The organism is Pseudoxanthomonas sp. J35 (assembly GCF_000513995.1).
GTDB lineage: Bacteria > Pseudomonadota > Gammaproteobacteria > Xanthomonadales > Xanthomonadaceae > Pseudoxanthomonas.
Genome location: NZ_AZVB01000002.1, coordinates 1 through 110,738, shown reverse-complemented (window position 1 = coordinate 110,738; position 110,738 = coordinate 1). Strand labels below are relative to the sequence as shown.

The window sequence follows — 110,738 nt, the reverse complement described above, 5'->3', positions numbered from 1 at the left end:
CGAAGCGGTCGAGGCCGTGGAGGCCGTCGAACCCGCGGAGGCCGTCGAAGCCGTCGAAGCGCAGCCCGAAGCCGCAGGCCCGGGCGAGGCCGCCGAACCCGTCGTTGCCGACGAGGTGCTGGCCGAGGCGCCCGCGGCCGAGGCATCCGCCCCGGTTCCGGAAAGCGTCGAGGCCGCAACGCCGGCCGAAGCGCCTGCGCCCGCCGTCGAACTGCCGGCCCTGGGCGAACCGGTACCGGTGGAGGCGCCGCTCGCGATGGAGGACGGGGTCGACGCCGACGCGCCGATGCTCGACTTCAACGAGCTGGACCGCGACCTCGTCGACATCTTCGTCGAGGAGGGCGTGGACCTGCTCGACCACATCGATGGCCTGATCCAGGAGCTGCGCGCCGACACCGGCGCCCGCGAGACGATCATCAGCCTGCAGCGCGACCTGCACACGCTGAAGGGTGGCGCGCGCATGGCCGGCATCACCACCATCGGCGACCTCGGCCACATCATCGAATCGCTGCTGGAAGCGGCCGCCGAGCACCGCACCGAGCTGGGCCGCGGCGACATCCAGCTGCTGGAGCGCGGCTTCGACATGCTGCACCGCCTGCTGCAGCAGACCCGTGCGCACCGCGCGACGAAGATGCCGCAGGCGCTGATCGACCAGTTCGAAGCGCGCCTGCGCGGCGAACCGCTGCCGGCTTCGGTGCCGGCAGCGGCCCCCGCGCCGGCCCCGGCCGCGCCCCAGTCCGCCACCCCGGTGGCCGGGGCCGAGGCTGCGGAGGCGAAGCCATCGCCGGTCGTGCCGTTCCCGGTGCGTCAGCCGGCCGCGCAGAAGCCGCTGTCGGCGCCGCTGGAGGACGACCGCCAGCACGCCGCGACCGAGGAAGGCCTGGCCCGCGCGCCGCAGGAACAGGTGCGCGTGCGCGCCGACCTGCTCGACAACCTGGTCAACCACGCCGGCGAAGTGGCGATCTACCGCTCGCGCCTGGAGCAGCAGCTGGGCGCGTTCCGCGCGGCGATGGCCGAGCTGGACCGCACCAACGCCCGTCTGCGCGACCAGCTGCGCCGCCTGGACCTGGAAACCGAGGCGCAGATCGTCGCCCGCTACCAGCGCGAACAGGACAGCGCCGACCCGACCTTCGACCCGCTGGAGCTGGACCGCTTCTCCACGCTGCAGCAGCTCAGCCGCGCGCTGAACGAATCGGCGGCCGACTTGACCGGCCTGCAGGGCGTGCTCGACGACCTGGCCCGCCAGTACGACGTGCTGCTGCAGCAGCAGTCGCGCGTCAGCTCGGAGCTGCAGGACGGCCTGATGAGCGCGCGCATGGTGCCGTTCGACAGTATCGTGCCGCGCCTGCGCCGCGTGGTCCGCCAGTCCGCGCACGACACCGGCAAGCAGGTGCAGCTGCGCCTGGACGGCACCCACGGCGAACTCGACCGCAACGTGCTCGACCGCATGGTCGCGCCGCTGGAGCACATGCTGCGCAACTCGGTCGCGCATGGCCTGGAAACCCCGGCCGACCGCCGCGCCGCGGGCAAGGACGAGGAAGGCACGATCACCATCGCCCTGCGCCACGAGGGTTCGGAAATCGTGCTGCAGGTGTCGGATGACGGCCGCGGCCTGGACCGCGCCGCGATCCGTCGCCGTGCCGAACAGCGCGGCCTGATCCGGCCGGGCGCCGAGCTGACCGACGCCGAGCTGGACTCGGTGATCTTCGAGTCCGGCTTCACCACCGTCGAGAAGGCCAGCCAGCTGGCCGGCCGCGGCGTGGGTATGGACGTGGTCCGCAACGAAGTGCGCCAGCTGGGTGGTTCGGTCGACATCCGTTCGACCACCGGCCAGGGCGTCACGTTCACCCTGCGCCTGCCGCAGACGCTGGCGGTCACCCAGGCGGTGTTCGTGCAGATCGGCGACACCACCTACGCGGTACCGGTGGCCTCGGTCTCCGGTATCGGCCGCATCTCGCGCGAGCGCTTCGAGGCCGGCACCGGCGGCTACCGCTATGCCGGCGAGGAGTACGCGCTGCATGACCTCGGCCTGCTCGTCGGCCAGGGTCCGGCCAAGGCCGAAGGCCAGCCGCAGGTCCCGCTGCTGCTGGTCCGCGCCGGCGACCTGCGCGCGGCCGTGGCGATCGACCAGGTGATCGGCAACCGCGAAATCGTGGTCAAGCCGGTCGGCCTGCAGATCTCCTCGGTGCCGGGCATCTACGGTGCGACGATCACCGGCGACGGCCGCGTGGTCGTCATCCTCGACGTCGCCCCGCTGGTGCGTCGCCACCTGGCGCAGCCGGAGCGTCCGGCCGCCCAGGTCGACACGCAGCAGCAGCGCCACGTGCCGCTGGTGATGGTGGTCGACGACTCGCTGACCATGCGCAAGGTCACCGGACGCGTGCTGGAACGCCACAACTTCGAGGTGGTCACCGCGCGCGACGGCATCGAGGCGCTGGAACGGCTCGAGGAGCGCGTGCCCGACCTGATGCTGCTGGACATCGAGATGCCGCGCATGGACGGCTACGAGCTGGCCACCGCCATGCGCGCCGATACCCGCTTCCGCGACGTGCCGATCGTGATGATCACGTCGCGTACCGGCGAGAAGCACCGCCAGCGCGCCTTCGAGATCGGCGTGCAGCGGTACCTGGGCAAGCCGTACCAGGAGCTGGACCTGATGCGTAACGTGTATGACCTGCTGGGGATCGCCCGTGCACGTGGCTGACGAGCGCAAGGCGGTTGCCCTGCTGGCGCGCGCGGGCCAGGCCCGCGACCGCCTGCGCGAGGCGCTGGACGCGGCCGGCGCGCGGGTGGTGCTGGAAGAAGACCCGACCGTGCTCGACGCGGCCACCTTCGCCGCGGCCGCGCCGCAGGCGGCGCTGGTGGCGCTGGAGCCGGCGGTGGAAGACGCGCTGGTCGCCCTCGAGCCGGCGCTGGAAGCCCCGGGCCTGCTGGTGATCTTCGACGAAGCCGACCTGGCCGCGTGTCGCGACGGCTGGGAAGCGCAGCGCTGGATCCGCCACCTGGCGGCCAAGCTGCACGGGCACGACGACGTGCTGCCGCCGGGCCCGGAGCAGGATTTCGTGATCGACCTGCAGCCGGGCCATCCGGTGACGCCGGCGCAGCTGCACGCGGACGATCCGTTCGAGGCCTACCTGGCCGAGGCGACCGCGCGTGCCGGCGGCCTGCCGCAGGACCGGCCCGGCGAAACGCCGGCGGTGGCCGAGCCTTCGTTCGCCTACGAGCTGCCGGTGGAGGACGCGCCCAGGCCGCCGCCGCTGCCGCCGGCGCATGCGTGGACGCTGGCCGACGATCCGGTGGTGGCTGAGAGCAGGCCACGCGCCGAGGCCGTGTCGCCGCCGATCGATTTCTCCGGGCTCGAGCTGGCGCCGCTGGAACCGGAAACCCCGGCGGCGACGGTGCCGGGCGCGGTGCTGGTCGTGGCCGGCATCGGCGGGCCGGACGCGGTGCGCCGGCTGCTGACTGCGCTGCCGCAGGAGTTCAGCCGCCCGCTGCTGGTGCAGTTGCGCCTGGATGGCGGCCGCTACGACAACCTGGTCAAGCAGCTGGGGCGCGTGTCGCAGCTGCCGGTGGCCATGGCGATGCCTGGCGACGCGGTCGCCGCGGCGACGGTGTACGTGCTGCCCGACGGCGTCGGCATCGAGGCGCGCGACGGCGGCCTGGCCTTCGTCGACGGCGGTGGCGATCCGCTCGAGGTGCTGCCGCCGGCGGAAAGCGCGGTGATCGTGCTCAGCGGCGCCGAAACCGGGCGGGTCGAACTGATGCTGGGCCTGGCCAGCCGCGGCGGGCATGTGGCCGGCCAGGCGCTGGAGGGATGCTACGACGCGACGGCGGTGAAGCTGCTGGCCGCCGCGGGCATCGAACTCGGAACGCCGGCGCAGCTGGCCGAGCAGCTGGCCGCGCGCTGGAACTGACCGGCGCGCGCCTTTCAAGGAACACGGAACCATGGGCTACAACAGCGACGAAATCCGCGGCGTACTGGTGCAGGTCGGCGAAGAGCGCCTGCTGCTGCCGAACGCGACGGTGGCCGAGGTGCTTGCCCGCGTGGCGGTGGAACCGATCGAGGGCGCGCCGCACTGGCTGGCGGGCCAGATCTCCTGGCACGGCTGGCACGTGCCGCTGGTCTCGTTCGCGCGGCTGGCGTCGCTGGGCGACGAGCCGGTCCAGCGCAACAACCGCGTCGTGGTGCTGAAGGCGCTGGGCAACAACGAGGCGATGCCGTACTTCGCGCTGCTGACCGCCTCCTTCCCGCAGCTGGCCTCGGTGGCCCGCGACAGCCTGCTGGCCGATGCGTCCGAGGAAGACCTGCCGCGCGGCGTGCAGATGCGCGTGCTGCTGGGCGACCAGAGCGCGCTGCTTCCCGACCTGGAAGGCCTCGAGCGCACGATCGCCGAGGCGCTGGCGACGGTTACCGTCCCCGCCTGACGCGCTCTTCATCCCGCTTCACCGGAAGAGGGCCAGGGGAGAGGGCCGGGCACCGGCATGCGGGCCTGTCCGCAGCCAGGCGCACTTCCGGCGATCCTGACCCTGACACTGTCGAGGCGCGGCTTCGCCGCGCCGGCACAGCTGGAACCGCCACAGCCACGGCAACAGCCACAACGTTGGGCTCCGGACGGAGCCGCGGCAGCGTGGGGGCGCCAGAACTGGATGTGCGCGCTACCACGGCTTCGGTACTTCGAGATTGCGGCTTGGTTCTTCCTGCCGCCTTCTCCCTTCGCTGTTGTAGAGCGGGGCTCGCCCCGCTGCTTTCACGCGTCCCGGGACATCCAGCGTGGGAAACGGGCGAGCCCGACCCTACAGGTCGCCGAAGCGGGCCTGCAGGGCGGCGATCGCGGCCAGGCCGGCGGTTTCGGTGCGCAGGATCCGCGGCCCCAGCTGCAGGCCGGTGAATCCGGCGGTGCGCAGCACCTCGCGGTCGCGCGGCGACCAGCCGCCCTCGGGGCCGATCGCGATCCACACGGTCGCGCTGGCCGGACGTTCGAGGCTGTCCGCCCGCTGCTCGCCCTGCGGATCGAGGACCAGGCGCAGGCCTTCTCCTTGCAATGACCGTGCGGCGACGTCCAGCGTGGCGGGCGCGGCGACCTCCGGCACCCGGGCGCGGCCGGACTGTTCGCAGGCCGATTCGACCACGCTGCGCCAGTGCGCCAGGCGCTTCTGCGCCCGTTCGGGATCCAGCCGCACCTCGGTGCGCTCGCCGGACACCGGCAGCACCGCGGCCACGCCCAGCTCGGTGGCCTTCTGCAATACCAGGTCCATCTTTTCGCCGCGGGCGATGCCTTGCAGCAGCACGATCCGCAGCGGCGATTCGTTGTCGACCGCGCTGGCCGACAGCACCTCCGCGCGCACCTCGCGCTTGCCGACCGCCGCCAGCCGCGCGGCGTAGTCGTGGCCGTCGCCGTTGAACAGCACGCAGGCGTCGCCCTCGCGCAGGCGCAGGACGCGGGCCAGGTGGCTGGCGGCGCGTTCGGGCAGGACCACGTCGCTGCCCGGGTGCAGCGGCAGGTCGACGTGGCAGCGGGTCAGGCGCATGCGGTGGCTTCCTCGATGGCTTCGCCGGTGGCTTCGGCGAGCAGTTGCAGTTGCGCCTCGTCGACGCAGTAGGGGGGCATCCAGTACAGCACGTCGCCCAGCGGGCGCAGCAGGACGCCGCGCTCGAGCGCGGCGCGATAGGCGCGCAGGCCGATCCGCAGCGTGGGATCGAACGGCACCTCGCGCTGGCCGTCGCGGGTGAGTTCGAAGGCGACCACCATCCCGGCCTGGCGTACTTCGGCCACGTGCGGCAGGGCAGCCAGCGGCGCGGCCAGCCGGGCCATGCGCGCGGCGGTGGCGCGGTTGCGCTCGAGCACGCCATCGCTTTCGAAGATGTCCAGCGAGGCCAGCGCGGCGGCGCAGGCCAGCGGGTTGCCGGTGTAGCTGTGCGAATGCAGGAACGCGCGCTCGCGCGAGTCGTCCAGGAAGCCGTCGTAGGTGGCCCGGGTGGCCAGCACCGCGGCCAGCGGCAGGAAGCCGCCGGTCAGGCCCTTGGAGACGCACATCAGGTCGGGCATGACCCCGGCCTGCTCGAAGGCGAACAGGGTGCCGGTGCGGCCGAAGCCGGTGGCGATCTCGTCGGCGATGAGGAAGGCGCCATTGGCATCGCACAGCTCGCGGACCCGGCGCAGGTACACCGGGTCGTGCATGCGCATGCCGCCGGCGCACTGCAGGCGCGGCTCGACGATGACCGCGCAGATTTCGCCGGGGTGCTGGTCGAACAGGTCGGCCAGTGCGTCCGCGGCGCGCAGTGCCCGCTGCGCCGGGGTTTCCCCGGGGGAAGCGAGCCAGGCATCGGGGGAGGGCGCGAACAGGGCCTCGGCCAGCAGCGGCGCGTAGGTGCGCCGGTACAGCGGGATGTCGCCGACCGCCAGTGCGCCCAGGGTCTCGCCGTGGTAGCCGTTCTCCAGGGCGACGAAGCGGGTGCGCTGCGGTTCGCCGCGGTTGCGGAACCAGTGGAAAGCCATCTTCAGCGCGACCTCGACCCCGGCCGAGCCGTTGTCGGCGTAGAACACCTTCGCCAGGGGTTCGCGGCCGGGCTGGCGCGGGGCGATGGCCAGCAGCCGCTCGGCCAGCTCCACCGCCGGCGCGTGCGAGAAGCCGGCCAGGATCACCTGTTCCAGCGAGCGCGCCTGGCGGGCGATGGCCTCGGCGATGCGCGGTTCGGCGTGGCCGTGCAGGTTGGTCCACCAGCTGCTGATGCCGTCCAGGTAGCGGCGCCCGTCCTGGCCGACCAGCCACGCGCCTTCGCCGCGGGCGATGGGCACCAGCGGCAGCACGTCCGGGTGCTCGCGCATCTGCGTGCAGGGGTGCCAGAGCACGGCCAGGTCGCGCGTGCGCCACGCATCGGCAGCCAGCGCCGCGTCCGGGTCTGCTAGCATTCGGGATTCATGAGTACGTCCGTGCATCCCGCCATGATATCGGTCGCGTCCCGGCCCCGCCGCGGGACCCGTTCATGAGCCGCCGGCTTCCCCTCATCCATGGCACCACGGTGGAGGACGCGGGTCCCTACCGCCTCGAGCGCCTGGACCTGGAGTTCTCCAACGGCGAACGCCGCCGCTTCGAGCGCATGGTCAGCCGTGGCCACGGCGCGGTGGTGGTGGTGCCGATGCTCGACGAGGAGACCGTGCTGCTGGTGCGCGAATACGCCGCCGGCGTGCACCGCTATGAACTGGGCCTGGTCAAGGGCCGCATCGATGCCGGCGAGACCCCGGAGCAGGCCGCCGACCGCGAACTGAAGGAAGAGGCCGGCTACGGCGCGCGGCGCATCGACGTGCTGCGCGGCCTCACCCTCGCGCCGACCTACATGAGCCACGTGTCCTGGCTGGTGCTGGCGCGCGACCTCTATCCCGAGAGGCTTCCCGGCGACGAGCCGGAGGAGCTCGAAGTCATTCCCTGGAAGTTGCAGGAACTGGAAAAGCTGATGCTGCGCGAAGATTTCTCCGAGGGCCGCTCGCTGGCGGCGCTGTTCATCGCCCGCTCCTGGCTGGCCGCGCAATGATCCGCATCACCGCGGACCTGCGCGAAACGGTCATCGCCATCGCCCGCCAGGCCGGCGCGGCGATCATGGAAATCTACGCCGCCGGTTTCGAGGTCTCGCAGAAGGACGACGCCAGCCCGCTGACCGCCGCCGACCTGGCCGCGCACCGGATCATCGTCGAGGGCCTGGAACGGCTGACGCCGGACGTGCCGGTGCTGTCGGAGGAATCGGCCGGGGTGCCGTGGGACACGCGCCGGCACTGGGCCACCTACTGGCTGGTCGATCCGCTTGATGGCACCCGCGAATTCGTCAAGCGCAACGGCGAGTTCACCGTGAACATCGCCCTGATCCACCACCACGTACCGGTGCTGGGCGTGGTCCAGGCGCCGGTGGGCGGACAGGTGTGGCACGCCGTGCGCGGCGAGCAGGCCTACCGCCGCGACGGCCATCGCGACACCCAGCTGAAGACCCGTTCCCCGGCCACCGCGCCGCTGAAGGTCGCCGCCAGCCGGTCGCACCGCGACGCCCGCACCCAGGGCGTGCTCGAGCGCATGGGCGGGATCGAGGAGATGTCGCTGGGCTCGTCGCTGAAGTTCTGCCGCATCGCCGAGGGCGGGCTGGACGTGTATCCGCGCTTCGGCCCGACTTCCGAGTGGGACACGGCCGCCGCGCAGTGCGTGCTGCATTCGGCAGGCGGCGTGCTGCTGGCCGCCGACACCGGCAAGCCGTTCCGCTACAACCGCCGCGAATCCCTGCTCAACGGCGACTTCATCGCCCTGGGCGACCCGGACCTGCCCTGGCGCGACTGGCTCTGACCGCGGCGCCGCCCGTCGACCACGGGCGCGCGGCGGCGACGCGTGGCGCCACCCCCAAGCTGGAGCCCGACCGCATGCAACCCGAACGCCCGATCGACCGCCTGCTCCGGATCATGGCGAAGCTGCGCGATCCGGACGGCGGCTGCCCGTGGGACCTGGAGCAGGACTTCTCCACGATCGCCCCGTACACGATCGAGGAGGCCTACGAGGTCGCCGACGCGATCGACCGCGGCGACCTGCGCGCGCTGAAGGACGAACTGGGCGACCTGCTGCTGCAGGTGGTGTTCCATGCGCAGATGGCGCGCGAGCAGGGCGCGTTCGGCTTCGACGACGTGGCCGAGGCGATCTCGGAGAAGATGGTGCGCCGGCACCCGCACGTGTTCGGCGACGCCAGCTTCGCCGATGCCGAGGAGCAGACGCTCAACTGGGAGCAGATCAAGCGCGCCGAGCGCGAGGCTGCCGGCGAGGCCGACACCTCGGCGCTGGCCGGCATTTCCCGCGGCCTGCCGGAATGGCAGCGCGCGGTGAAGCTGCAGTCGCGCGCCGCGCGCGCCGGCTTCGACTGGCCGGGCCCGGAGCCGGTGATCGCCAAGCTGCACGAGGAGATCGAGGAAGTGCGCGCCGAGTTCGCCCGTGGCGACGTGGCGGCCAACCGCGAGCGCCTCGAGGACGAGATCGGCGACCTGCTGTTCGTCGCCGCCAACCTGGCGCGGCACGCCAGGGTCGACGTCGGCGCCGCGCTGCGCCGGGCCAACCTCAAGTTCGAGCGCCGCTTCCGCGCGATGGAACAGCTGGCCGAGGCCGATGGCACGCCGTTGCCGACGCTCGACCTGGCCGCGCAGGAAGGGTACTGGGAGCGCGCCAAGCGGCGCGAACGCGGCCAGCCGGACTGAGCCGGTGGCGACCTTCCTGCTGTTCGCCCTGACCGCGCTGGCCGAGATCGGCGGCTGCTGGCTGGTGTGGTCGTGGCTGCGCAACGGCGGCAGCGCCTGGCTGCTGCTGCCGGCCGCCGCCAGCCTGGCCCTGTTCGCCTGGCTGCTGAGCCTGCACCCGACCGCGACCGGCCGCGTGTATGCGGCCTACGGCGGGGTCTACGTCAGCTTCGCCCTGGTGTGGCTGTGGGCGGTGGACGGGGTGAGGCCGACCCGCTGGGACCTGCTCGGGGCGGCGTTGTGCCTGGCCGGCATGGCGGTCATCATGTTCGCGCCGCGGCAGGGGTGAGCCGCGCCACCGGGAGGAGGATGCGATGGCCCGCTTCGCCAGCTTCCGCGAGTTCTACCCGTTCTACCTGTCCGAACACAGCAACCGCACCTCGCGCCGCCTGCACTTCATCGGCAGCTGCGGCGTGCTGGCGCTGGTGGCGGTGGCGATCGTCGACCGCAACGCGTGGTGGCTGCTGGCCGCGCTGTTCTGCGGCTACGGCTTCGCCTGGGTCGGGCACTTCTTCTTCGAGAAGAACCGGCCGGCGACCTTCCGCCACCCGTTCTATTCCTTCGCCGGCGACTGGGTGATGTTCAAGGACATCCTCGCCGGTAAAATCCCGTTCTGACGCCGCCGCGCGCTCAGCGTGGCAGCGGCGAGGGGCCCTCGTAGAACATCAGGAACGCCGCGCCCACGATCAGGGCGAAGGCGGCGTAGTGGTTCCACTTCAGCGGCTGGCCCAGGTACCAGGCCGAGAATCCGGCGAACACCACCAGGGTGATGATCTCCTGGAGGGTCTTGAGCTGGACCACCGAGTACACCGCGCTGCCCATGCGGTTGGCCGGCACCATCAGGCTGTACTCGAAGAAGGCGATGCCCCAGCTGACCACGATGGCCATGAACAGCGGCGCGCTCTTGTACTTGAGGTGGCCGTACCAGGCGAAGGTCATGAACACGTTGCTGGCCAGCAGCAACAGGACCGGGACGATGTAGCTGTGCAGGGGCAGGGCGGGCATGGCGACGATGCGCAGGCAAGGGAGCGCGCAGCATAAGCCAGCGCTCCCCGGCCCGCGCGGGTCAGCCCTGGCGCAGGGCCAGGGCCGGCGGCGTGCGCAGGATCCGGCGGGTGCCGGTCCAGCCGGCCAGCAGGCTCAGCGCCACGCCGAGGGCGCCGCCGGACAGCAGCGCCGGCCAGGGCGGCGACAGCGCCAGCTCGAACAGCTGCCGCGAGAGCAGCGTGCCGATCACCGCCGCCGCGCCCACCGCCAGCAGCGCGGCCAGCAGGCCCAGCGCGCCGAACTCCACCAGCACCGCGCCGCGCAGCTGGCCGTGGCGCGCGCCGAGCGTGCGCAGCACCGCGCTGTCGTAGCGGCGCTCGGCGGCGGTGGCCTGCAGTGCCGCCAGCAGGACCAGTACGCCGGCCGCCAGGCTGAAGCCCATCACCAGCTGCACCGCCTGCGAGACCCGCTCGATCACCTCGCGCACCCGCTGCAGGATCGCCTCGATCTCCAGCACCGAGACGTTGGGGAACTGGCGCGACAGCGGCGCCAGCGCGGAGGTGCCGCCGGACGGCAGGTGGAAGCTGGAGATCAGCCCGTGCGGCGCGTCGCCGACCGCCCCCGGGTTGAGCAGCAGGAAGAAGTTGACCCGGAACGAATCCCAGTCGGCCTTGCGCAGGCTGGTGACGGTGAAGCTGCGTTCCTCCTCGCCCAGGCGCAGGGTCAGGGTGTCGCCCAGGCCCACGCCGTAGCGCCGCGCCCAGCCTTCCTCGACCGAGGCCTCGGCCTCGACGCTGCCGGGCTCCCAGAAGCGGCCGGCGACCAGCGCGTTCGCCGGCGGGAAGGTGCTGCGCCAGGAGAAGTTGACCGGGCGGTTGCTGTCGTCCTCGGCCTCGTCGCCGGCCTGCGCCTGCTTCGGCGCCTGGCCGTTGATCGCGAGCAGCCGGCCGGTGGCGAACGGCTGCAGGTCCGGGTCGGCCACGCCCAGGCCGCGCAGCGCGGCGGTGACCGCATCGGCCTGGTCGCGCTGCACGTTGAGCAGGAAGTGGTTGGGCGTGTCCGGCGGCAGGCGGTCGCGCCACTGCCCGAGCAGGCCGGGGCCGATCACCGCCAGCAGGAGCAGGGCGCACAGCGACAGCGACAGGCCGACCAGCTGCACCACGGCCAGGCCGCGGCGCCGGGTCAGTGCGGCCAGGCCGAGCTTCCATGGGCCGCGCAGCCGGCCCTGCACGCGCCGCAACAGCCACAGCAGGCTGGCGCCGACGATCGCCGCCAGCAGCGCGAGCACGGCCAGTCCGCCAAGCACCCACAGCGCCAGGCGCAGGTCGCCGGTCACGTACACGGCCAGCGCCAGGGTCGCGCCCAGCGCGGCCACGTAGGCCAGCAGGGAGACCGGCGGCAGCGCGGCGAAGCTGCGGTTGAGCACGCGCATCGGCGGCACCCCACGCAGGCGCAGCAATGGCGGCAGGCCGAAACCAAGCAGGAGCAGCAGGCCGATGCCGGCGCCGCTGAGCACCGGCGTGGCCTGGGGCAGCGGCAGGCGGCCCGGGATCAGCCCGCCCAGCGCCTCGACCAGGGCCAGCTGCGCCAGCATGCCGACGCCGATCCCCAGCACGCAGGCCGGGATCGCGAGCAGCAGCAGTTGCAGCGCCAGCGCGGAAAGGATGTCGCGCTGGCGCGCGCCCAGGCAGCGCAGCACCGCCACCGTGTCGATCCGGCGCAGGGCGAAACGGTTCGCGGCGAGCGCGGTGGCCACGCCGGCCAGCAGCACGGCCAGCAGCGCCGACAGCGCCAGGAAGCGGCCGGCGCGGTCGAAGGAATCGCGCAGGCCGCGGCGCGCGTCCTCCAGGGTGACCAGGCGGGTGGCGCCGTCGAGCTGGGGGCGCAGCCAGTCGCCGAACCCGGCGATGCGATCGGCGTCGCCGGCGAACATCAGCCGGAACGAAGCGCGGCTGCCCGGGCCGAGCAGGCCATGGCGGTCGACGTCCTCGCGATGGACCAGCAGCGGCGGCGCCATCTGCAGCAGCTCGCCGGAGGCATCCGGTTCGGCCAGCAGCACGCCGGCGATGCGCAGCTGGCCGCTGCCGAACTCGACGTCGTCGCCGATGCGCACGCCCAGCGCATCCAGCAGGCGCGGATCGGCATACGCCTCGCCACGCGCCGGCGCGCCGGCGGGGCCGGCATCGAGGCCGGTGGCGTCGCGGGCCACGCGCAGTTCCCCGCGCAGCGGATAACCGTCGTCGACGCCTTTCACCGTGGCCATCTGGCTGGCCTCGCCATGGAACAGCACGCTGGGGAAGGCGACGATGCGCGCGCTGCGCAGGCCGCGGCGGCGCGCTTCCTCGGCGAAGTGCTCCGGCGGGTCCTCGCGCCCGCGCACGCCGAGGTCGCCGCCGATCACCTCGGCGGCGCTGGAGGCCAGGGCCAGGTTGACCCGGTCGACCAGGGTGCCGACCGCGGTCATCGCCGCCACGCCCAGCACCAGCGCGGCGACCACGGTCAGCAGGTCGCCAGCGAAGAACTCGCGGCGCAGCGAGCGCGTGGCATGGCGCAGCACGTTCATGCACGCGGCCCCGGGGCGAAGGCGTGCAGGCGCCCTCCGTCGAGGCGGTAGACGTGGCGGCAGCGCCGGGCCAGTTCGAGGTCGTGGGTCACCAGCACCAGGGTGGTGCGGTTGACCCGGTTCATCTCGAACAGCAGCTCGCTGACGTGCTGGCCGGTGGCCTGGTCGAGGTTGCCGGTGGGTTCGTCGGCGAACAGGATCCGCGGCCGGCCGACGAAGGCGCGGGCCAGGGCCACGCGCTGCTGCTCGCCGCCGGACAGCTGCCGCGGGTAGTGCCGGCGCCGCGGCTCCAGGCCGACCGCCTGCAGCACCTCGCGGACCCGCGCCGGGTCCTCGCGCCCGGCCAGCTCCAGCGGCAGGGCGACGTTCTCCTCGGCGGTGAGCGAGGGCAGCAGGTGGAAGCTCTGGAACACGAAGCCGACCTCGCGGGCGCGCAGGGCGGCGCGGGCTTCCTCGTCCAGCGCGTCCAGGCGCTGGCCGGCGAGGGTGATCGCGCCGCGGCTGGGCAGGTCCAGGCCGGCGAGCAGGCCGAGCAGGGTGGTCTTGCCGGAACCCGACGCGCCGACGATGGCGACGCTGTCGCCTTCATCGATGGTCAAGTCCACGCCGTCGAGAATCCGGACTTCACCCTCGGGTCCGGCGACGGACTTGCCGACGCCGGAAACCGCGATGACGGTGGGGCTGGCTATGCTGGGGGAGGCAGGCGTATCGATGGGAGGCTCCAGGATGGTGCGGACGTGGGCGAGGATCGTGGGTCTGCTGGCCCTGGCAGCATTGCTGCTGGCGCCGGCGCTGGCCTGTGCCGGAGGTCGTCCTGCCGGAAGTGCGGGCGCAGGTCCGATCCTGGTGCTGGGCGACAGCCTCAGTGCCGAACACAACATACCGGCCGGATCGGGCTGGGTCAGCCTGCTCGAGCGGCGGCTGGCCAGGGAGCGGCCGCGCCCGCCGGCCGTGGTCAACGCCAGCATCAGCGGCGAGACCACCGCTGGCGCCCTGGCGCGCCTGCCCGAACTGCTGCGCAAGCACCGGCCTTCGGTGCTGGTGATCGAACTGGGCGGCAACGACGCCCTGCGCGGCCTGCCGCCGGCGCAGCTGCACGCCAACCTCGAGAAGATGATCGTCCTGGCCGACGGCGCCGGCGCGCGGGTCCTGCTGCTGGGGATCGACGTCCCCCCGAACTACGGCCCGGCCTACCGCGAGCGCATCCGCCGTACGTATGCCGAACTCGCCCAGGCCCACGATGCCGGCCTGGTCCCGTTCCTGCTGGAGGGGGTGGCCCTGCAGCCGGGACTGATGCAGGGCGACGGCATCCATCCCACCGCCTCTGCGCAGTCTCGGCTGCTGGACAATGTCTGGCCGGCGCTGGAACCCCTGCTCCAGGCGCCGTCCGGGGCCGCCCAGTAGCCGGGGCGGGCCGGTCCGCGATCGCCTTCACGCCTTTTCCACTGCCGCTTGGGCATTTTTCACAAAGCTGAAACCACGGAGCCGTCCACATGCGTCAGGGCAAAGAGACCTCGGGACTGGTACTGGTCGTCGAGGACAACCGCAACATCTCGGAAATGATCGGCGAGTACCTGGAAAGCCGCGGCTTCGAGGTCGACTACGCCGCCGATGGACTCGACGGGTACCGGCTCGCCGCCGAAAACAGTTACGACGCGGTCGTGCTGGACCTCATGCTGCCGCGCCTGGACGGCATCGAGGTCTGCCGCCGCCTGCGCAGCGATGCGCGCAAGTCCACCCCGGTGCTGATGCTCACCGCCCGCGACACGCTGGACGACAAGCTTACGGGCCTGAGCCACGGCGCCGACGACTACCTGACCAAGCCCTTCGCGATCCAGGAACTGGAAGCGCGCCTGCGCGCCCTGATCCGCCGCGAGCGCCGCCAGGTGGGTTCGGAAGTGCTGACCGTGGCCGACCTGGTGCTGGACCCGGTGAGCATGCGCGTGACCCGCGGCGACGTCGAGCTGCAGCTGTCGCCGATCGGCCTGAAGCTGCTCACCATCCTGATGCGCGAGTCGCCGCGGGTGGTCAGCCGCCAGGAGATCGAGCGCGAGATCTGGGGCAACAGCCTGCCGGATTCGGACACCCTGCGCAGCCACCTGTACAACCTGCGCAAGGTGATCGACAAGCCGTTCGACCGCCCGCTGCTGCACACCGTGCAAAGCGCCGGCTACCGCGTCGCCGACATCGCCCAGCCGGTGGCCGCGAACTGAGGAGGCGGGGCCATGAGGAGGGGGGAATGCGTTGCCGCCGGGTCCGCGGACCGGGCGTCTGCTCACGCCGGCGCGATCCGGTCCTGACTAGACTCGGCTGCCTCGCAGCAGAAGTACCCCGATGCCCCACGGCCTGCCACGCAAGATCCGGATCGCCTTCATCGTGCAAATGGTGCTGGCCAGCCTGGCGATCCTGCTGGCGTTCTACGTCGTCACCGCGCTGTTCAAGTACAGCTTCATCCAGGCCACCCTGAATGACGAGGCGGCACACTTCTGGGAACTGTACGCGGCGTCGCCGGCGCAGCCGCCACCGAACAACCACGCCCTTCGCGGCTACCTGGTCGAGGCCGGGTATTCGAACCTGTCGCTGCCGGCCAACCTGCGGCCGCTGGCGCCGGGCTTCCACGACCTGGTCGACGACGGCCAGCTGGTCTGGGTCGACCGCCAGGATGCCGGCACCCTCTACCTGGTCTACCTGCGCGAGCAGGCGACGCGGGTGGCGCTGTGGTTCGCGGTGCTGCCGGCGATGCTGGCCCTGTTCGCGATCTATGGCGCGACCTGGCTCACCTACAAGGCCTCGAAACGGATGGTCTCGCCGGTGGCCTGGCTGGCGCGGCTGGTGTCGCGCTGGGATCCGCGCCATCCGGACATCGCCGCGCTGGCGCCGGAACGCCTGCCGCCGGACATGGAAGGCGAGGCCCGACAGCTGGCGCGCGCGCTGCACACGCTCGGCGGCCGGGTCGAGGCGCACCTGGAGCGCGAGCGCAACTTCACCCGCGACGCCAGCCACGAGCTGCGCACGCCCCTGACCGTGATCCGGGTGGCCAGCGACATGGCCCTGGAGGAGGAAGGTCTGGCGCCGCGCGTGGTCCGCAGCCTGCACCGGATCCAGCGTTCCGGCCGCGACATGGAGGCGGTGATCGACGCCTTCCTGATCCTGGCGCGCGAATCGGAGATCGAGCCGCAGAGCGAGTGGTTCGACGTGTGCGAGGTGGTCCAGGAGGAAGCCGGCACGGCGCGCGACCTGCTCGGTGACAAGCCGGTCGAACTGCTGGTCCACTGCGTCGCGCGGCCGCGCCTGTACGCGCCGCCGCGGGTGCTGCACGTGGTGGTCGGCAACCTGCTGCGCAACGCCTGCAGCTATACCGACCGCGGCCGCATCGAGGTCACCATCGAGGAGGACGGCGTGGTCGTGGCCGATACCGGCATCGGCATGGCGCCGGAGGCGCTGGCGCGGGCCTTCGAGCCGTTCTACCGCGCCGCGCCGGAACGGCCGACCGGCAGCGGCCTGGGCCTGTCGATCGTGCGCCGGCTGTGCGAGCGCTTCGGCTGGACCGTATCGCTGGACAGCACCCTGGACACCGGCACCCGCGCGGTCATCCGCTTCGACCGCGAAGGCGGGCAGCTGGCCTGAACGCCGCGCTCCGGCCGCGGCTGTCAACCGCGCGCCCACCCGGGCGTTAGAGTGTGCGTCCATCAGACTTCCCCGCGCGCATGAGCCGTCCCTCCCGCAACCAGGTCTCCCGCTCCCGTTCAACGCTGTTCCGCACCGGCATCGTCGTTGCCGTGCTTGCCCTGGCCGGGGCCGGCTTCTGGTACTGGAAGGGCCATCGCGGCGCCGCCGACGAGGGCGCGTTCCGCACCACGCCGGTGGAACGCGGCAACATCCGCGTGGCGATCTCCTCCACCGGCACGCTCAGCGCGACCTCGACCGTCACTGTCGGCAGCCAGATCTCTGGCCAGGTGCTGGAAGTGCTGGCCGACTTCAACGACCGGGTGACCGAAGGCCAGGTCCTGGCCCGGATCGACCCGAAGACCTACCAGACGCAGATCGAGCAGGGCAACGCCCAGATCGCCAGCGCCCAGGCCAGCCTGCGCCAGGCCCAGGCGACCCTGGCCAACGCCGAGGCCGACTACCAGCGCAAGGCTGCCCTGGTCGACCGTCAGCTGATCGCGCGGGCCGACATCGACCTGGCCAGGGCCGCGCTGGACCAGGCCCGTGCCCAGGTGAACTCCGCGCAGGCGCAGATCCGCCAGCAGACGGCTTCGACCGAGACCACCCGGGTCAACCTCGAGCGCACCGTGATCCGCTCGCCGGTCAACGGCGTGGTCCTGACCCGCAGCATCGAACCGGGCCAGACCGTGGCCGCCAGCCTGCAGGCGCCGGAGCTGTTCACCATCGCCGAAGACCTGTCGAAGATGAAGATCGAGCTGTCGGTCGACGAGGCCGACATCGGCCAGGTCAAGCCGGGCCAGCGCGTGAGCTTCACCGTCGACGCCTTCCCGGACCGCCAGTTCCGCGGCGAGGTGCAGCAGGTGCGCCTGGCGGCGACCACCAGCAACAACGTGGTGACCTACCCGGTGGTGGTGAGCGTGGACAACAGCGACGGCACCCTGCTGCCGGGTCTGACCGTCAACGCCGAGATCGAGGTCAGCCGCCGTGACGACGTGCTGAAGGTGTCCAACGCCGCGCTGCGCTTCAAGCCGTCCGACGCGACGGCCGCGCCGGCACCGGCGCCCGGCCCGCGTGGCGGCGCCGGCATGCTCGACGACCTGGCCGCCTTCGTCGGCGCCATGGAACTGACCCCGGCGCAGCGCTCGGCCTTCGAGGCCGACCTGGCCGCCGCGCGCCAGCGCCAGGAGGAGATGCGCAAGGCGATGGAAGCGGCGATGCAGAACGCGCAGCGCGCCGGTGCCGGCGCCGGCGGTCCGGCGGGCGGCATGATGGTCATGCGTTCTGGCCAGGGCCAGGGCCAGGCCGGTGCCAGCGGGCAGATGCGCCAGCGGATGATGGAGCGCTTCCAGCAGAGCTTCGCCGGTTTCTTCGCCACCCTGGACGACGAACAGCGCCAGGCCGTGGAGCGCGAACTGGCGAACCTCGCCGGCGCGCGTCGGGTCACCGTGTACCGCCTGGAGGGTGCCAAGCCGGTGCCGGTCATGGTCCGGGTCGGCGCCAGCGACGGCAGCAGCACCGAAATCGCCGGCAACATCAAGGAAGGCGACGTGCTGGTGACCGGCGAGCGGGCGGCTTCGCGATGAGCGCGGCCGCAGCGACGGCGTTCAGCCCCGCGCTGATGCCGGTGATCGAGACCCACGACCTGCGCAAGGTCTATTCGCCGGGCACCGAAGCGGAGGTGGTGGCGCTGAGCGACGTCGACCTGAAGGTGATGCCGGGCGAGTTCATCGCGATCATGGGCCCGTCCGGTTCGGGCAAGTCGACGCTGATGAACCTGATCGGCTGCCTGGACACGCCCAGCGGCGGCCGCTACCTGTGCGACGGGGTCGACGTGTCGACCCTGGACGCAGAGGAGCTGGCCACCCTGCGCCGCGAGAAGATCGGCTTCGTGTTCCAGGGCTTCCACCTGCTGCCGCGCATGAGCGCGCTGGAGAACGTGGCCATGCCGCTGGGTTACGCGCGGATCCCGCCGGCCGAGCGCCGCGACCGCGCCCGCGCCGCGCTGGAGGCGGTAGGCCTGGGCCAGCGCGTCGGCCATCGTCCCAACGAGCTGTCCGGCGGCCAGCAGCAGCGCGTGGCCATTGCCCGCGCGCTGATCAACAACCCGCCGGTGCTGCTCGCCGACGAACCGACCGGCGCGCTGGACAGCCGTACCGGCGAGGAGATCCTGGCCCTCTTCAAGCGCCTGCGCGACGAAGGCCACACCGTGGTCCTGATCACCCATGACGCCCATGTGGCGCGCCACGCCGACCGCATCTGCGTGATGCGCGACGGCCAGCTGCACGAGGCCACGCACGAGGAGGTGGCCGGATGACGTTCCTGGACATCCTGCGCACGGCGATCTTCGCCCTGCGCGGCAACTGGATGCGCAGCGCGCTGACCTCGCTGGGCGTGATCATCGGCATCGCCGCGGTGATCGTGATGGTCTCGGTCGGGCAGGGCACCCAGGCGGAGATCGAGCGCCAGCTCGCCGGACTTGGCGCGCAGAAGCTCGACATCGGCCCGCAGATGCAGCGCACCATCGGCGGCGTGCGCATGAGCTCCAGCAGCTTCTTCACCCTCACCGAGGGCGATGCCGAGGCGATCCGCGAGGAGATCCCGGAAGTGCAGCTGGTGTCCGGCTCGCTGCGCGGCAGCAGCCAGGTGGTGTACGCGGAGACCAACTGGTCCACCAGCTGGCAGGGCGTGCAGGCGGACTTCCTGGAGATCAACGGCTGGCAGCTGGCCAACGGTTCGGCGTTCGAGGCCCAGCACTTCGGCGGGGACAAGGTGGCGGTGATCGGCGAGACCGTGCGCCGCGAGCTGTTCGGCACCGGCACCGGGATCGGCGAGACCGTGCGCATCGGCCGCACCAACTTCACCGTGATCGGCACGCTCAAGCCCAAGGGCATGAGCGGCTTCGGCCGCGACCAGGACGACGTGGTGTTCGTGCCGCTGGATACCGCGCGCCGGCGCCTGATGGGTGCGATGGGCCTGCCGCCGGGCGCGGTGATGGACATCTCGCTGACCGTGGCCCACCCGGACGACCTGGCCTATGTGCAGGGCGAGGTCGAATCGCTGCTGCGCCAGCGCCACCGCATCGAGCCCGGCGCGCCGGACGACTTCCAGGTGCGCAACGTCTCGCAGATGGTGGCCACCCGCAACGAGACCACGCGGCAGATGTCGTGGCTGCTCGGCGCGGTGGCGACCATCTCGCTGATCGTCGGCGGCATCGGCATCATGAACATCATGCTGGTCTCGGTGACCGAGCGGATCAAGGAAATCGGCCTGCGCCTGGCGGTCGGTGCCGGTCCGTCGGACGTGCGCCGGCAGTTCCTCGCCGAGGCGATGCTGCTGTCGCTGGGCGGCGGCGTGCTGGGCATCCTGTTCGGCATCGCCGGCGCGCTGCTGGTCGGTCATTTCAATACCGACCTGCCGATCCAGCTCAACGGCAAGGTCATCACCCTGGCGGCGGCGTTCTCGGTGGCGACCGGCCTGTTCTTCGGCTACTACCCGGCGCGCAAGGCCTCGCAGCTGGATCCGATCGAGGCGCTGCGCCAGTAGCGCGGGACCGGACCGGCGGGCCGCATAATGCCCGCCGGTTCCTCCTGCGGACGTGGCATGCAAGTGCAATCGATCGAAGCCTGGCGCCGGGCCGAGGCGGCCGCGCGCAACGGCGCGGCCGCGGCGCGGGCCGCCTTCGCGGGCTTGCTGGCGCGGCCCGAGCTGGAGTTGCCGGCGCGCCTGCGCCTGTCCGCCCTTGACCTGGGGCAGGGCGCGCTGCGCGACGCCACCGCCCAGGTGCTGGCCGCCGCGCGCCTGCCCGAATCCGATCCGGGCCTGCTGCTGGAACTTGCCCGGCGGCTGTTCGACCTTGGCGAAGTGGAAGCCGGCCTCGAATGCCTGCGCCGCCCGGTGGTGGCCGCTTCGCGCGAGCCCGGCGTGCACGCCGCGGCCGGGCGCATGCTGTCCGACCTGTCCTTCTATGACCTGGCGCTGGAACGGCTCGAGCACGCCCACCGGCTGGGCCTGCGCGACCTGCGCCTGGACTACGCCATCGGCCTGGCGCGGATGTACTGCGGCGCGCTGGAGCCGGCCGAGGAAGCGCTGGAGCAGTGCCTGCGCGCCGACCCGGACTACCTGCCGGCGCTGCGCCTGCTGTCCACGCTGCGCCGGCAGACGCCTGAGCGCAATCACGTCGACCGTTTGCGCGCCTCGCTGGCGCGGCTGGGCGAGGGCCATGCCTTCGCCCCGCTGGCGCACTACGCATTGTTCAAGGAACTGGACGACCTCGGCGACACCGCGGCGGCCTGGCAGCACCTCGAGCAGGGCATGCGCACGCGCCGCGTGCAGCTGGCCTACGACGAGCAGGCCGAAGTGGAGCTGTTCCGGGTGCTTCAGCAGCTGCCGTTCGGCGACGTGCCCGCGGCCGCGCCGGAGCCGGGTACGCCGGCGCCGGTGTTCGTGGTCGGCATGCCGCGCTCGGGCACCACGCTGCTGGAACGCATGCTGGCCGCGCATCCGGCGGTGGCCGACGCCGGCGAGCTGCGCGACTTCACCTGCCAGCTGCGCTGGTGCACCGACCGGCTGGGCGGGCCGCATCCGGACGCGGCGCTGGCGCGTGCCGCCGCCGGGCTCGATCCGCGCCTGCTCGGCGCGCGCTACCTCGAGCACACGGCCTGGCGCGCGCACGGGCGCGATCGCTACATCGACAAGCTGCCGGCCAACTTCCTGGTCGCCGGCCTCATCGCCGCGGCGCTGCCGCAGGCGCGGATCGTGCACATGGCGCGCGACCCGATGGACAGCTGCTTCTCCAACCTCAAGGCGCTGTTCGCCGATGCCTATCCGCACAGCTACTCGCAGGCGGAGATGGCGCGCCACTACCTGCGCTACCGCGCGCTGATGGCGCACTGGGACCGCCGCTTCCCCGGCCGCATCCTCGAAGTGCGCTACGAAGCGCTGGTCGCCGACCCGGAAGCCGAGGCGCGGCGGGTGCTCGCCTTCTGCGGCCTGCAGTGGTGCGACGAAGTGCTGGGCGAAGGCGGGCGCAAGGGCATGGTCGGCACCGCCAGCACGGTCCAGGTGCGCGAGCCGATCCATCGCCGCTACCTCGGCCAGTGGCGTCGCTATGCGGCGAAACTGATGCCGATGAAAGCGATTCTGGATGCACCTGAAACTGAATAGGCGAGGCGGATTTTTCCCTATCCATATGAAAAAAAAGGGGAAAAAGCAGCGCCGCGGATGGTTTCAAGTGGGCCGATAACGCGCGCTTGCGGCAAAATTAAGGAATTGATAACGTCCGGGGCAGCTGGACGGGCTTCCCTCCCCTTCCGGCATCCCATCCTTGGCGCCGTTCCGGCGTCAGGAATCCTTTAAAGCTGGAGAGAGAATGATGAAGTTGAACCACAATCTCCTGAGCGATGCGGTGCGCTACGGCCTGATGGCCGGCCTGGTTGGCGCCGTCGTGGCTCCGGTGGCCGCGTTCGCCCAGGAAGCGGAAGACAGCGAGGCCAAGACCCTTGATCGCATCGAGGTCACCGGTTCCCGCCTGAAGCGCGCCGAAATCGAAGGCGCCGTGCCGGTCATCGTGATCGACCGCGCTTCGATCGACGCTTCGGGTGACGTGTCCGTCGCCGACGTGCTGCGCGACAGCACCTTCGCTTCCTTCGGCAACTTCCGTCCGCAGTCCGGCAGCTCGGCCCAGTCGCTGGCCACCGTCGACCTGCGCGGCCTGGGCTCGGGTCGTACCCTGGTCCTGATCGACGGCCGTCGCGCCCCGACCAACCCGATGTCGGCTTCGTCCGGCTCGGACCTCAACGCCATCCCGCTGGCTGCCGTTGAGCGCATCGAAATCCTGTCCGACGGCGCGTCGGCGGTGTACGGCTCCGACGCCATCGGCGGCGTGGTCAACATCATCCTGCGCAAGGACTTCAACGGCGCCGAGCTGCGTTACGGCTACGGCTCGACCAAGACCAAGGGCGGCGACCTGGAAGACGTCTCCGGCGTGTTCGGCGTTGCCAGCGACCGCGGCCGCCTGATCGGTGGCGCTTCGTTCTCCAGCCGCGGCATGGTCTTCACCCGCGACCAGATCGGCGGCCAGACGCTGGGCGTCTCGACCTACGGCAACAACTACTACGACTGGGACACCGGCGCTGCCGCCCCGGTCCCGGGTTTTGCCTGTGACTCGAACGGCTTCTGGACCCTGCCGAACGGCCTGTGCTCGTTCGACTTCAACTCGGTCGCGGCCAACGAAGCCTCGGTCGACAACACCTCGGTGTTCGTCCGCGGCGACTACCAGATCAACGACGACTGGACCGTCTACATGACGGCCACCACCACCAAGGTCGAGACCTTCGGTCGCTACGCTCCGGTCCCGGGCATCTTCCAGGTCTCGGACGGCACGGTGAACGACATCGTCAAGGGCGACGGTCTGCCGACCTACTTCTACCACCGCTTCGCCGCGGCCGGTAACCGCGACAACTACACCGACACCACCAACAACGACTTCCTGCTCGGCTTCCAGGGCCAGCTGACCGACACCGTCTCGGTCGACTTCGGCATGCGCCGCACCGAGTACAAGTACATCGAGACCGGCTACGGCTACGTGATCTCGAGCCTGGCCCAGCAGGCCGCCGACCGTGGCGACTACCTGGTCACCGATCCGTTCGGCGCCTCGCAGGAGACCCTGAACGGCTTCACCGCCACCATCGGCCGCAACTCGTTCTACAAGAGCGCCGAGTGGTTCGCCAACGTCAACTTCGACCTGTTCGAAATGGGCGGCGGCATCTCCAACGCGGTGGTCGGTGCCGAGTACCGCGAAGACCGCTTCCGCGACGTCTACGACTCGCTGTCGCAGGCGGGCGTCGTGCTGGGTTCGTCGGGCGGTTCGTCGGGCGGTGGCCGTGACGTGACCTCGGCCTACTTCGAGTGGCTGCTGCCGTTCAGCAGCGCGTTCGACATCACCCTGGCCGGCCGCTACGACAAGTACAGCGACTACGGCAACGACTTCTCGCCGAAGATCGCCGCCCGCTGGCAGCCGCTGGACAACCTGACCTTCCGTGCTTCGTGGGGCCAGGGCTTCCGCGCTCCGGGTCTGGACATCCTGACCCAGGCCCGCAGCTTCTCGGCCGAGCCGGTCAACGATCCGCAGTCCTGCGCCGCCCTGGGCCAGCCGGCCACCTGCCGCCTGCAGGTCGACACCTACTTCATCGCCAACCCGTCGCTGGCTTCGGAGCACTCCGACCAGTTCAGCATCGGCCTGGTGTATGACCCGACCGACTGGCTGGACCTGAGCGTCGACTACTACAACATCAAGGTCGAGGACACCATTTCCTCGATCGGTGCCCAGGACATCGTCAACATGGACACCGACCCGGCCAACTGGGGCGCGATCCCGGCCGGCCTGAGCCTGACCCGTAACGCCGCTGGCCGCATCACCGAGATCGTTGCCGGTTACGCGAACGAGGGCGACCTCGAGACCGACGGTATCGACTTCCGTGCCAACACCGACTTCGACTTCGGTACCGCCGGCCGCCTGCAGAACCGCCTGACCGTTTCCTGGATCAACAAGTTCGACGTGACCCAGATCAACGGCGAAGTGGTCGAGTACGCGGGCACCCTGGGTTCGCCGGACCTGCGCGCCAACCTGCAGAACGACTGGACCTACGGCGACTGGACCTTCACCTGGAACATCAACTACATCGATGGCCAGCAGAACCCGCGTCTCGCCAACGGCAACCCGGGTCTCCAGGTGGGTGGCTACGCGACCAACGACGTCCAGGTCTCGTGGCAGGCTCCGTGGAACGGCAAGGTCGCCATCGGTGCGATGAATGTCGGCGACCGTTATCCGGAGCTGGTGCCGTACGACGGCCGTCCGTGGAACTTCTACCTGTATGACGCCTACGGCCGTACCGTGTACTTCCGCTACACCCAGACGTTCTAAGAGCGTCGCCATGCTGTAACTGGAAGGCCCCGGAAACGGGGCCTTCTTTTTTTTGCGCGCACGTTACTCCTTGCGTGCCGCGCAAGCCGCCAGCTTCCGCGCTTGGCAGCACGGCGTTTCGCCCGCATCCTTGCGCGATGCACGAACACGGCGACAACGGGCGACGCGAGGCCTGGACCCGGTACTGGTCCAGCGGCCGCCTGCATTCCTGCGTCGGCAGCTATGCCGGCAACTACGACGGCGCGATCGGCACGTTCTGGCGCACGCTGGGCGCCGGCCTGGCCGCGGGCGCGCGCGTGCTCGACCTGGCCACCGGCAACGGCCCGCTGCCGCTGCTGCTGTGGGAGCTGCGCGGCGACGCGATCGAGGTGGATGCGGTGGACCTGGCCGCGCTGTCGCCGCCGTGGCACCAGCCCGGCACGCACCGTTCGGTGCGTTTCCACCCGGGCGTACGCATGGAGGCGCTGCCATTCGAGGCGGCGCGCTTCGACTGCGTTGCCAGCCAGTTCGGCTTCGAATACTCCGACCGTCCGCGCGCGCTGGCCGAATGCCTGCGTGTATCCAGGCCGACGGCGACGCTGGCCCTGGTGATGCACCACGCCGGTTCGGTGCTGGTGCGGGTCGGGCGCGAGGAACTGGCGCACCACGCGCGCCTGCTCGGCGAGGACGGCCTGCTGCGCGCCGCGCTGGAGGTGATCCCGTGGATCGCGCAGGCGCGCTCGGGGGTGCCGATCCAGGATGTGGCCACCGCCAACGCCGCGCGCGAGCGCTACAACCTGGCGATGCGCGCGCTGGCCGATGCGGCGGCGGCCTCGCCAGTCCCCGACCTGCTCCACGAGTCGGCCAGCGCCGTGCAGCGCCTGCTCGCCGGCGTGCGCCCGGAGAACACCCGCCAGGCCGCCGAGGCGCTGCGTGGCTATGCGGGGGAACTGGAGGGCGCGCGCCTGCGCACCGCCGAGATGGTCGCCCACGCGCTGCAACGCGCGCAGGTCGAGGAGATGGCCGCGCAGGTACGCGCGACGCGGCCGGATGCGCAGGTGCGCATCGACGAGCTGCGTCAGGCCGAGGGCGTGCTGGCCTGGTCGTTCGTGGCCACGTCCACCGACGACGGGTAGGCGTCGCGGTCGAGCACCGCCAGCAGCGGTTCCAGGTGCGCCGCGTAGTGGCGCCAGCGGCCGATCGAGCGGGTATAGATCGGCTGCTTCACCTGCCAGCGGCTGGGCGTCTGCACGCCGCGCCCGCTGCGGTGGAATTCCAGGCAGGCCGGATCCCAGTCCAGCCCGGCGAATTCGACCAGGCGCCGTGCCTGCGCCTCAGGATCGGTGGCCAGCGCCTCGTAGTGCAGCTCCAGCACCGGCAGCGGCAGCTGCGCCTGCCAGTGGCGCATCAGCCGGGTCTGCTGGTTGATGTAGTGGCCGATGTCGCCGAGGTCGCAGGCCAGCTTCTCCTCCAGGGCGAAGTTCTCGCCATACACCGACACGGCGATGTCGCGCGGGTCGCGCCGGCACCAGATCACGCGCGCGTTCGGGAACAGCACGGCGACCAGGCCCAGGTGGAAGAAGTTCAGCGGCGCCTTGTCGACCAGCCGCTGCGCCTGCGCCGGCGCGTGGCGCGTGGCCGCGCGCAGGTAGCGGCGCGCCGCTTCGTCGAGCGCGGCGTCGGGCAGGTCGTCGATGCATTCCGGCCAGTCGCGGCCCGGGCCGGCGGTGGCCGGCAGGTTGCGCGCGACCAGGGCGATGTCCGGCAGTTCGCCGCAGCCATGGCCGGCCGGATGCGCGGCGAGGATCTGCTCGGTGAGGGTGGTGCCGCTGCGCGGCATGCCGACGATGAACAGCGGCCGCGGGTCCGGGTTGCCCGGCCAGCGCGCGGTGCGGGCGCGCAGCCGCGGCCCGTCCAGCGTGGCGATGATCCGGCCCACCGCGCCGGCGAAGCCCGCCGCATCGCCCGGGCCGATCATCCGCCGCCGCGCTGCATTGGCCTGGTGCCAGCACTCGATCGCTTCGGCGTACTCGCCGCGCGCATCGTGGACCTTGCCCAGCTCGTAGCCGACCAGGGCGCGGTCGGGATCGGGCAGGTCCGGGCGCGCCATCAGCGCGCGGGCCTGGCCAACCAGGGCCTCGTCGGCCTTGCCGCGGTCCAGGCCGAGCAGGCCGCTGACCGGGAAGGCCCAGTCCGGGCGACCCGCCAGGGCCTGGCGGTAGGCCTGGCGCGCCGCCTCGCGGTCGCCGGCGTCTTCGGCGGTCTGGGCCAGGGCCACCCACAGGTCGCCGGCCTGCGCCAGGCGCGCGCTGGCGTCGCGCAGCAGGGCCAGCGCTTCGTCGTGGCGGCCCAGCCGGTTGAAGGTTTCGGCGGTGCGCAGCAGCGCGTTGACGTCATCCGGCCGCTCGCGCAGCTGCGCCTGCCACAGGGGCAGGGCGTCCTCGGGATAGCCGGCGTGGAACTCCGCCTCGGCCAGGGCCGGCGCCAGGCGAGGGTTGCCCGGCGCCAGCGCCCGGGAGCGGCGCAGCGCCTGCAGGGCGTCGCCATGGCGGCCGCCCCGCTGCAGGGCCAGGCCGAGCAGGTACCAGGCCTGGGCATTGAGCGGCTGCGCGGCGACGGTGGCCTGGAAATGGCCGACGGCTTCGGCGTGGTGGCCTTCGTGGGCGAGCAGGCAGGCCAGCTCGAAGCGCGGGCCGGGGTTGCCGGGAGCCAGCTCCACCGCCCGCCGCATCGCCGCCAGGGCCAGGGCGGGCGAGCCCAGGCGCATGGCGGCCTGGGCGATGCCGCGGTGCTGTTGCGGATCGCCGCCGGCTTCCGTGGCGGCGCGCTGCAGGGCCTGCAGGGCGTCGCCGGGGCGCCCGTGGCGTTCGAGCAGGGCGGCCTGCTGCAGGGAATCGGGGAAATCGGAAGCCGTCATCGGAAGGCGCGGGCAGGGCGGGGGAGGGCGATTATCGCCCGCCAGCCTCCGGCATGCGCCGCGACCGGGTCGGGATTCGACGGGAGGTGCCAGGTTCCGGCGGGTGCGCCGGAACGCCGCGGGCCAGGCCTCAGAGGCCCTGCTCGTAGCGCACGTAGGGGATGGTGCCTTCCTCGGCGCCGCCGTTGGACGGCGAGAAGGGGTTCTTGCCGCGGGTCACCACGTTTTCGGCGCCGACGGTGAGCTGGCCGCTCCACGGGGTGCGCCAGGTCAGGCCCAGGCCGAGGCCTTCCCACTTGCCGTCCGGGCGGCCGGGGACGTCGACCACGCGGCCGATGATGCTGGCGCTGAACGGGCCGTAGCCGCCGCCCACGCTCAGGCTCTTGGTATCCCAGCGGTCGGCCAGGCCCGGCGCCGCGTCCGACAGCGGGACCAGGCGCGCCCGCGCATAGGTGCCGGCGATGGACACGAAGGCCTCGGTGCCCAGCGCCTTCTGGCCGAAGACCTGCAGGTCGTTCTGCTCGATCCGGTCGGCCTGGGCCAGGCTGGTGCCGCTGGCGCCACCGCTGAGCCACGCCGGCAGGCCCGAGGCCTGGGTAGCGCCGGCGGTCAGGCCGAAACGGTTGCCCTGGCGGCTGATTGCGGTGGTGGCCGACAGCCGGCGCGACGGACTGGAGGCCGCGTCGTCGCCGAGGCTGGCCAGCAGGCAGTGGCTGGCCAGGCTGCTGATGTCGGCGCCGCCGGGGCCGTTGCAGAGCAGGCCGAGCGAATCGCCCGCGCCCAGGCCGAAGGCGGCGTCGAGGGTGTTGTTGCCGAAGCGCCAGCGGGCGCCCGGTCCGGCCTGGCCGGTGGGTTCCAGCAGCAGCACGGCTTCGACCTTGCCGCTGCCCTTGTTCCACACCGGCAGGACCGTCTGCGGGGCCTTGTCGCTGGCCGCGCTGGCGTTGGCGCCACGCGCCTGCTGGGCGTGCACGGCCGGGCCCGCGCAGAGCGCGGTCAGCAGTACGGCCAGCAGTGGCAGGCGGCGCAGGGTCATGGACGGTCTCTCAGACCAGCGGCGACGGGAGGAGTTCCCGGGCCGGCGGTAGGCCGATCGTATGGGATTTACGTTTAGTTAACAAGCGCCGCCCTCCCCAGAACAGCTTCCCCGGCTACTGCAGCCGGTCGGGCGTCGGCGCGTTGGCCGACGGCTGCTCGAACAATACGCCGATTTCCGCCAAAGAAAAGTGATAGCGGCGGCCGCAGAATCCGCAGGCGATCTTGGCCTGGCCGGCCTCCCCGGCGGCGGCCCGGGCCTCGGCCTCGCCCAGCGATTCGAGCATGGCCGCGACCCGCTCCCGCGAGCAGGAGCAGCCGAAGGCCAGCGGCTTCTGCGCCAGCAGCTCCGGGGCCTCCTCGTGGAACAGGCGGTGCAGCAGTACCGGCCCCGGGGTGGCGGCCAGTTCGGCGGCGGTGAGGGTGTCGAACAGGGCGCAGGCGCGGGCCCAGCCGTCGTCGTCGCCGGAGTCGCCGGGCAGCTTCTGCAGCATCAGCCCGCTGGCGCGGTCGCCGTCGGCGGCCAGCAGCAGGCGGCTGGGCAGCTGCTCGGACTGCCGGAAATAGTCCTGCAGGACCTCGTCCAGCTCGGCCGAGACCAGCTCGACCAGGCTCTGGTAACGCAGCGGTTCGCGCGGGTCCAGGCCCGGGTTCTCGATGGTGATGGCCAGGGTCGGGTTGGGCAGGTCGCGCAGGTCGGCCGGCGCGTCGCCGCCGTCGAGCTGGACGATGCCGCGCAGCTGGCCGGCGGCGGTGCATTCGGCGAACAGGAGCTTGACCCCGGCGTCGGCGCGCAGCTGCACGGACAGGCGGCCGTCGACCTTCACGTGCGCGGTCAGCATGGCCGCCGCGGCGCAGGCTTCGCCCAGCAGCCGCCGCGCCAGCGGCGGGTAGCTGGCGTGGGAAAGCAGCTCGGTCCAGCTGTCCTGCAGGCAGACGTGGACCCCGCGCACCCCCGCGTGGGGCAGGAGGAAGCGGGTCAGCAGGTCGGTTCGGGGCGTTTCGTTCACAGTTCTCCCAGGTCGGCGTCGTTGCCGTAGAAGCCCATCAGGCCTTGGGTCATCGCCACCACCAGCTCGCGCTCGAGCGGGGTAAGCATCGGGTGCCAGACGTCGAAGATCAGCACCACGCGCAGGCGGTCGCTGAAGTTCCACGCTTCGTGGCGGATGGTGTCGTCGAACATCACCAGCCGCCCGGGTTCCCAGATATGGACTTCCTCGCCCACCCGCAAGCCGCATTCGGGCGGGACGATCAGCGGCAGGTGCACGGTCAGGCGCGCATTGGTGGCGCCGTTGTGCGGCGGGATGTGCACGCCCGGGCGCAGGGCCGAGAAGAAGATGACCGGCGCGCGGCCGGGCACCTTCATCTGCGGGGCGCGGGCGATCGCGGCCTCGGTGCGCGGGCAGGCGTCGGCCTGGGGGTCGATGCGGCGGCCGTGCTTCCACAGGAAGTAGGCGCCCCAGTCGATGTTGCGGTCGAGCGCGGCGAACTGGCCCTTGGGCTGGCCCTCGGGGGTCTGCACGTAGGGTTCGAACCCGGACGGGTCGCCCAGCACGTTGTGCAGTTCCTCGAGGATGTCGGGGAAGGCGGCCTCCACTTCCGGCGCCCAGTCGAAGTCCTCGCGGTGGAAGATCGGGATCGCCGGCAGGCGCGGGATCGGCAGGGTCAGCGGCTTGGCGGTGACGAAGGTGCGGCGGCCGGCGAGGATGTCCAGCGAATGGCGGATGCGTTCGACCTCGCGCGCGTCGTGGCCCTTGATCAGCGGCGCCAGGTTGTCCTCGAGGTAGGCGCCGAGTTCGTCGCGGGTGCGCTGCACGGCCACCTGTGCCTGCCGCACCAGTGCCTGCACATTGGTCTGGCGCTGCAGCGCCTCGGGCATGTAGGTGAGCATGTTGCCCCAGTGCAGCGCGGCGGCGCGGTGGTCGCCGCCGGCCTCGAGCAGGCGCGCCTTCTCCAGCTGCGGGCCCCAGGCGGTGGGATCGGCGGCGATGGCCGCGTCGATCGCCGCCAGCGCCGCGGCACGGTCGCCGCGCTGGGCGTGGACCCGCGACAGGTGGGCATGGGCCATCGCCAGGCGGGGCGCGACGGCGATCGCGCGCTCCAGGTAGTGCTGCGCCTGGTCGAGGTCGCCGGCGGCCAGGGCCAGGCCGCCGAGCTGGGTGAGCGCGGTGGCGTGCGCGGGATCCATCCCGAGCACGCGTTCCCACATCGCGCCGGCCTCGCGCATGCGGCCATGGCGGGTAAGGGACTCGGCTTCGGCGACCAGCGCTGCGATCAGTTCGGCGGAACGTTCGGTGGAACGCGTGTTCATAAACGGATCTGGCCGGGAAGTTGGCGCATTATCATTCCCCCGGGCATCGACAGACAGGGGGCAGCCATCGCCAGCGGGAGCGGCAAACGCGGCAGGCGTCTTTGGCGGTGGCTGCGGTGGGCGCTGTGGCTGCCGCTGCTGTTCGTGGGCGTGACCGTGCTGCAGGTGGCGCTGCTGCGCTTCATCGACCCGCCGACCTCGGCATTCATGGTGGCCCGCCAGTTCGAGGCCTGGGCGCAGCGCGACTGGGGCTTCCGCGTCGCCTACGACTGGCGCGACCTGGAGGAGATCTCCCCGTACCTGCCGCTGGCGGTGATCGCCGCGGAGGACCAGAACTTCGCCCGCCACCGTGGCTTCGACATGGAGGCGATCGGGAAGGCGATCGACAACAACCGGCGCGGCCGCCGCGTGCGCGGCGCCAGCACGATCAGCCAGCAGGTGGCCAAGAACCTGTTCCTCTGGCAGGGCCGCAGCTGGACGCGCAAGGGCCTGGAAGCCTGGTACACCGTGCTGATCGAGCTGATGTGGCCGAAGCGGCGGATCCTGGAGGTGCACGTGAACATCGCCGAGTTCGGCGACGGCGTGTACGGCGCGCAGGCGGCCGCGCGCAGCTTCTGGCGCAAGGACGCCAGCCGGCTGGACGCGGCGCACGCCGCGCGCCTGGCGGCGGTGCTGCCGGCGCCGCGGCGCTACAGTGCGACCCGGCAGGGTCCGTACGTGCAGCGCCGCGCGGCCTGGATCCAGCGGCAGATGCGCCAGCTGGGCGGCAGGCACTACCTGGAGCAGCTGGACTGAGCATGGCCGAGACCCCCGCCGGGCGCGTGCCCGCCGTCCCCGACGACAGCGCCTGCGACCGCCTGACCGTGGTGGTGGCGGCGTGCAACGAGGCCGAGGCCCTGCCGCTGCTGCACCCGCGCATCCGCGCGGCGCTGGATTCGGTGGAGGGCCTGGATGGCCGCGTGCTCTACGTCGACGACGGCAGCCGCGACGCCACCTGGGAGGTGCTGCGGCGGATCGCCGCCGCCGACCAGTGCGTGGCCCTGCTGCGGCTGTCGCGCAACTTCGGCAAGGAGGCGGCGCTGACCGCAGGCCTGGACCAGGTCGAGGACGGCGCGGCGATGATCCTCGACGCCGACGGCCAGGATCCGCCGGAACTGATCCCGCAGTTCGTCGCGCGCTGGCGCGAGGGCTGGGACGACGTCTACGGCACCCGCATCGCCCGTGAAGGCGAGGGCTGGGTGCGGCGCGGCGCGGCCGCGGTCTTCTACCGCCTGATCGGCCGCCTTTCGCATACCCCGGTGCCGGCCGACACCGGCGACTACCGGCTGCTGTCGCCGCGCGCGCTGGCCGCGCTGTCGCGGCTGCGCGAGCGGCACCGGTTCATGAAGGGCCTGTTCGGCTGGATCGGCTTCCGCCGCGTGGCGCTGCCGTACCGGCGCGGGCCACGCCTGGCCGGGCGCAGCAAGTTCGGCCTGTGGCGGCTGTGGAACTTCGCCCTGGAGGGCATCACCAGCTTCTCCACCGCGCCGTTGCGGGTGGCGACCTACGTCGGCCTGCTCACCGCGCTGGGCGCGTTCGCCGCCGGCGTGGCGGTGGTGGCCAAGACCCTGCTGTGGGGCGACCCGGTGGCCGGCTGGCCGACCATGATGGTGGTGATCCTGTTCCTGGGCGGCGTGCAGCTGATCGCGCTGGGCCTGATCGGCGAATACCTGGGGCGGCTGTACGACGAGGCCAAGCAGCGCCCGCTGTACCTCGTCGACACCTGGCAGCCGGCCGCGGGAGTATCCTCGGCGCAGGAACCCGCTGACGGAGGCGCACATGCGCACGGTACGTCAATTGCTGGCGGAGAAGCCGGCTGAGGTCTACGCGGTGGCGCCGGAGGCGCCGGTGGTGGAAGCGATCCGGCTGATGGCCGAGAAGTCCATCGGCGCGGTGCTGGTGCTGCGCGGGGAGATGCTGGCCGGGATCCTTTCCGAACGCGACTACGCCAGGAAAGTGGTGCTGCAGGGGCGTTCCTCGGCCGACACGCCGGCCAGCGCGATCATGACCGCCCAGGTGGTCACCGTTACCCCGGACACGCCCGTGCCGGCCTGCATGCAGCTGATGACCGACCGCCGCATCCGCCACCTCCCGGTGATGGAGCAGGGCCGCGTGGTCGGGGTGATTTCCATCGGCGACCTGGTCAAGGCGGTGATCGCCGACCAGCAGATGGAGCTGGAACAGCTGCAGCGCTACATCGCTTCTTGATTCCGCGCTAGCGGGCGTATTGCCCGCCGCAGTCGCTGTCCTCGCCGGGGCCGGCCTCGAAGGTCGCCAGCAGCGCCGCCGGCGGGGTGATGCTGCCCAGCGCCAGGGCGATGGCGCCGCGCAGGCCCAGCGCGGCCATGTCCGGGCGGAACGACGGATCCTTGAACGTGCCCCCCACGCGCAGCGGCGAGCGGAAGGTCAGGATGCTGCGGTCCTTGGGTCGCGGGCGCAGCAGCAGGTCGAAACTTTCGTCGTCCAGGTTCACCGTGCCCTCGCCGACGATGATCGTGTCGGTGCTGTCGAAGGCCAGCGCACGCGAGGTCATCAGCCCGTCCTTCACGCCGAAGTCGGCGAAGGCGCAGCGGATCGGCACCTGGCGGTCCTCGGTCAGGAGGAACTTCAGCGACTCGGCAATATCCAGGCCGGCGAATTCCATCACCAGGTTGCTGATGCGGCCGCGGCCCATGCCCAGGGCGACATCGCCGTCAGCGCTGCCGAGGATCGCCGCCACCGAGTTGCCGCGGCCGTGCAGGGCGATGTCGCCGCCGATCCGGCCGACCGCGCCGCGGGCCAGTTCGGCCTTGGCGAGCAGCTTCGGCAGCTCCACGCCCCGCACGCTGATCCTGGCCTGCGTGTCGATCGGCGCGCGGCGTGCGTCCATGCGGATGTCCGCGCGCACGTTGCCGCCGCCCACGCCGAAATCCAGTGGCTCCAGGCGCAGCCGGCCGGCTTCCAGCAGCAGGCGCGCGTCCATGTCCTCGATCATCGGCAGCTTCGGCGCGTGGATCTTCCGCGCCCGCCAGCGCACGTCGGCATCCATCGCGTTGAGCTTGGCCAGGTCGTAGGGCGTGTCCGGCAGCAGGCGCGCGCTGGCCGCGCGCCGCGCCGCCTCGGCCTCCTGCCGGGCGTTGGCGGTCTCGTCGCCCCCGGTGGACGGCGGCGCGCCGAGGAAACCGCCGAGATCGTCGAAGTCCAGCTGGCGCGACAGCAGCTGCGCCTCGAAGCGCGGCCGCTCGCCGGAGACATCGACCTGCACGTCACCGGACAGGTCGCTGTCGCCGACCCGGCCCTTGAAGCCGTCATAACGCCACAGCTCGCCGTTGCGGCGCAGGCGCCCGTCGAGCGAGTAGGGCGGCGAGGGCGGAAGGGCCAGGCCCAGGAGCGGGTACAGGTCCGCCAGGTCCTGCCCGGACAGCTTCATCCGCAGGTCGAAGGTCTGGAAGCGGAACGGATTGGTCAGCGTGCCGGTGGCGCTGGCGCGGGTGGCGCCGGCGCGCGCGTCCAGGTCCACGCGGTAGGGCGTGCCGGTGTCGGCCAGCTCCAGCGGCGAGGCCGCCTGGCCCTCGATGTGGAACGGCGCACCGCGCCAGTGGCCCTTGCCGGCGACCGCCACCGGCGCGCCTTCCGTACGCGTCTCATCGCCTTCCGGCGTGATGCTGTCGAGGGCGACATCGATATCGGTCTTCCTGGCCGCGTCGATGAAACGCAGGCGCCCCTCGCTGACCCGAAGCCGGTCCAGCCGCCAGCGCGGCTCTCCCCGGTCGCGCGCCCCGTCGCCGAACTCCCAGTTGCCGCCCTTGCCGTCCGGCGCGGTCTGCAGCCACACGTCCGGCCGGACCGCGCGCAGTTCCTTCATGCGCAGGCGCAGTGCCAGCAGCGGCCAGGGCGCGATGTCGACCTCGACGCGATCGGCGCTGCCCATCCGCGGGCGCTTCGACCACGGCGCATCGGACAGGTGCAGGCGGTCGGCGGACACGGTGATGGTGCGGCCCAGGGCGACGTCCAGGTCGCCGTCGATCACGAACTCGCGCCCGGTCGCCGCAGACAGCGCACGCTGCAGCGGCCCCTTGAACCAGTTCCAGTCCCAGAGCAGGACCAGCAGCGCGATCGCCGCGGCCACCACCCCGAGCACTATGCCGGCACGGCGCGAGGGCCGCCGGAGGCGGGGGAAGCGCCAGCGTGCGCGTCGCTCGGATGGGGCTGGCGCGTTCATGCTTCCCAGTATCGGGACGCCCCGTGGAGGCCACGCGAATTGCCCGGCCCCGATTCACGCGGATTCGCGGCCGCCGCCGGTGTTCAGGGTGCCTGCAGCCTCGGCATCAGCACGTGCGAGCTGACCGCGACGAAGTGGCAGACGCTGCCGCCGATCACGAACAGGTGCCAGATCGCGTGCGAGTAGGGGATCGACTCGCGGTGGTAGAAGAACGTGCCCAGCGTGTAGAACACGCCGCCGCCAAGCAGCCAGCCCAGCGTCCAGGCATCCAGCGACTGCATCATCGGCTTCATCGCCACCACCACCAGCCAGCCCATGGCGATGTAGATCGCCGTCGACAGGCGCTTGAAACGGCCGGTGTAGAACAGCTTGAAGACCACGCCGCCGAGGGCGAGGGTCCAGATCGCCGCGAACAGGCTCCAGCCCCACGGCCCGCGCAGCCCGATCAGGGTGAACGGGGTGTAGGTGCCGGCGATCAGCAGGTAGATCGCGCAGTGGTCGAACACCTTCAGCCGGCCCTTGGCCACCGGGTGCTGGATCGCGTGGTACAGGGTCGAGGCGGTGTAGAGCAGCAACAGGGCCACGCCGAACACGATCGCGCCGGCCAGCTGCCAGCCGTCGCCGTAGATCGCGGTCAGGGTGATCAGCACCGCGCCACCGGCCAGCGCGGCGGCGGCACCGAGGCCGTGGGTCAGGGCATTGGCGATTTCGTCGCGCAGCGGGTGCGCGGTGTCTCGTGGGGGGGGTGGGGCATCCGGCATGGCGCGCACGTTACCGCAGGCCGCGTGAGCTTGCATCAGTACGCGTGGCGTGCGCGTGGAATGGTGGTCGGTGCTTCCCTGATCGGTGAGGTTTGGCTGGTCACTGGTGCAGGAGCCAGGCAGAAGCACCGCTTCCGACGGGGCCGCCGCACCCACGGGGTATGGCGCATCGCGCGGTTCTGCCGTCCGCGCCGGGAATGAACCGGAACGCTGGCGACGTCCGGCGCGTCGCCACGCGCCCGTCCCTGACCGCTCGCGCTGCGCTCGTGCGCGCAGGCCATGGATGGCCTGCTTGCGCCATGCCCCTTGGCACGGCGTCCCCGGGTGGCGTCGAGGCCAGGGCTTCGATTGGTGGCGCGATGCAAAAGCCCTTCCCCCGGGGAGAGGGGAGCAAGAACGAAGCCACGACCCGGATGTGCTGAAAGGCGCGCTGCCGCGGCTCCATCCGAAGCCGACCACCCTGACGCCGTTGCCGTTGCTGCCGTTGCTGCTGTCGTTGCCGCCGTCAGCGACAACAACAGCATCCGGGCTGGCGGTTCCGCCTCAGTCCACCGACTGGCTGTGCGCGTGCTCGCGGGTGGCGGAGAAGCGGACGTCCGGGGCGCGTTCCTGGGCCAGCTGCAGGTTGACCCGGGTCGGGGCCAGGTAGACCAGCTCGCCGGCCGCGTCGATCGCCAGGTTCATCGCGTTCTTCTCGCGGAACTCCTCCAGCTTCTTCGCGTTGTCGCAGTGGACCCAGCGCGCCGTCGCCACCCCGACCGGCTCGAAGCTCGCGTCCACCCCGTACTCGTCCTTGAGCCGGTACGCGACCACGTCGAACTGCAGTACGCCGACCGCGCCCAGGATCAGGTCGTTGCTCATCAGCGGACGGAAAAACTGCGTCGCGCCTTCCTCCGACAGCTGCGCCAGGCCCTTCTGCAGCTGCTTGAGCTTGAGCGGGTCGCGCAGGCGCGCGCGGCGGAACAGCTCCGGCGCGAAGTTCGGGATGCCGGTGAACGACAGGCTCTCGCCCTCGGTGAAGGTATCGCCGATGGAGATCGTGCCGTGGTTATGGATGCCGATCACATCGCCCGGGTAGGCCTCGGCCGCGATCTCGCGGTCGGAGGCCATGAAGGTCAGTGCGTTGGCCAGCTTGTGCTCCTTGCCGCTGCGCACGTGGAAGGCCTTCATCCCGGCGGTGAACCTGCCCGAGCACACCCGCATGAACGCCACGCGGTCGCGGTGCTGCGGGTCCATGTTCGCCTGGATCTTGAACACGAAGCCGGTAAGCTTCTCCTCCTGCGGCGCCACCTCGCGGGTGGTGGTCGCGCGCGGCTGCGGCGGCGGCGCATGCTCGACGAAGAAGTCCAGCAGCGGCTGCACGCCGAAGTTGTTCACGCCCGAACCGAAGAACACCGGCGTCTGCTCGCCGCGCAGGTACGCATCCTTGTCGAACGGATGGCTGGCGCCCTGCACCAGTTCCAGTTCGTCGCGCAGGCCGGCCAGCATCTCCGCGCCGATCTTCTCCTCCAGGCCCGGCGCGTCGAGCGACGGGAAGATGGTCGAATCCTGGCGGGTGAAGTTGCGGCCCGGCTCGTACAGGTGGACCTCGCCGGTCACCAGGTGGACCACGCCCTTCAGGCGCTGGCCCATGCCGATGGGCCAGGTCACCGGCGCGCACTGGATGCCCAGGACCGTCTCGACCTCGTCCAGCAGCTCGATCGGGTCCTTGCCCTCGCGGTCGAGCTTGTTGATGAAGGTCATGATCGGGGTGGCGCGCAGGCGGCACACCTCCATCAGCTTGATCGTGCGCTCCTCCACGCCCTTGGCCACGTCGATGACCATCAGCGCCGAGTCCACCGCGGTGAGCACGCGGTAGGTGTCCTCGCCGAAGTCGGCGTGGCCGGGGGTGTCGAGCAGGTTGACGATGCGGCCCTCGTAGGGGAACTGCATCACCGAGGAAGTCACCGAGATGCCGCGCTCCTTCTCCAGCGCCATCCAGTCGGAGGTGGCGTGGCGGGCGGCCTTGCGGCCCTTGACCGAACCGGCCATCTGGATCGCGCCCCCGAACAGCAGCAGCTTCTCGGTCAGCGTGGTCTTGCCGGCATCGGGGTGCGAGATGATCGCGAAGGTGCGCCGGCGCGCGGCTTCGGTGGAGACTTCGGACATGGGGTCGGGCGCCGGAAGGCGCTTGCTCGGAGCGGAAAGCCGGCGATTATACGGGGCGGGCCGACGCTAGTTCTGCAGCCAGGGATGCGGGAGCGCCCGCAGCCGCGCCAGCGCCGCGCCCTGCAGGAGCACCCCCGCGATCAGGACCAGGCTCCAGGCCGTGTGCAGCCAGGACGGCGGGTCGCCGCGCATCGTGGCCAGCATGGTCGCCATCAACCCCAGGATGAGCGCCACCACCAGCGCCGCGCAGGCCCAGCGCCCCGGCCGCGAGCGCAGCGATAGCAGGGTCGCCCCGGACATCAGGAACAGGCTGCCGGCGCAGGTCCACCCCAGCATCAGGTAGTACCCGCGCGGCGCGTCCACCGCCAGGCCGAAGCCGGCCATCACCGCCAGCGCCGGCAGGCTGCGCACGATCGCCTGCCGGCCTAGCTGGGCGGCCAGCGACGGCGCCGGACGCGCGGGCAGGCCGGGCAGCAGCGCCAGTTCGTGCAGGCCCAGCGCCGGGCGCCAGAACAGCGTCTGCAGGCGGATCATGGGGGCGAAGGCGGTACTGAGCACCATCAGCGGCGCGAAGGCCAGGCCGATGTGGCCGCGGCCGCCGGTGGTGTTGCCGAGCAGCAGCCAGAACAGCGCCACCGCGACGATCGGGCCCTGGGTGGCCAGCACGTTGCGCAGGGTGCCGCGGCCGAAGCCGGGGCCCAGGGCGATGGCCAGCGCCTGCTGCGGCTCGCGGTGCAGGGCGCTGCCGATCGGCGTGTCCAGCGCGAACAGTGGCGAGTTCCAGTTCGCCTGCTGCGCCTGTTCCAGCGAACCGCGGCCATCGGCCGGCAGCGCCAGGGCCATCGGCGTGGACCAGGTGCCCTGCGGCCGCGGACGGCGCGCGATCCACCACCAGCAGGACGCGCTGGCGGCGAACAGGAGCGCCGCCAACGCGGCGATGAACAGGGGAGAGCCGAGCCAGGCCCGCGCGGTAGCGTCGTCGAGGCTACCGGGCAGCCAGCGCGCGGCCACGCCCGAGGCGATCAGCACCCACATCATCCACGGCGGCATGCTCACCCAGAACAGGCCCAGCGCGGTGGCGGCCGCCAGCGCGGCCGCGGCCAGGGCGAATCCGCCCCCGGTCGCCATCGTCATGATCAGGGCCGGCACCAGCACGACCAGGACCGCCGCGGCCAGGCCGCATAGCAGGGCCTGGCGGCCGGTGTGGGGCAGCCGCAGCCGCGCGGCGTGTACGGTCAGCGCGATCAGCCGTGCGCCGGCCAGCATGGCCCAGAACATGGTGAACACGGCGGACAGCATCAGTCCGAGATTGGATGCCGTGTCGGGCTGCAAGCCGATCAGCACCAGCAGCGGGCCAGCCCCCATACCCAGCAGGATCAGCGCATTGGCCCAGCCGCCGGCGGCCAGGATGGTGCGCAGGGGCGCGAGCGACGGATACGACAGGCGTGGACGCTCAGCGATGGCGTTCATCCGGCCACCTCGATGAACAGGTCTTCCAGGCCCAGCCGGTCCACCCGCACGCCTTCGACCAGCAGCAGGTCCTGCCAGCCCTCGCGGCCCGTCAGGACCAGGCTCGCGGTGCCGTCGTCGAGGGCGCGACGCGCCAGTTCGCCGCGGAATGCAGCCGGCAGGCGCGCGGCCGCCTCGGTCGGCACGACGACCCGGACCACGCCGTCCTTCACCTCGTCCAGGGCGCGGTCCAGCAGCAGGCGGCCGTCGTGCAGGAACGCCACCCGCGAGGCCACCCGCTCCAGGTCGCTGACGATGTGGCTGGAGAACAGCACCGTGGTCCCGGTGTCCATGGCCTGTTCGACCAGCTCGCGCAGCAGTTCGCGCCGGGCCACCGGGTCCAGGGCCGAGGCCGGCTCGTCCAGCACCAGCAAAGCCGGCCGCGGCGCCAGCGCGCGGGCCATGGCCAGGCGCTGGGCTTCGCCGGGGGAGAGCTTGCCGATCGCGCGCGCCGGATCGATCTCCCAGCGCCGCAGGAGCGCGGCTGCATGCGCCGGGTCCCAGCCCGGATACAGCTGGCCCAGGTACTGGAACAGCTGGCCGACCTTCATCCAGCCGAAGGCCTGCGGCTGCTGCGGCACGTAGCCGAGCCGGGCCTTGCGCGCGTCGTCCAGGGCCAGCGCCGGCGCGCCCATCAAGCGCGCCTGCCCATCCTGCGGCCGCAGCAGGCCGAGCAGGCAGCCGATCAGGCTGCTCTTGCCGGCGCCGTTGCGGCCGATCAGGCCCAGTACTTCGCCGCGCGGGACCTCCAGGTCGATGCCGCGCAGAACCTCGCGGCGGCCGTAGGCGAGGCGCAGGCCGGTGGCGGCCAAGGGCAGGTCCAGGTCCAGGTCGTGCCGTGCGACGGCGGTGGCCAGTGCGTTCATGCGTCCTCCTCCTCGAGCAGTTGCCGCAGCCGCGCGAGCACGCGGTCCACGGGAAGTTCCAGTTCGCGGCCGTGGCGCGCGGCCTCGCGCAGCGCCGGTTCCAGCTGCTGCATGCGCGCGGCCACGCTGTCGCTGCGCTGGCGCCGCGCGGCCACCGCCATGCCCTTGCCGCGCAGCCGCTCCAGCACGCCCTCGGCCTCCAGCTGGCTGTAGGCGCGGGACACGGTCATCGGGTTGATCGCGTGCGCGGCGGCGACCTCGCGCACCGACGGCAGGGCGTCGCCGGGGCGCAGCTGGCCGGCGCTGACCAGGCGCCGCAGCTGCTCGGCGATCTGGCGGTAGATCGGCTCGGGCAGCGCGGGGTTGACGTGCAGCAGGCGTGCATCCATGTGTATCAATACAACAATACACTTGGGGCGAAGTCAAGCGCCGGCGTGGTCCGCGGTGGGCTTCAGCGCGAACGAGTCCCCGTGTCGCGGGCGAACTTCAGCTCGCCCAGGGCGCCGAACATCCGGATCGGGATCGCCTCCAGGCGCATGCCACGGTTGACCTGGACCACGAAGTGCAGGTGCGGGGCGGTGCTGAAGCCGGTGTTGCCGGACAGGGCGATGCGCTGGCCCTGGCGCACGCGCTGGCCGGGGCGGACCAGCACGCCTTCGGGCTTGAGGTGGGCGTACAGGGCCATGCTGCCGTCCGGATGCAGGATCCGCACGTAGTTGGCGCGGCCGCCGTAGCGCTCGCGGTCCAGGCCGGCGCGGGCGAAGTCCGATTCCACCTGCAGCACGGTGCCCTCGCGCGCGGCCAGCACCGGGGTGCCTTCGGGCAGGGCGAAGTCCACCGCGTAACGGTTCTCCGCATCGGCGTGGCTGAAGCGACCGCCGAAGGCCTGGTCGATGCGTACCTGCTGGTGGTCGAACGGCAGCCGGTATTCGACGTCGGCCGGCCGCGCGCGCGGATCGCCGGGCAGCTGCCGCAGGTCGAGGTCGAAGCGGCTTTCCTGGCGCGGATCGAGCGGATACAGCCGCGCCAGCACCCGCTGCGTGCCGGCTGGCAGCACCGCCTCCAGCGGCAGCGCCGGCACCGCGCGCAGGTTGCTGGCGCGCGCCAGGCCCAGGTGGACCTGCATCGGGCCGGGCGCGTGGTTGCGCACGGAAACCTCGTAGTGGCTGCCGCGGTCGCCCACCTGCAACCGCACCGGTTCGCCGGGCGAAGCGGGCCGGTCCACGGTGGACTGCGGCGCCCGCGGCGCCGGCGGCGTGTCCTTCGAGTCCGGCCGTGGCCAGAACCGCGCCGCGTCCGCCGGTGCGGCCAGCGGCAGCGCGACCAGCGCGGTCGCCAGCATCCGCCGGAGGGTGCGCGGATTCATCCGCGGCAGGCCAGTGCCAGCTTGAGGCGCCGCGCGACTTCGCCCAGGTCGAACGCGGCCACCGACACGTCGGCGTGCAGCGCGAACAGCGCGCCGTGCGGGAAGCGCGGCGTCGGCCCGCCGAGGGCCACGCCGTCGGTGCCGGCGGTGCGCATGCCGGTGAAGCGGCCGGCCGGCGCGAGCGTGTCGCGGTCGAACAGCCGGAACAGGGTGGGCTCGACCTGGTCGGCGGCGATCCAGTAACCGGCGCCGCCACCGCAATCCCACAGCACCACGCCCTCGGCGTCGCTGGCGAACGGCGGCAGGTTGCGGCCCAGGTAGCGGCCCTGCAGCGAGTACTCGCGCAGGGTCGAGCCGACCCGGCGGTCCTCCTCGGCGATCAGCATGCGGCCATGCGCCGGGTCGCCGGCGATGGACTCGACCATGCGCAGCGCGCCGGCCTCGCCGGTGTCGCCGAACGCGTCCACGTATTCCGCCTGCAGCGCGCCGTGCGCGTCGACGCCGACCCGGTAGCGCTTCACCCGTTCGGCCAGCCGTTCCACCGGTGGCAACCGCGAGGTGGCGAAATCCTCCATGAAGCTGTCGGTCACGTAGGCGGTGATCGCGCCGCCGTCGCTGGTGTCCAGCCAGATGCCGTAGGGCAGCTGCAGCTGCTCGCGGCCGAACTCGCCGAGCACGCGGAACTGCGGCAGCTGCAGCACCTGCACCCGCCGCGCGTCGCGCTCGACCACGAACAGCAGGTCGCCGGCCACCGCCACGCCGTTGGGGCGACGGAACTGGCCCGGGCCCTCGCCGGGGCCGCCGGAGGCGCCGATGCGGATGCCGGTGTCGGCATCGAACACCAGCAGGCGTGCGCCGTCCTTGGCCGAGGCCAGCAGCCAGGGGCTGCCGCCGCCGGCCGGACGCCACAGCCCCAGCGAGTCCATTTCCTCGTCGGGCACCGGCTCGGAGATCCAGGCCTCGCGGATCACCGTCGTCGGGGTGGCCGCAGGCGCGCGCGGGGTGGGAAGCGCCGCGGCCAGGGCCAGGACGGCGCAGAGGATGCGTGGAAAGGTGGGCATGTAACCGATTATCCGCAGGGACAGGGGCGGGCGGGAAGGGGATATTCATCGCTTCATGCAGATGAAACGATTGACAGGGCCGCGGGCCGGTGGCAGTCTGGCCGGGCCATCGAGACCGGCGGAGGGACAGGCCCTTTGATGCCGGGGCAGCCAGCGGGCGCGAAAGCGTCCAGCCAGGTGCCAAATCCTGCGGGGACCCACGCGGTCTGCCGGAAGATGGTTCGAACCGTGCCAGCGCACGGCGAACGCGGGCCCCGCGAAGGCTCGATGGCGGTTTTCCCCGGAATCCCCGCCATGAGCCTCGTGAACACCGTCCTCCAGCCCGAATCCCGAGACACCGTCGAGACCTTCGCCGGCACGCCGCTGCCGTCCGGCGATACCGTTGCGTCCGCCGTGCGCGGCGAGATCGCGATTTGCCTGCCGATGCGCCATGCCGGCACGCGCGAGCTGCGGCTGCGCTACGAGGTCCAGGGCCCGGCCGATGCGCCGGCGGTGTTCGTGGCCGGCGGCATTTCCGCGCATCGCCATGTCTCGGCCAGCGAGGTATTCGCCGAACGCGGCTGGGCCGACGCGCTGGTCGCCGCCGGGCGCACGCTGGATCCGGCCCGCACCCGCGTCGTGGCCTTCGACTACGTCGGCGCCGACGGCCGCCTCGACGCCCCGATCGACACCACCGACCAGGCCGATGCGATCGCGCTGCTGCTGGACGCGCTGCGCATCGGGAAACTGCAGGCCTTCGTCGGCTATTCCTATGGCGCGATGGTCGGGCTGCAGTTCGCCGTCCGCCATCCGGCGCGGCTGCGGCGGCTGGTCGCGGTCAGCGGCGCGCATCGCCCGCATCCGTATGCCTCGGCCTGGCGCGCGCTGCAGCGCCGCGCCGTCGCCCTGGGCCAGCTGCAGTGCGCCGATGCCGCCGGCCTGGCCCTGGCGCGGCAGTTCGCGATGCTCAGCTACCGCACGCCGGAGGAATTCGGCGAGCGCTTCGACAGCGCGCCGGAGATCGTCAACGGCCGCGTGCGCTGCGCGGCCGAGGACTACCTCGACGCCGCCGGCGCCCAGTACGTGGCGCGCACCCCGGTCACCGCCTACCTGCGCCTGTCCGAGTCGATCGACCTGCACCGCGTCGATCCGGCCGCGGTAGGCGTGCCGGTGACCGTGGTCGCCGTGGAGGGCGACCGCCTGGTGCCGCTGTCCGATTCGGTGAACCTGGTCGAAGGCCTGCAGGGCCGCGGCCAGCTGCGCGTGCTGCGCTCGCCCTACGGGCACGACACCTTCCTCAAGGAAACCGACCGCATCGACCTCATTCTCGCCGCCGTGCTGCGCGGCAACGGAGCCCACCCGTGAGCCAGGAAACCTCCCCCGCCTGTCGTTCCGCCACCGCCGCCGTGCGCGCCGGCATCGACCGCGATGCCGCCTATGGCGCGGTCACCCCGCCGATCGTGCTGTCGAGCAACTTCAGCTTCGCCGGCTTCGGCAACAAGCGGCAGTACGACTACACCCGCAGCGGCAACCCGACCCGCGACCTGCTCGGCGAGGCGCTGGCCGAACTGGAAGGCGGCGCCGGCGGCGTGGTCACCGCCACCGGCATGGGCGCGATCACCCTGGTACTCAACGCGCTGCTGCAGCCCGGCGACACCCTGGTCGTGCCGCACGACGCGTACGGCGGCAGCTGGCGCCTGTTCAACGCGCTGGCCGCCAAGGGCCACTTCGAACTGGTCACCGCCGACCTGACCGATCCGCGCTCGCTGGCCGATGCGCTGGGCCGTTCGCCGAAGCTGGTGCTGGTGGAGACGCCGTCCAACCCGCTGCTGCGCGTCACCGACCTGCGCTTCGTGATCGAGGCCGCGCACAGGGCCGGCGCGCTGGTGGTGGTCGACAACACCTTCCTCTCGCCGGCGCTGCAGAAGCCGCTGTCGTTCGGCGCCGACCTGGTCCTGCATTCGACTACCAAGTACGTCAACGGCCACAGCGACGTGGTCGGCGGCGCGGTGGTCGCGGCCGACCCGGAGGTGCACCAGCAGCTGGTCTGGTGGGCCAACGCGCTGGGCCTGACCGGCTCGCCGTTCGACAGCTTCCTGACCCTGCGCGGCCTGCGTACCCTGGATGCGCGGATGCGCGTGCACCAGGAGAACGCCAACGCGATCGCGGCGCTGCTCGACGGCCATGCGGCGGTGGAGAAGGTCTACTTCCCCGGCCTGCCGTCGCACCCGGGCCATGCGCTGGCCGCGCGCCAGCAGGCCGGCTTCGGTGCGATGCTCAGCTTCGAGCTGCGCGGCGGCGAGGCGGCGGTGCGCGCCTTCGTCGATTCGCTGCGCTGGTTCACCCTGGCCGAGTCGCTGGGCGGCGTGGAAAGCCTGGTCGCGCATCCGGCGACCATGACCCACGCGGCGATGAGCGCCGAGGCGCGCGCCAAGGCCGGCATTTCCGACGGCCTGCTGCGCCTGTCCATCGGCATCGAAGCCTCCGAGGACCTGGTGGCCGACGTCGCCGCCGCGCTGGATGCGGCGGTGCGTGCCGCGGCCGACGCGGATGCCGAGCTGGCCCGCAAACGGGTGGACGCATGAGCGCAGTGCTGCGGCCGCAGCCGCGTCCGGGCACGCGCGCCGGCCGCGAACGCACCGCGCCGGTGCGGCGCCTGGCGGTGCTGGGCACCGGTACCGTCGGCACCGCCTTCGTTGATCGCTACCAGTCGCTGCAGTCGCGCGGGCTGGCGCTGCCGCAGGTGGCCTGGCTGGCCAACTCGCGCGGCGTGCAGACCTGCGAAGCGGGACTGGCGCAGGCACTGTCCGCGGTGAAGGCGGCGCCGCGCCGCGAGACCACGCTGCCCGGCTGGGCCGAGGCCGAGGCGCTCCACGAGGACGACATCGTGGTCGATGCCACCGCCAGCGACCAGGTCGCCGGCTGGCATGCCGAATGGCTCGCGCGCGGCGTCCACGTGGTCACCGCGAACAAGCTTGGCCACGGCGCCGCGCTGTCGCGTTCGCAGGCCATCAACGACGCGCAGGGCAGCAGCGGCGCGCGCTATGGCGACAGCGCCACCGTCGGCGCCGGCCTGCCGGTGCTCGGCAGCCTGCGCGCGCTGGTCGCCGGTGGCGACCGCATCCACGCGGTGGAAGGCGTGCTCTCCGGCTCGCTGGCCTGGCTGTTCGGCAACTTCGACGGCTCGCGGCCGTTCTCGGCGCTGGTGCGCGCGGCCGCGGCCGCTGGTTATACCGAGCCGGATCCGCGCATCGACCTGTCCGGCGAGGACGTGCGCCGCAAGCTGCTCATCCTGGCGCGCGCGGCCGGCCTGCCGCTGGAGGCTTCGCAGGTGAAGGTGCGCTCGCTGCTGCCGGCGGACCTGGCGGAAGCGGCCGTGGGGCAGGTCGATGCGCTGCTGCCGTCGCTCGATGCGCCCCTGGCCGCGGAACTGGCGCGGGCGCGCGCCGCGGGTGCGCGGCTGCGCTTCATCGCCCGCTTCGATGGCGACGGCGCCGGCGTCGGCCTGCACGCGCTGCCGGCGGCGCATCCGCTGTGCGGTGGCGGCGGTACCGACAACCGCGTGGCGGTCAGCAGCGACCGCTACCCGCGGCAACCGCTGGTGATCCAGGGGCCCGGCGCGGGCGCGGAAGTGACCGCGGCGGCGCTGCTGGACGACGTGCTGCGGATCGCCGCGGCCTAGCCGGTCGAGGTGTCGCCGGCACTGGCCGGGGCGTCGCGGTTGCGCTCGACTGCAGGGCCCCAGGTCTCGACCAGGCCCTGCTCGAGCATCCACGACGGATCACCTTCCAGTCGCTCGAGGCCCGGCGGCAGGTGCGCACCCGGGCGCGGCCGGCAGGCCGCCCAGGTGTCGCGGCCACCGGACTTGGCCCGGTACAGCGCGCGGTCGGCGAGGGTGACCATCTGTTCCCAGCCCAGCAGTTCCGGCGCCTCGGGGAACAGCGGGTACTCGGCCAGGCCGATCGATACGCTCAGCCGGTGCAGCTCGCCCGGGTCCAGTTCGAACGCATGCGCGCGGATTTGCTCGCACAGCCGCTCGCCGATCCGGGCCAGGCTGGCGCGCGGCTGCGGGCGCAGCACCAGCAGGAACTCCTCGCCGCCCCAGCGCGCCACGTAGTCGCCGCTGCGCACCATGCCGGTGAGCAGCCGGCCGAGCTGCTCGAGCACGCGGTCGCCGGCGGCGTGGCCGTGCGCGTCGTTGATCGACTTGAAGTAGTCCAGGTCCAGCAGCGCGAACACCACCACCTCGTCGTCGCCCGGCGCGGTGTCGCGGCCGTGCAGGGCCAGGTCGCCGGGGATCTGCCGCGACAGGTAGCGGCGGTTGCGCAGCCCGGTCAGCGGATCGGTGAAGCTCAGCGCTTCCAGGCGCGCGTTGGCCACCTGCAGGTCGCGGGTGCGTTCCTGCACCAGCTGCTCCAGCCTGCGGCTCTGCCGCCGGTAGCGGCGCTGCATGCCGAGGTACGCCAGGTAGGCGAGGGCCCCGAACAGCAGCGGCAGCAGCAGGCGCAGCGAGCGCGCCTCGTGCCAGTGCGGCGGCACCGCCAGCCCCAGCCGCGCCGTGGCGACGGCGCCCCCGCGGTCGCCGACGTCGACCACCTCGAAGCGGTAGTGCCCCGGCGGCAGGTTGGTGTAGGTGGCGCTGCGCAGGTGCGGCGCGTCCAGCGAGCGCCATTCCTGCTCGTAGCCGGCCAGGCGGTAGCGCAGCTGCACCGCGTGCATCGGCTGGAACGAGGGCCGGGTGAACTCGAACTTCACGTCGCGCACGCCCAGCGGCAGTTCCAGTTCCTGCACCGGGTCGGGCACGACCCATTCATTGCCGACCTGCACGCGTTCGAACAGCACGCGCGCCGGTTCGCCGCCTGCCGGCTGGAAGCGGGTGTCGACCAGGACCACGCCTTCGCGGGTCGGCAGCCACAGCACGTCGTCCAGCAGCAGGCCGCGGCTGTTGCCGGCGCCGTTGCAGCACTTGCCCGGCTGGCCGCCCTGTTCGCGCGCGCCGGAATTGAGCACCAGCTCGGCGCGGAGGTCGCCCACCGGTTCGCGCAGCGGCGGCGCCAGCGAGGCCAGCGGCAGGCGGTAGATGCCGCGCATGCCGGCGACCCAGAGGTAGTCGCCGGCGCTGGCGATGAAGAAGGCGATGTTGGCCGGGACGCCCTGGGCGCGGCCCAGCCGCGTCCAGCGCTGGCCGTCGAACAGGCGCAGGTCCTCGCCGGTGTAGCTGCCGACGATCCAGCGTCCGTCGTCCAGCTCGTGGATCGCGCTGATCGCCGCCTCGGGGTCGAGCCCGGTGAGCTGGCCGAGCGGCTCGATGCGGCCTTCGCGCCACTCGAACAGGCCGCCGTGGGTGCCCAGCAGCACGCGGCCGTCGCGGGTTTCGTGGACCACCCGCACGCGCGGGTCGGGCAGGCCCTGCTCGCTGCCGTAGCGGCTCAGGCTCCCGTCCGGCCACAGCAGGAACAGGCCTTGGCTGGTGGCGAACCACAGCCGCTTCGCGCGGTCGCGGACGATGCCGTTGACCTGCGCCGCGCGCAGCGGCGCCAGCACCGCGGGGATGCTGACCCGGTCGCGTTCCAGCACCGCGGCGCCGGCGCGGGTGCCGATCCAGGTGCGGTCGCGTTCGACCAGCAGGCTGTAGGCCTCCGGGTGCGGCAGGCGCGCGCCGGCCACGCGGCTGTGGAAACGGCGCCCGTCGAATACCTCGACGCCGTCGCTGCCGCCGACCCAGACCTTCCCGTCGGGCCCGCGCGCGATCGACCACAGCAGCGGATGGTGCAGGCCTTCCTCGTGGTCCAGGCGCGCCGTCCAGCCGTTCCACAGGCGGGTGACGCCATCGACCATGCTGCCCATCCACAGGTTGCCGTCGCGGTCCTCGTGGATGGCGCGGATGGCGCGCGCGCCGGTGACGTCACCGACGCTTTCCACCACCCGGCCGTCGCGCAGGCGCTGCAGCTGCTGCGGGCTGGCCGCCCAGAGGTTGCCGTCGCGGTCGCCGGCCATCGCTTCCACCGCCATCCGCGCCACGCGCTGCCAGCTGCCGTCCGCGTGGCGGTACAGGCCGGTCGTGGTACCGGCCCACAGCGTGCCACCGCGGTCGCGGGCCAATCGGGAAACGTGGACCTGCGCGGCCTCCGCCGGCAGCGGATACGCGCGCACGGAGTCGCCTTCCAGGTGGAACACCTGGCCGACGCTTCCGGCCCACACGCCCTCGCCGTCGCGCAGCAGGTCCAGCGCCGGGTCCTGCAGGGGATGGCGCAGCTCGAGGGCGGTGCCGGTGCTGGCGTAGACGCCGCCGGGACCGGCTACCAGTACGCCGCCGGCGGGGCCGTCGACGATGGAGCGCACCGCGAAGCCCGCCTGCGGACGGCGCTCGCCATCGAGCAGCGGCACGCTGCGCAGGCGGCCGTTGCGGTAGACCAGCAGGCCCTGCGAGGTGCCGATCCAGACCCGGCCGTCGCCGGTGCCGTGCAGGGCCAGCACGTGTCCGCCGAGTTCGGGCGCGTCGTCCTGGCCGTAGCGGATGAAGCGGGCCCCGTCATAGCGGGTCAGGCCGCCCTGCGAGCCGAACCACAGGTAGCCGTCGCGGTCCTGGGTGATCGCCAGCACGCTGATCTGCGGCAGGCCATGTTCGACGCCCCAGGTGTCGCCCACGTAGTCGCTGAAGGATTTGTCCGGCTGCAGCGCGGCGGCCGGAAGGGCGGGGCCGAGCCAGGCCAGCACGCAGGCGCAGGCCCCCAGCGTCATCCGGCGCAGGCCGGCGGCGATGCTGAACGGAACCCCCTGGCAACCGGCAGCGGCTGGCACGTGAACCGAGAACTCCCCCTGTTCCCCATGGGCCAAGTTACGGGTTTTTCGTGGCGCTCACCAGCCGCGGGCGGGCACCCGCCTGTTCAGCATTCGATGACGTTGACCGCCAGGCCGCCGCGCGAGGTTTCCTTGTACTTGTCCTGCATGTCGCGGCCGGTGTCGCGCATGGTGCGGATCACCTTGTCCAGCGAGACCTTGTGCTGGCCGTCGCCGCGCAGGGCCATGCGCACGGCGTTGATCGCCTTCACCGCGCCCATGGCGTTGCGCTCGATGCAGGGGATCTGCACCAGGCCGCCGATCGGGTCGCAGGTCAGGCCGAGGTTGTGCTCCATGCCGATCTCGGCGGCGTTCTCGACCTGGCCGGGGCTGGCGCCCAGGGCTGCGGCCAGGCCGGCGGCGGCCATCGAGCAGGCCACGCCGACCTCGCCCTGGCAGCCGACCTCGGCACCGGAGATCGACGCGTTCTCCTTGTAGAGGATGCCGATCGCCGCGGCGGTGAGCATGAAGTCGAACACGCCCTGCTCGGTGCTGCCGGGGCAGAAGCGGTCGTAGTAGTGCAGCACCGCCGGGATGATCCCGGCCGCGCCATTGGTCGGGGCGGTGACCACGCGGCCGCCGGCGGCGTTCTCCTCGTTCACCGCCAGGGCGTAGAGATTGACCCAGTCCAGGGTGGTCAGCGGATCGCGCATCGCCGCCTCGGGCTTGGACGACAGTTCGCGGTACAGGCCCGGGGCGCGGCGGACCACGTGCAGGCCACCGGGCAGGGTGCCGTCGGCGCGGATGCCGCGGGCCACGCAGGCCTGCATCGCGTTCCAGATCGCGCGCAGGCCGTTGCGGATCTCCTCCTCGCTGCGCCAGGCGCGCTCGTTGGCGAACATCACCTGCGCGATGGACAGGCCGCTGTCGGCGCAGCGCTGCAGCAGCTCGTCGCCGCTGGAGAACGGATACGGCAGGGCGGTGTCGTCGGGGACGATCCGGTCCTCGGCCGCCTCGTCGGGATTGACCACGAAGCCGCCGCCGACGGAGTAGTAGTCGCGGGTGGCGATGACCTGGCCGTCGGCGTCGTAGGCGGTGAAGCGCATGCCGTTGGTGTGGAACGGCAGCTTCTGGCGCTTGTTCATCACCAGGTCGCGCTTCTCGTCGAAGGCGATGGCGTGGCCGGGGGCGAGGCGCACGCTGCCTTCGCTGCGGATGCGTGCCAGCAGGCCGGGGATGGCGTCCGGATCGACCGTGTCGGGCAGGTGGCCCTCCAGCCCCAGCAGCAGCGCCTTGTCGGTGCCGTGGCCGCGGCCGGTCAGGGCCAGCGAGCCGAACACCTCGGCGCGCACCCGCGCGACCTCGGCGACGCGGCCCGGCTCGACCAGCCAGTGGCCGACGAAGCGCGCGGCGGCGCGCATGGGCCCGACGGTATGCGAGGAACTCGGCCCGATGCCGATCTTGAACAGGTCGAAGGTGCTGACGGCCATCGGGGACGCGCGGATCCTGGCGGAAGGCCGGCCATTGTATTGGTTGCGGCTGAAACGGGCATGACGCGCCGCGGTCGATCCGCTACCGTGGCGCCCCCGGCCACGCCACGGATTGCCCGATGCCCCGTTACGTCCTCTACCAGCGCGACGACTGCCACCTGTGCGACCAGGCGCTGGCGGTGCTGGCCTCGATCCGCTTCCCGGAGCCGGAGAGCGTATTCATCGACGACGACGTGGCCCTCGAGGACGCCTACGGCACGCGCGTGCCGGTGCTGCGCGATAGCCGTGACGGGCGCGAGCTGGACTGGCCGTTCGATGCCGGCCAGGTCCGGGCCTGGATGCGTTGAGCCGGCACGCCCTCAGCGCGGCTTCAGTACGACGCGCGTGCTGACGTTGACCTCGTTGGGGATGGTGGTGGTGTCGGCCCAGTCGCCGTCGCCCACGCCGAAATCCAGGCGCTTCACCACCGCCTTGCCTTCGAGCACCGGCTGCGCGCCGTCCTTCCAGGTGAAGGTCAGGGTGACCGGCTTGCGCACGCCGCGCAGTTCCAGGGTGCCGTCGGCGGCGTAGCGATCGTCGTCCAGCCGGCGGAAACCACTGGCGGTGTAACGCGCCTGGGCGAAGCGGGCGACGTCGAAGAACTCGGCGGCCTTGAGCATGGTGTCGCGGTCGTCGTTGCCGGTGGAGGCGCTGGCCAGGCCGATGGTGACGTCGAGCGTGCCGGCTTCGGGTTTTGCGGGGTCGAAGCTCAGCTTCGTGTCGAAGCGCGAGAAGCGGCCGGTGAACAGCTCGCCGTCGTAACGGCTGGCGAAGGCGAGGGTGGAACCCGGCGCCTGCACGTAGTCGGCGGCGACGGCCGGCGCCGCCGCAAGCATCGCGGTGAGCGCCGCGGCCACAGCGCCCGGCGAAGTGAGCTTGATGGTCATCGTGGATCCTCGGATCGGGGAACGGAAATCCAGCCGCGCGGCAGCATCCGCGCCAGGGTGGCGTCGCGCTGGACGAAATGGTGGTAGAGCGCCGCCGCTGCGTGCGCGGCGACCAGCGCCATCAGCACCCAGAACAGCAGTTCGTGCGCGCTGTTGGCGGTTTCGGCCAGCGCGTGGTCAGGGGCGACCAGCTTGGGCACTGCGACCAGCCCGAACCAGCGGAACGGGCGAAGTCCGCTGGCCGAGTCGTACAGCCAGCCGGACAGCGGCACCGCCAGGATCAGCAGGTAGATCGCGCCGTGGGTCAGCGTGGCCAGCTGCCGCTGCCAGCGCGGCGTTCCCGGCACCGGCGCCGGCGCGCCGGCGTACAGGCGCCAGCCGATGCGCGCCACCACCAGCGCCAGCACGGTGATGCCCAGCGACTTGTGCGCGGTGTAGACCCAGAAGTACTTCGGCGAACGCGGCAGTTCGCCCATCACCAGCCCGACCACGCCGATGCACAGGATCAGCACGGCGATGGTCCAGTGCAGCAGCTGGCTGACGGTGCCCCAGCGTTCGAGGTTCTTCGGGCTCATGCGGGTTCGTTCTCGTGGCGTTCGGTGCCGGTGGCGGCGGGATCGGTGGCGGCTCCGGGTGGCACAGTTGCCGGCATGGCCTCGCCTGGAACGGCTTCGACATCGTCGCCCGGCTCCGCGTCCGGAAGGGTGTCGGGATCATCGGCCGCGTCGCCGGCGCCGCGCGCGCGTACCGCTTCGGCTTCGATGCGCAGTTCCACCTCGTCGCCGATCACGTTCGGCCACGCGTCGATGCCGAAGGCGGCGCGGCTCAGGCGCGCGTGGGCGCTGAACCCGGCAGTGCGGCGGAACGGCGGCATCGGGTGCCGGTGCAACGAATTGAACCTCACCTCCAGCGGCACCTCGCGGGTGACGCCGCGAAGGGTCAGCTGGCCGTGCACGATGAAGCGGTCCGCGGCCAGCGGTTCGACCCGGGTGGAGACAAAGCGCGCCTCGGGCCAGCGCCCGGCGTCAAGCAGGTTGCGGGCGAGGGTGGCACGGTTCCAGCCTTCGTCGCCCAGGTCCACCCGCTGCAGCGGCACGCTCACGTCCAGACGCGCGCTGCTCCAGTCCTCCGGATCGAACTCCAGCGTGCCCCGGCTGCCGGACACCGTGCCCAGCGCCTGCGAGTAGCCGGCATGCGACACCGCGAACAGCACCCGGGTGTGCACCGGGTCCAGTTCGTAGCGCGCGGTGGCGGCGGACGCCGGGAGCGATGTCAGCGGTGTCATCACCACCAGGGCCAGCAGCCGGCGGAGCACGCGGCGGCAGGGCGACGGGCAGGCGGGCGCGGGGAGTGGGATCATGGCCGCATTCTAGGCCCGGTCGGCGACGGCCGTGGCTTGCGCCTGCAACGATGCGTTGCGACGATTCGGGCCGGGGAGCAGGAGGCGACGATGTTGCGTGCGCTTTGGCTGTGCGTGCTGCTGGTGGTCGCCGCGACCGCCAGCGCCGCCGTGCCCGAAGTCCCGCGCTTCCGCGTGCTCGGTCCGGCCGACGGCCTGCCGGCCACCACCGTGCCGGCGCTGGCCCTCGACCATGACGGCTTCCTGTGGGCGGCTACCTGGGACGGCCTGGCGCGCTACGACGGCGCCGGCTTCCGCGTCTGGCGGCACGATCCGGACGATCCGGCCTCGCTGCCCGGCAACGTGCTGCAGGCGCTGCACGTGGACGGCCGCAACCGCATCTGGGTGGCGAGCGAAGGCGGCGGCGTGAGCGTGATGGATCCCGGCCGCCAGGGCTTCCGCCATTTCCGCAAGTCGCTGTTCCCGCAGATGGAAAGTGACGAGGTGTTCGCCATCGCCGGGCGCGGCGAGGAGATCTGGCTCGGCACCTACGGCGGCGGCCTGTACCGCATCGACGCGCAGGACCAGGTGCGGCGCCTGCGCTCCTCCGATCCGGACGTGAACGCGGTGCTGGACCGCGCGATCCTGGCGCTGTCGTTCGACGAACACGAAGGCATCCTGGTCGGCACCTTGCAGGGGCTGGTGCGCTGCGCCGGCAAGCAGGTGCAGCGGATGCCGCTGCCCGGGCCGACCCCGTGGGCGACGGTGGTCTCGCTGTGGCGCGAAGGCGATTCGACCTGGGTCGGTTCCACGCGCGGCCTGTTCCGCCTCGGCGACGATGGCCAGTGGCGCACGCCGGCCTGGGCGGCCGAGTTCAACGGTTCGCGGACCGTCACCGCGATGAGCGACGACGGCGAGGGCGGCTACTGGATCGCGACCACCGACGGCCTGTGGCGCGTGCGCGGCAACGACGCGCCGATCGCCGTGACCCGGCAGTCGCGCGTACTGGGCGTGAACAGCCAGGTGCAGGCGCTGCTGCGCCAGCAAGACGGGGCGCTGTGGGTGGCGCTGCCGTCGCGCGGCCTCGGCTACCTGCGTTCGGACTGGCGCCGCACCGCGGTGCTGGACGCCGAACACGGCCTGCGCGGCGGCGTGTACCGCGGCGGCGCGACCGCGACCGACGGCGGCGTGTGGCTGGTCGGCACCGCCGGGGTGCTGGAATGGCTCGACACGCGCACCGGCAAGGTCACCACCGTGCGCGAACCGGACGGAGCGCGCCCGACCGCGGTGCTGGAGGATCGCGCGGGCAACATCTGGACCGACCACGGCGCCGGCGTGATCCGGATGGAACGCGGCACCGGCCGGATCCAGCGCTGGGACAGCGTGTCGGTGCAGGACCCGACCTTGGAGAAGGCGGCGATCAACTGGCTGCTGTCGGCGCCGGACGGCAGCGTCTGGCTCGGTTCGCCGGGCGCCGGCCTGCAACGCCGCGACCCGGTCACCGGGCGGGTGATCGAGTCGCTGCGCGCCGGCGTGCCCGGGCTGGGCGCGGCCGACCTGGCGATGGTGCGGATCGGTCCGGACGGCAGCCCGTGGGTCGCGGTGGAACATGGCCTGCGCCGCTGGGATCCGGCGACCTCCAGCTTCGTCGCGCCTGACGGTATCGACGGCCAGCCGGTGCTGGCCTTCGCCTTCGACGGCAGCGACCGGTTGTGGCTGCACCGGCTCACCGGCCTGGAAGTGTGGGAGCGCAACGGCGGACAGTGGCAGCGCCGCATGCACCTGGGCACCGCCCAGGGCATCCCGGCGACCGAGGCGACCGGGCTGGTGGTCGACGGCCACCACCGCGCCTGGCTGGCCACCCGCCGCGGCCTGTTCCGCGTCGACCCGGCCGGCGGCCGCGACGGCGAGGCGGCGGTGCGCCGCTTCGGCGTGCGCGAAGGCCTGCCCAGCCAGGAGTTCACCGAGCGCATGCTGCTGCTGGACAGCAACGGCGTGCTGGTCGGCAGCACCGGCGACGGCTCGCTGGTGCTGCTGGACACGGACATGCCCGACCCGGTGCGGCCGCCGCCGCGCCTGGTGGTCGACTCGGTGCAGGTGATGCGCGGCGACGCGCAGGTCGAGCTGCCGGTGCAGGGCGGCTTCGAGCTGCGCCCGGGCGACCACGACCTGCAGCTGGCCGTGCGCCTGCTCGCCTTCGACGATCCGGAATCCAACCGCTACCGCTTCCGCCTGCTCGGCCTGGAGCAGGACTGGTACGAGGTCCAGGGCCGCGGCGACCGCGTGTTCGCGCGCCTGCCGCCGGGCCAGTACCGGCTGCAGCTGCAGGCCGCCGCCGGTCCCGGGCAGCCGTGGTCGGAGGTGCAGGAACTGGCCTTCAGCATGCCGCCGCCGTGGTGGCGCAGCCCTTGGGGCATGGCCCTGCTCGGCGCGGCCGCGCTGCTGGCGCTGGCCTGGTCGGCGCGCATGTACCGCCTGCGCCTGCGCCGACGCAGCCAGTGGCAGCTGGACGTGCACAAGCGCGAGCTGGCCGAGCAGGCCTCGCTGGCCAAGAGCCGCTTCCTGGCCACCCTCGGCCACGAGGTGCGCACGCCGATGACTGGCGTGCTGGGCATGAGCGAACTGCTGCTGACCACGCCGCTGGACGCGCGCCAGCGCGGCTACGTCGAATCGATCCGCCGCGCCGGCGAGCACCTGATGCGCCTGGTCAACGACGCGCTGGACCTGGCCCGCATCGAGGCCGGCAAGCTGGAGCTGGAGCCGCAGGACTTCGACCTGCGCGCGCTGGTCGCCGAGGTCGCCGCGCTGATGGGGCCGGTGGCCGAACAGCGCGGCCTGGCCTTCAACGTGCATGTGGACGCCGATGCGCCACAGGCGCTGCGCGGCGATCCCGGCCGCGTCCGCCAGATCCTGCTCAACCTGCTGGGCAACGCGCTGAAGTTCACCGACCGCGGCGAGGTGGCGCTGGAAGTGTCCGCCGGCGTCGGCGGCGGGGTCGGCTTCGTCGTGCGCGACACCGGGCCGGGCCTCAACGACGAACAGAAGCAGCGCCTGTTCCGCCGCTTCGAACAGGCCGAGGGCGCGCGCACCGCCGCGCGCTACGGCGGCAGCGGCCTGGGCCTGGCGATCTGCCAGGAGCTGGCGATGGCGATGGGCGGCGGCATCAGCGTCGACAGCGCGCCCGGGCAGGGCACCGCGTTCCGCGTGCAGTTGCCGTTGCCGCTGGCGCAGCCGGTGGCGCCGCCGGCGCCGCCGCGCCCCGCGCGCCAGGCCGGCCGGCAGCTGGACCTGCTGCTGGTCGAGGACGATCCGACCGTCGCCGACGTGATCTCCAGCCTGCTGCGCGCGCAGGGCCATCGCGTCGCCCGTGCCGCGCACGGCCTGGCCGCGCTGGCCGACGTGTCGGTGGCGCGCTTCGACCTGGCCCTGCTCGACCTGGACCTGCCCGGCATGGACGGCATGGCCCTGGCCCGGCAGCTGCGCCTGCAGGGCTTCGCCCAGCCGCTGCTGGCGGTGACCGCGCGCACCGACGCCGATGCCGAAACCCAGGCACGCGCCGCTGGCTTCGACGGGTTCCTGCGCAAGCCGGTTACCGGTGAAATGTTGGCCGCGGCGATCGAAGCCCTGCTGCCGGAGCTGGCCGAGGCATGACGACGCGACGCTGGCCGGCATGGATGTTCGCCGCCGCGCTGGGCTGGGCGGCGCCTGCCTTGGCCGATACGCCCGACGGCGGCAGCGGCGGACAGGGCCTGCCCGCCGGCCTGCTGCTCGGCGGCCTGCTCAGCGAGAGCCGCGTGCTGTATCCGCTGCAGGTGGGCGACTGGCGTGCGGTGTCCGAGCAGCGCTTCCCCGACCAGCGCTATGGCGTGGCGGTCCGCTACGTCGACGGCGAGCGCTGGCTCGACCTCTACTTCTACCCCGGTGGCCCGCAGGCGCCGGAACTGCTCGGCCAGGTGGCGCGGGCCGAACGCGAGAGCATCGGCGCGGCCGCCCGCGAATCCGACCGCCAGATCCGGCTCGGCGAGCTGCAGCAGATCGCCCTGGCGGGCGAAGGCGAAACCCGGGTGCAGGCCTGGCGCCTGGGCCTGGAATACCCGGGCGAGCAGCGCGCTTCGGCCATGCTGCTGTTCGCGCGCAACCTCTACCTGGTCAAGGCGCGGGCGAGCGCGCCGCCCCCGGCCACGCCGGCGTCGCTGCTGGCGGAGGCGCAGGCCTTCATGGAGGAGGTGGCCGCGCAGGTGCGCATCGCCAGCACCGGCGAGTGCTGGTTGCCGGAACGGCTGGAAGTCGTCGACGTGCTGCCGGATCCGGCGGAGCCGCAGGTCTTCGCCAGCTACCGCGATCCGGGCAAGGCGACGGCGGCGGTGGTCACCGCCGCCGGCGTGCAGGTGGCGCGCGCCGAAGCCGCGCGCGCGGAAGGCCTGGCGACCGAGCTGGCCGCGGCCCTGTATCCGGGATGCGTGGCGCCGGAGGCGATCGAACCGGACGTGCCACCGCACATGCGCGAGATCCGCATCGAATACCGGGTCCCGGCGGCCGGCGACTCGGACCGGCGCTCGCCGCCGGTCGGCCGGCCGCGGGCGCCGCTGCGCGCTACCGGCTGACCCGGCGCCGACCGGCGTCGGGTGTTCCGCCGAAGCGCGCCTCAGCGCGCGCTGTGCGCGTGCACCGCTTCGACCAGGGCGCGCACGTGTTCCGGATCCATGTCCGGCGACATGCCGTGGCCCAGGTTGAACACGTGGCCCTCGCGCGAGCCGCCGTTGCCGGCGGCGTAGTCGTCGAGCACGCGCGCGGCCTCGCGGGCGATCGCCTCGGGGCTGCCGTAGAGCGTGGCCGGGTCGAGGTTGCCCTGCAGGGCAACCTTGCCGCCGGTGCGGCGCGCGGCCTCGGCCAGGTCGACCAGCCAGTCCACGCCGACCGCGTCGGTGCCGGTTTCGGCCAGCGCTTCCAGATACGGCGCGTTGCCCTTGCCGAACAGGATCAGCGGGGTGCGGTCGTCGCTCTGGCCGCGTTCCAGTTCGCGCGCGATCCGCTCCAGGTAGGGCAGGGAGAATTCGCGGTACAGCGTCGGCGAGAGCACGCCGCCCCAGGTGTCGAACACCTGCAGCGCCTGCGCACCGGCGGCGCGCTGCGCGGCCAGGTAGGCGATGACCGCGTCGGTGACTACGCCCAGCAGCCGGTGCAGCAGCTCCGGGCGGTTGAAGGCCATCGCCTTGATCTTCGAATAGTTGTCGCTGCCGCCGCCCTCGACCATGTAGCAGGCCAGGGTCCAGGGGCTGCCGGAGAAGCCGATCAGCGGCACCGAACCGGCGAGTTCGCGGCGGATGACGCGCACCGCGTCCATCACGTAGCGCAGTTCGGTTTCCATGTCCGGCACCGCCAGGCGGGCCACGTCGGCCTCGTCGCGGATGGGGCGCTCGAACTTCGGGCCTTCGCCTTCGGCGAAGTACAGGCCCAGGCCCATGGCGTCGGGCACGGTGAGGATGTCCGAGAACAGGATCGCCGCGTCGAGCGGGAAGCGGCGCAGCGGCTGCAGGGTGACCTCGCAGGCCAGCTCCGGGTTCTTGGCCATGGCCAGGAAGCTGCCGGCGGCGGCGCGGGTGGCGCGGTACTCCGGCAGGTAGCGGCCGGCCTGGCGCATCAGCCACACGGGCGTGCAGTCCACGGGCTGCCGGCGCAGGGCGCGCAGCAGGCGGTCGTTGGCGAGGGTTTCGGACACGTTGAACCTTGGACTTGGGAAAGGGCGGGTGGCCGTCAGGCGCCGCGGGGCGCTTCGGCGCCGCTGACGAACATCACCTGGAAACCGCGCTTGAGCTGGGCGTCGCGGGCCTTCTCGAAGGCGGCGGTGGCCTCTTCCTGGAGCATGTACTGCTCGCGTCGCAGTTGCGACTTGCCGCCGATCTGGCCGCTTTCGCGAAGCAGCTCCCAGCCGCCGAACAGGTCCGGCTGCAGGGTCAGCTGCAGGTAACGGGGGGCTTCGCCCGGCGCGGGGCGCTGCTGCAGGAGGATGCGCATGGCCGACATTGTAGCGGTGGCGGTGCGGAAGGCCGTATGGGGGAGCTGGCCTTGTGGGCCCGGCCGCTCTGCCGGGCAGGCGGAGGCACGGGCGCGGGCTCCGGACGGGGCCGCCGTCCGCGCCGGGAATGAACCAGGGCGCTGGCGACGGTTGGCGCGTCGCCCCGCGTCAGCCCCCTTGCCGCATCAGCCGCGGACTGCTGATGACACCCCTTGGGGGGGCGGCGTCCTCGGCCGGGTCAAGGCCGAGGCTTCTATGGGCAGAGCGAGGAGACGCCCCTCTCCCGGGGGGAGGGGCGATCGAAACCAAGCCCTCAGAGCACCAGAAGACGCGGTAGCGCGGGGGTAGGGCGCAAGCGGCACATGGATGTGCCGCGGTCGCGCGTTGGAGCAGGACGCGGAACCGCGCGATGCGACATGCCCCTGCGCTGCCACGGCTCGGTCCGAAGCCAGCCACCGGAAAGCCAGCTCTCCACCCGACAGGTCGCAGTGCGATGAGTCACCCGGCGCACGGCGACGCGCGAGCCTTGGCCAGCGCCCTCGTTCGTTCCCGGCGCATCGCGCCGTCCCGGCTCCGGCCAACGCCTGTGCTTCACCGCCAGCCCGCTCAGCCCGCCAGCAGCTCCAGCACCCTGGCTTCGTCCACGTCGGGGACGACCACGGCCTGGCCCAGGCCATGCCACAGGACCAGGCGCAGGCGGCCCGCGACGTTCTTCTTGTCCAGGCGCATGCGTGCCAGCAGCGCCTCGGGGGCCAGCCCGGCGGGGATCCGCGTCGGCAGGCCACACGCCTGGAGCAGGCGTTCGAGGCGGTCGGTGTCGGCGTCCGGGGCCATGCCGAGGCGGGCCGAGAGGCGTCCGGCCAGGACCATGCCCACCGCCACCGCCTCGCCGTGCACCAGCGCCTCGCTGCCGCCGCCGGAATAGCCCTGCTCGGCCTCGATCGCATGGCCGAAGGTGTGGCCCAGGTTGAGCAGGGCGCGCTCGCCCTTCTCCAGCGGATCGCGTTCGACGATTTCGGCCTTGTGCTCGCAACTGCGCGCGATCGCCTCGGCCAGGACGCGGTCGTCGCCGGCCAGCAGCGCGGCGTGTTCGCGCTCCAGCCATTCGAAGAACGCCGGGTCGCGGATCGCGCCGTACTTGATCACCTCGGCCAGGCCGGCGCGCAGTTCGCGCGGGGGCAGGGTGCGCAGGGTCGTGGTATCGGCGATCACCGCGCGCGGCGGATGGAAGGCGCCGACCAGGTTCTTGCCCTGCGGGATGTCCACCGCGGTCTTGCCGCCGACCGAGGAGTCGACCATCGCCAGCAGGGTGGTCGGCAGCTGCACGCAGTCGATGCCGCGCATCCAGCAGGCCGCGGCGAAGCCGGCCAGGTCGCCGACCACGCCGCCGCCGAGCGCGTACACGGTCGCGTCGCGGGTGGCGCCGAGGTTGGCCAGCGCCTCGATCGCGCCGGTGAAGGTGGCCAGGGTCTTGTGCGATTCGCCGGCCGGGATCACGTGCGTGGCCAGCTTCAGGCCCGGGCGTGCCGCGCGCAGCGCCGCGGCCACCGCCTCGGCGTACAGCGGCGCGACCTGGCTGTCGCTGAGCAGCAGGGCGTGGCGCCCGCGGGCGTGGGCGGCCAGCCGCGCGCCGTCGCCCAGCAGGCCGGGGCCGATATCGATCGCGTAGGGATGGGCGCCGCCGACGGGGACCGTGCGTACCGCGCTCATGCGGCCACCCCGTTGCCGTTCCAGCGCTCGGCCAGCTGCAGGCACAGGCGCGAGGACGCCTCCGCCGCGGTCAGGCCGTCGGTGTCCATGACCAGGTCGGCGACCTCGCGGTACAGCGGCTCGCGCACGCGCGCCAGCTCGCGCAGGACCTGTTCGCGGTCCGGGCGCTGCAGCAGCGGACGGCTGCGGTCGCGGGCCAGGCGCTTGAGCTGCGATTCCAGGCCGGCGCAGAGGTAGACCACGAAGCCGCGCTCCTGCATCAGCCGGCGGTTGCCCGGGTCGAGCACGGCGCCGCCGCCGGTGGCGACCAGCTGGGCCTCGCCGGCCAGCAGCTCGGCCAGCACCGCCGACTCGCGCTCGCGGAAACCGCTCTCGCCCATGTGCTCGAAGATGGCGGAAATGGTGGCGCCGGTGCGCTGCTCGATGGCGTGGTCGGCGTCGACGAAGCTCAGGCCGAAGCGTTCGGCCAGGCGGCGTCCGATCGAGGTCTTGCCGGCGCCCATCGGGCCGACCAGCACGAGGTTGGGGGCGGGATTCATGGCTGGCGATGCTAGCACCGCCGAGATGGTCACCGCTGCAACCGCGGCGCTCCCGCGTTGCCCGCGCCTGCACGCCTCCGTGCCGCCGCGTTAACGGCGCCGGCAACAGACTTGCCGCCCCGGCGCACGCGCGCCCGTCCAGCAGGAGCCATCGTCATGTCGGTCGCCAAAGTCATCGAGATCAGCGCCTCTTCGAAGACCAGCATGGAAGAGGCAGTGAAGAGCGGGCTGCGCAAGGTTTCCGAGACCGTCAAGAACATCCAGGGCGCCTGGGTCAACGAGATCAAGGTGGCCACCGACGGCGACGGCAACGTCCTGGAGTGGCGGGTCAACCTGCGGGTGACCTTCATCGTCCAGTAGCCGCACCCGTCCGGCCCGCGCACGGGGTACCGGATGCCGCCGCCGGCATGGCCCGCACGGCCGTGCCGACGGCAGGACATACCGCCCCTGGGGATGCGTGGCCGGGGATGGCGGTGCCGGCTGCCGGCGGTGTGGCGACGGCTCAGTCCGGTTCGCCGCTGAGTTGCTGCAGTTCCATCGAGATCATGAGGTGCAGCTCGTCGAGCGTTACCTCGAGCGAGGCGGAACTTCGGCGCAGGTGGATGTCCATCAGCGTGGCGACGAGGTCGCACATCACGTCCGGATCGCGCGTCCACGCCATGACCACGGCGGAGTGGGTGAGACGGTGCCAGTCGGGGTCGACGGCCGGTGGCGGTTGCCAGCTCCGGCTTTCACCCACGAAGGGCCATATCGGGCACTCGTCCATGTGCGGCGACGCATGCCTTGCTTGCGGCAGTGTCATCGTGTCCATGGCCCGGATGGTCGTAGGAGAAGCGCCCGAGCAACCATCAGACTCGTCTGAAAACTTCGATTCCTAGATCGTGCGCACTTTCATATTGAGCGGCGTGCACTGGACAACGCGCTGCTCAGGAGAGCAGGCCGTGTTCCCGTGCGTATGCGTACAGTTCCAGGTCGCTGCGCAGGCCGAGCTTGGCCATGCCATCCATCTTCTGCCGGCTCACGGTTTTCACGCTGCGCTCGAGCCTGCGCGCGATTTCCGACACGGTCAGCCCGGAAGTGAACAGGCGCAGCACTTCGGTTTCGCGGCGCGACAGCGGGCCGCGCGCCGAGCCGCCTTCGAGGCTGGTCGCGTCGAGCAGGCGGCGGATGCCGGTGCCGAGGTAGTTGCGGCGATGCGCCACCGCATTGATCGCCAGCGTGAGTTCGGTCAGCGCGTCGGACTTGTTCAGCAGGCCGCGCACGCCGGTGTCGAGGATCGACTGCAGCACCGCGGCGTTGCCGGCCATGGTCAGCACCAGCACCGGCAGGTCAGGCCAGCGCCGGCGCAGGCGGCCGAGCATGCTCAGGCCATCGACGACGTTGCCGCCGGGCATGCTGAAGTCGGTGAGCACCAGGTCGGCGGCGACGCGGTCCAGCGCCGCGAACAGTTCCTCTGGCGTGGATGCCTCGGCGACCACGCTGGCGGCGATGTTGGATTCGACCAGCATGCGCACGCCGCTGCGCACGACCGGATGGTCGTCGGCCAGGACGATGCGCAGGCTGCGGCGCGCGCCCTCGTCGCGCGCGGGCGGGCGGGGTGAAGGCGGGTACGGGTCCATCATGGTCCACCCTCCGTGGTGGTCGCCTGCGGATCCAGGCTGTCGAGCAGTTCTTCGAGTTCGGCGAGGCGTTCGACCAGCGCGTCGCGGCGCTCGCGGTTGCTGGCCCCGGACGGCGGTTCGCCGGTGCCGGACTCGCCGGCAAGCAGGCGCAGCGAACCGCCGATGCGGTGCAGCAGCTCGCGCTGCTGCTCCACGTCGCCCTGTTCGAACGAGCGGTCCAGGGCGTCCATGTCCTCGCGGCTGGTCTCCAGCAGCCGCTGCAGCACGTCGCGCACCTGGCGCATGGAACCGAAGGTCTCCATCAGCAGCGCCAGCTGGCGGTAGCTGGAGGAGCCGGCGGGCAGCTCCGGTGGCGGGGCGGTGCGTACCTCCGCCGCGCCGGCCTGCTGCAGGTGCGCGGCCAGCTGGATCTCCAGCTCGTGGAGCTGCACGGGCTTGGCGATGAAACCGTCCATGCCCGCATCGATGCAGTACTTCACCTGGCCTGGCAGGACGCTGGCCGACAGCGCGATGATCGGCAGGCGCGCGCCGGTGCCGCGCTCCTGCGCGCGGATCCGCGCGGTGAGCGCGTAGCCATCCAGCACCGGCATGTGGCAGTCGGTGACCAGCAGGTCGAAGTGGTCGCGCGCCAGCGCCTGCAGCGCCTCCTCGCCGTTTTCGACCAGCTCGTGCTCATAGCCCAGCCGTTGCAGCTGGCGCGAGATCACCGCGCGGTTGATCGGATGGTCCTCGGCGACGAGGATGCGCGCCCCCGGGACCGGCACCGGCCCGGGCGTGGCGGCCGCCGGCGGCTCCGGCGAAGCCAGCCCCAGCGCGGCGTGGCAGGCCTTGACCGTGGCCCGCCACAGCAGCGGCGTGCCCTGCAGCTCCACGCCACCGACGGGCAGGCCCGGGGGCAGGGGCGCCAGTGGATCGACCAGGCGGATCTGGCGCGCGCCGGCCGGCAGGCGGCCCTCGGCGACGAGCGCGGCGTCGGCGACGAACAGGTGCGCGTCGTCCGGGCCGATCTCGGCCAGGTCCGCGGGCGCGGCCTCGATCAGGTTGAAGCCCAGCGCCGACAGCGCGTTGGCCAGGCCCTGGCCGACGTGGCGGTCGCGGGTGCACAGCAGCGCGATCCGCCCGGCCATGTCCGGCTGCGGCAGCAGCGCCCGCACCACCGGCAGCAGCACCTCGAAGGTGGCCACCGTGCCTTCGTCCTGCATGCTGGACAGCTGCAGCGAACCTTCCATCAGCCCGGCCAGCTGCCGGCACAGCGCCAGGCCCAGGCCGGTGCGGTGGGCGATGCCTTCGCTGCCGTCGAACAGCGGGCGCTGCACCTGGCGCAGGCGCTCTTCGGACATGCCCGGCCCGGTGTCGGAGACGACGAAGCGCAGGCGCTGGCCGTCGGCCGTGGCCTCGACCAGTTCGATGCGCAGCTCGACGCGCCCGGCCTCGGTGAAGCGGATCGCGTTGCTGAGCAGGTTGGCCAGCACCTGGCGCACGCGCGAGGCGTCGCAGCGGTGCTCGGCGGCCAGCCGCCAGTCGATGATCGAATGCAGGCGCAGGCCCTTCTCCCAGGCCTGCGGCGCGAACAGGGCCAGCACCCCGTCGGCCAGCGCGCGCAGGTTGCACGGCGCCGGATCCAGGCTCAGCTCGCCGGCCTCGATCCGGGAGAAGTCGAGGATGTCGCCGAGGATGTGCAGCAGGGTGTCGACCGAGTCCTCGAACATCCCCAGCAGGTGCACCTGCTCCTGGTCCAGCGGCGTTTGCGCCATCAGCTCGACGATGCCCAGCGCGCCGGCGATCGGCGTGCGGATCTCGTGGCTCATCATCGACAGGAAGCTGTCGGTGGCGCGGGCGGCGGCCTCGCCTGCCTGGCGCGCGTCGTGCAAGGCGGTGACGTCGGTGAATGTCCCCAGCGCCAGGCCTGCCCCGTCGCCGGCCAGCGGCTGCAGCTGGAGCAGCAGGACACGCGCCCCGTGCCCGGCCGCCTCGTGGCGGAACTCGCGGACGGCGCGCCCGCCGCCCTGCTCCAGTTCGGCCGCAGCCTGCTGCATGGGCTCCAGGTCGGTGCCGAGGATGTGTCGCGTTTGGGCCAGTGTCTGACCCAGCACGTCAGTCCGCCGGCAGCCGTAGAGCGCGGCATAGGCCTGGTTCACCGCCACGAAGCGGCCTTCGGCGTCGCGGACGAAGGCCGGCAGCGGCAGGGCTTCCAGCAGCGCCTCGGCCTGGCGGCCGACCGAGGGCGGCGCGATGGCCGGCTGCGGCGGCCTGCGCATGCGCCACCACAGGGCCAGGGCACCGGCGGTGGCGAGGCTGCCGGCGGCCAGCCCGCCCAGCAGCCAGGCGCTGGCCGTGCCCTGCGCCGGCGCTGCGCAGGCGGCTCCCGGAGCCAGACCACATGCCGCCGCCAGCGCCAGGGTGGTGGCGCTGCGCTGGGGCCCGGACGGCGTGCCGGGCGGCGCTGGGCGGCAACGGTTCATGACGGTGGGGCGGGGCGATGGCACCCGGCCCTGGATAGGCAGGCTGAAGCAAGCAGCGGGCCAAAAGGCCCGGCGCCGGAGGGCCGGGTGGGGGGCGGCGAGGATGGACGACCCCGGAACAGGACGTCCGGGCCCAGCGGGCCCGGACGGGCCGCAAGCGTGCTACCCCGGGGGGACGGAGCACACGGCGTGGCGCGGCCTGGACTGGCGTGGGAACCGGAGCGGAAGGCATGCAGACCCGGAGAGCCTGCTACCAGGATCCCCCTGCGATGGACCCGCGACTCCGATTCCCCCATGAGGGGGGAATCTGCGCCGGGCCGAGGCCGCAGCCAATGAGAAACGTCTCAAATCCCGGCCGGCCCGCCCCGGACCACGAGGTCCAGCGGCCGGCGTTCCCCATCGAGTACCACGCAGGCGTCCGCCCGCCCGGGCAAGGTCGCCAGGGCGTGCCGGCTGATCCGCTCGTAGTGCTGGATGAAACGCGCCAGGGCCGTATCGTCCATGCCGCGGCGGCCCGGCTCGGCCGCGCGCAGGGCATGTTCCTGCTGGCGCCGCCAGCGGTGCACCACCTCGAACCCGGGCGGCTGCAGGAACCACAGCCGGTCGATGCGCGACCACAGCGCCGGGTAGTCGCGCGCCAGCGCGGCGTTGCACCAGCGCCGCCAGGTGCCGCCGGCGTCCTCGACGCGTTCCAGCGCGTTCAATGGCGCCTGCAGCGCGGTCTCCGCCTCGGGCGGCACGGCCAGGCACCAGCCTTCGAACACCAGCAGGTCCAGCGGCTCCGGCACCACCATCCACGCCGCCTCGGGCAGGCGGTCGTCGCCGGGCTTGTCGAAGCGCGGCAGCGCCGGCGTGCCGCCTTCGCGCAGCGCGTCGATCGTGCGCAGGGCCAGGCCGACGTCGTGGGTGCCCGGCGGGCCGCGCGTGGCCAGCAGCGGATGCACTTCGCGCGCCAGCGCCGCGCGCCGTGCCGCGGCCAGGTAGAAGTCGTCCAGCGATACGCCGGCGGCGGCCAGCCCGGCCTCCCGCGCCAGCGCCACGACCTGCGCGGCGAGCGTGCTCTTGCCGCTGCCCTGCAGGCCGCTGATGCCGAGCACGCGCAGGCCGCCGCCGCGGCGCGCGCCGCTGTCGGCCAGCGCCTGTTCGGCCAGCCATCGGGGGAAACCGGTGTGCGACTGCGCGTGCATGGGTCCACAATACGTGCACCCGAACACCGCGTGGAGACTGCGATGACCGACCGGCTTTATGCGGAAGCGCTGGCGACCTTCAGCCGCCTGCTGGACGAGGCCCGGGACAGCGGCATGGCGGACCCGAACGCGATGGCCGTGGCCACCGCCGACGCCGATGGCGTGCCGTCGGTGCGCACGGTGCTGCTGAAGTCGTTCGACGAGCGCGGATTCACCTTCTACACCCACCTGGACAGCCACAAGGGCCGCGACCTGCGCGCCAACCCGCGCGCGGCGCTGCTGTTCCTGTGGCGGCACCTGCGCGAGGCGGGGGTGCAGGTGCGGATCAGCGGCGGCGTGGTCCGGGTCGACGACGCCGAGGCCGATGCCTACTTCGCGACGCGGCCGCGGATGAGCCAGCTCGGCGCGTGGGCGTCGAAGCAGTCGGCCACGCTGGTCTCGCGCGAGGAATTCGACGCGCGCCTGGCCGACGCCGAGGCCGAGTTCATGGGCCGCGACGTGCCGCGCCCGCCGGGCTGGAGCGGCTTCCGGGTGGTGCCGGAGACGTTCGAGTTCTGGTATGGGGCCGGCTACCGCCTGCACGAGCGCTGGTGCTACCAGCACGAGATCGAGGGTCACTGGTCCAAGCGGATGCTTTATCCGTGAGCGGGGTGCGGGTGCGCCGGGCGGCGGCGGCCGACCTCGGCGCGTGGACGGCGATGCGCCTGGCGCTGTGGCCCGGCAGCGACGCAGGCGAGCTGCGCGGGGAAGCGGAGGCCATCCTCCAGGATCCCCGTGACATGGCGGCGTTCGTCGCCGAGGGCGACGGCAAGGTGGTCGGCCTCGCCGAAGCCAGCCTGCGCTGCGAGTACGTCAACGGCACGCTGACCTCGCCAGTCGGTTTCCTCGAGGCCTGGTACGTGGCGCCGGAGTGGCGCGGGCAGGGCGCGGGTCGCGCCCTGCTCGCGACGGTGGAGGACTGGACCCGCGGGCATGGCTGCAGTGAACTGGCCTCCGACGCGCTGATCGACAACCTCGGCAGCCGGGCCGCGCACGAGGCCTGCGGTTTCGAGGGGACCGGACAGGTGGTGTACTTCCGCAAGCCGGTGCGCTGATGGGCCCGCGGCGCATCGTCTGCCTGACCGAGGAGCCGACCGAGACGCTGTACGCGCTCGGCGAGCAGGACCGGATCGTCGGCATCAGCGGGTTCACCGTGCGGCCGCCGCAGGCGCGGCGCGAGAAGCCGAAGGTCAGCGCGTTCACCAGTGCCCGGGTGGAGGCGATCCTGGCGTTGAAGCCGGACCTGGCGATCGGCTTTTCCGACATCCAGGCGGACATCGCGGCCGAACTGGTACGGCGTGGGGTGGAGGTGTGGATCGCCAACCATCGCAGCGTCGCGGGCATCCTCGATTACGTGCGGCGGCTGGGTGCTCTGGTCGGCGTCGCGGCGCGGGCGGAGGCGTATGCGGATTCGCTGGCGCGCGGGCTGGACGATGTCGCGCGCGAGGCGGAAAAGCTGCCGGTGCGGCCGAAGGTCTACTTCGAGGAGTGGGACGAGCCGCTGATCACCGGTATCCAGTGGGTGGCCGAGCTGGTGCGGATCGCCGGCGGCGAGGACGTTTTCCCGTGGCTGTCGCGCGAGCCGCTGGCGAAGGCGCGGATCCTGGCCGATGGCGCGCCAGTGATCGAACGGGCGCCGGACATCGTGATCGGCTCGTGGTGCGGGAAGAAGTTCCGGCCGGAGCAGGTGGCGGCGCGGCCGGGTTGGGATGCGATCCCGGCGGTGCGGGACGGGGAGCTGCACGAGGTGAAGTCGCCGCTGATCCTGCAGCCGGGGCCGGCGGCGCTGACCGACGGGGTGGCTGAGCTCGCGCGGATCATCCGCGGGTGGGCGGCGCGGCGGGCGCGCTGACGTTCGGTGCGCCGCTGCGGCTTTGCGACGCGGAGAAGGCGCGAACGTGAAAGCGGGCTGGGGGCGCGGACGCGATACCCGTGGGTACTCATGTCCCCCGGCACCGGCCTGCGGCCGGCGCCTCCTCCTTTACTTCGCACCCACGGGCATCGCATCCGCGCTGTCGAGGTGCGGGACTTTCCAGGAGCGGTTTGGCCGGCAGCGACCTGGGCCAGGCGGAGAACTCAGGAGCACTCGAGCGCCGAAGTGCTGCCGGCAAGCGCGGGAGCGAGCCAGCAGTGCGAACCGAGGGCGGTGAAACCCTGGTCCTCGAGGCGGCGTCGGTACCAGAGTGCCGTGCGGCGCTGGAAGCCGTCGGTGTCGCCTTCGAACTCGTCCTCGGCGGTGAAGGTTTCGAGGAAGGCGATGCCGCCACAGAGTTCGGCGAGGCCGGGCAGGCCGCGGACCAGTTCGCGGGTGGGGAGGTAGTGGAGGACGTCGGCGCAGACCAGCAGGTCGACGGGGGCGCAGGGGCGCAACCATTCGAAGTCGCCGAAGCTGGCCAGGTGCAGGTTGCGGCGCGGGCCGCGGCGGGCAACGGCGTATTCGCTGCTGTCGAAGCCGAGGTAGTGCAGTTTCGGGCGCAGCTTCAGCAGGGGCGCGCGCCAGGCGCCTTCGCCGCAACCGATGTCGAGGACGGTGCGCACGGGCCGCTCGAGGTGGTGCTCGGCGACGGCCACGGCGAGGGCGACCTTGCGGGCCAGGCGCTTCGGGTCGTGGATGGCCTGGTCGCGGTACCAGTGGTCGAAGTAGTGGCGGTCGTAGGTCTTGGTCATCGGCACGGTTGAGGGACGGCAGGCGCGGCCTGCGCCGCGGTGGTTCGACAGGGAGGCGGCCGATGGCCGAGAATCCGCACATCCTAGCCGCAGGGCCCACGCATGTATTCCACGTATCTCTGGGTGAAGTCGTTCCACCTGCTGTTCGTGGTGGCCTGGATGAGCACGGTGTTCTACCTGCCGCGGATCCTGGTCAACCTGGCCGAGGCGCAGGGGCAGCCGGAAGTGCAGGCGCGGCTGGTGCTGATGGGACGGCGGCTGTACCGCTTCGGCCACAACATGTTCGGCATCGCCGCGGCGCTGGGCCTGGTGCTTTGGCTGGGTTATCGGGTGATCGACGGGTTCCCGACCATGGTCGGGAACCCGGCCGGCTGGCTGCACGCGAAGCTGGCGCTGGTGGTGCTGATGCTGGCGTACTACATCTTCACCGGGCGCTGGCTGAAGGGCGTGGAGCAGGGGCGCGGGCTGCCGTCGTCGGGCAGGCTGCGCCTGTTCAACGAGCTGCCGATCCTGCTGCTGCTCGGGATCATCTGGCTGGTGCTGGCCAAGCCGCTCTGATCCCACGCCCCGCGCGGGGTGCGGTGGCAAAGCAGGCGGGCCGCCCGTTGCAAGCGGCCCGTCTTCGTTTCCGGCTCAGTCCTGACGGCGGAACCGCTCCGGCCGCGGCAGTTCCACCGGCACACCGTTGGCGTCGCAGGTGCCGGCCTGGCACAGGCGTTCGCGCAGCTTCGGCGTGGCCTGCACGATCAGGTGGTAGATCGCGTTCTGCTCGAGGGTGCCGCGCACCGCCTCGCTGCCGGGGCCGCGCGCCCAGATGCCGACGTCCTCGCCGCCGTGCGATTCGGACTTCAGCGGCACCAGCGCTTCCTGCAGGTAATCCGGATCGGTGGTGTCGACCTGCGACAGGTCCGGGCGGCCGTGTGCGGGCCCGGCCGAAGAGGGCGCGTGCAGGAAGCGCTTGGGGCCTTCCGGCTGCTGGTTGCTGGCGCCGGTGTGGCCGGGGCCGTTGGCATAGCCGAGGGTGGTGTAGGGCAGGCCGGTGAGGTCGCGGGCGTAGCCGCCGGACGGGTCGTCCTCGCTGCCCTGGCCGCGGACCTTGCCCAGGATCGGGTTGCCGCGCACCGGGTAGCCGACGAAGTTGAGTGTGTGCGAGTGGTCGGCGGTGACCAGGATCAGGGTGTCGTCGGCCGAGGTCATCTCCGCCGCGGTGCGCACCGCCTCGGCCAGGGCGATGGTCTCGTCCAGGGCGCGGTAGGCGTTGCCGTAGTGGTTGGCGTGGTCGATGCGCGCGCCCTCGACCATCAGCACGAAGCCCTCCGGGTGCTTCGACAGGCGCCGGATCGCCTCGGCGGTGAGTTCGGCCAGCGAGGGTTCGGCGGCGGCGTCGCGTTCGTGCTCGAACTGCATGTGGTCGTATTCGAACAGGCCCAGCACCGCCGGCGCGCCGGCGGCGGCCTGCAGCTGGGCGCGGTTCCAGACGTAGGCACCGCCGGGATGGGCGGCCTTCCACTCGGCGACCAGGTCGCGGCCGTCGCGGCGCAGGCCGGCCTTGTCGGCGTGCTCGGGATCGCGCGCGCCCGCCGGCAGGAACTGGGCGCGGCCGCCGCCGAACAGCACCGTCGGGCCGCGGCCGTAGGGCGTGGACACCATCTGCCGGGCGATGTCGACGCAGCCTTCGGCCACGGCCTTCGCCGGCAGGTCGGCGTCGTGTTCCCAGTTGCGGTTGGGGGCGTGCGCCCAGGTCGCCGCCGGGGTGGCATGGGTCAGGCGCGCGGTGGTGACGATGCCGGTGGCCATGCCGGCGGCATCGGCCAGGTGCAGCCAGGTCAGGCGCTGCCTGCCGAGGCTGCCGGCGCAGTCGTCGCGGTGGCCGGCGGACACGCCGATCGCGCCCATGTGCGACTTCACCCCGGTGGTGATCGCGGTCATGGTGCCGGCCGAATCCGGGGTCTGCGAGTCGGTGTTGTAGGTCTTGCTGAAGCCGGTATGCGGGAAGCGCTCCCAGGACAGCAGGTTCTCCTCGCCGGGCTGCCGGCGGCGCTGGCCCTCGAGGATGCGCGCGGCGGCCACCGTGGTCAGGCTCATGCCGTCGCCGAGGAACAGGATGACGTTCTTCGCTTTGCCGGCCATCGCGCCGCGGGCGGCGGCCTGGGCGGCGCCGCTGCGGTACCACCACTCGGCGGTCTCGCCCTGCGGGTGGGCGATGGCCGGGACCTCGATGTCGATCGCGGCGGAGGGCAGCGCGCCGGGGGCGGCGGGGAGGGTGCCGCTGGAGGCGCAGGCGGCGAGCAGGCTGGTGCAGAGGGCGGCGGGCAGGTACTTCAGGCGGGGCATCGGCATTCCGGCGGTTGCAGCGTGCCGTCGGTGCGGGGGCGGCCGGTCGCGGCGCCGCGTCCCGACGCCGCCGGCGTGAGAGGGAGGCCGCATTATGCGCCGGGCGCTTTGTCATGCCGATGACACGACGGCGTTCCGCGCACGCCGTCGCGGTCCGCACGGCCATTGGGCTATCGTGCCGGCTTCGCTAGGCGATGGATCCCCGATGAAACTCGTTTCGGCCTGGCTGGCCATCCCGTTCTGGCAGCGCGTGCTCGCCGGCTTCGTGCTCGGCGCGCTGGCCGGCTGGCTGATGGGCCCGGCGGCGCAGACCTGGTTCGGCCCGCTGGGGACGGTCTACGTCACCCTGATCCGGATGATCGCCGTGCCGCTGGTGCTGTTCGCGGTGATCAACGCGGTGGCCTCGCTGCACGGGCAGAAATCGGTGGCGGCGCTGGGCGGGCGCACCTTCCTCTGGTTCGCCGCGACCGCGGCGCTGGCGGTGGGCGTGGGCCTCGCCGTGGGGCTGGTGCTCAAGCCGGGCCACGGCCTCACCGGGCTGGAGATGGCCGCCGACTACACCCCGCGCGAGGTGCCGACCCCGGTGCAGGTGCTGCTCGACGTGGTGCCGTCCAACCCGTTCAAGGCGCTGGCCGAGGGCAAGATCCTGCAGGTGATCTTCTTCGCCGGCCTGGTCGGCTTCGCCCTGGTCAAGCTGGGCGAGCGCACCGCGCGGCTGCGCGCGCTGGCCGGCGAGGCCAGCGAGATGATGATCCAGGTCACCCGCTTCGTGCTGGAGATGACCCCGCTGGGCACCTTCGGCCTGATCGCCGGGCTGGTCGGCAGCTACGGCTTCGAGAAGCTGCTGCCGCTGGGCAGCTTCGTGTTCGCCCTGTACCTGGCCTGCGCGCTGCATATCGTGGTGGTGTACGGCGGCCTGCTGCTGGCGCACGGGCTCAATCCGCTGCGCTTCTTCCGTGGCGCCGCGCCGGGCATGCAGGTGGGCTTCGTCAGTTCGTCGAGTTTCGCCTCGATGCCGGTGGCGATGCGCAGCGTCACCCATAACCTGGGCGTGGACAAGGACTACGCCGCGTTCGCCGTGCCGCTGGGCGCGAGCATCAAGATGGACGGCTGCGGCGCGATCTATCCGGCGCTGACCGCGGTGTTCGTGGCCCAGTACTTCGGCATCGACCTGTCGCTGAACCAGTACTTCGTGATCCTGCTGGCCTCGGTGCTGGGCAGCTTCGGCACCGCCGGCGTGCCGGGCACGGCGATCGTGATGGTGACCCTGGTACTGAGCGCGGCCAAGCTGCCGCTGGAGGGCATCGCCCTGCTGGTGGCGATCGACCGCATCCTCGACATGATGCGGACCATGACCAACGTGACCGGGCAGATGCTGGTGCCGGTGCTGGTGGCCAGGGAAACCGGGCTGCTGGACCAGAGCACCTACGAGCAGGCCTCGAGCAACGTCGGGCTGGAGGAGCACGGCGGCGCGGGCGACTGAGCCGGGGCGCCGGTTGCGTGGCGCCCGCCCGGAAACGGAAAGGCCGCCCCTGGGGGCGGCCTTCTTCGACGGGACTGGCCGGTGCCGGTCAGATCTGGACCCGGCGCGCCTGCATGAAGCGGTTGCCCCAGTAGCCGGAGGTCAGGCTGTCCACCCGCACGTCCTTGCCGCGGCTGGGCGCGTGCAGGAACTGGCCGTTGCCGACATAGATGCCGACGTGGTTGACCCGGCCGCGCAGGCCGAAGAACACCAGGTCGCCCGGGTTGAGCTGGTTGCGGTCGCGGATCAGCTCGGCGTCGGCCTTGGCCGCCATCTCGCGGGAGACGCGCGGCAGCTCGATGCCCAGGGCGCTACGGAACACGTAGCCGACCAGGCCGCTGCAGTCGAAGCCTTCGGTGGAGGTGCCGCCCCAGCGGTACGGGGTACCGATCAGGGACATCGCGGCCTTCAGCACCTGCTGCACCCGGCCCTCGGAAGGCGGCGCGGCGGCGGCCCCCTGGGTCAGGTCGTAGGCGGACAGCAGGCGGCTGACGTCGCCGGCGAACATCGCCGAGCGGTCCAGCAGCGGCAGGCTGTCGTTGCCGGCGATGTGTGGCAGCAGCGCGGCCAGGGTGGCGTCGGCGGCAGCGTCGGCCTTCTGGCGCAGGGTGCTGCTGGCCGGGGCGGCCCTGGCTGCAGCCGGGGCCGCGGCGTTCGCCATGGCTTCGGCGGGGGCATTGGCCGGCGCGACCTCGGCTACGACGACCTCGGCGGCCGGCGCGGCAATGGATTCGGGCACGACTTCGGCCGGCTCCGGGGCGGCCAGGAGCGGCAGCGCCGGCAGGGCCAGGAGGACGAAGAGGAGAGGACGGAGCACCCGGCGCCCGGAGGCGGCGGGGGTGGCGGCAGGCTGGCCTGTACGCAGGTCGTCGGTCGTCACGCAGGTGTCACAGTACGGCGATGCGGGGATCATGCCCCCTTCACCGTCCCTTGATGTTCACAAAAAGTTAAATCCGCGTTAAGAGGGCCGTGAGCGCCGTCGCGGATTCAGAGAAGGACCCGCTTCGCGCCGCTGTAATGGTCCCGCCAGTAAGGACCGTCCAGCCGGTCCAGGCGCACGGTGCCGCCGCTGCTGGGGGCATGGACGAAGCGGCCTTCGCCCACGTAGATGCCCACGTGGGTGACCTCGCGGCCGCTGCCGAAGAACACCAGGTCGCCGCTGGCGAGCTTCTCCGGGGCCAGGCGCGGACCCTGCACCGCGGCCAGCTCGCGCGAGCTGCGCGGCAGGCGCAGGTCGAGCATGTCGCGGAACACGTAATTGACCAGGCCACTGCAGTCGAAGCCCGACTCGGGGGTGTTGCCGCCGTAGCGGTAGGGGGTGCCGACCAGGCTCAGGGCGCGCAGGGTCACGGCGTTGGCCCGGGCCGGATCAGCCGGGGCGACCTGCGGCCAGCGGGTCGCGGCCGGGGCGGTGGGGCGGGTGGCCTCGCGGCCGCAGCCGGCCAGCAGGCCAGCCAGGGCGACGAGGATCGCGGCCCGCCGGAACGGGGCCGGGAGGCCCGGCGCTGGCATGGCCGGGAACAGGGCGGGATAATGCGGCTCTTTCCTCACGCGGCCATCTTGGCCGCATCCCCATGCGGCAGACAAGCCGCCCACCCCCAAGCTGCCAACCCGGCAGCCAGACCGAGTTGCGCATGAAGATCGAAAAAGACCGCGTCGTCCGCTTCCACTACACCGTGTCCGAGGTCGGCCAGGAGCCGATCGAGACCTCGAAGGACCGCGAGCCGATCGCGATCCTGGTCGGCCACGGCAACATCATCCCGGGCCTGGAGGCGGCGATGCAGGACAAGGTCGCCGGCGACAGCTTCAGCGTCGACGTGGCCGCGGCCGATGCCTACGGCGAGCGCCGCGACGGCCTGACCCAGCGCATCCCGAAGAAGCACTTCGGCAACACCAGGCTGGCCCCAGGCATGCAGGTCGTGCTGCAGACCAACTTCGGCCCGCGCGCGGTCACCGTGCAGAAGGTCGGCCTGAGCGTGGTCGACGTCGACCTGAACCACCCGATGGCCGGCAAGGACCTGCACTTCGACGTGGAGATCGTCGAGGTCCGCGAGGCCAGCCAGGAAGAGATCGAGCACGGCCACGTGCACGGCGACGGCGGCCACCACCACTGAGCCGCGTCCCGCACGGGATCCCGGGACGGCCCGCTTCGGCGGGCCGTTCGCGTTCCGGGGGGGGGGGGGGCGGGGATGCCGGGTGGCGGGGCGGGGAGCGGGGCAAGCCCCCGCCCCACGGCGGAGTCATGCGGTGACGGCGAGGGCTTCGGGCACGGCGGCGTGGCGGGCCAGGGCCTCGCGCACGGGGGCGAAGCTGCGCCGGTGGTGGACGCAGGGGCCGTGTTCGGCCAGGGCGGCCAGGTGCGCCGGGGTGGGGTAGCCCTTGTGCACGTCGAAGCCGTAGAGGGGGTGCTCCTCGTGCAGCTGGCACATCAGCCGGTCGCGGCTGACCTTGGCCAGGATCGAGGCGGCCATGATCGCCGGCTCCAGCGCGTCGCCGCCGACGATGGCCTCGGCCATGCACGGCAGCGCCTTCGGCACGGTGTTGCCGTCGATCCGCACCAGTTCCACCTCCGGTCCCAGCGCGGCGACGCAGCGGCGCATCCCTTCGAGCGTGGCGTGGAGGATGTTGAGCCGGTCGATCTCCTCGACCGTGATCATCTCCACGTGCCAGGCCAGGGCGCGCTCGACGATGCGCGGGTACAGGGCCTCGCGCTGGGCGTGGGTCAGCTTCTTGGAGTCGTCGAGGCCGCGGATGCGGCGCTTCGGGTCGAGGATCACCGCGGCCACCGCGACCGGGCCGGCCAGCGGGCCGCGGCCGGCCTCGTCGACGCCGCAGGTGCGCAGGCGGCGCCGGTCGATCGGGAACAGGCCCATGTCGGCGCCTTCCGGCGCGACCCGGCGTGGCGGACGCGGGCTCATGCGCCCACCCCGCCGCGGGCCAGGCCCGGCAGCGTCGCCACCGCCTCGGCCGCGCGCGCCGAGGCGTCGCAGCGCAGGCGTTCGTGCTGGGCCAGGTATTCCGGTTCCAGCAGGGCCACCGCTTCCGGCGACCGGAACCAGTGCAGCACCGCTTCGGCCAGGCGGTCGGGCGTGCAGTCGTCCTGGATCAGCTCCGGCGCCAGGTCGCGCCCGGCAAGCACGTTGGGCAGGGAATAGCGGTCGACCTTGATCAGGCCGAGGGCGCGGACGATCCGGTAGGTCAGCGGCGAGATCCGGTAGCCGACCACCATCGGCCGCTTGGACAGCATCGCCTCCAGGGTCGCGGTGCCGGAGGCGAGCAGGACCACGTCGGCGGCGGCCATCGCGTCGCGGGCCTGGCCGTCGAGCAGGCGGGTCTGCGCCGCCGGCAGCGCCGAAGCGGCCAGCTGTTCCTGCAGCACCTCGCGGCAGCGCGCGCTGGCCGCCGGCACCACCACGTGCAGGTCCGGCAGCGCCTCGGACACGCGCCAGGCCGCCTCGAAGAAGATCTCGCCCAGGCGCTCGATCTCGCCCATGCGGCTGCCCGGCAGCACCGCCAGCACCGGCACGCCGGCCGGGACGCCCAGCCGCGCGCGGGCGGCGGCGCGGTCCGGCTGCAGCGGCATGGCGTCGGCCATGGGGTGGCCGACGAAGCGCGCGTCCACGCCGTGGCTGGCGTAGATCGCCGGCTCCATCGGGAACAGGCACAGCACCCGGTCGGCGCTGGCGCCGATCTTCTCGGCGCGCTTCTCGCGCCAGGCCCAGACCGAGGGGCTGACGTAGTGCACGGTGGGCACGCCGCGCTGCTTGAACCAGCGCTCCACGCCTAGGTTGAAGTCCGGCGCGTCGATGCCGATCACCACGTCCGGGCGCCATTCCAGCGCCCGTTCGCGGAACTCGCGGCGCAGGCGCAGCAGGCGCGGCAGGTGCCGCAGGACCTCGAACAGGCCCATCACCGCCAGTTCGCTGGCGTCGTGCCAGGTCTCCACGCCGGCGGCGCGCATCGCGTCGCCGGCGATGCCGGCGAAGCGTGCGTCGGGGAAGCGCCGGCGCAGTTCCCCGACCAGGCCGGCGCCCAGCGCGTCGCCGGAGGCCTCGCCGGCGACCAGCACCACGCGCAGGCCGCCGCTTTCGGCGGTGGTCCGGTTCCGGGTCCGTGCGCCCACGGCCATCGGGCGCCCGCTCAGCGCAGCAGCGGCCGTTCGCCGCTGTCGAGGAATTCCAGCAGCAGGCGCACGTCCTCGCTGTCCTCGGCCTGGCGGGCAAGCTGCTCGCGCGCCTCGGCCAGCGGCAGGCCGGCGACGAACAGGGTGCGGTAGGCGCGCTTGATCGCGGCGATCCGCTCCGGGCTGAAGCCGCGGCGCTTGAGGCCTTCGCTGTTGATCCCGCGCGGCCGGCCGATCGAGTTGCCGCCGACCATGGTGTACGGGGTGACGTCGCCGTTGACCAGCGCGCCCATGCCGAGGAAGGCGTGGTCGCCGATCCGGCAGAACTGGTGGGCGCCGGCGAAGCCGCTGATGATCACCCAGTCGCCCACGGTGACGTGGCCGGCCAGGGTGGTGTTGTTGGAGAACACGCAGTGGTTGCCGACGATGCAGTCGTGGGCCACGTGGGTGTAGGCCAGCATCCAGTTGTCGTCGCCGATGCGGGTCACGCCGCCGCCGCCGCCGGTGCCGCGGTTGAGGGTGACGAACTCGCGGAACACGTTGCGGTCGCCGATCACCAGCTCGGTGCGCTCGCCGGCGAACTTCTTGTCCTGCGGTTCGCCGCCGATGGCGGCGTGGCCGATGAAGCGGTTCTCGCGGCCGATCCGGGTGGGGCCGGTGAAGCTGCAGTGCGGGCCGATCTGGCAACCGTCGCCGATTTCCACCTCGGCGCCGATCACGGTGTAGGCACCCACGCTCACGCCCTCGCCGAGGCGCGCGCCCGGGTCGATGATGGCGGTGGGGTGGATGCGGGGGGTGTCGTTCATTGCGGTTTCCGTGTGCGGTCCAGGCCTGGGCTTACTCGCGGGTGCCCGCGCACAGGACCTCGGCGCAGGCCGCGATCTCGCCGTCGACCTTGGCCTCGCCATAGTAGACCGCCATGTTGCGGATCACGCGCTTGACCTGCACGTGCAGCTCCAGCACGTCGCCGGGGACGACCTGGCGACTGAAGCGCGCATTGTCGACCTTGACCATGTAGAACAGCTTGGACTGGGCGTCGCGGCCCAGCGACAGCTGGGTCAGCACGCCGCCGGCCTGGGCCAGCGCCTCGATGATCAGCACGCCGGGCATGATCGGCTGGCCGGGGAAGTGGCCCTGGAAGAACGGCTCGTTGTACGACACGTTCTTGATGCCGACGATCCGCTTGGCCTCCAGGTCCAGGTCCACGATCCTGTCGACCAGCAGGAACGGATAGCGGTGCGGGATCAGCGTCTGGATCGTGTTGACGTCGACAGGCAGCTTGACGGTTTCGTTCATTCGGCACTTTCCTGGGGGGGGGCGTTGACGCGCCGGGCCAGCGCATCCAGTTGCTTGAACCGGGCGGCGTTCTTGCGCCAGGTGCGGTTGTCGGTGAGCGGGGTACCGGAGGAGTACTCGCCCGGCTCGCGGATCGAATGGGTGACCAGCGACATCGCGGTGATGAGCACCTTGTCGGCGACCTCGAGGTGGCCGAGCACGCCGGCGCCGCCGCCGATCAGGCAGTAGCGGCCGATCTTCGCGCTGCCGGCGGCGGCCGAGCAGCCGGCCATGGCGGTGTGCGCGCCGATCTGCACGTTGTGGCCGATCTGCACCAGATTGTCGATGCGCACGTCCTCGCCGAGGACGGTGTCGTCCAGCGCGCCGCGGTCGATGCAGGTGTTGGCGCCGATCTCGCAGTCGTCGCCGACCACCACGCCGCCCAGCTGCGGCACGTTGACCCACTGGCCGGCGTCCATCGCCAGGCCGAAGCCGGCGCCGCCGAGCACCGCCCCGGGCAGGATGCGCACGCGCTTGCCCAGCCGCACCCGGGTGTAGAGGGTGACCCGGGCCTGCAGCTCGCAGCCTTCGCCCAGCTCGCAGTCGTCGCCGATCACGCAGCCGGGGCCGATCACGCAGCCGGCGGCGACCTTCGAACGCGCGCCGATGGAGACGAACGGGCCGACGTGGGCGTCGGGCGAGACCTCGGCGCTGGGGTCGATCACCGCGCTGGGGTGGATGCCGGGCTCGCGCGCCGGGACGCGCTCGAACAGCGCGGCGATGCGGGCGAAGGCGACGTAGGGGTCGCGCGCGACCAGGGCGGTGCCCGGGGCCGAGGCGGCATCGTCGGCGCGCAGCACCACCACGCCGGCGGCGGAGGCGGCCAGCTGGGCGCGGTAGCGCGGGTTGGCGAGGAAGGCCAGCTGCCCGGGACCGGCATTGGCGAGGGTGGCCACGCCGTGCACCCGCACCTCGCCGTCGCCGTGCAGTTGCAGGGCGAAGCGTTCGGCGAGCTCGGCGGCAGTAAAGCTCGGGGAGTCCATCCGGCGCATTCTAGCCGCAGGCGGACGCCGGACCGGACCGTATGGAATGGCTCAGCGGCGCCCGAGCAGGACCAGCAGCGCGCCGGTGCCGCCCTGCGCCGGCGGCGCGGAATGGAACGCGAGCACGTCGCCGCGCTGGCGCAGCACGCGGTCGACCAGGTTCTTCAGCACCGGCACGCCGTCGCTGCCGCCCTTGCCGTGGATGATGCGCACGCAGCCGAGGCCGTGGGCGCCGGCCTCGGCGAGGAAGCGTGCCAGCAGCGCCTCGGCCTGCAGCGCGTTGGCACCGTGCAGGTCCAGTTCGTCCTGCGCGGAGAAGCCGCCGCGGCGCAGGCGCTGCCAGTCGCGCGCGGACACGCGTTCGCGGCGGAACGCGCTGGCGTCGCCGCGCAGCAGCACCGCGTCCGGGTCGTCGGCCAGGCGGCCGGAAGGCGCGGCTTCGTCCTCGCGGCGGCGCGCCGGGCGCGGTTTCGGCGCCGCGGGCGGCGCGTGCACCGGCTTGCGCAGCGGCGCGACCTTGCCGACCGCGGCGCGGAACAGGGCGGCGGGATCTTCCTCGTCGTCGTGCATCGGGCAAGGGTAGCGCAGCGGCCGCCACCACGGGCCCGTTGCGCCGCGTGCCCGGCGGCGCAGAACCGCGGCGGGGCTTCCGGTATCATGCGGATGTTTTCGAGGAAGCCCATGCGCGTACTTGTTTCGAACGACGACGGCGTGGATGCGCCGGGTATCCACGCCCTGGCCCAGGGCCTGCGTGACGCCGGCCACGAGGTCTACGTGGTGGCCCCCGACCGCGACCGCTCCGGCGCCAGCAATTCGCTGACGCTCGACCTGCCGATCCGGGTGAAGCGGATCGACCACTACACCTGTTCGGTCGCCGGCACGCCCACCGACTGCGTGCACCTGGCGCTGACCGGCATGTTCGAGTTCGAACCGGACATCGTCGTCTCGGGCATCAACAACACCGCCAACCTCGGCGACGACGTGATCTATTCGGGCACGGTGTCGGCGGCGATGGAAGGGCGCTTCCTCGGCCTTCCAGCGGTGGCGGTGTCGCTGGCGACCCGCAACCACGAGGCGAAGCACTACGCGACCGCCGCGCGCGCCGCGGTGGAGATCGTCGCCCGCCTGGTCACCGACCCGCTGCCGGCCGACACCATCCTCAACGTCAACGTCCCGGACCTGGCCTGGCACGAAGTGCGCGGTTTCGAAGTGAGCCGGCTGGGCAACCGCCACCGTTCCGAGGCCTGCGTGCCGCAGCCGGATCCACGCGGCAACACCGTGTACTGGATCGGCCCGGCCGGCCCGGAACAGGACGCCGGCCCGGGCACCGACTTCCACGCCGTGCGCACCGGCCACATCTCGATCACCCCGATCCAGGTCGACCTGACCCGCTACCAGGCGCTGGAGAAGGTCGCCGGCTGGGTCGGCGGCCTGACCGCGGCGCTGGGCTCCTCGGGCAGCACCCCGGGGGCGGCCGCATGACCCCACGGCTGCGCCTGCAACCGGAGGCGGTGGGCGTGGGCATGACCTCGCAGCGCGTGCGCGACCGCCTGGTCCAGCGCCTGCGCGAGGGCGTGCCCGGGACCGCGCCGATCGTCGACGAGAACGTGCTCAACGCGATCCGCACCGTGCCGCGCCACCTGTTCGTGGACGAGGCGCTGGCCAGTCGCGCCTACGAGGACACGGCGCTGCCGATCGGCCATGGCCAGACCATCTCCCAGCCCTGGGTGGTGGCGCGGATGACCGAGACCGTGCTGGCCACGCGCCCGAAGAAGGTGCTGGAGATCGGCACCGGCTCCGGCTACCAGGCGGCGATCCTGGCCGCACTGGGCCTGGAGGTGTACACGGTCGAGCGCATCGGCGACCTGCTGCGGCAGGCGCGCAAGCGCTTCCGCACCCTGGGCATGAACGTGCGCAGCAAGCACGACGACGGTCGCGTCGGCTGGGCCGAGCACGGCCCGTTCGACGCGATCCTGGTCACCGCCGCGGCCCCGGCCCTGGTCGACGCGCTGCTGGAACAGCTGGCCCCCGGCGGCGTGCTGGTCGCCCCGGTCGGCGGCGCTTCGGCACAATCGCTGGTGCAGCTGGTCCGCCGCGCGGACGGCAGCATCGAAGAACGCAACCTGGCGCCGGTGGTGTTCGTGCCGCTGCTTGCCGGCACCCTGGACTGACGCATGCAGGTATTCGGACCCCTCTACGACCGCGCGCTGCGCTGGGCCTCCCACCCGCGCGCGCCGACCTACCTGACCGTGCTGAGCTTCTTCGAGGCGATCATCTTCCCGGTGATGCCGGAGGTGATGCTCGCGCCGATGTGCGTGGCCCAGCCCAGGCGCGGCTGGTGGTTCGCCACGCTGAGCCTGGCCGGGGCGATGGCCGGGGCGATGGTCGGCTACGCGTTGGGCCACTTCGCCTTCGAGGCGGTCAAGCCGCTGCTGGAGACGATGGGCATGCTGCCGTCCATCGAGGCGGGCATCGCCACGGTGCAGGCGAAGATGGCCGAGTCGCCCTGGGCGGTGTTCTGGTTCCTGGTGCTGGGCGGGTTCATGCCGATCCCCATGAAGGTCTTCACCTGGGCGTCGGGTATTGTCGGCGTGCCGCTGCTGCCGTATTTCCTGAGCATGCTGGTCGGCCGCGCCAAGCGCGTGTTCCTGCTGGCCGCGGCGATCCGCTTCGGCGGCGCGCGCGCGGCCGAGGCGCTGCGGCGCTGGATCGAGCCGCTGGGGTGGATCGCGACCGTGCTGGTCGCCGCCCTGGTGGCCTGGCTTGTCTGGAGGGCGAAGTTCGCATGAATGCCGAGGCTCTGAAACCGGTCGCGCGCCTGCTGGCGCTGCTGGCGCTGCTGGCGCTGCTGGCCGCCTGCGGCAAGAGCACCGTGGTGCGCAGTCCGTCGGCCACGACCGCCACGCAGGGCACGGCGGGCAAGACGGTGGTGGTGCAGCAGGGCGACACGCTGTATTCGATCGCGCGGCGCAACGGCGTCAGCGTCGAGGACATGGCGCGCTGGAACAGCCTGCAGCCGCCGTACACCATCTATCCGGGCCAACGCCTGCAGCTGGGCCAGGGTGCGCGCGGCACCACCGCCAGCACGCCGGCGCGGACCGTTGTCGCGCCGAAGACCGGCACCACTACCCCGGCGAGGACGCCTTCCACGCCGGCCCCGGCGCCGCCGCCGCCGCCCAGCAGCGGTTTCAGCTGGCGCTGGCCGGCGCAGGGCGTGCTGCTGAGCACCTACGTGGCCGGCAACAACACCCGCCAGGGCATCGACATCGGCGGCAGCAGCGGCCAGGCGGTGACCGCCGCGGCCGACGGCGTGGTCGTGTACTCCGGCGCCGGCCTGGTCGGCTACGGCGAACTGATCATCGTCAAGCACAACGAGCAGTGGCTGTCGGCCTACGGCCACAACCGCAAGCGCCTGGTCGAGGAAGGCCAGAGCGTGAAGGCGGGCCAGCAGATCGCCGAGATGGGCCGCACCGGCACCGACCGCGACAAGCTGCATTTCGAGATCCGCTACAACGGCAAGCCGGTCGATCCGCTGCTTTACCTGCCCAAGAAGTAAGCGGCGACGCTGGCGGTCATGGGCGGATCCCCGGCCCGGCGCAGCGCGCCGGGCGCTCGCCCGCGCGCGATCCTGCGGATCGCAGGCTCGCCTGTTTCAGTAAAGGCGTTCGAGTGGGTCGGCTTCGGACGGAGCCGCGGCAGTGCGGGGGTATCCCGCATCGCGCGGTTCCGCCATCCCTGGCTCCAACGCGCGAGCGCAGGCCATCCATGGCCTGCTTGCGGGATACCCCCGCACTACCGCGGCTTTAGGCGCATCTGGGTCGTGGCTTCGTTCGTTCCCCCTCCCTCCGGGAGAGGGGGCGAAGAAGGCCGGTTGCCGACGGACGATTCCGCTGGCGGCGACGGCAGGTCCTGATATTCCCCGCGCCGCGCCCGGAGCCGCTTCCGACCTCCCCGGACTGCGGGCGTGCCTCTGTAGAGCGGGGCTTGTCCCGCTGCTTCTCGCATGGTCCGGGACATCGGGCGCGGGAGTCGGGCAAGCCCGACCCTGCCGGGCGCGCCTTCGGCGCCGTGGTTGCCTGCCCTCTCCCCACCCCCTCTCCCGGAGGGCGAGGGGCTTCCGGGGCTCAGCCCAGCAGCAGGGCCACCACGACCCGGCGGCCTTCGCCGGCCAGGACGTTGTAGGTCCGCGCGGCGGCGGCGTTGTCCATCACCTCGATACCGATGCCGTGGGTCAGGCAGGCGGCCATCACCGCCGCGGCCGGGAACACCTGGCGGGCGCCGGTGCCCAGCACTACCAGTTCCGGCGAAAGCGCCAGAAGCGGTTCCATGTGCGCCGGCTGCAGCTCGCCGATGGCGGCCGGGGTGTCCCAGTCCTCCAGCAGGCGGTCGGGAGCCAGGGCGAAGCTGCGCTCCAGGATCCGGTCGTTGACCCGGGCCTGGCGGCCGTCGGCGCCGCGCAGCACCCAGGCGTAGTCGGGGCGTTCGTGGCTCAGCTGCATCGCAGGTTCCGGTGCCCGCTCAGGCGCGGGGCAGGACGATGGCGGGGTTTTCCTTCGACCGCCGGTACAGGGTGGCGGTATGGCCGATCCGCTGCACCAGCGCCGAACCGGTCTGCGCGGCCAGCTCGGCGATCATCGCCTCGCGGGCCTCGCGGTCCTCGGCGCCGACCTTGACCTTGACCAGCTCGTGGCGTTCCAGCAGCTGGTCCAGCTCGGCGACCAGGCCCGGGGTGATGCCCTTGCCGCCGACCTGCATCAGGGCCTTGCGGCCATGGGCCTGGCCACGGAGGAAGCGGTTCTGGGCGGAAGTCAGGGCGACGGACATCGGTCATGGACGGTCAGTGGGGCCGTTCAGGGTATCATGGCCGTCCATACCGCCGCGGGCCGCCTGGCCCGGTCCCTCCTGCATGTCCCGCAGCTCCCGCAGCAAGAGCAGCCACCGCTGGCTCCGCGAGCACTTCGCCGACCCCTACGTGAAGAAGGCCCAGGCCGAAGGCCTGCGCTCGCGCGCCGCCTACAAGCTCGAGGAACTGATCGAGCGCGACCGGCTCCTGAAGCCGGGCATGGTCGTGGTCGACCTGGGCGCGGCCCCGGGCGGCTGGTCCCAGTACGTGCGCCAGGCGATGGGCGACAGCGGCCGGGTGGTCGCCCTGGACATCCTCGAAATGCCGCCGCTGGCCGGGGTCGAATTCCTTCATGGCGACTTCAGGGAGGAAGCCGTCTTATCCCAGCTGGAGACGCTGCTGGACGGCCAGCGCGTGGACCTTGTCCTTTCGGACATGGCCCCCAATATGAGTGGCGTGGACGCGGTCGACCAGCCGCGCGCGATGTACCTGGCCGAGCTGGCGATGGATTTCGCCAACGGCCACCTGCGTCCGGGCGGGACCTTCCTGATCAAGCTGTTCCAGGGGGTCGGCTTCGACGACTACGTGCGCGAGCTGCGCCGCCGCTACGACAGGGTGGTGATCCGCAAGCCGGCCGCATCGCGCAAGCGTTCGCCGGAAGTCTATGCCCTGGCGCAGGGCAAGCGCGCCCAGATCAAGTAAGCTCGACCCGGAACGCCGGGAAGAAACAACCGGAAACAGCAGTGCGACAAGCCGAACCAAGGGAACCGCGGAGCCGATGAGGATGAACGACTTGACCAAGAACCTCCTGCTCTGGGTGGTCGTCGCCGTCGTGCTGATGGTCGTGTTCCAGAGCTTCTCCCCCCGCGACGGCGCCACCGCCGGCGTCGGCGAGTCGCCCAGCTACACCCGCTTCGTCCAGGACGTGGAGGCCGGGCGCATCCGCTCGGTCGTCTACACCGACGACAGCACCTTCACCGCCAACAAGATCCGCTACAAGCGCGTCGACGGCACCGAAGGCCACGTCACCGGCCCGGCCGACCAGAAGCTGCTGGACCAGCTGATCGCCAAGAACGTCGACGTCACCCGCGAGGATCCGAAGACCGGCCCGGGCTTCTGGACCATCGTCCTGCAGTTCCTGCCGATCCTGCTGATCATCGGCTTCTGGCTGTTCATCATGCGCCAGATGCAGGGCGGCGGCGGCGCCAAGGGCGCGATGTCCTTCGGCAAGTCGCGCGCCAAGCTGCAGGGCGAGGACCAGGTGAAGGTCACCTTCGCCGACGTCGCCGGCTGCGACGAGGCCAAGGAGGAGGTCGGCGAACTGGTCGACTTCCTGCGCGACCCGTCCAAGTTCACCCGTCTCGGCGGCAAGATCCCGCGCGGCGTGCTGATGGTCGGCCCGCCGGGCACCGGCAAGACCCTGCTGGCCAAGGCCATCGCCGGCGAGGCCAAGGTGCCGTTCTTCTCGATCTCCGGCTCGGACTTCGTCGAGATGTTCGTCGGCGTGGGCGCCTCGCGCGTGCGCGACATGTTCGAGCAGGCCAAGAAGCACGCGCCGTGCATCATCTTCATCGACGAGATCGACGCGGTCGGCCGCCATCGCGGTGCCGGCCTGGGCGGCGGCCACGACGAGCGCGAGCAGACCCTCAACCAGCTGCTGGTGGAGATGGACGGCTTCGAGGGCGGCGAGGGCGTGATCGTGATCGCCGCGACCAACCGTCCGGACGTGCTCGACCCGGCGCTGCTGCGCCCCGGCCGCTTCGACCGCCAGGTCGTGGTCGGCCTGCCGGACGTGAAGGGCCGCGAGCAGATCCTCAAGGTGCACATGCGCAAGCTGCCGCTGGCCGACGACGTCGAGCCGCTGGTGATCGCGCGCGGTACCCCGGGCTTCTCCGGCGCCGACCTGGCCAACCTGTGCAACGAGGCGGCGCTGTTCGCCGCGCGCGAGAACGCGAAGGAGGTCCGCATGGACCACTTCGACCGCGCCCGCGACAAGATCCTGATGGGCGCCGAGCGCCGCTCGATGGCGATGAGCGAGGAAGAGAAGACGCTGACCGCCTACCACGAGGCCGGCCACGCCATCGTCGGCCGGTTGATGCCGGAGCACGACCCGGTCTACAAGGTCACCATCATCCCGCGCGGCCGCGCCCTGGGCGTGACCATGTACCTGCCGGAGGGCGACCGCTACTCGATGAACCGCGTGGCGATCGAGTCGCAGCTGTGCTCGCTGTACGGCGGCCGCGTGGCCGAGGAGCTGATCTTCGGCGAGGACAAGGTCACCACCGGCGCCTCCAACGACATCGAGCGCGCGACCAAGATGGCGCGCAACATGGTCACCAAGTGGGGCCTGAGCGACGAGATGGGCCCGATCGCCTACGGCGAGGAGGAGGACGAGGTGTTCCTCGGCCGCTCGGTGACCCAGCACAAGAACGTGTCCAACGAGACCGCGCGCAAGATCGACGAGGTGGTGCGCTCGATCCTGGACAAGGCCTACGCCCGTACCAGGGCAATCCTGACCGAGAACATCGACAAGCTGCACGCGATGTCGCAGGCGCTGCTGCAGTACGAGACCATCGACGCGCCGCAGATCGACGCGATCATGGAAGGCCGCGAGCCGCCGCCGCCGGCGGGCTGGGGCAAGTCGGGCAAGGGCGGCGACAAGGGCGATCCGCGCCCGCTGCCGCCGGTCGGTGGCCCGGCCACCCAGACCTGAGGTCGGGACGGTGGTCCAGTCGCCGGACGGCCGCGAACCGCGGCGCAGTTACTACGTCCGCAATCCGTGGCGGACGTGGTCGTCCGCCGCGTTCGGTGGCGCCTCGGCGATGCTCACCGCGACCACCGTGTTCTACGCGCTGGGCCGGCTGCCACTGGTGCTGGTCGGCGTGTCGGTGGTGCTGGCCGTGGCGGTGTTCGGCTTCGGGCTCTACGCGCGGCTGCGCGCGGCGCGCTTCGACGCGCAGATCGGCGGCCGCTGAGCGGCCGCGGCGCGCCGTCGCCGCACCCCGCCAAGGATTGCCGGCCTGCGCGGCAGGGCCCAGACTTGCGCGCATTCCCCTGGACGGATGCCGCCGATGTTCGACGTTTCACCCACCCTGGACTGTGCCGGCCGCGTGCTGAAGCTCGACCGCGCGCGGGTGATGGGCATCGTCAACGTCACCCCCGATTCGTTCTCCGACGGCGGCGCGCATGCCACCACCGATGCGGCCGTGGCCCATGGCCTGCGCCTGGCGGAGGAGGGGGCGGACATCCTCGACGTGGGCGGCGAGTCGACCCGTCCCGGTGCGGACGAGGTGCCGCTGGAGGAAGAGCTGCGCCGCGTGGTTCCGGTGGTCGAACGCCTGGTCCGCGAGACCGCGCTGCCGGTGAGCGTCGACACCTGCAAGCCGGAGGTGATGCGCGCGGCGGTCGAGGCCGGCGCCGGCATGATCAACGACGTGTGCGCATTGCGCCGCGACGGGGCTCTGGACACCGCCGCCGCGCTGGGCGTGCCGGTGGTGCTGATGCACATGCTCGGCGAGCCGCGCACCATGCAGGACGACCCGCGCTACGACGACGTGGTCGCCGAGGTGCATCGCTTCCTCGCCGAGCGGATCTTGGCCGCCGAACTGGCCGGGATCCCGAAGAAGCACATCGTCGCCGACCCCGGTTTCGGCTTCGGCAAGACCACCGCGCACAACCTCGAGCTGCTCGCGCGCCTGGACCGCTTCGCCGAACTGGGGGTGCCGGTGCTGGCCGGGCTGTCGCGCAAGCGCACGATCGGCGAGCTGACCGGCCGCCAGGTTCCGGCCGGGCGCGTGTCCGGTTCGGTCGCCGCGCACCTGCTGGCGGTGCAGCGCGGCGCGCGCATCGTGCGCGTGCACGACGTGGCCGCCACCGTCGATGCGCTGAAGGTGTGGGAAGCGGTGGCCGCGGTGCCGGCGCCGCGGCGCGACGCCGCCCCGGCGATCCGCTGGCCGGACGAGGACTGAGCGCCCGGTGGGCGTGGACACGCGGCCGCTGGCGATCGCGGTGATGGGCCCGACCGCGTCGGGCAAGACCGCCTTCGCGATCGAACTGGCGCAGCGCCATGACGGCGAGATCGTCAGCGTCGACTCGGCCCTGGTCTACCGCGGCCTGGACATCGGCGCGGCCAAGCCCGACGCGGCCGAACGCGCCGGTGTGCCGCACCACCTCATCGACGTGCGCGAGCCCTGGCAGCCGTATTCGGCGGCCGAGTTCGCCCAGGATGCGCGCGCGGCGATAGAAGGCATCGTTGCCCGCGGCCGGTTGCCGGTGCTGGCCGGCGGTACCGGCCTGTACTTCCAGGCCCTGCTGCACGGCCTGGCGCCGATGCCGGAAGCCGATCCGGCGCTGCGCGAGGCGATCAGCGCCGAAGCGGCGGAGCGTGGCTGGGCCGCGCTGCACGAGGAGCTGGCGCGGGTCGATCCGGAGGCCGCCACGCGGATCCGCCCCGGCGACGCCCAGCGGATCCAGCGCGCGCTGGAGGTGTACCGCGCCAGCGGCCGCCCGATCAGCGCCTGGCAGCGCGATCCGCCGCCACCACGCCTGCCGCTGCGCGTGCTGCGCCTGGTGCTGGCGCCGGCCGACCGGGCGGTGCTGCACGAACGCATCGCTCTGCGCTTCGAGCGCATGCTCGCCGCCGGTTTCCTCGATGAGGTCCGCCGCCTGCGCGCGCTGGCGCCGCTGCGCGAGCACCCGCGGCCGCTGGACCTGCCGGCGTTGCGCGCGGTCGGCTACCGCCAGGCCTGGGAGCACCTGGCCGGCCTGGCCGGCGCGGAGGAGTTCCGCCAGCGCGGCATCGCCGCCACCCGCCAGCTGGCCAAGCGCCAGCTCACCTGGCTGCGCGGCGAGCTGGACGCGCGCTGGTTCGATCCGGAACGTGACGCAGTTCAACTCCGCGAGGCGGTTTCACGCTTTCTGCCGCGTACCTGAACGGAACCCGGCCGCGGGCTTGTGTAACATGCCCCCACGGCCGGTCCCGGGGAGGTCCGGCGCCCAACATAAGAACAAGCTCGCCAAGAAGAGCGAAGGGGAAGAAACGATGTCCAAGGGGCAATCGCTGCAGGATCCGTTCCTGAACGCACTGCGTCGCGAACGCGTGCCGGTGTCCGTCTACCTGGTGAACGGGATCAAGCTGCAGGGTACGATCGAGTCCTTCGACCAGTTCGTGGTGCTGCTGCGCAGTACCGTGAGCCAGATGGTCTACAAGCACGCCATCTCCACCGTCGTGCCGTCGCGCAACGTCCGGGTCGGACCGGGCGGCGGCTACGTGCAGCAGGCCGGGGAGGCAGCAGAAGGTGGCGAGGAGGCCGAGTAAGCCTCCCGCCCTGGGAGTATTGATTGTTCGAACGTTCCCGCAAGGGTGAACACGCGTTGCTGATCCAGCCCCACGCCGGTGGGGCCGTGGCCGAGGATGTGCTGGAGGAATTCGCCGACCTGGCCCGTTCGGCCGGCGCCAGCGTGGCCGCCACCCTGACCGCCCGCATCGACCGCCCGAACCCGGCCACGCTGATCGGCAGCGGCAAGCTCGAGGAAGTGAAGGCCGCCGCCGACGCCACCGGCGCCGACCTGATCCTGGTCAACCATCAGCTCACGCCGGTGCAGGAGCGCAACCTGGAGAAGGCGCTGCAGCGGCGCGTGGTCGACCGCACCGGGCTGATCCTCGACATCTTCGCCCAGCGCGCGCGCAGCCACGAAGGCAAGCTGCAGGTCGAACTGGCCCAGCTCAAGCATATGGCCACGCGCCTGGTGCGCGGCTGGACCCACCTGGAGCGCCAGCGCGGCGGTTCCATCGGCCTGCGCGGTCCCGGCGAAACCCAGCTGGAAACCGACCGCCGCCTGCTGCAGAAGCGCCTGGAGCAGCTGCAGCGGCGGCTCGAGAAGGTCGAGGTGCAGCACGCGCAGATGCGCCGCGCCCGCGTGCGCAGCGAACTGCCGCGCGTGGCCCTGGTCGGCTACACCAACGCCGGCAAGTCGACCCTGTTCAACGCGCTCACGGGTGCCGACGCCTACGCCGCCGACCAGCTGTTCGCCACCCTCGATCCGACCGTGCGCCGGGTCAACCTGCCCGGCGGCAGCGTGGTGCTGGCCGACACCGTCGGCTTCGTCCGCGACCTGCCGCACGAACTGGTCGCCGCGTTCCGCTCGACCCTGAGCGAGGCGCGCGAGGCCGACCTGCTGCTGCACGTGGTCGACGCCGCCGATCCGCAGCGCGATGAGCGGATCGCCCAGGTCGATGCGGTGCTGGCCGAGGTCGGCGCTGGCGAGCTGCCGCAGCTGCTGGTGTTCAACAAGATCGACCGGATCGAAGGCGCCGAACCGCGCCACGACCACAGCGGCGGCGCGGCCGACGACCCGGGCCATCGCGAGCGCGTATGGCTGTCGGCCCGCGACGGCCGCGGCCTGGAACTGCTGCAGGCGGCCCTGGCCCGTCGCCTGGACCTGCAGCGCGCCCACGGCGAGGTGCGCCTGCCGCCGGACGCCGGCCGCCTGCGCGCGCGCCTGCACCAGCTCGACGCAGTGCGTTCGGAGACGGCCGACGAGCACGGCTGGCTGTTGCAGGTGGACCTGCCGCGCGGCGAGGCCGAGCGCCTGGCCGCGCGCGCCGACGGCGAGCCGCTGCGCGCCCTGCTGCCGGAGCCGCCGCCGGCCGAGGAATGGGCCCGGCCCTGACCGTTCCGCCGCCTCCGCCCGGGGACAGCGGCGGGTATTGCTAGAATCGGCCCACGATCCGGCGGCGCCCCCGCGCCGCCCGGGCCCATCACCACGGAGCTTTCATGGTCTGGAATACGCCTGGCAAGGGCGGGGACTCCCCCGACAACAACCGACCGAACCCCTGGCCGCCGCGACGGCCCAGCGGGAAGGGCGGCGGCCTGGACGAGGTGGTGGCGCGCCTGCGCGACTTCCTCGGCGGCGACGGCGGCGGCATCGGCCGCTGGGTGCTGCTGGCGGTGGCGCTGCTGGTGCTGCTGAGCAGTTTCCAGCTGGTCGGCGAACAGCAGCGCGGCGTGGTCCTGCGCTTCGGCCAGTTCACCCGGGTCATGCAGCCGGGCCCGAACCTGAAGTGGCCGTGGCCGGTGGAGCGGGTGATCAAGGTCAACGCCACCCAGATCAAGACCTTCAGCAACACCGTGCCGGTGCTGACCCGCGACGAGAACATCGTCACCGTGGCGATGAACGTGCAGTACCGCATCGGCGACCCGCGCCTGTACCTGTTCGGTTCGCGCAACGCCGACCGCGTGCTGGAGCAGGCCGCGCAGAGCGTGGTCCGCGAGCAGGTCGGCCGCGCCGACCTCGACACCGTGCTCGGCGCGCGCGGCCCGCTGTCGGCCGGCGCCGCCAAGCAGCTGCAGGCTTCGCTGGACGCCTACCGCACCGGCCTGGTGGTGACCGAACTGAACCTGCAGGACGCGCGTCCGCCGGAGGAGGTCAAGCCGGCCTTCGACGAGGTCAACAGCGCCCAGCAGATCAAGGACCAGCTGATCAACGAGGCCCGCGCCTACGCCGCCAAGGTGGTGCCGGAGGCGCGCGGCGAGGCGGCGCGCCGGCGCACCGTGGCCGAAGGCTACAAGGCCGCCAAGATCGCCCAGGCCCAGGGTGACGTCGATCGCTTCAGCCTGCTGCGCGACGAGTACCGCAACGCTCCGGAGATCACCCGCAAGCGCCTGTGGCTGGAAACCGTGCAGGACGTGCTCGGCCGCAACCGCAAGGTGGTCGGCGGCGACGGCCGCCAGCTGATCTACGTGCCGATGCCGGCCACCGCCGGCGGCGCGCCGGTGCAGTCCCCGGTCCCGTCGGCCGAGGCCCTGCTGCCGGCGATCGAAAGCACCCCCGAGCCGACCCGTAGCGGCATCCGCGATGCGACCCGCAGCGCCGACCGCGAGGAGCCCACGCGATGAAATATTCCTTCTGGATCGCACTGGCCGTGGCCGCCCTGCTGGGCCTGCTCGGCTCGGTGTATGTCGTGCGCGAAGGCCAGGTCGCCCTGGTCCTGAACCTGGGCCGCGTGGCCCGCACCGACATCGGCCCCGGCCTGCACTTCAAGTGGCCGCTGGTCGAGAGCGTGCGCACCTTCGACAGCCGCTTCACCCTGGTCGACTTCTCGCCGGAGCGTTACCTGACCTCCGAACGCAAGGACGTGTCTGTCGACTTCGTGGCGATCGGCTACATCAACGACGCGCGCGCCTTCTTCCGCGCCACCGGCGGCGACGAATCGGCCGCATCCGACCGCCTGGCGCCGATCATCAAGGACTCGCTGCGCAACGAGATCAACTCGCGCACCCTGACCCAGCTGGTGTCCGGCGACCGCAGCGAGGTCATCGCCAAGCAGCTGGAAGGCATCAACCGCGGCGCCGAGACGCTGGGCATGCGCATCGTCGACATCCGCCTCAAGCAGATCGACCTGCCCACCGACAGCGGCGTGATCAAGCAGGTCTACGACCGCATGCGCGCCGAGCGCAAGCAGGTGGCCAGCGCGCTGCGCGCCGAGGGCGAGGAGCAGGCCCGCACCATCCGCGCCCAGGCCGACCGCGACCAGGCCGTGCTGGTGGCCGAGGCCGAGCGCGACGCGCAGCGCCTGCGGGGTGAAGGCGATGCCCAGGCCGCGCGCCTGTACGCCGACGCGGCCAAGGGCGACGAGGCGTTCTTCGCCTTCCACCGCAGCCTCGAGGCGTACCGCGCCAGCTTCTCCGACGGCCAGGGCGTGATCGTGCTCGACCGCAACGATCCGTTCCTGCAGTACTTCAAGAACGAGCGCTGATGCCGGCCGGACTGCTCCAGGCCCTGTGCCTGGTCGCGGTGCTCGAAGGCCTGTTCCTGTTCGCCGCGCCGGGACTGTGGCGGCGGACGATGGAAGAACTGGCGCAGCGCCCCGACCCGGCGCTGCGCCGCATCGGCGCGGTGGTCCTCATCGGCGGGCTGCTGTCGCTGTGGTGGCTGCGGGGGTAGTTTTTCTTCCGCGCGCGGTGGAAGTCGCCGCGTCGAACGGCGTCGCCACCGCCTGCCACCTGGGCAGTCGTATTCCGGACAAGGCCGCAGGCCGCATCCGGGGCCGAGCCGCTACGTCGATCAGGTGCGCCATAGCCCCGTTCCCCCGGATGCGCTTCGCTTATCCGGGCTACAAGAGCCCCTCCCCGGAGCGAGGGGAGAAAGAACGAAGCCACGAGCCAAACGTGCCGGAAGACGCGGTGGCGCGGGATAGCCAGGAACGTCTTGCTGTGTGATGCGGTTGGAAAGCTGGCGCGTGGCGACGCGCCAGACGGTGCCAGTGCCCCAGCTCATTCCCGGCGCGGCGCAAGCGGCACATGGATGTGCCGCGGTCGCGCGTGGGAGCAGGACGCGGAACCGCGCGATGCGGCATACCCCCGCGCTGCCGCGGCTCCGTCCGAAGCCAGCCAGGCGACGCTTCGACAGCAGACTGGCAATGCGGTCAGTTTGCTCGTGGCGACGCCACAAACGTCGCCAGCGCCCTGGTTTATGTCCGGCGCGGCGCGCGGTGACGCGCCATCCGTCACTGGGCCCTGGTTCGTTCCCGGCGCGCGCGTGGCGATGCGTCAGATGTCGACAGCGCCTTCGCTCAATCCCCGCCCGGCCAGTCGATCGTCCCGCGGACCACGCTGACCACCTGGCCGCCGGACCAGACCTCGCCGTCGGCGTCCACGTGCATGTCCAGACGCGCGTCGTAGCCCACCTCGCGGCCCTGGCTGACCCGGTAGCGGCCGTCGCGGCCGGGCAGGGCGTCGCGCAGCGCCAGCCACGCGGCGAGGGTGGCGTTGGCCGCACCCGAGGCCGCGTCCTCGAACATCGCCGGCCCGCCCACGAAAGCGCGCGCGGCGACCTGGTAGTCGCGGCCGTCGCAGCGCGCGAAGGCCAGCACGCCCATGCTGTCGGTGGCGCGCGCCAGGCCCGCGATCGCCTCCCAGTCCGGCTGCGCATTGCGCAGGCTGGCCTCGTCGCGCGCCTCGGCCACCCACCAGCGCCGCCCGCCGTCCATCAGGGCCGGCGGCAGTTCGCCCACCGGCAGCCAGTCCAGCGCCTCGGACATGCGCGAACCGCGCGCGTCGGCGGTCTCGACCAGCTTCGCGCGCGGGGTGCGGATGGCGATGCGCTGGCTGCCCTCGACGCTTTCCACGCGCAGCGGTAGCAGCCCGGCCACGCCCTCCTGCAGCAGCAGGCCATCGCGTGGCGCCGCGATCCCGGCTTCCAGCACCGCGTGCGCGGTGCCCACGCTCGGGTGGCCGGCGAACGGCACCTCACGGCGCGGGCTGAACATGCGGATCCCGTAGCTGGCGCCCTCCCGCGTGGGCGGGAACACGAAGGTGGTCTCCGGCAGCCGGGTCCAGCGGGCGATGGCCTGCATCGCCGCTTCGTCCAGGCCGCTCGCGTCCAGCACCACTGCCAGCGGATTGCCGGCGCCCGGCCGGTCGGCGAACACGTCCACCTGGACGAAGGGGCGCGGGGCCATGGCGACAGTCCTGCAGGGGAGGGGAGGCCGAGGTTACCAGCCCCCTGTTACCAGTCCATGGTGCCGCGGATCACCGCCTGCACCTCGCCGCCGACCCAGACCTCGCCCTCGGCGTCCACTTCCAGCTGCAGGCGCGCGTCGCGGCCGATCTCGCGGCCCTGCGAGGCGACGTAGCGGCCGTCGCGGCCGGGCAGCCGGCCCTCGCGGTGCAGGCAGCTGGCGATGATCGCGTTGACGCTGCCGGTGGCCGGGTCCTCGGCGATGCCGACGCCCGGCGCGAACGCGCGCACCACCAGGTCCGCATCGCCGTCGCCGGGTGCGAACACCGCCAGCTTGCCGTTGCCCGGCAGCGCCGCGATCGCGGCCAGGTCCGGGCGCAGGGCGCGCACGTCCGTCGCGTCGGCCAGTTCCAGCAGCCACCAGTCCGGGCCGTTGTTCCACAGCGCCGGGGCCAGCGCGCCGCGGCGCGCGCCCCAGACGCGGTCGGCGAGCAGCCAGTCCGGCGCGGCCGCGGCGCGCGGTTCGGCCCGCGGGCTGCGCACCGCCGGCAGCACATGCCCGTCGCGGCGGTCGATGCGCACCGGCAGCAGGCCGGCGCCGCATTCCTGCACCAGCCGGCCGTCGTGCTCGCGGGCCAGGTCCACGTCCAGCGCCGCCCAGGCCGCGCCGACGCTGGGATGGCCGGCGAAGGGCAGCTCCATCACCGGAGTGAAGATGCGGATCCGGTAATCGGCCCCGGCCGTGGTCGGCGGCAGGAAGAAGATGGTTTCGGAGAGGTTGGTCCAGGCGGCGAAGGCGCGCATCCGGGCCTCGTCCATGCCGCGGGCGTCAAGGACCACGGCCAGCGGATTGCCGGCGCCGGGGCGGGGCGAGAACACGTCGAGCTGGACGAAGCGGCGGGTGGTCATGGGCGCGGACCGGGCAGGGGGAGGCGACAGCTTAACGGCGCCGCGCCGCGCCGGATCCGGCCGGCACCCCGATCCGCGGCGGGGAATGGGCTTAGAATCGGCGGTTCATGCCCGATGGTCGGGTGGTCCCCAACTCGCACATGTCCGCAGTTTCGCCCGTGCAACACGCCGCTCCCGGTGGCTGGATCGTCCTCAAGTTCGGCGGCACCTCGGTGTCGCGTCGCCACCGCTGGGACACCATCGGCAAACTGGCGCAGCAGCGGGCCGCGCAGACCGGTTCGCGGGTGCTGGTGGTGGTGTCGGCGCTGTCCGGCGTCACCAACGAGCTGTCCGCCATCGCCGATGGCGCCGACGATGCCGCCGCGCGGGTGGATGCGCTGGAGCAGCGCCACCGCGACTTCCTCGCCGACCTGGAACTGGACTGCGACGCGGTGCTGGGCGAACGCCTCGCCTCGCTGCGCGCGCTGCTGGCCGACCCGCGCGCGGCCGGCCGCACGCTGGACTGGCAGGCCGAGGTGCTGGCCCACGGCGAACTGCTGTCCTCGACGCTGGGCGCGGCCTACCTGCGCGCGCGCGGCCTGGACATCGGCTGGATGGACGCGCGCGAGTGGCTGGAAGCGCTGCCGGCGCAGCCGAACCAGAGCGACTGGTCGCGGCGCCTGTCGGTGAACTGCCACTGGCAGGCCGACGCCGCCTGGCGCGCGCGCTTCGACGCGCAGCCGTCGCGCGTGCTGATCACCCAGGGCTTCATCGCCCGCCATCCGGAAGGCGGCACCGCCATCCTCGGCCGCGGCGGTTCGGATACCTCGGCCGCGTACTTCGGCGCGCTGCTGGGCGCCTCGCGGGTGGAGATCTGGACCGACGTGCCGGGCATGTTCAGCGCCAACCCGCGCGAGGTGCCGGACGCGCGCCTGCTCCACCGGCTCGGCTACGCCGAGGCCCAGGAGATCACCACCACCGGCGCCAAGGTGCTGCACCCGCGCTCGATCAAGCCGTGCCGCGACGCCGGCGTGCCGATGGCGATCCTCGATACCGAGCGCCCGGACCTGCCCGGTACCAGCATCGACCGCAGCGCCGCCACCGTGCCGGGGGTGAAGGCGATCAGCCGCCGCAACGGCGTGGTCCTGGTGTCGGTGGAAGACATCGGCATGTGGCAGCAGGTCGGCTACCTGGCCGAGGTGTTCGCGCTGTTCCGCAAGCACGGCCTGTCGGTCGACATGATCGGCACCTCGCAGACCAACGTCACCGTGTCGCTGGATCCGAGCGAGAACCTGCTCAGCCAGAACGTGCTGTCGGCGCTGGCCGAGGACCTGGAGAAGATCGGCCGGGTCAAGGTGATCGTGCCCTGCGCGGCGATCACCCTGGTCGGCCGCGGCATGCGCTCGCTGCTGCACCGGCTGTCGGAGGTGTTCTCCTCGTTCGGCCACGAACGCGTGCACATGATCTCGCAGTCGTCCAATGACCTGAACCTGACCTTCGTGATCGACGAGGCCGACGCCGACGGCCTGCTGCCGGAACTGCACGAGGCGCTGATCGACAGCGGCGCGATGCCTGTGCTGGAGCAGGAGGTGTTCGGCCCGCGCTGGCGCGAGCTCAACGGCGCGGTGCGCCCGCGGCCGGTGCCGTGGTGGCGCGGCGAGCGCAGCCGCCTGCTGCAGCTGGCCGCCGCCGGCACGCCGCGCTACGTCTACCACCTGCCAACCCTGCGCGAGCGCGCCCGCGCGTTGAAGGCGGTCGAGGCGGTCGATCGCCGCTACTACGCGATCAAGGCCAACCCGCACCCGGCGATCCTGCGCACCCTGGTCGAGGAAGGTTTCGGCCTGGAGTGCGTGTCGCTGGGCGAGCTGCGCCACGTGTTCCAGGTGCTGCCGGAGCTGGATCCGTCGCGGGTGCTGTTCACTCCCAGCTTCGCCCCGGTGCACGAGTACGCGCAGGCATTCGCCCTGGGCGTCACCGTCACCCTCGACAATGTCGAGGCCCTGCGGCGCTGGCCGGAGGTGTTCCGCGGCCGCCGCATCTGGCTGCGCATCGACCTGGGTCACGGCGACGGCCACCACCAGAAGGTCAACACCGGTGGCAAGGATTCCAAGTTCGGCCTGTCGGCGCAGCGCGTGGACGAGTTCGTCGACGCCGCGCGCGCGCTGGGCATCGCCATCACCGGGCTGCACGCGCACCTGGGCAGCGGCGTGGAGAACATGGGCCACTGGCGGCAGATGTGCGACGAGCTGGCCGGCTTCGCCCGCCGCATCGGTACCGTGGCCACGCTGGACATCGGCGGCGGCCTGCCGATCCCGTACAGCGCCGACGACGAACCGTTCGACGTGGATGCCTGGGCCGCCGGCCTGGCCGAGGTCCGCGCGGTGCATCCGGCCTTCGGCCTGGTGATCGAGCCGGGCCGCTACCTGGTCGCCGAATGCGGCGTGCTGCTGGCCCAGGTCACCAACGTCGTCGAGAAGGACGGGGTGACGCGCGTCGGGCTGGACGCCGGCATGCATACCCTGCTGCGGCCGGCGCTGTACGACGCCTGGCATGACGTGGCCAACCTGCAGCGCCTGGAGGAACCGGCCGACGGTGTGTTCGACGTGGTCGGCCCGGTGTGCGAGTCCAGCGACGTGTTCGGCCGCCGCCGGCGCCTGCCGCTGGCCACCGTGCCGGGCGACGTGATGCTGGTGTCCGACGCGGGTGCCTATGGCCATGCGATGGCCAGCCATTACAACCTGCGCGGGTTGCCGGCCGAGGACGTGATCGATGGGCCCGAGGGCTGAGTTCATCCTGTCGGCGACGCTGTCCGGCGCGGTCGTGGCCCTGCTGGGCTATGCCGTGGCCTCGTGGATGGTGTTCGAGCAGACCCCGGCGGAGATCGCCGGCAACGGCGCGCGCTGGTGCCCGAGCGGCGCGCTGGCGGCGCTGCCGGCGGCGTGGCTGGTGAGCGCCTGGCAGGCGCGCGCCGAACGCGCCGGGCGCCGCTGGAGCGCGCGCGGCATGGCCCTGCGCGGCACCGGCCTGGCGCTGCTGCTGTATCCGCTGGCCGTCGTGGCCTGGGTGCTGGCCACCGGCGCGCTGGACCAGCAGGCGGCCAGCGGCGGCATGCCGCTGCGCGAGCTGGTGCCGTGGCTGCCTTCGATCGTGTTCGGCGCTACCCTCGCGGCCCTGCTCGTCGGCACCTGGCCCGCCTTCTTCTCCGCTTTCGTGCTGTGCCGGCGCTACCTGCGCCGCCGCGGCGGTTCCACCACGGACATTGCATGACCACTTTCGACCGCGACGCCATCCAGGTTTTCCGCTTCGTCCGCTGCGGCTTCAGCGCCGCCACCGGCGTGGCCGAACTGGCCTACGCCTTCGACGATGGCGCGGAACTGGTCGAGACCGTCACCATCCCCGGCGCGCCGTTCGAACTGGACGCGCCGCGCGCCGCCGCGGTGGAGCAGGCCGTGCGCCTGCTGCACCTGATTGCCGGCGTCAGCTACTACAAGGCCGCGGTGCCGCGCGCGATCCGCATCGACGGGTACGCCATCGACGCGGCCACCGCCGCGCTGATGGAGCAGGTCTACCTCAACGGCCTGGGCGAATTCGCCTACCGCAACGGCCTGGACCTGCGCGACCGCATCCGCTTCCCGGTCGCGGGGGGCGCCGCGCCGCAGGCGCCGGTGCTGGGGCAGTCGTCGCGCGCGCTGGTCGCCATCGGCGGCGGCAAGGACTCGCTGGTCAGCATCGAGGCGCTGCGCGCCGCCGGCGTGGAGCAGACCGTGGCCTGGATCGGCGGTTCGCAGCTGATCCGCACCTGCGCCGAACGCACCGGTCTGCCCACGCTTAACATCGGCCGCGCGCTGGCGCCGCAGCTGTTCGAGATCAACCGCCAGGGCGCGTACAACGGCCACATCCCGGTGACCGCGGTGAACTCGGCGATCCTGGTGCTGGCCGCACTGCTCACCGGCCACGGCCAGGTGGTGTTCTCCAACGAGCGCTCGGCCAGCTACGGCAGCCTCATCCCCGGCACAGGCGAGGTCAACCACCAGTGGTCCAAGGGCTGGGCCTTCGAGCAGGCCTTCGGCGGACACGTCGAGCGCACGGTCGCCGCCGACCTGCACTACTACTCGCTGCTGCGGCCACTGTCGGAGCTGGCGGTGGCCCGCCAGTTCGCGAAGAACGACCACTACGACGCGCATTTCTCCAGCTGCAACCGCAACTTCCACATCCTCGGCGAGAAGCCGGCGCAGCGCTGGTGCGGGCTGTGCCCGAAGTGCCACTTCGTGTTCCTGGCGCTGGCGCCGTTCATGCCCAAGCCGCGGCTGGTGCGGATCTTCGGCCGCAACCTGCTCGACGATCCGGCGCTGGCGCCGGGCTTCGACGCGCTGCTGGAGTACCAGGACCACAAGCCGTTCGAGTGCGTGGGCGAGGGCCGCGAGTCGCGCGCGGCCATGGCCGCGCTGGCCGCGCGCGCGGAATGGCGCGCCGACGCGCTGGTGTCGCGCTTCGCGCGCGAGATCCAGCCGCAGCTGGATGCCGCGGAGCTGGCCATCGGGCCCCTGCTCGAGGTGGGCGGCGAGCATCGCGTGCCGGCGGCCGTGTGGGAGCGGGTGCGTGCAGATTTCGCAGCTTGAGGGCCAGCGGGTCGCGCTGTGGGGCTGGGGCCGCGAGGGCCAGGCCGCGTGGCGCGCGATCCGCGCGCGCCTGCCGGCGCTGCCGCTGACCCTGTTCTGCAACGACGAGGAAGCCGCGCGCGTGGCCGCGCTGGGCGACCCGCTGCTGGCCACGCGTGGCCAGCCCGATGCCGAAGCGCTGTCGGCCTTCGACGTGGTGGTGAAGTCGCCCGGCATCAGCCCGTACAGGCCCGAGGCGCAGGCCGCGGCCGCGCGCGGCACCCGCTTCATCGGCGGCACCACGCTGTGGTTCGGCGAGCACGCCGGTGCGCGCACGCTGTGCGTCACCGGGACCAAGGGCAAGAGCACGACCACCTCGCTGCTGGCGCACCTGCTGCGCGCCGGCGGCCACCGCACCGCGCTGGCCGGCAACATCGGCCTGCCGCTGCTGGAGGTGCTGGATCCGCAGCCGGCGCCGGAGTTCTGGGCGATCGAGCTGTCCAGCTACCAGACCGGGGACGTCGCCCGCAGCGGCGCGCGCCCTGAGGTGGCGGTGGTGCTCAACCTGTTCCCCGAGCACCTGGACTGGCACGGCAGCGAGGAACGCTACATCGAGGACAAGCTGCGCCTGGTGACGCAGGCGCGGCCGCGCACCGCGGTGCTGAACGCCGCCGACCCGCGGCTGGCGGCGCTGGAACTGACGGACAGCCGCGTCGTCTGGTTCAACCGCGAGGACGGGTGGCACCTGCGTGGCGACGCGCTGTACCGCGGCGCCGACTTCGTCTTCGACACCGCCGCGGTGCCGCTGCCCGGACGCCACAACCGCGGCAACCTGTGCGCGGTGCTGGCGGCGATCGAGGCCACCGGCCTGGATGCCGCGCCGCTGGCGCCGGCCGCGCTGGGTTTCCACCCGCTGCCGCACCGCCTGCAGTGGCTGGGCGAGCGCGACGGCATCGGTTACGTCAACGATTCGATCAGCACCACCCCGCACGCCAGCCTCGCGGCGCTGGACTGCCATCGCGGCCGCCGCGTGGCGATCCTGCTGGGTGGGCACGACCGTGGCCTGGACTGGTCGGGCTTCGCCGCGCAGCTGGCCGGCGATGTGCCGGCGGCGGTGGTGACGATGGGCGGCAACGGCCCGCGCATCCACGCGCTGCTGCAGCCGCTGGCCGACGCCGGGCGCTTCGCCCTGGAAGCCGCGGCAGACCTGCCCGATGCGGTGGCGCGCGCGCGACGTCTGCTGGGCGGCGAGGGCGTGGTCCTGCTGTCGCCCGGCGCGCCCAGCTTCGGCGCCTACCGCGACTACACCGAGCGTGGTCGCCACTTCGCCGCGCTGGCCGGCTTCGATCCGGACACGATCAGCGCCATCCCCGGCCTGGGCGTGGCCTGAGCGCCAGGCCGCGGCGATCGCGCCCACGCGTACACTCGGGCCTCCCGACGCCGGAGGCTTGGCCATGCGTAGTCCGCTGATCGCCTGTGCAGTGCTGCTGTCGACGGGCCTGGCCTCGCCGTCAGCGGCAAAGCCGCGCGCCGAGCCGGTGGAATGGACGATCGGACACGACCGCTACCGCGGCGTGCTGGTCTACGACGACGAGGGCGAAGCGCGCCGCCCGGGCCTGCTCATGGTGCCGAACTGGATGGGCGTGACCGACGACGCGGTCGCCACCGCGCGGAAGATCGCCGGGAATGATTACGTGGTACTGGTCGCCGACGTGTACGGCGCCGGCGTGCGGCCGCAGGACAGCAAGGAAGCCGGCGCGATCGCCGGTGCGTTGCGTAGCGACCGGCCACTGCTGCGCAAGCGTTCGCTGCAGGCGATGGAAGCGCTGAAGGCGCAGGCGGGCAAGGCACCGGTGGATGCGGACCGGATCGGCGCCCTCGGCTTCTGCTTCGGCGGCACCGCGGTGCTGGAGATGGCCCGTGCCGGTGCGCCGCTGGCCGGGGTGGCCAGCCTGCACGGCAACCTGTCCACACCGCTGCCGGCCGAAGCGGGGGCGGTGAAGGCGCCGGTGCTGGTCCTCAATGGCGCCGCCGACCGGGGGGTGAGCCGAGAGGACGTGGCCGCGTTCGGCAAGGAGATGGACGCGGCCGGCGCCGACTGGCAGTTCGTCGACTTCGGCGGCGCAGTGCACTGCTTCGCCGAGCCTTCGGCCGGCAACGACCCGGCCAGCAACTGCCGCTACGACGAGCGCGCCGCGCGGCGTGCCTACCGCATGCTGGAGGACTTCTTCCAGGAGCAGTTCGGCGGCTGAGCGCGCGCCCCGCCGCCGGAACTCAGTGGGTGCGCTCGACCGCGTAGCGGGCCAGTCCGCGCAGTGCGGCCAGCGCCGGGGTCTCCGGCAGGCCGTGCAGCGCGGCCTCGGCGGCGGCGGCGTAGTCCATCGCGCGCTGGCGGCTGTATTCCAGGCTGCCGCTGGCGTGGATCGCGGCCAGCACCTCGGGCATCGCCGTGCTGTCCCCTTCCTGCACGATCGCGCGCAGGCGCCCGCGCACGTCCGGGGCGGCGCGGTCCATGGCGTGGATCAGCGGCAGGGTGGCCTTGCCCTCGGCCAGGTCGTCGCCCAGGTTCTTGCCCATGGTCGCCGCGTCGGCGGTGTAGTCGAGCACGTCGTCGGCGATCTGGAAGGCGTAGCCCAGGGCCATGCCGTAGTCGTACAGGGCCTGCTGGGTGGCCTCGTCGGCGGCGGAGGCCAGCGCGCCCAGGCGGGTGCCGGCGGCGAACAGCACCGCGGTCTTGCGCTCGATCACGCGCAGGTAGGCGGCCTCGTCGGTGTCCGGGTTGCGCACGTGCAGCAGCTGCAGCACTTCGCCCTCGGCGATGCGGTTGGTGGTGTCGGCCAGCACCTGCATCACCTCCATGCGGTCCAGCTCGACCATCAGCTGGAAGCTGCGCGAGTACAGGAAGTCGCCGACCAGCACGCTGGCGGCGTTGCCCCAGATCGCGTTGGCGGTGCTGCGGCCGCGGCGCAGGTCGGACTCGTCGACCACGTCGTCGTGGAGCAGGGTGGAGGTATGGATGAACTCGATGATCGCCGCCAGCTGGTGGTGGTCGGCGGTGGTGCCGATGCTGCCCGCGGTGGCCTGGCCGGCCAGGACCACCAGCATCGGGCGCAGGCGCTTGCCGCCGGCCGAGACGATGTGTTCGGCGATCTGGTTGATCAGGACCACGTCCGAGGCCAGGCGGGTACGGATCAGCGCATCGACGGCAGCCATGTCGGCGGCGGCCAGGGCCTGGATCGCGGGAAGGCCGGCATGGGTGGGGAAGATGGGGAGGTCTGCCATGCGGGTTGCCTGGGAAAGTGCCTGAATTATAAAGGCCCGATCAGGGAAACCCTACCCTTCGACGGGGAGTTCAGCGCTGGCGCGGAGGGCGCCGGTATACTGCAATGCCTTTCCCGCCCGGTCGGGCGCGCAACGGAAATCCAAGACTATGGCGCGTGGCATCAACAAGGTGATCCTCGTCGGCAACCTCGGCGACGATCCCGAAACCAAGTACACCCAGTCCGGCATGGCCGTGACCACCATCCGCCTCGCCACCACCAGCGTGCGCAAGGACCGCGATGGCAACCAGCAGGAACGCACCGAGTGGCACCGGGTGAAGTTCTTCGGCAAGCTCGGCGAGATCGCCGGCGAGTACCTGCGCAAGGGCTCGCAGTGCTATGTCGAAGGCTCCATCCGCTACGACAAGTTCACCGGCCAGGACGGCCAGGACCGCTACATCACCGAGATCGTCGCCGACGAGATGCAGATGCTCGGCGGCCGTAGCGGCGGCGGCGAAGGCGGCTACGCCGATCGCGGCGACCGCCCGCAGCGCAGCGCAGCGCCGCGCCGCGAGTACGGCGGCCAGCAGCGCAGCGCCCCGGCGGCGTCCGCGCCTGCCGCGCCGGCGGCCGGCGGCTTCGACGACTTCGCCGACGACGACATCCCGTTCTGATCCGGACGGTGCGCGGGCCCGGCCCGCGCACCGCGTCCGCGCCTGCCGTCCTCCCTGGTCCCGGGACCGGACCGGAGGGCGGTGCAGGCCGCGCGGGGCTGGACTTGCCCGCTCCCGCCCGATAGCGTGTCCGCCCTTACGTATCCGGGGACACGAGAGACATGGCCAGCCCAAGCGCGACGCCGCAGCTCACCTTCCGTGCGGTCGTCCTGGCCGTCGTCCTGGCCGTCATCCTGTCGGCCGCCAATGCCTACCTGGGCCTGTTCGCGGGCCTGACCGTGGCCACCGCCATCCCGGCGGCCGTGGTCTCCATGGGCGTGCTGCGCCTGCTCGGCGGCGGCACGATCCTGGAGAACAACATCGTCCAGACCGGCGCCTCGGCCGGCTCCTCGATCGCCGCCGGCGTGATCTTCACGATCCCGGCGCTGGTCCTGATGGGCTACTGGCCGGACTTCGACTACTGGTGGGTGCTGGGCATCGCCGGCCTCGGCGGCCTGCTCGGCGTGCTGTTCTCGGTGCCGCTGCGGCGGACGATGATCGTCGAGGAGCCGCTGCCGTTCCCCGAGGGCAAGGCCGCGGCCGAAGTGCTCAAGGCCGGCGAGAACCCCGGCCCGGGCGTGAAGATCCTGGGCATCTCCGCCGCGATCGGCGGCGTGGTGAAGCTGGCCGCGGCCAACGGCCTGCGCCTGATCCCGGACAGCTGGGCGGTGGCCGGCTACTTCGCCAACAACAAGGTGATCGGCTACCTCGGCACCGGCCTGTCGCCGGCGCTGCTGGGCGTGGGTTATATCGTGGGCCTCAACGTCGGCATCGTGGTCCTGTCCGGCGCGATCCTGTCCTGGCACATCGCCATCCCGCTGTACCACGCCTTCTTCCTCGACAGCGACCCGGCCCTGGCCAGCGCAATTGCAGGTGCGCCGGCCGAGGACGCGGCTTTCGCAATCTGGTCGGCCAAGATCCGCTTCCTGGGCGTGGGCGCGATGCTGGTCGGCGGCGTGTGGACGCTGTTCTCGCTGCGCAACTCGCTGCTGGCCGGCATCAGGAGCGGCTTCGCCGCCGCGCGCAAGGGCGCGATGCACGGCGCGGCCATCGCCGAGACCGACCGCGACCTGCCGATGAAGTGGATGCTGGTGGCGCTGGTGGCCTTCGTGGTGCCGCTGTGGCTGCTGTACCACGCCATCGTCGGCTTCTGGATCGCCAGCTTCGCCATGACCCTGATCATGATCGTGGCCGGCTTCCTGTTCGTCTCGGTGTCCGGCTACCTGGCCGGCCTGGTCGGTTCGTCCAACAACCCGGTGTCGGGCATCACCATCGCCACCATCCTGTTCGCCTCGGTGGTGCTGCTGGTGCTGCTGGGCACCGACGGCCAGAGCCAGGTCGGCGGCGCACCGCTGGGCGCGGTGGCCGCGATCATGATCGGCGCGGTGGTGTGCTGCGCCGCGGCGGTGGGCGGCGACAACCTGCAGGACCTCAAGACCGGCTACCTGGTCGGCGCCACCCCGTGGAAGCAGCAGCTGATGCTGGGCATCGGTGCGTTCTCCTGCGCGCTGATCATGGCCCCGGTGCTGAACCTGCTGCAGGAGGCCTACGGCATCGGCTCCAAGACCCTGCCGGCGCCGCAGGCCAACCTGATGGCCTCCGTCGCCAAGGGGCTGTTCGGTGGCGAGCTGCCGTGGACCATGATCGCCATCGGCGGCGTGGTCGGTGCGCTGACCATCGCCCTGGACGGCTGGCTGAAGGCGCGCGGTTCGCGCTTCCGGGTGCCGGTGCTGGCCGCGGCCATCGGCATCTACCTGCCGCTGGAGCTGATGGTGCCGATCTTCCTCGGCGGCCTGCTGGCGCACATGGTGCAGCGCTTCCACAAGGTCTCCGACGACGACGAGGCCGGCCTGGACCGCGTGCACCGTCCCGGCGTGCTGTTCTCCGCCGGCCTGATCACCGGCGAGGCGCTGATGGGCATCGCCATCGCCCTGCCCATCGTGATCAGCCAGGACGCCGAGGTGCTCGCGCTGCCGGTGGACCTGGGCAAGGCCGCGCAGTGGGTCGGCCTGGTCGTGCTGTTCCTGGTCGGCTGGCTGCTGTACCGCACCGGCAAGCGCGCCGAGGCGGCGTAAGCCGTCCGGCCGTCCGGACGCGCGGCCCCGGGCCGCGCAGTCGGCGGGGAGGCTGCACCGGGCCGTGAAGACCGCCCGGCGGCACCCTGCCGGCGCCGCCAGCGTGCATGACCTTCCACCTTTGCACCGCGCGCCGGCCTGCGCCTACCATCCGGGGTTTGCCCTGCTGGAGCCCCGGATGAAACCCGCCCTGAAACCGTCCCTGATCCTGCCGCTCGCCCTGGCCGTCGCGCTGGGTGCCGCCTGGGCCAGTCCGGCCGAGGCCGCCCGCGGTTTCGACGTGCGCGACCTGCACGCGCTGGACCGCGTGTCCTCGCCGGTGCTGTCGCCGGACGGCGCGTTCGTCGTGTTCGCCAAGCGCGAGATGAGCGGTGCCAATGGCGACGATCCCGGCAAGGCCTCGACCTCGCTGTGGATCCGCGACCTGCGCACGCGCGACCTGGCACCGGCCAAGCGGCTGACTCCGGTGGGCTGGAACGTCAACTCGCCGGCCTTCTCCGCCGACGGCAAGTGGCTGTACTTCCTCAGCGCGCAGTCCGGCACCCAGCAGGTCTACGTGATGCCGGCCACCGGCGGCACGCCGACCCAGGCCACCCATTACCCGCTGGACGTCGGCAGCTTCAGGGTCTCGCCGGACGGTCGCCGCCTGGCGGTGAGCATGGAAGTGTTCCCCGACTGCAGCGCGGACATCGACTGCACGGTCAAGCGCCTGGAAGAGCGCAAGGCTTCCAGGGCCACCGGCGTGGTCTACGACCAGCTGTTCGTGCGCCACTGGGACACCTGGGAGGACGGCCGTCACAACCGCCTGTTCGTGACCTCGCCCAGCACCGGCAAGAACAGGCCGGCAACCTTCCTGGTCGACTCCTCGATCCATTCCTCCGGTCCCGGCAACGTGCCGTCCAAGCCGTTCGGCGGCAACGACGAGTACACCTGGTCGCCGGACGGCGAGTCGATCGTGTTCGCCATGCGCCGCGCCGACCGCCAGGAAGCCTGGTCGACCGACTTCGACCTGTACCGCTACCGCGCCGGCCAGCCGCTGGAGCGCCTGACCTTCGACGACCGCACCGAAGCCAACGCGCCGTCGCCGGGCCCGACCGGCCAGAACCGCGCCTGGGACACCGGCCCGGTGTTCAGCGCCGACGGCAGCAAGCTGTACTACCGCGCGATGAAGCGCCCGGGCTTCGAGGCCGACCGCTTCGCGCTGATGGAGCGCGACGTGGCCACCGGCGCCACCCGGGAGATCGCCCCGGACTGGGACCGCAGCGCCGACGGCATCGTCCTGTCCGCCGACGGCCGCACCCTCTACACCACCGCGCAGGACATGGGCGAGCACCCGCTGTTCGCCGTGGATATCGCCACCGGCAAGGTGGAGAAGGTCGTGGGCGGCGGCAGCATCTCGTCCTTCGACATCGCCGGCGACACCCTGGTGTTCACCCGCAACTCGCTGCGCAGCGGCGACCAGGTGTTCGTCACCTCGCTGTCCAATCCGCAGGCCGAGCGCGCGATCACCCCGAGCGCGTCGCAGGTGCTGCCGGACGTGGCCTTCGGCGACTACGAACAGTTCTCCTTCGCCGGCTGGAACGGCGAGACCGTGCACGGCTACGTGGTCAAGCCGTGGAACTACGAGGAAGGCAAGCGCTACCCGGTGGCGTTCCTGATCCACGGCGGCCCGCAGGGCAGCTTCGGCAACGGCTGGAGCTATCGGTGGAACCCGCAGACCTACGCGGGCCAGGGCTACGCGGTGGTGATGATCGACTTCCACGGTTCCACCGGCTATGGCCAGGCCTTCACCGACTCGATCAGCGGCGACTGGGGCGGCAAGCCGCTGGAGGACCTGCAGAAGGGCTGGGCCGCGGCGCAGCAGAAGTACCCGTTCCTGGATGGCGACAGGGCCTGCGCGCTGGGCGCCAGCTACGGCGGCTACATGATCAACTGGATCGCCGGCAACTGGAACGAGCCCTGGAAGTGCCTGGTCAACCACGACGGCGTGTTCGACACCCGCTCGATGGGCTACGTGACCGAGGAGCTGTGGTTCACCGAATGGGAGAACGGCGGCACCCCGTTCGACAAGCCGGAGAACTTCGAGAAGTTCAACCCGGTCAACCACGTTGCCAAGTGGCGCGTGCCGATGCTGGTGGTGCAGGGCGAGAAGGACTACCGCGTGCCGGTGGACCAGGGCCTGTCCACCTTCACCGCGCTGCAGCGCAAGGGCATCGAGTCGAAGCTGCTGTACTTCCCGGACGAGAACCACTGGGTGCTCAAGCCGGCCAACAGCGTGCTCTGGCACGATACGGTCAATGCCTGGCTGAAGAAGCACATCGGCCAGTAAGCTCCATCCCCGGTGGCCGGCGTGAAGCCGGCCACCGCGCTTTCCCGCCCGCACGAAGAGAGGAACATCGCCGATGGCGATCGAAGCCGCTGAACCGACCGCCGCCCTGATCCAGAACGACATCGTCGTCTTCGGCCTGATCGCCGCCACGCTGGGCCTGATCTTCTGGCTTTCCAGCGGCCCGACCCCGTTCTGGAAGAAGTTCTTCTCGTGGGTGCCGGCGCTGCTGCTGTGCTACTTCGTCCCCGCGGTCTACAACACCGTCGGCCTGATCGACGGCACCCAGGGCGCGGTCTACAACCCGATCGGCAGCCGCGTGCTGCTGCCGGTGGCGCTGGTCCTGCTGACCATGACCATCGACCTGAAGGGCGTGCTGAAGCTGGGGCCGCGGCTGCTGTTCGTGTTCTGCGCCGGCACCTTCGGCATCTTCCTCGGCGCCATCGTCGCCTTCCAGGTGTTCGAGTGGATCCACCCCGAGGTGGTCGCCGGCGACGTGTGGAAGGGCATGGCGGCGCTGGCCGGCAGCTGGATCGGCGGCGGCGCCAACATGGTGGCGATCCGCGAGGTGTACGAGGTCGACGCGACGCTGTTCGGCCAGTTCGCGGTGGTCGACGTGGCCATCGCCAACACCTGGATGGCGACCCTGCTTTTCCTCGCCGGGCGCGCGGCCACGATCGACGCGCGCAGCGGCGCCGACACCCGCGCCATCGACGAGATGAAGGCGCGGCTGGAAGCCTACGAGGCGGCCAACGCGCGCATCCCGACCCTGACCGACCTGATGGTGATCCTGGGCATCGGCTTCGGCATCGTCGGCGCGGCGCACGCGCTGGCCTCGCCGCTGGCGGCCTGGTTCGGCGCGCACGTGCCGCACGCTTCGCGCTTCAGCCTGGACTCCAGCTTCGTCTGGGTGGTGGTGGGCTCGACCATCGCCGGCCTGCTGTTGAGCTTCACGCCGCTGCGCCGGCTGGAGAACGCGGGCATGGCCAAGATCGGCAGCGCCTGCCTGTACTTCCTGATCGCCAGCATCGGCATGCAGATGGACTTCATGGAGCTGGCCGGCCGTCCGTGGCTGCTGGCGCTGGGCGTGGTGTGGATGCTGGTCCACATCCTGGTGCTGTGGGGCGCGGCGCGGATGGTGCGGGCGCCGTTGTTCTACTTCGCCATCGGTTCGCAGGGCAACATCGGCGCGGCCGCGTCGGCGCCGGTGGTGGCCGCGGCCTTCCACCCGACGCTGGCGCCGGTCGGCGTGCTGCTCGGCACCATCGGCTACGCCACCGGCACGGTGATCGCGTACTGGCTGGGCCAGGTCCTGCGGATGATGGCGGGGCAGTAAGCCGCCTCGCGGCATCCTCGCGGAAAGGCGAAGCCTCAGCTTCGCCTTTTCCATTTCTGCGCATCTCAAGCCCCTCTCCCCGGAGAGAGTGGCAAGCAAGACGCTGTTGCTGTTGGCATTGCTGTTGCTTTGGCTTTCCTCCACCCGTTGGAGCGAACCGAGCATCGCAGCGGCGATGGGGGCGAAGAGGCCCACTGTCTGAGCGAAGCGAGTTGTGGGCCGTCCCCCGCCGTCGCTTGCGATGCTCGGCTCGCTCAATCGGCGGAGAACAGCGACGGCAACGGCATGGTGTGGCACGCTGGAAAAAAGAGGCTCTTTTGAAATTCGAGTGGGTTATGCCACGTGCGGGTTGAGGCGCGAGAAGTCGAGCTTGCCGGCGATCAGGAAGATGACGGTGCGCATGGTGTCGAGCCGGGTGTAGCCGCGGGCCTTGCGCTTGGCGGCCTGGAACAGGCCGTTGATGGCTTCCAGGAAGCCGTTGGTCTGGCGGGTCTGGCTCCAGGCCAGGATGCCGTCGAAGTGCTTGCGGATCATCCGCGCGACGTCCTTCATCGGCTCGACCTTGGAGCGCATGACGTTCGTGCACCACTGCCTG

At 72.1% G+C, this 110,738-nt stretch carries 101 protein-coding genes, 1 pseudogene and 1 riboswitch (1 of these 103 running past the window's edge); of the genes and pseudogenes, 56 read left to right on the top strand and 46 right to left on the bottom strand.

The annotated features are described in order from the left end of the window. The 3 genes in view from PSEJ35_RS0102320 to PSEJ35_RS0102310 are tightly spaced (at most 31 nt apart) and all read left to right on the top strand, a layout consistent with a single transcriptional unit that may run on beyond the window. Window positions 1–2,704, top strand: partial view of an Hpt domain-containing protein gene (locus PSEJ35_RS0102320; RefSeq protein WP_028916377.1) — the 3' portion only. Its footprint begins 3,968 nt before the window's first position; only the last 2,704 of its 6,672 coding nucleotides appear in the window; its start codon lies off the left edge, out of view; the stop codon is at window positions 2,702–2,704. Then, complete coding sequence (locus PSEJ35_RS0102315) at window positions 2,670–3,914, top strand: chemotaxis protein CheB (RefSeq protein WP_051412436.1); 1,245 nt, start codon at window positions 2,670–2,672, stop codon at window positions 3,912–3,914. The genes PSEJ35_RS0102320 and PSEJ35_RS0102315 overlap by 35 nt, the downstream gene beginning before the upstream one ends. A gap of 31 nt (window positions 3,915–3,945) precedes the next feature. After that, the gene (locus tag PSEJ35_RS0102310; RefSeq protein ID WP_028916375.1) at window positions 3,946–4,425 is read left to right on the top strand and encodes a chemotaxis protein CheW; all 480 of its coding nucleotides are present in this window, start codon (window positions 3,946–3,948) and stop codon (window positions 4,423–4,425) included. Between the two features lie 369 nt (window positions 4,426–4,794). On the opposite strand, the gene PSEJ35_RS0102305 is transcribed toward PSEJ35_RS0102310, so the two are convergent. Then, window positions 4,795–5,529, bottom strand: coding sequence for a 16S rRNA (uracil(1498)-N(3))-methyltransferase (locus PSEJ35_RS0102305; protein ID WP_028916374.1), 735 nt, complete (start codon window positions 5,527–5,529; stop codon window positions 4,795–4,797). Next, window positions 5,520–6,938, bottom strand: coding sequence for an adenosylmethionine--8-amino-7-oxononanoate transaminase (bioA, locus tag PSEJ35_RS0102300; RefSeq protein ID WP_028916373.1), 1,419 nt, complete (start codon window positions 6,936–6,938; stop codon window positions 5,520–5,522). The genes PSEJ35_RS0102305 and bioA overlap by 10 nt, the downstream gene beginning before the upstream one ends. A gap of 47 nt (window positions 6,939–6,985) precedes the next feature. Here bioA and nudE point away from each other — a divergent pair, with 47 nt between their 5' ends. The 5 genes from nudE to PSEJ35_RS0102275 all read left to right on the top strand — a co-directional run bounded on the left by nudE (window position 6,986) and on the right by PSEJ35_RS0102275 (window position 9,874). Continuing rightward, complete coding sequence (nudE, locus tag PSEJ35_RS0102295) at window positions 6,986–7,531, top strand: ADP compounds hydrolase NudE (RefSeq protein ID WP_028916372.1); 546 nt, start codon at window positions 6,986–6,988, stop codon at window positions 7,529–7,531. Next, window positions 7,528–8,325 carry a 3'(2'),5'-bisphosphate nucleotidase CysQ gene (gene cysQ, locus PSEJ35_RS0102290; RefSeq protein WP_028916371.1) on the top strand — a complete coding sequence of 266 codons (798 nt, stop codon included), beginning with the start codon at window positions 7,528–7,530 and terminating at the stop codon, window positions 8,323–8,325. The genes nudE and cysQ overlap by 4 nt, the downstream gene beginning before the upstream one ends. A gap of 74 nt (window positions 8,326–8,399) precedes the next feature. After that, window positions 8,400–9,218, top strand: a complete 819-nt coding sequence (gene mazG / locus PSEJ35_RS0102285) for a nucleoside triphosphate pyrophosphohydrolase (protein ID WP_028916370.1) — start codon at window positions 8,400–8,402, stop codon at window positions 9,216–9,218. A 4-nt stretch (window positions 9,219–9,222) separates the two neighbouring features. Further along, window positions 9,223–9,546, top strand: a complete 324-nt coding sequence (locus tag PSEJ35_RS0102280) for a YnfA family protein (protein WP_028916369.1) — start codon at window positions 9,223–9,225, stop codon at window positions 9,544–9,546. Window positions 9,547–9,571: 25 nt separating this feature from the next. Further along, window positions 9,572–9,874, top strand: a complete 303-nt coding sequence (locus PSEJ35_RS0102275; protein ID WP_028916368.1) for a DUF962 domain-containing protein — start codon at window positions 9,572–9,574, stop codon at window positions 9,872–9,874. Between the two features lie 13 nt (window positions 9,875–9,887). On the opposite strand, the gene PSEJ35_RS0102270 is transcribed toward PSEJ35_RS0102275, so the two are convergent. From PSEJ35_RS0102270 to PSEJ35_RS0102260, 3 genes are all read right to left on the bottom strand, one after another. Next, window positions 9,888–10,262: a DMT family protein gene (locus PSEJ35_RS0102270; RefSeq protein WP_028916367.1), complete on the bottom strand. Its 375-nt coding sequence runs from the start codon at window positions 10,260–10,262 to the stop codon at window positions 9,888–9,890. A gap of 61 nt (window positions 10,263–10,323) precedes the next feature. Continuing rightward, window positions 10,324–12,807 carry an FtsX-like permease family protein gene (locus tag PSEJ35_RS0102265; protein WP_028916366.1) on the bottom strand — a complete coding sequence of 828 codons (2,484 nt, stop codon included), beginning with the start codon at window positions 12,805–12,807 and terminating at the stop codon, window positions 10,324–10,326. Beyond that, the gene (locus PSEJ35_RS0102260; RefSeq protein WP_343122506.1) at window positions 12,804–13,412 is read right to left on the bottom strand and encodes an ATP-binding cassette domain-containing protein; all 609 of its coding nucleotides are present in this window, start codon (window positions 13,410–13,412) and stop codon (window positions 12,804–12,806) included. Before PSEJ35_RS0102260 ends, PSEJ35_RS0102265 begins: the two co-directional genes overlap by 4 nt. A gap of 106 nt (window positions 13,413–13,518) precedes the next feature. Between PSEJ35_RS0102260 and PSEJ35_RS0102255 the strand changes: the two genes are divergently transcribed. The 9 genes from PSEJ35_RS0102255 (at window position 13,519) to PSEJ35_RS16550 (ending at window position 25,512) form a co-directional block, all read left to right on the top strand. After that, a complete protein-coding gene (locus tag PSEJ35_RS0102255) occupies window positions 13,519–14,211 on the top strand; it encodes an arylesterase (RefSeq protein ID WP_037082131.1) in 693 nt (230 codons plus the stop codon). Window positions 14,212–14,300: 89 nt separating this feature from the next. Next, window positions 14,301–15,020 (top strand): response regulator transcription factor, encoded by a 720-nt coding sequence (locus PSEJ35_RS0102250; RefSeq protein ID WP_024869042.1) that lies wholly within the window; start codon window positions 14,301–14,303, stop codon window positions 15,018–15,020. A 121-nt stretch (window positions 15,021–15,141) separates the two neighbouring features. Next, window positions 15,142–16,434: a HAMP domain-containing sensor histidine kinase gene (locus tag PSEJ35_RS0102245; RefSeq protein WP_028916363.1), complete on the top strand. Its 1,293-nt coding sequence runs from the start codon at window positions 15,142–15,144 to the stop codon at window positions 16,432–16,434. A gap of 80 nt (window positions 16,435–16,514) precedes the next feature. Beyond that, window positions 16,515–18,059 (top strand): efflux RND transporter periplasmic adaptor subunit, encoded by a 1,545-nt coding sequence (locus PSEJ35_RS0102240; protein WP_028916362.1) that lies wholly within the window; start codon window positions 16,515–16,517, stop codon window positions 18,057–18,059. Continuing rightward, on the top strand, window positions 18,056–18,790 hold the full coding sequence (locus PSEJ35_RS0102235) for an ABC transporter ATP-binding protein (protein ID WP_028916361.1): 735 nt from the start codon (window positions 18,056–18,058) through the stop codon (window positions 18,788–18,790). Before PSEJ35_RS0102240 ends, PSEJ35_RS0102235 begins: the two co-directional genes overlap by 4 nt. Beyond that, window positions 18,787–20,019 carry an ABC transporter permease gene (locus PSEJ35_RS0102230; protein ID WP_028916360.1) on the top strand — a complete coding sequence of 411 codons (1,233 nt, stop codon included), beginning with the start codon at window positions 18,787–18,789 and terminating at the stop codon, window positions 20,017–20,019. Before PSEJ35_RS0102235 ends, PSEJ35_RS0102230 begins: the two co-directional genes overlap by 4 nt. A gap of 57 nt (window positions 20,020–20,076) precedes the next feature. Further along, window positions 20,077–21,639: a sulfotransferase gene (locus tag PSEJ35_RS15170; RefSeq protein WP_051412435.1), complete on the top strand. Its 1,563-nt coding sequence runs from the start codon at window positions 20,077–20,079 to the stop codon at window positions 21,637–21,639. A gap of 214 nt (window positions 21,640–21,853) precedes the next feature. Beyond that, the gene (locus PSEJ35_RS0102220; protein WP_028916359.1) at window positions 21,854–24,397 is read left to right on the top strand and encodes a TonB-dependent receptor; all 2,544 of its coding nucleotides are present in this window, start codon (window positions 21,854–21,856) and stop codon (window positions 24,395–24,397) included. 137 nt (window positions 24,398–24,534) lie between these two features. Beyond that, on the top strand, window positions 24,535–25,512 hold the full coding sequence (locus PSEJ35_RS16550) for a methyltransferase domain-containing protein (RefSeq protein ID WP_051412434.1): 978 nt from the start codon (window positions 24,535–24,537) through the stop codon (window positions 25,510–25,512). Here the strand turns inward: PSEJ35_RS16550 and PSEJ35_RS0102210 are convergent. The 4 genes from PSEJ35_RS0102210 to PSEJ35_RS16545 form a co-directional block, all read right to left on the bottom strand. Next, on the bottom strand, window positions 25,455–27,293 hold the full coding sequence (locus tag PSEJ35_RS0102210; RefSeq protein ID WP_028916358.1) for a tetratricopeptide repeat-containing sulfotransferase family protein: 1,839 nt from the start codon (window positions 27,291–27,293) through the stop codon (window positions 25,455–25,457). The genes PSEJ35_RS16550 and PSEJ35_RS0102210 overlap by 58 nt on opposite strands. Before the next feature lie 130 nt (window positions 27,294–27,423). Further along, complete coding sequence (locus PSEJ35_RS0102205) at window positions 27,424–28,329, bottom strand: hypothetical protein (protein ID WP_037082124.1); 906 nt, start codon at window positions 28,327–28,329, stop codon at window positions 27,424–27,426. A gap of 115 nt (window positions 28,330–28,444) precedes the next feature. Beyond that, entirely contained in the window at window positions 28,445–29,338 is an 894-nt protein-coding gene (locus PSEJ35_RS0102200; RefSeq protein WP_028916356.1) for an Hsp33 family molecular chaperone HslO, read from the bottom strand. After that, window positions 29,335–30,639 carry an aspartyl/asparaginyl beta-hydroxylase domain-containing protein gene (locus PSEJ35_RS16545; RefSeq protein WP_156924704.1) on the bottom strand — a complete coding sequence of 435 codons (1,305 nt, stop codon included), beginning with the start codon at window positions 30,637–30,639 and terminating at the stop codon, window positions 29,335–29,337. The genes PSEJ35_RS0102200 and PSEJ35_RS16545 overlap by 4 nt, the downstream gene beginning before the upstream one ends. Window positions 30,640–30,705: 66 nt before the next feature. Between PSEJ35_RS16545 and mtgA the strand changes: the two genes are divergently transcribed. The 3 genes from mtgA to PSEJ35_RS0102180 are packed head-to-tail and all read left to right on the top strand — an operon-like array spanning window position 30,706 to window position 32,886. Then, on the top strand, window positions 30,706–31,434 hold the full coding sequence (gene mtgA / locus PSEJ35_RS0102190; protein WP_028916355.1) for a monofunctional biosynthetic peptidoglycan transglycosylase: 729 nt from the start codon (window positions 30,706–30,708) through the stop codon (window positions 31,432–31,434). Window positions 31,435–31,436: 2 nt separating this feature from the next. After that, window positions 31,437–32,498, top strand: a complete 1,062-nt coding sequence (locus PSEJ35_RS0102185; protein WP_051412432.1) for a glycosyltransferase family 2 protein — start codon at window positions 31,437–31,439, stop codon at window positions 32,496–32,498. After that, window positions 32,458–32,886, top strand: a complete 429-nt coding sequence (locus tag PSEJ35_RS0102180) for a CBS domain-containing protein (protein ID WP_028916353.1) — start codon at window positions 32,458–32,460, stop codon at window positions 32,884–32,886. The genes PSEJ35_RS0102185 and PSEJ35_RS0102180 overlap by 41 nt, the downstream gene beginning before the upstream one ends. Window positions 32,887–32,893: 7 nt before the next feature. On the opposite strand, the gene PSEJ35_RS0102175 is transcribed toward PSEJ35_RS0102180, so the two are convergent. From PSEJ35_RS0102175 to PSEJ35_RS15155, 8 genes are all read right to left on the bottom strand, one after another. After that, the gene (locus PSEJ35_RS0102175; protein ID WP_028916352.1) at window positions 32,894–34,879 is read right to left on the bottom strand and encodes an AsmA family protein; all 1,986 of its coding nucleotides are present in this window, start codon (window positions 34,877–34,879) and stop codon (window positions 32,894–32,896) included. Between the two features lie 83 nt (window positions 34,880–34,962). Continuing rightward, window positions 34,963–35,640, bottom strand: coding sequence for a hemolysin III family protein (locus tag PSEJ35_RS0102170; RefSeq protein WP_051412431.1), 678 nt, complete (start codon window positions 35,638–35,640; stop codon window positions 34,963–34,965). Window positions 35,641–36,183: 543 nt separating this feature from the next. Next, window positions 36,184–37,788 carry a peptide chain release factor 3 gene (locus PSEJ35_RS0102165; protein ID WP_028916350.1) on the bottom strand — a complete coding sequence of 535 codons (1,605 nt, stop codon included), beginning with the start codon at window positions 37,786–37,788 and terminating at the stop codon, window positions 36,184–36,186. Between the two features lie 66 nt (window positions 37,789–37,854). Next, window positions 37,855–39,258: a hypothetical protein gene (locus tag PSEJ35_RS0102160; protein WP_028916349.1), complete on the bottom strand. Its 1,404-nt coding sequence runs from the start codon at window positions 39,256–39,258 to the stop codon at window positions 37,855–37,857. Continuing rightward, window positions 39,255–40,163, bottom strand: a complete 909-nt coding sequence (locus PSEJ35_RS0102155; RefSeq protein ID WP_028916348.1) for an ABC transporter ATP-binding protein — start codon at window positions 40,161–40,163, stop codon at window positions 39,255–39,257. The genes PSEJ35_RS0102160 and PSEJ35_RS0102155 overlap by 4 nt, the downstream gene beginning before the upstream one ends. After that, complete coding sequence (locus tag PSEJ35_RS0102150) at window positions 40,160–40,552, bottom strand: GntR family transcriptional regulator (protein ID WP_028916347.1); 393 nt, start codon at window positions 40,550–40,552, stop codon at window positions 40,160–40,162. Before PSEJ35_RS0102150 ends, PSEJ35_RS0102155 begins: the two co-directional genes overlap by 4 nt. A 62-nt stretch (window positions 40,553–40,614) precedes the next feature. After that, on the bottom strand, window positions 40,615–41,529 hold the full coding sequence (locus PSEJ35_RS0102145) for a M23 family metallopeptidase (protein ID WP_232207558.1): 915 nt from the start codon (window positions 41,527–41,529) through the stop codon (window positions 40,615–40,617). Further along, on the bottom strand, window positions 41,526–42,590 hold the full coding sequence (locus PSEJ35_RS15155; protein WP_051412430.1) for a hypothetical protein: 1,065 nt from the start codon (window positions 42,588–42,590) through the stop codon (window positions 41,526–41,528). The genes PSEJ35_RS0102145 and PSEJ35_RS15155 overlap by 4 nt, the downstream gene beginning before the upstream one ends. Before the next feature lie 103 nt (window positions 42,591–42,693). Continuing rightward, window positions 42,694–42,813, top strand: a riboswitch (SAM riboswitch). 71 nt (window positions 42,814–42,884) lie between these two features. Between PSEJ35_RS15155 and PSEJ35_RS0102135 the strand changes: the two genes are divergently transcribed. Genes PSEJ35_RS0102135 through PSEJ35_RS0102125 form a run of 3 tightly spaced genes read left to right on the top strand, consistent with a single transcriptional unit; the run spans window position 42,885 to window position 46,251 of the window. Beyond that, on the top strand, window positions 42,885–43,934 hold the full coding sequence (locus tag PSEJ35_RS0102135; RefSeq protein WP_028916345.1) for a homoserine O-succinyltransferase: 1,050 nt from the start codon (window positions 42,885–42,887) through the stop codon (window positions 43,932–43,934). Then, a complete protein-coding gene (locus PSEJ35_RS0102130) occupies window positions 43,931–45,154 on the top strand; it encodes an O-succinylhomoserine (thiol)-lyase (protein ID WP_028916344.1) in 1,224 nt (407 codons plus the stop codon). The genes PSEJ35_RS0102135 and PSEJ35_RS0102130 overlap by 4 nt, the downstream gene beginning before the upstream one ends. Beyond that, window positions 45,151–46,251, top strand: coding sequence for a homoserine dehydrogenase (locus PSEJ35_RS0102125; RefSeq protein ID WP_028916343.1), 1,101 nt, complete (start codon window positions 45,151–45,153; stop codon window positions 46,249–46,251). The genes PSEJ35_RS0102130 and PSEJ35_RS0102125 overlap by 4 nt, the downstream gene beginning before the upstream one ends. Here the strand turns inward: PSEJ35_RS0102125 and PSEJ35_RS15150 are convergent. Together PSEJ35_RS15150 and PSEJ35_RS0102115 are read right to left on the bottom strand one after the other, a co-directional pair. Continuing rightward, on the bottom strand, window positions 46,248–49,370 hold the full coding sequence (locus PSEJ35_RS15150; RefSeq protein WP_156924703.1) for a ligand-binding sensor domain-containing diguanylate cyclase: 3,123 nt from the start codon (window positions 49,368–49,370) through the stop codon (window positions 46,248–46,250). The genes PSEJ35_RS0102125 and PSEJ35_RS15150 overlap by 4 nt on opposite strands. 86 nt (window positions 49,371–49,456) lie before the next feature. Next, window positions 49,457–50,839 (bottom strand): L-serine ammonia-lyase, encoded by a 1,383-nt coding sequence (locus PSEJ35_RS0102115; RefSeq protein ID WP_028916342.1) that lies wholly within the window; start codon window positions 50,837–50,839, stop codon window positions 49,457–49,459. A gap of 119 nt (window positions 50,840–50,958) precedes the next feature. Here PSEJ35_RS0102115 and PSEJ35_RS0102110 point away from each other — a divergent pair, with 119 nt between their 5' ends. After that, on the top strand, window positions 50,959–51,186 hold the full coding sequence (locus tag PSEJ35_RS0102110) for a glutaredoxin family protein (protein WP_028916341.1): 228 nt from the start codon (window positions 50,959–50,961) through the stop codon (window positions 51,184–51,186). Between the two features lie 12 nt (window positions 51,187–51,198). Here the strand turns inward: PSEJ35_RS0102110 and PSEJ35_RS0102105 are convergent, their stop codons facing one another. Genes PSEJ35_RS0102105 through PSEJ35_RS15145 form a run of 3 tightly spaced genes read right to left on the bottom strand, consistent with a single transcriptional unit; the run spans window position 51,199 to window position 53,050 of the window. Continuing rightward, window positions 51,199–51,765: a YceI family protein gene (locus PSEJ35_RS0102105; protein WP_028916340.1), complete on the bottom strand. Its 567-nt coding sequence runs from the start codon at window positions 51,763–51,765 to the stop codon at window positions 51,199–51,201. Next, window positions 51,762–52,340 (bottom strand): cytochrome b, encoded by a 579-nt coding sequence (locus tag PSEJ35_RS0102100; RefSeq protein WP_028916339.1) that lies wholly within the window; start codon window positions 52,338–52,340, stop codon window positions 51,762–51,764. Before PSEJ35_RS0102100 ends, PSEJ35_RS0102105 begins: the two co-directional genes overlap by 4 nt. Continuing rightward, window positions 52,337–53,050 (bottom strand): YceI family protein, encoded by a 714-nt coding sequence (locus PSEJ35_RS15145; RefSeq protein ID WP_198014135.1) that lies wholly within the window; start codon window positions 53,048–53,050, stop codon window positions 52,337–52,339. Before PSEJ35_RS15145 ends, PSEJ35_RS0102100 begins: the two co-directional genes overlap by 4 nt. Window positions 53,051–53,215: 165 nt before the next feature. On the opposite strand from PSEJ35_RS15145, the gene PSEJ35_RS0102090 reads away from it, so the two are divergent. Further along, window positions 53,216–56,755 (top strand): hybrid sensor histidine kinase/response regulator, encoded by a 3,540-nt coding sequence (locus tag PSEJ35_RS0102090; protein ID WP_232207557.1) that lies wholly within the window; start codon window positions 53,216–53,218, stop codon window positions 56,753–56,755. Next, a complete protein-coding gene (locus PSEJ35_RS0102085; protein ID WP_156924702.1) occupies window positions 56,752–57,708 on the top strand; it encodes a hypothetical protein in 957 nt (318 codons plus the stop codon). The genes PSEJ35_RS0102090 and PSEJ35_RS0102085 overlap by 4 nt, the downstream gene beginning before the upstream one ends. 41 nt (window positions 57,709–57,749) lie before the next feature. Here PSEJ35_RS0102085 and hemE read toward each other — a convergent pair whose 3' ends face one another. The 4 genes from hemE to PSEJ35_RS0102065 form a co-directional block, all read right to left on the bottom strand. After that, window positions 57,750–58,823: a uroporphyrinogen decarboxylase gene (gene hemE / locus PSEJ35_RS0102080; RefSeq protein ID WP_028916336.1), complete on the bottom strand. Its 1,074-nt coding sequence runs from the start codon at window positions 58,821–58,823 to the stop codon at window positions 57,750–57,752. Window positions 58,824–58,858: 35 nt separating this feature from the next. Next, window positions 58,859–59,119: a WGR domain-containing protein gene (locus tag PSEJ35_RS0102075; RefSeq protein ID WP_028916335.1), complete on the bottom strand. Its 261-nt coding sequence runs from the start codon at window positions 59,117–59,119 to the stop codon at window positions 58,859–58,861. A 607-nt stretch (window positions 59,120–59,726) separates the two neighbouring features. Beyond that, complete coding sequence (gene aroB / locus PSEJ35_RS0102070) at window positions 59,727–60,830, bottom strand: 3-dehydroquinate synthase (RefSeq protein ID WP_028916334.1); 1,104 nt, start codon at window positions 60,828–60,830, stop codon at window positions 59,727–59,729. Further along, entirely contained in the window at window positions 60,827–61,369 is a 543-nt protein-coding gene (locus PSEJ35_RS0102065) for a shikimate kinase (protein ID WP_028916333.1), read from the bottom strand. Before PSEJ35_RS0102065 ends, aroB begins: the two co-directional genes overlap by 4 nt. A 156-nt stretch (window positions 61,370–61,525) precedes the next feature. On the opposite strand from PSEJ35_RS0102065, the gene PSEJ35_RS0102060 reads away from it, so the two are divergent. After that, complete coding sequence (locus tag PSEJ35_RS0102060) at window positions 61,526–61,729, top strand: dodecin family protein (RefSeq protein WP_028916332.1); 204 nt, start codon at window positions 61,526–61,528, stop codon at window positions 61,727–61,729. Between the two features lie 142 nt (window positions 61,730–61,871). On the opposite strand, the gene PSEJ35_RS0102055 is transcribed toward PSEJ35_RS0102060, so the two are convergent. From PSEJ35_RS0102055 to PSEJ35_RS0102040, 4 genes are all read right to left on the bottom strand, one after another. Further along, window positions 61,872–62,180 (bottom strand): hypothetical protein, encoded by a 309-nt coding sequence (locus tag PSEJ35_RS0102055; protein WP_028916331.1) that lies wholly within the window; start codon window positions 62,178–62,180, stop codon window positions 61,872–61,874. 115 nt (window positions 62,181–62,295) lie between these two features. After that, a complete protein-coding gene (locus PSEJ35_RS0102050) occupies window positions 62,296–62,991 on the bottom strand; it encodes a response regulator transcription factor (RefSeq protein ID WP_232207556.1) in 696 nt (231 codons plus the stop codon). Beyond that, entirely contained in the window at window positions 62,988–65,453 is a 2,466-nt protein-coding gene (locus tag PSEJ35_RS16540; protein WP_051412427.1) for a response regulator, read from the bottom strand. Before PSEJ35_RS16540 ends, PSEJ35_RS0102050 begins: the two co-directional genes overlap by 4 nt. A 344-nt stretch (window positions 65,454–65,797) precedes the next feature. Next, entirely contained in the window at window positions 65,798–66,640 is an 843-nt protein-coding gene (locus PSEJ35_RS0102040) for a kinase (protein WP_028916329.1), read from the bottom strand. A 42-nt stretch (window positions 66,641–66,682) separates the two neighbouring features. On the opposite strand from PSEJ35_RS0102040, the gene pdxH reads away from it, so the two are divergent. Genes pdxH through PSEJ35_RS0102025 form a run of 3 tightly spaced genes read left to right on the top strand, consistent with a single transcriptional unit; the run spans window position 66,683 to window position 68,531 of the window. Further along, window positions 66,683–67,285 (top strand): pyridoxamine 5'-phosphate oxidase, encoded by a 603-nt coding sequence (gene pdxH, locus PSEJ35_RS0102035; protein ID WP_028916328.1) that lies wholly within the window; start codon window positions 66,683–66,685, stop codon window positions 67,283–67,285. Then, window positions 67,282–67,734 carry an aminoglycoside 6'-N-acetyltransferase gene (gene aac(6'), locus PSEJ35_RS0102030; RefSeq protein WP_028916327.1) on the top strand — a complete coding sequence of 151 codons (453 nt, stop codon included), beginning with the start codon at window positions 67,282–67,284 and terminating at the stop codon, window positions 67,732–67,734. Before pdxH ends, aac(6') begins: the two co-directional genes overlap by 4 nt. Further along, the gene (locus PSEJ35_RS0102025; RefSeq protein ID WP_028916326.1) at window positions 67,734–68,531 is read left to right on the top strand and encodes an ABC transporter substrate-binding protein; all 798 of its coding nucleotides are present in this window, start codon (window positions 67,734–67,736) and stop codon (window positions 68,529–68,531) included. Before aac(6') ends, PSEJ35_RS0102025 begins: the two co-directional genes overlap by 1 nt. A 224-nt stretch (window positions 68,532–68,755) precedes the next feature. Here PSEJ35_RS0102025 and PSEJ35_RS0102020 read toward each other — a convergent pair whose 3' ends face one another. Beyond that, window positions 68,756–69,346 (bottom strand): class I SAM-dependent methyltransferase, encoded by a 591-nt coding sequence (locus tag PSEJ35_RS0102020; RefSeq protein ID WP_028916325.1) that lies wholly within the window; start codon window positions 69,344–69,346, stop codon window positions 68,756–68,758. Between the two features lie 102 nt (window positions 69,347–69,448). On the opposite strand from PSEJ35_RS0102020, the gene PSEJ35_RS0102015 reads away from it, so the two are divergent. Further along, window positions 69,449–69,904 (top strand): CopD family protein, encoded by a 456-nt coding sequence (locus PSEJ35_RS0102015; RefSeq protein WP_028916324.1) that lies wholly within the window; start codon window positions 69,449–69,451, stop codon window positions 69,902–69,904. Between the two features lie 75 nt (window positions 69,905–69,979). Here PSEJ35_RS0102015 and PSEJ35_RS0102010 read toward each other — a convergent pair whose 3' ends face one another. Beyond that, window positions 69,980–71,680: an alkaline phosphatase gene (locus PSEJ35_RS0102010; protein WP_037082120.1), complete on the bottom strand. Its 1,701-nt coding sequence runs from the start codon at window positions 71,678–71,680 to the stop codon at window positions 69,980–69,982. A 205-nt stretch (window positions 71,681–71,885) separates the two neighbouring features. Here PSEJ35_RS0102010 and PSEJ35_RS0102005 point away from each other — a divergent pair, with 205 nt between their 5' ends. Continuing rightward, window positions 71,886–73,163, top strand: coding sequence for a dicarboxylate/amino acid:cation symporter (locus tag PSEJ35_RS0102005; protein ID WP_028916322.1), 1,278 nt, complete (start codon window positions 71,886–71,888; stop codon window positions 73,161–73,163). Window positions 73,164–73,251: 88 nt separating this feature from the next. Here the strand turns inward: PSEJ35_RS0102005 and PSEJ35_RS0102000 are convergent, their stop codons facing one another. After that, window positions 73,252–73,863, bottom strand: coding sequence for a C40 family peptidase (locus PSEJ35_RS0102000; protein ID WP_232207561.1), 612 nt, complete (start codon window positions 73,861–73,863; stop codon window positions 73,252–73,254). A 326-nt stretch (window positions 73,864–74,189) separates the two neighbouring features. Next, window positions 74,190–74,714, bottom strand: coding sequence for a C40 family peptidase (locus PSEJ35_RS0101995; protein WP_028916320.1), 525 nt, complete (start codon window positions 74,712–74,714; stop codon window positions 74,190–74,192). A gap of 122 nt (window positions 74,715–74,836) precedes the next feature. On the opposite strand from PSEJ35_RS0101995, the gene PSEJ35_RS0101990 reads away from it, so the two are divergent. Continuing rightward, window positions 74,837–75,316 (top strand): peptidylprolyl isomerase, encoded by a 480-nt coding sequence (locus PSEJ35_RS0101990; protein WP_028916319.1) that lies wholly within the window; start codon window positions 74,837–74,839, stop codon window positions 75,314–75,316. Between the two features lie 126 nt (window positions 75,317–75,442). Here PSEJ35_RS0101990 and rnhB read toward each other — a convergent pair whose 3' ends face one another. From rnhB to PSEJ35_RS0101960, 6 genes are read right to left on the bottom strand one after another with little or no spacing between them, the layout of a single operon-like run. After that, a complete protein-coding gene (gene rnhB / locus PSEJ35_RS15135; RefSeq protein WP_232207560.1) occupies window positions 75,443–76,075 on the bottom strand; it encodes a ribonuclease HII in 633 nt (210 codons plus the stop codon). 41 nt (window positions 76,076–76,116) lie between these two features. Next, window positions 76,117–77,331, bottom strand: a complete 1,215-nt coding sequence (gene lpxB / locus PSEJ35_RS15130) for a lipid-A-disaccharide synthase (protein ID WP_051412425.1) — start codon at window positions 77,329–77,331, stop codon at window positions 76,117–76,119. Window positions 77,332–77,342: 11 nt separating this feature from the next. Next, complete coding sequence (lpxA, locus tag PSEJ35_RS0101975; protein ID WP_028916318.1) at window positions 77,343–78,131, bottom strand: acyl-ACP--UDP-N-acetylglucosamine O-acyltransferase; 789 nt, start codon at window positions 78,129–78,131, stop codon at window positions 77,343–77,345. Between the two features lie 31 nt (window positions 78,132–78,162). Next, complete coding sequence (gene fabZ / locus PSEJ35_RS0101970) at window positions 78,163–78,621, bottom strand: 3-hydroxyacyl-ACP dehydratase FabZ (protein ID WP_028916317.1); 459 nt, start codon at window positions 78,619–78,621, stop codon at window positions 78,163–78,165. Continuing rightward, a complete protein-coding gene (gene lpxD, locus PSEJ35_RS0101965; protein WP_028916316.1) occupies window positions 78,618–79,643 on the bottom strand; it encodes a UDP-3-O-(3-hydroxymyristoyl)glucosamine N-acyltransferase in 1,026 nt (341 codons plus the stop codon). Before lpxD ends, fabZ begins: the two co-directional genes overlap by 4 nt. A 51-nt stretch (window positions 79,644–79,694) precedes the next feature. Next, complete coding sequence (locus PSEJ35_RS0101960) at window positions 79,695–80,213, bottom strand: Smr/MutS family protein (protein WP_028916315.1); 519 nt, start codon at window positions 80,211–80,213, stop codon at window positions 79,695–79,697. Window positions 80,214–80,324: 111 nt separating this feature from the next. On the opposite strand from PSEJ35_RS0101960, the gene surE reads away from it, so the two are divergent. The 4 genes from surE to PSEJ35_RS0101940 are packed head-to-tail and all read left to right on the top strand — an operon-like array spanning window position 80,325 to window position 83,199. Continuing rightward, window positions 80,325–81,125 (top strand): 5'/3'-nucleotidase SurE, encoded by an 801-nt coding sequence (gene surE, locus PSEJ35_RS0101955; RefSeq protein WP_028916314.1) that lies wholly within the window; start codon window positions 80,325–80,327, stop codon window positions 81,123–81,125. Further along, on the top strand, window positions 81,122–81,814 hold the full coding sequence (locus PSEJ35_RS0101950) for a protein-L-isoaspartate(D-aspartate) O-methyltransferase (protein WP_028916313.1): 693 nt from the start codon (window positions 81,122–81,124) through the stop codon (window positions 81,812–81,814). The genes surE and PSEJ35_RS0101950 overlap by 4 nt, the downstream gene beginning before the upstream one ends. A gap of 3 nt (window positions 81,815–81,817) precedes the next feature. Continuing rightward, window positions 81,818–82,432 (top strand): YqaA family protein, encoded by a 615-nt coding sequence (locus tag PSEJ35_RS0101945; RefSeq protein WP_028916312.1) that lies wholly within the window; start codon window positions 81,818–81,820, stop codon window positions 82,430–82,432. Beyond that, window positions 82,429–83,199 carry a peptidoglycan DD-metalloendopeptidase family protein gene (locus PSEJ35_RS0101940; RefSeq protein ID WP_028916311.1) on the top strand — a complete coding sequence of 257 codons (771 nt, stop codon included), beginning with the start codon at window positions 82,429–82,431 and terminating at the stop codon, window positions 83,197–83,199. The genes PSEJ35_RS0101945 and PSEJ35_RS0101940 overlap by 4 nt, the downstream gene beginning before the upstream one ends. 568 nt (window positions 83,200–83,767) lie before the next feature. On the opposite strand, the gene PSEJ35_RS0101935 is transcribed toward PSEJ35_RS0101940, so the two are convergent. Together PSEJ35_RS0101935 and yhbY are read right to left on the bottom strand one after the other, a co-directional pair. Next, window positions 83,768–84,142: an Mth938-like domain-containing protein gene (locus tag PSEJ35_RS0101935; protein ID WP_028916310.1), complete on the bottom strand. Its 375-nt coding sequence runs from the start codon at window positions 84,140–84,142 to the stop codon at window positions 83,768–83,770. 19 nt (window positions 84,143–84,161) lie between these two features. Continuing rightward, entirely contained in the window at window positions 84,162–84,467 is a 306-nt protein-coding gene (gene yhbY / locus PSEJ35_RS0101930; protein WP_028916309.1) for a ribosome assembly RNA-binding protein YhbY, read from the bottom strand. Between the two features lie 82 nt (window positions 84,468–84,549). Between yhbY and rlmE the strand changes: the two genes are divergently transcribed. The 10 genes and pseudogenes from rlmE (at window position 84,550) to PSEJ35_RS0101880 (ending at window position 93,432) form a co-directional block, all read left to right on the top strand. Beyond that, the gene (rlmE, locus tag PSEJ35_RS0101925; RefSeq protein ID WP_028916308.1) at window positions 84,550–85,188 is read left to right on the top strand and encodes a 23S rRNA (uridine(2552)-2'-O)-methyltransferase RlmE; all 639 of its coding nucleotides are present in this window, start codon (window positions 84,550–84,552) and stop codon (window positions 85,186–85,188) included. An 82-nt stretch (window positions 85,189–85,270) separates the two neighbouring features. Then, window positions 85,271–87,199, top strand: coding sequence for an ATP-dependent zinc metalloprotease FtsH (gene ftsH, locus PSEJ35_RS0101920; protein ID WP_028916307.1), 1,929 nt, complete (start codon window positions 85,271–85,273; stop codon window positions 87,197–87,199). Window positions 87,200–87,209: 10 nt separating this feature from the next. Then, entirely contained in the window at window positions 87,210–87,461 is a 252-nt protein-coding gene (locus PSEJ35_RS0101915) for a hypothetical protein (protein ID WP_028916306.1), read from the top strand. A 96-nt stretch (window positions 87,462–87,557) separates the two neighbouring features. Next, window positions 87,558–88,454, top strand: coding sequence for a dihydropteroate synthase (folP, locus tag PSEJ35_RS0101910; protein WP_028916305.1), 897 nt, complete (start codon window positions 87,558–87,560; stop codon window positions 88,452–88,454). A 7-nt stretch (window positions 88,455–88,461) separates the two neighbouring features. Next, a complete protein-coding gene (gene miaA / locus PSEJ35_RS0101905) occupies window positions 88,462–89,418 on the top strand; it encodes a tRNA (adenosine(37)-N6)-dimethylallyltransferase MiaA (RefSeq protein WP_028916304.1) in 957 nt (318 codons plus the stop codon). A 109-nt stretch (window positions 89,419–89,527) separates the two neighbouring features. Further along, entirely contained in the window at window positions 89,528–89,803 is a 276-nt protein-coding gene (gene hfq, locus PSEJ35_RS0101900) for an RNA chaperone Hfq (protein ID WP_024868977.1), read from the top strand. Window positions 89,804–89,826: 23 nt separating this feature from the next. Further along, on the top strand, window positions 89,827–91,158 hold the full coding sequence (gene hflX, locus PSEJ35_RS0101895) for a ribosome rescue GTPase HflX (RefSeq protein WP_028916303.1): 1,332 nt from the start codon (window positions 89,827–89,829) through the stop codon (window positions 91,156–91,158). A 104-nt stretch (window positions 91,159–91,262) separates the two neighbouring features. Beyond that, window positions 91,263–92,249, top strand: a pseudogene (hflK, locus tag PSEJ35_RS0101890) (FtsH protease activity modulator HflK); the annotation flags it as partial. A 131-nt stretch (window positions 92,250–92,380) separates the two neighbouring features. Beyond that, window positions 92,381–93,244 (top strand): protease modulator HflC, encoded by an 864-nt coding sequence (locus PSEJ35_RS0101885; RefSeq protein ID WP_028916301.1) that lies wholly within the window; start codon window positions 92,381–92,383, stop codon window positions 93,242–93,244. Beyond that, window positions 93,244–93,432: a DUF2065 domain-containing protein gene (locus PSEJ35_RS0101880; RefSeq protein WP_024868973.1), complete on the top strand. Its 189-nt coding sequence runs from the start codon at window positions 93,244–93,246 to the stop codon at window positions 93,430–93,432. Before PSEJ35_RS0101885 ends, PSEJ35_RS0101880 begins: the two co-directional genes overlap by 1 nt. A 628-nt stretch (window positions 93,433–94,060) precedes the next feature. Here PSEJ35_RS0101880 and PSEJ35_RS0101875 read toward each other — a convergent pair. Further along, window positions 94,061–94,948, bottom strand: coding sequence for a PhzF family phenazine biosynthesis protein (locus PSEJ35_RS0101875; RefSeq protein WP_028916300.1), 888 nt, complete (start codon window positions 94,946–94,948; stop codon window positions 94,061–94,063). 47 nt (window positions 94,949–94,995) lie between these two features. Beyond that, a complete protein-coding gene (locus PSEJ35_RS0101870; protein ID WP_028916299.1) occupies window positions 94,996–95,856 on the bottom strand; it encodes a PhzF family phenazine biosynthesis protein in 861 nt (286 codons plus the stop codon). A gap of 140 nt (window positions 95,857–95,996) precedes the next feature. Between PSEJ35_RS0101870 and PSEJ35_RS0101865 the strand changes: the two genes are divergently transcribed. From PSEJ35_RS0101865 to PSEJ35_RS0101845, 5 genes are all read left to right on the top strand, one after another. Then, complete coding sequence (locus PSEJ35_RS0101865) at window positions 95,997–98,621, top strand: bifunctional aspartate kinase/diaminopimelate decarboxylase (RefSeq protein WP_051412445.1); 2,625 nt, start codon at window positions 95,997–95,999, stop codon at window positions 98,619–98,621. Continuing rightward, window positions 98,605–99,102, top strand: a complete 498-nt coding sequence (locus PSEJ35_RS16535) for a hypothetical protein (protein WP_051412424.1) — start codon at window positions 98,605–98,607, stop codon at window positions 99,100–99,102. Before PSEJ35_RS0101865 ends, PSEJ35_RS16535 begins: the two co-directional genes overlap by 17 nt. After that, window positions 99,099–100,454: a UDP-N-acetyl-alpha-D-muramoyl-L-alanyl-L-glutamate epimerase gene (gene murL / locus PSEJ35_RS0101855; RefSeq protein ID WP_028916297.1), complete on the top strand. Its 1,356-nt coding sequence runs from the start codon at window positions 99,099–99,101 to the stop codon at window positions 100,452–100,454. Before PSEJ35_RS16535 ends, murL begins: the two co-directional genes overlap by 4 nt. Next, window positions 100,435–101,823, top strand: coding sequence for a UDP-N-acetylmuramoyl-L-alanine--D-glutamate ligase (gene murD / locus PSEJ35_RS0101850; protein ID WP_028916296.1), 1,389 nt, complete (start codon window positions 100,435–100,437; stop codon window positions 101,821–101,823). Before murL ends, murD begins: the two co-directional genes overlap by 20 nt. 64 nt (window positions 101,824–101,887) lie before the next feature. Continuing rightward, entirely contained in the window at window positions 101,888–102,685 is a 798-nt protein-coding gene (locus tag PSEJ35_RS0101845) for a dienelactone hydrolase family protein (RefSeq protein ID WP_051412423.1), read from the top strand. Between the two features lie 22 nt (window positions 102,686–102,707). Here the strand turns inward: PSEJ35_RS0101845 and PSEJ35_RS0101840 are convergent, their stop codons facing one another. Continuing rightward, window positions 102,708–103,715: a polyprenyl synthetase family protein gene (locus PSEJ35_RS0101840; RefSeq protein WP_028916294.1), complete on the bottom strand. Its 1,008-nt coding sequence runs from the start codon at window positions 103,713–103,715 to the stop codon at window positions 102,708–102,710. A gap of 148 nt (window positions 103,716–103,863) precedes the next feature. On the opposite strand from PSEJ35_RS0101840, the gene ssb reads away from it, so the two are divergent. The 4 genes from ssb to PSEJ35_RS0101820 all read left to right on the top strand — a co-directional run bounded on the left by ssb (window position 103,864) and on the right by PSEJ35_RS0101820 (window position 110,143). After that, window positions 103,864–104,367 (top strand): single-stranded DNA-binding protein, encoded by a 504-nt coding sequence (ssb, locus tag PSEJ35_RS0101835; RefSeq protein WP_028916293.1) that lies wholly within the window; start codon window positions 103,864–103,866, stop codon window positions 104,365–104,367. Between the two features lie 161 nt (window positions 104,368–104,528). Further along, window positions 104,529–106,481, top strand: a complete 1,953-nt coding sequence (locus PSEJ35_RS0101830; RefSeq protein ID WP_028916292.1) for an oligopeptide transporter, OPT family — start codon at window positions 104,529–104,531, stop codon at window positions 106,479–106,481. Window positions 106,482–106,659: 178 nt separating this feature from the next. After that, window positions 106,660–108,810: a S9 family peptidase gene (locus PSEJ35_RS0101825; RefSeq protein ID WP_028916291.1), complete on the top strand. Its 2,151-nt coding sequence runs from the start codon at window positions 106,660–106,662 to the stop codon at window positions 108,808–108,810. Window positions 108,811–108,883: 73 nt separating this feature from the next. Further along, on the top strand, window positions 108,884–110,143 hold the full coding sequence (locus PSEJ35_RS0101820) for a DUF819 family protein (protein WP_028916290.1): 1,260 nt from the start codon (window positions 108,884–108,886) through the stop codon (window positions 110,141–110,143). A 333-nt stretch (window positions 110,144–110,476) separates the two neighbouring features. Here PSEJ35_RS0101820 and PSEJ35_RS0101815 read toward each other — a convergent pair. Further along, window positions 110,477–110,738 (bottom strand): transposase (locus PSEJ35_RS0101815; RefSeq protein WP_147654148.1); only part of this gene is annotated, 262 nt, incomplete at its 5' end.

Excerpts from the sequence above, each read along its gene's own strand:
- PSEJ35_RS0101865 (WP_051412445.1), top strand. The coding sequence starts at position 95,997 with ATGTCCGCAGTTTCGCCCGTGCAACACGCCGCTCCCGGTGGCTGGATC.
- murL (WP_028916297.1), top strand. The coding sequence starts at position 99,099 with ATGACCACTTTCGACCGCGACGCCATCCAGGTTTTCCGCTTCGTCCGC.
- PSEJ35_RS0102270 (WP_028916367.1), bottom strand. The coding sequence starts at position 10,262 with ATGCCCGCCCTGCCCCTGCACAGCTACATCGTCCCGGTCCTGTTGCTG.
- lpxA (WP_028916318.1), bottom strand. The coding sequence starts at position 78,131 with ATGAACGACACCCCCCGCATCCACCCCACCGCCATCATCGACCCGGGC.
- PSEJ35_RS0101845 (WP_051412423.1), top strand. The coding sequence starts at position 101,888 with ATGCGTAGTCCGCTGATCGCCTGTGCAGTGCTGCTGTCGACGGGCCTG.
- PSEJ35_RS0102310 (WP_028916375.1), top strand. The coding sequence starts at position 3,946 with ATGGGCTACAACAGCGACGAAATCCGCGGCGTACTGGTGCAGGTCGGC.
- surE (WP_028916314.1), top strand. The coding sequence starts at position 80,325 with ATGCGCGTACTTGTTTCGAACGACGACGGCGTGGATGCGCCGGGTATC.
- PSEJ35_RS16545 (WP_156924704.1), bottom strand. The coding sequence starts at position 30,639 with ATGAACACGCGTTCCACCGAACGTTCCGCCGAACTGATCGCAGCGCTG.
- PSEJ35_RS15170 (WP_051412435.1), top strand. The coding sequence starts at position 20,077 with ATGCAAGTGCAATCGATCGAAGCCTGGCGCCGGGCCGAGGCGGCCGCG.
- bioA (WP_028916373.1), bottom strand. The coding sequence starts at position 6,938 with ATGCACGGACGTACTCATGAATCCCGAATGCTAGCAGACCCGGACGCG.
- PSEJ35_RS0102155 (WP_028916348.1), bottom strand. The coding sequence starts at position 40,163 with ATGAACGCACTGGCCACCGCCGTCGCACGGCACGACCTGGACCTGGAC.
- PSEJ35_RS0101885 (WP_028916301.1), top strand. The coding sequence starts at position 92,381 with ATGAAATATTCCTTCTGGATCGCACTGGCCGTGGCCGCCCTGCTGGGC.
- PSEJ35_RS0102125 (WP_028916343.1), top strand. The coding sequence starts at position 45,151 with ATGAGCGCAGTGCTGCGGCCGCAGCCGCGTCCGGGCACGCGCGCCGGC.
- rnhB (WP_232207560.1), bottom strand. The coding sequence starts at position 76,075 with ATGGGCCTGTTCCCGATCGACCGGCGCCGCCTGCGCACCTGCGGCGTC.
- PSEJ35_RS0102235 (WP_028916361.1), top strand. The coding sequence starts at position 18,056 with ATGAGCGCGGCCGCAGCGACGGCGTTCAGCCCCGCGCTGATGCCGGTG.
- PSEJ35_RS15145 (WP_198014135.1), bottom strand. The coding sequence starts at position 53,050 with ATGACACCGCTGACATCGCTCCCGGCGTCCGCCGCCACCGCGCGCTAC.
- rlmE (WP_028916308.1), top strand. The coding sequence starts at position 84,550 with ATGTCCCGCAGCTCCCGCAGCAAGAGCAGCCACCGCTGGCTCCGCGAG.
- PSEJ35_RS0101960 (WP_028916315.1), bottom strand. The coding sequence starts at position 80,213 with ATGCACGACGACGAGGAAGATCCCGCCGCCCTGTTCCGCGCCGCGGTC.
- yhbY (WP_028916309.1), bottom strand. The coding sequence starts at position 84,467 with ATGTCCGTCGCCCTGACTTCCGCCCAGAACCGCTTCCTCCGTGGCCAG.
- PSEJ35_RS0102060 (WP_028916332.1), top strand. The coding sequence starts at position 61,526 with ATGTCGGTCGCCAAAGTCATCGAGATCAGCGCCTCTTCGAAGACCAGC.
- mazG (WP_028916370.1), top strand. The coding sequence starts at position 8,400 with ATGCAACCCGAACGCCCGATCGACCGCCTGCTCCGGATCATGGCGAAG.
- PSEJ35_RS0102245 (WP_028916363.1), top strand. The coding sequence starts at position 15,142 with ATGCCCCACGGCCTGCCACGCAAGATCCGGATCGCCTTCATCGTGCAA.
- PSEJ35_RS0101940 (WP_028916311.1), top strand. The coding sequence starts at position 82,429 with ATGAATGCCGAGGCTCTGAAACCGGTCGCGCGCCTGCTGGCGCTGCTG.
- PSEJ35_RS0102090 (WP_232207557.1), top strand. The coding sequence starts at position 53,216 with ATGTTGCGTGCGCTTTGGCTGTGCGTGCTGCTGGTGGTCGCCGCGACC.
- PSEJ35_RS0102160 (WP_028916349.1), bottom strand. The coding sequence starts at position 39,258 with ATGAACGCCATCGCTGAGCGTCCACGCCTGTCGTATCCGTCGCTCGCG.
- PSEJ35_RS0101825 (WP_028916291.1), top strand. The coding sequence starts at position 106,660 with ATGAAACCCGCCCTGAAACCGTCCCTGATCCTGCCGCTCGCCCTGGCC.
- PSEJ35_RS0102250 (WP_024869042.1), top strand. The coding sequence starts at position 14,301 with ATGCGTCAGGGCAAAGAGACCTCGGGACTGGTACTGGTCGTCGAGGAC.
- lpxD (WP_028916316.1), bottom strand. The coding sequence starts at position 79,643 with ATGGACTCCCCGAGCTTTACTGCCGCCGAGCTCGCCGAACGCTTCGCC.
- PSEJ35_RS0102180 (WP_028916353.1), top strand. The coding sequence starts at position 32,458 with ATGCGCACGGTACGTCAATTGCTGGCGGAGAAGCCGGCTGAGGTCTAC.
- PSEJ35_RS0102085 (WP_156924702.1), top strand. The coding sequence starts at position 56,752 with ATGACGACGCGACGCTGGCCGGCATGGATGTTCGCCGCCGCGCTGGGC.
- PSEJ35_RS0102055 (WP_028916331.1), bottom strand. The coding sequence starts at position 62,180 with ATGGACACGATGACACTGCCGCAAGCAAGGCATGCGTCGCCGCACATG.
- PSEJ35_RS0102110 (WP_028916341.1), top strand. The coding sequence starts at position 50,959 with ATGCCCCGTTACGTCCTCTACCAGCGCGACGACTGCCACCTGTGCGAC.
- PSEJ35_RS0102065 (WP_028916333.1), bottom strand. The coding sequence starts at position 61,369 with ATGAATCCCGCCCCCAACCTCGTGCTGGTCGGCCCGATGGGCGCCGGC.
- folP (WP_028916305.1), top strand. The coding sequence starts at position 87,558 with ATGTTCGACGTTTCACCCACCCTGGACTGTGCCGGCCGCGTGCTGAAG.
- PSEJ35_RS0102025 (WP_028916326.1), top strand. The coding sequence starts at position 67,734 with ATGGGCCCGCGGCGCATCGTCTGCCTGACCGAGGAGCCGACCGAGACG.
- PSEJ35_RS0102020 (WP_028916325.1), bottom strand. The coding sequence starts at position 69,346 with ATGACCAAGACCTACGACCGCCACTACTTCGACCACTGGTACCGCGAC.
- PSEJ35_RS0101875 (WP_028916300.1), bottom strand. The coding sequence starts at position 94,948 with ATGGCCCCGCGCCCCTTCGTCCAGGTGGACGTGTTCGCCGACCGGCCG.
- PSEJ35_RS0101880 (WP_024868973.1), top strand. The coding sequence starts at position 93,244 with ATGCCGGCCGGACTGCTCCAGGCCCTGTGCCTGGTCGCGGTGCTCGAA.
- cysQ (WP_028916371.1), top strand. The coding sequence starts at position 7,528 with ATGATCCGCATCACCGCGGACCTGCGCGAAACGGTCATCGCCATCGCC.
- PSEJ35_RS0102205 (WP_037082124.1), bottom strand. The coding sequence starts at position 28,329 with ATGACCCTGCGCCGCCTGCCACTGCTGGCCGTACTGCTGACCGCGCTC.
- pdxH (WP_028916328.1), top strand. The coding sequence starts at position 66,683 with ATGACCGACCGGCTTTATGCGGAAGCGCTGGCGACCTTCAGCCGCCTG.
- PSEJ35_RS16535 (WP_051412424.1), top strand. The coding sequence starts at position 98,605 with ATGGGCCCGAGGGCTGAGTTCATCCTGTCGGCGACGCTGTCCGGCGCG.
- PSEJ35_RS0102230 (WP_028916360.1), top strand. The coding sequence starts at position 18,787 with ATGACGTTCCTGGACATCCTGCGCACGGCGATCTTCGCCCTGCGCGGC.
- PSEJ35_RS0102000 (WP_232207561.1), bottom strand. The coding sequence starts at position 73,863 with ATGGCGAACGCCGCGGCCCCGGCTGCAGCCAGGGCCGCCCCGGCCAGC.
- hfq (WP_024868977.1), top strand. The coding sequence starts at position 89,528 with ATGTCCAAGGGGCAATCGCTGCAGGATCCGTTCCTGAACGCACTGCGT.
- PSEJ35_RS0102165 (WP_028916350.1), bottom strand. The coding sequence starts at position 37,788 with ATGTCCGAAGTCTCCACCGAAGCCGCGCGCCGGCGCACCTTCGCGATC.
- PSEJ35_RS0101830 (WP_028916292.1), top strand. The coding sequence starts at position 104,529 with ATGGCCAGCCCAAGCGCGACGCCGCAGCTCACCTTCCGTGCGGTCGTC.
- PSEJ35_RS0102105 (WP_028916340.1), bottom strand. The coding sequence starts at position 51,765 with ATGACCATCAAGCTCACTTCGCCGGGCGCTGTGGCCGCGGCGCTCACC.
- PSEJ35_RS0102305 (WP_028916374.1), bottom strand. The coding sequence starts at position 5,529 with ATGCGCCTGACCCGCTGCCACGTCGACCTGCCGCTGCACCCGGGCAGC.
- PSEJ35_RS0101995 (WP_028916320.1), bottom strand. The coding sequence starts at position 74,714 with ATGCCAGCGCCGGGCCTCCCGGCCCCGTTCCGGCGGGCCGCGATCCTC.
- PSEJ35_RS0101935 (WP_028916310.1), bottom strand. The coding sequence starts at position 84,142 with ATGCAGCTGAGCCACGAACGCCCCGACTACGCCTGGGTGCTGCGCGGC.
- lpxB (WP_051412425.1), bottom strand. The coding sequence starts at position 77,331 with ATGGCCGTGGGCGCACGGACCCGGAACCGGACCACCGCCGAAAGCGGC.
- PSEJ35_RS0102255 (WP_037082131.1), top strand. The coding sequence starts at position 13,519 with ATGGGAGGCTCCAGGATGGTGCGGACGTGGGCGAGGATCGTGGGTCTG.
- PSEJ35_RS0102150 (WP_028916347.1), bottom strand. The coding sequence starts at position 40,552 with ATGGATGCACGCCTGCTGCACGTCAACCCCGCGCTGCCCGAGCCGATC.
- PSEJ35_RS0102050 (WP_232207556.1), bottom strand. The coding sequence starts at position 62,991 with ATGATGGACCCGTACCCGCCTTCACCCCGCCCGCCCGCGCGCGACGAG.
- ftsH (WP_028916307.1), top strand. The coding sequence starts at position 85,271 with ATGAACGACTTGACCAAGAACCTCCTGCTCTGGGTGGTCGTCGCCGTC.
- fabZ (WP_028916317.1), bottom strand. The coding sequence starts at position 78,621 with ATGAACGAAACCGTCAAGCTGCCTGTCGACGTCAACACGATCCAGACG.
- PSEJ35_RS0101990 (WP_028916319.1), top strand. The coding sequence starts at position 74,837 with ATGAAGATCGAAAAAGACCGCGTCGTCCGCTTCCACTACACCGTGTCC.
- aroB (WP_028916334.1), bottom strand. The coding sequence starts at position 60,830 with ATGAGCGCGGTACGCACGGTCCCCGTCGGCGGCGCCCATCCCTACGCG.
- ssb (WP_028916293.1), top strand. The coding sequence starts at position 103,864 with ATGGCGCGTGGCATCAACAAGGTGATCCTCGTCGGCAACCTCGGCGAC.
- PSEJ35_RS0102185 (WP_051412432.1), top strand. The coding sequence starts at position 31,437 with ATGGCCGAGACCCCCGCCGGGCGCGTGCCCGCCGTCCCCGACGACAGC.
- PSEJ35_RS0102040 (WP_028916329.1), bottom strand. The coding sequence starts at position 66,640 with ATGCACGCGCAGTCGCACACCGGTTTCCCCCGATGGCTGGCCGAACAG.
- PSEJ35_RS16540 (WP_051412427.1), bottom strand. The coding sequence starts at position 65,453 with ATGAACCGTTGCCGCCCAGCGCCGCCCGGCACGCCGTCCGGGCCCCAG.
- PSEJ35_RS16550 (WP_051412434.1), top strand. The coding sequence starts at position 24,535 with ATGCACGAACACGGCGACAACGGGCGACGCGAGGCCTGGACCCGGTAC.
- PSEJ35_RS0102210 (WP_028916358.1), bottom strand. The coding sequence starts at position 27,293 with ATGACGGCTTCCGATTTCCCCGATTCCCTGCAGCAGGCCGCCCTGCTC.
- PSEJ35_RS0102115 (WP_028916342.1), bottom strand. The coding sequence starts at position 50,839 with ATGGCCGTCAGCACCTTCGACCTGTTCAAGATCGGCATCGGGCCGAGT.
- PSEJ35_RS15155 (WP_051412430.1), bottom strand. The coding sequence starts at position 42,590 with ATGCCCACCTTTCCACGCATCCTCTGCGCCGTCCTGGCCCTGGCCGCG.
- PSEJ35_RS0101950 (WP_028916313.1), top strand. The coding sequence starts at position 81,122 with ATGACCCCACGGCTGCGCCTGCAACCGGAGGCGGTGGGCGTGGGCATG.
- PSEJ35_RS0101870 (WP_028916299.1), bottom strand. The coding sequence starts at position 95,856 with ATGACCACCCGCCGCTTCGTCCAGCTCGACGTGTTCTCGCCCCGCCCC.
- nudE (WP_028916372.1), top strand. The coding sequence starts at position 6,986 with ATGAGCCGCCGGCTTCCCCTCATCCATGGCACCACGGTGGAGGACGCG.
- PSEJ35_RS0102175 (WP_028916352.1), bottom strand. The coding sequence starts at position 34,879 with ATGAACGCGCCAGCCCCATCCGAGCGACGCGCACGCTGGCGCTTCCCC.
- PSEJ35_RS0102145 (WP_232207558.1), bottom strand. The coding sequence starts at position 41,529 with ATGAATCCGCGCACCCTCCGGCGGATGCTGGCGACCGCGCTGGTCGCG.
- PSEJ35_RS0102275 (WP_028916368.1), top strand. The coding sequence starts at position 9,572 with ATGGCCCGCTTCGCCAGCTTCCGCGAGTTCTACCCGTTCTACCTGTCC.
- PSEJ35_RS0102315 (WP_051412436.1), top strand. The coding sequence starts at position 2,670 with ATGACCTGCTGGGGATCGCCCGTGCACGTGGCTGACGAGCGCAAGGCG.
- PSEJ35_RS0102015 (WP_028916324.1), top strand. The coding sequence starts at position 69,449 with ATGTATTCCACGTATCTCTGGGTGAAGTCGTTCCACCTGCTGTTCGTG.
- PSEJ35_RS0102265 (WP_028916366.1), bottom strand. The coding sequence starts at position 12,807 with ATGAACGTGCTGCGCCATGCCACGCGCTCGCTGCGCCGCGAGTTCTTC.
- PSEJ35_RS0102240 (WP_028916362.1), top strand. The coding sequence starts at position 16,515 with ATGAGCCGTCCCTCCCGCAACCAGGTCTCCCGCTCCCGTTCAACGCTG.
- PSEJ35_RS0102010 (WP_037082120.1), bottom strand. The coding sequence starts at position 71,680 with ATGCCCCGCCTGAAGTACCTGCCCGCCGCCCTCTGCACCAGCCTGCTC.
- PSEJ35_RS0102005 (WP_028916322.1), top strand. The coding sequence starts at position 71,886 with ATGAAACTCGTTTCGGCCTGGCTGGCCATCCCGTTCTGGCAGCGCGTG.
- PSEJ35_RS0102100 (WP_028916339.1), bottom strand. The coding sequence starts at position 52,340 with ATGAGCCCGAAGAACCTCGAACGCTGGGGCACCGTCAGCCAGCTGCTG.
- PSEJ35_RS0101820 (WP_028916290.1), top strand. The coding sequence starts at position 108,884 with ATGGCGATCGAAGCCGCTGAACCGACCGCCGCCCTGATCCAGAACGAC.
- PSEJ35_RS0101945 (WP_028916312.1), top strand. The coding sequence starts at position 81,818 with ATGCAGGTATTCGGACCCCTCTACGACCGCGCGCTGCGCTGGGCCTCC.
- PSEJ35_RS0102170 (WP_051412431.1), bottom strand. The coding sequence starts at position 35,640 with ATGCCGGATGCCCCACCCCCCCCACGAGACACCGCGCACCCGCTGCGC.
- PSEJ35_RS0101840 (WP_028916294.1), bottom strand. The coding sequence starts at position 103,715 with ATGGCAGACCTCCCCATCTTCCCCACCCATGCCGGCCTTCCCGCGATC.
- PSEJ35_RS0102135 (WP_028916345.1), top strand. The coding sequence starts at position 42,885 with ATGAGCCTCGTGAACACCGTCCTCCAGCCCGAATCCCGAGACACCGTC.
- PSEJ35_RS0102075 (WP_028916335.1), bottom strand. The coding sequence starts at position 59,119 with ATGCGCATCCTCCTGCAGCAGCGCCCCGCGCCGGGCGAAGCCCCCCGT.